At 68.0% G+C, this 111,956-nt stretch carries 108 protein-coding genes, 1 tRNA gene and 1 pseudogene (1 of these 110 only partly in view); 43 read left to right on the top strand and 67 right to left on the bottom strand.

Annotation, left to right across the window (positions count from 1 at the left end):
* The first annotated feature begins 271 nt into the window (after positions 1-271).
* Positions 272-345 (top strand) — tRNA-Gly (locus C5B85_RS07275).
* 87 nt (positions 346-432) lie between these two features.
* On the opposite strand, the gene C5B85_RS07270 is transcribed toward C5B85_RS07275, so the two are convergent.
* Together C5B85_RS07270 and cls are read right to left on the bottom strand one after the other, a co-directional pair.
* Positions 433-1,350 carry a VOC family protein gene (locus C5B85_RS07270; RefSeq protein WP_104285346.1) on the bottom strand — a complete coding sequence of 306 codons (918 nt, stop codon included), beginning with the start codon at positions 1,348-1,350 and terminating at the stop codon, positions 433-435.
* 125 nt (positions 1,351-1,475) lie between these two features.
* Positions 1,476-2,954: a cardiolipin synthase gene (cls, locus tag C5B85_RS07265; RefSeq protein ID WP_104285345.1), complete on the bottom strand. Its 1,479-nt coding sequence runs from the start codon at positions 2,952-2,954 to the stop codon at positions 1,476-1,478.
* A gap of 127 nt (positions 2,955-3,081) precedes the next feature.
* On the opposite strand from cls, the gene C5B85_RS07260 reads away from it, so the two are divergent.
* Complete coding sequence (locus C5B85_RS07260) at positions 3,082-3,705, top strand: TetR/AcrR family transcriptional regulator (RefSeq protein ID WP_219819366.1); 624 nt, start codon at positions 3,082-3,084, stop codon at positions 3,703-3,705.
* A 110-nt stretch (positions 3,706-3,815) separates the two neighbouring features.
* The gene (locus tag C5B85_RS07255) at positions 3,816-5,603 is read left to right on the top strand and encodes an MDR family MFS transporter (protein WP_104285343.1); all 1,788 of its coding nucleotides are present in this window, start codon (positions 3,816-3,818) and stop codon (positions 5,601-5,603) included.
* A gap of 265 nt (positions 5,604-5,868) precedes the next feature.
* Here C5B85_RS07255 and C5B85_RS07250 read toward each other — a convergent pair whose 3' ends face one another.
* Entirely contained in the window at positions 5,869-7,434 is a 1,566-nt protein-coding gene (locus tag C5B85_RS07250) for an HNH endonuclease signature motif containing protein (RefSeq protein WP_219819365.1), read from the bottom strand.
* A 309-nt stretch (positions 7,435-7,743) separates the two neighbouring features.
* On the opposite strand from C5B85_RS07250, the gene C5B85_RS07245 reads away from it, so the two are divergent.
* The 5 genes from C5B85_RS07245 to C5B85_RS07225 all read left to right on the top strand — a co-directional run bounded on the left by C5B85_RS07245 (position 7,744) and on the right by C5B85_RS07225 (position 11,168).
* On the top strand, positions 7,744-8,037 hold the full coding sequence (locus tag C5B85_RS07245) for a hypothetical protein (protein WP_104285341.1): 294 nt from the start codon (positions 7,744-7,746) through the stop codon (positions 8,035-8,037).
* A gap of 49 nt (positions 8,038-8,086) precedes the next feature.
* The gene (locus C5B85_RS07240) at positions 8,087-8,806 is read left to right on the top strand and encodes a DedA family protein (RefSeq protein WP_104285340.1); all 720 of its coding nucleotides are present in this window, start codon (positions 8,087-8,089) and stop codon (positions 8,804-8,806) included.
* A gap of 175 nt (positions 8,807-8,981) precedes the next feature.
* Positions 8,982-10,178, top strand: coding sequence for an MFS transporter (locus C5B85_RS07235; protein WP_104285339.1), 1,197 nt, complete (start codon positions 8,982-8,984; stop codon positions 10,176-10,178).
* 230 nt (positions 10,179-10,408) lie between these two features.
* Positions 10,409-10,615 (top strand): hypothetical protein, encoded by a 207-nt coding sequence (locus tag C5B85_RS07230; protein ID WP_104285338.1) that lies wholly within the window; start codon positions 10,409-10,411, stop codon positions 10,613-10,615.
* A gap of 211 nt (positions 10,616-10,826) precedes the next feature.
* Positions 10,827-11,168 carry a hypothetical protein gene (locus C5B85_RS07225; RefSeq protein WP_146077873.1) on the top strand — a complete coding sequence of 114 codons (342 nt, stop codon included), beginning with the start codon at positions 10,827-10,829 and terminating at the stop codon, positions 11,166-11,168.
* Between the two features lie 157 nt (positions 11,169-11,325).
* On the opposite strand, the gene C5B85_RS07220 is transcribed toward C5B85_RS07225, so the two are convergent.
* The 5 genes from C5B85_RS07220 to C5B85_RS07200 form a co-directional block, all read right to left on the bottom strand.
* Positions 11,326-12,786, bottom strand: coding sequence for a GntP family transporter (locus C5B85_RS07220; RefSeq protein ID WP_104285336.1), 1,461 nt, complete (start codon positions 12,784-12,786; stop codon positions 11,326-11,328).
* 152 nt (positions 12,787-12,938) lie between these two features.
* The gene (locus C5B85_RS07215; RefSeq protein WP_104285335.1) at positions 12,939-13,844 is read right to left on the bottom strand and encodes an NAD(P)-dependent oxidoreductase; all 906 of its coding nucleotides are present in this window, start codon (positions 13,842-13,844) and stop codon (positions 12,939-12,941) included.
* A 63-nt stretch (positions 13,845-13,907) separates the two neighbouring features.
* Positions 13,908-15,413: a four-carbon acid sugar kinase family protein gene (locus tag C5B85_RS07210; RefSeq protein ID WP_104285334.1), complete on the bottom strand. Its 1,506-nt coding sequence runs from the start codon at positions 15,411-15,413 to the stop codon at positions 13,908-13,910.
* A 146-nt stretch (positions 15,414-15,559) separates the two neighbouring features.
* Entirely contained in the window at positions 15,560-16,267 is a 708-nt protein-coding gene (locus tag C5B85_RS07205; RefSeq protein ID WP_104285333.1) for a FadR/GntR family transcriptional regulator, read from the bottom strand.
* 81 nt (positions 16,268-16,348) lie between these two features.
* Positions 16,349-16,705 (bottom strand): hypothetical protein, encoded by a 357-nt coding sequence (locus C5B85_RS07200; protein ID WP_104285332.1) that lies wholly within the window; start codon positions 16,703-16,705, stop codon positions 16,349-16,351.
* A 240-nt stretch (positions 16,706-16,945) separates the two neighbouring features.
* Between C5B85_RS07200 and C5B85_RS07195 the strand changes: the two genes are divergently transcribed.
* Positions 16,946-19,078, top strand: coding sequence for a heavy metal translocating P-type ATPase (locus C5B85_RS07195; RefSeq protein WP_104285331.1), 2,133 nt, complete (start codon positions 16,946-16,948; stop codon positions 19,076-19,078).
* Positions 19,079-19,211: 133 nt separating this feature from the next.
* Here C5B85_RS07195 and C5B85_RS07190 read toward each other — a convergent pair whose 3' ends face one another.
* On the bottom strand, positions 19,212-20,684 hold the full coding sequence (locus tag C5B85_RS07190; RefSeq protein ID WP_104285330.1) for an MATE family efflux transporter: 1,473 nt from the start codon (positions 20,682-20,684) through the stop codon (positions 19,212-19,214).
* A 90-nt stretch (positions 20,685-20,774) separates the two neighbouring features.
* Positions 20,775-21,233 carry a MarR family winged helix-turn-helix transcriptional regulator gene (locus C5B85_RS07185; RefSeq protein WP_104285329.1) on the bottom strand — a complete coding sequence of 153 codons (459 nt, stop codon included), beginning with the start codon at positions 21,231-21,233 and terminating at the stop codon, positions 20,775-20,777.
* Between the two features lie 187 nt (positions 21,234-21,420).
* On the opposite strand from C5B85_RS07185, the gene C5B85_RS07180 reads away from it, so the two are divergent.
* The gene (locus tag C5B85_RS07180) at positions 21,421-23,694 is read left to right on the top strand and encodes an FdhF/YdeP family oxidoreductase (protein ID WP_104285547.1); all 2,274 of its coding nucleotides are present in this window, start codon (positions 21,421-21,423) and stop codon (positions 23,692-23,694) included.
* A gap of 9 nt (positions 23,695-23,703) precedes the next feature.
* Positions 23,704-23,955, top strand: coding sequence for a hypothetical protein (locus C5B85_RS07175; protein WP_104285328.1), 252 nt, complete (start codon positions 23,704-23,706; stop codon positions 23,953-23,955).
* A 140-nt stretch (positions 23,956-24,095) separates the two neighbouring features.
* Here C5B85_RS07175 and C5B85_RS07170 read toward each other — a convergent pair whose 3' ends face one another.
* From C5B85_RS07170 to fdhA, 3 genes are all read right to left on the bottom strand, one after another.
* Entirely contained in the window at positions 24,096-24,374 is a 279-nt protein-coding gene (locus tag C5B85_RS07170) for a DUF3253 domain-containing protein (RefSeq protein ID WP_104285327.1), read from the bottom strand.
* Positions 24,371-25,195 (bottom strand): alpha/beta fold hydrolase, encoded by an 825-nt coding sequence (locus C5B85_RS07165; protein WP_104285326.1) that lies wholly within the window; start codon positions 25,193-25,195, stop codon positions 24,371-24,373. Before C5B85_RS07165 ends, C5B85_RS07170 begins: the two co-directional genes overlap by 4 nt.
* A gap of 243 nt (positions 25,196-25,438) precedes the next feature.
* The gene (fdhA, locus tag C5B85_RS07160) at positions 25,439-26,653 is read right to left on the bottom strand and encodes a formaldehyde dehydrogenase, glutathione-independent (RefSeq protein WP_104285325.1); all 1,215 of its coding nucleotides are present in this window, start codon (positions 26,651-26,653) and stop codon (positions 25,439-25,441) included.
* A gap of 259 nt (positions 26,654-26,912) precedes the next feature.
* Here fdhA and C5B85_RS07155 point away from each other — a divergent pair, with 259 nt between their 5' ends.
* A complete protein-coding gene (locus tag C5B85_RS07155; RefSeq protein ID WP_104285324.1) occupies positions 26,913-27,770 on the top strand; it encodes an SDR family oxidoreductase in 858 nt (285 codons plus the stop codon).
* A gap of 152 nt (positions 27,771-27,922) precedes the next feature.
* On the opposite strand, the gene C5B85_RS07150 is transcribed toward C5B85_RS07155, so the two are convergent.
* Positions 27,923-29,098 (bottom strand): FAD-dependent oxidoreductase, encoded by a 1,176-nt coding sequence (locus tag C5B85_RS07150; RefSeq protein WP_104285323.1) that lies wholly within the window; start codon positions 29,096-29,098, stop codon positions 27,923-27,925.
* A gap of 52 nt (positions 29,099-29,150) precedes the next feature.
* Between C5B85_RS07150 and C5B85_RS07145 the strand changes: the two genes are divergently transcribed.
* The 3 genes from C5B85_RS07145 (at position 29,151) to C5B85_RS07135 (ending at position 32,749) form a co-directional block, all read left to right on the top strand.
* On the top strand, positions 29,151-29,693 hold the full coding sequence (locus C5B85_RS07145; protein ID WP_181064322.1) for a TetR/AcrR family transcriptional regulator: 543 nt from the start codon (positions 29,151-29,153) through the stop codon (positions 29,691-29,693).
* Between the two features lie 164 nt (positions 29,694-29,857).
* Positions 29,858-31,381 (top strand): APC family permease, encoded by a 1,524-nt coding sequence (locus tag C5B85_RS07140; RefSeq protein ID WP_104285321.1) that lies wholly within the window; start codon positions 29,858-29,860, stop codon positions 31,379-31,381.
* 129 nt (positions 31,382-31,510) lie between these two features.
* On the top strand, positions 31,511-32,749 hold the full coding sequence (locus tag C5B85_RS07135) for a saccharopine dehydrogenase family protein (protein WP_104285320.1): 1,239 nt from the start codon (positions 31,511-31,513) through the stop codon (positions 32,747-32,749).
* 211 nt (positions 32,750-32,960) lie between these two features.
* On the opposite strand, the gene rbsK is transcribed toward C5B85_RS07135, so the two are convergent.
* Positions 32,961-33,890: a ribokinase gene (gene rbsK / locus C5B85_RS07130; protein ID WP_104285319.1), complete on the bottom strand. Its 930-nt coding sequence runs from the start codon at positions 33,888-33,890 to the stop codon at positions 32,961-32,963.
* Complete coding sequence (locus C5B85_RS07125) at positions 33,887-34,297, bottom strand: DUF6157 family protein (RefSeq protein WP_104285318.1); 411 nt, start codon at positions 34,295-34,297, stop codon at positions 33,887-33,889. The genes rbsK and C5B85_RS07125 overlap by 4 nt, the downstream gene beginning before the upstream one ends.
* 174 nt (positions 34,298-34,471) lie before the next feature.
* On the opposite strand from C5B85_RS07125, the gene C5B85_RS07120 reads away from it, so the two are divergent.
* Entirely contained in the window at positions 34,472-35,020 is a 549-nt protein-coding gene (locus C5B85_RS07120; RefSeq protein WP_104285317.1) for a hypothetical protein, read from the top strand.
* A 71-nt stretch (positions 35,021-35,091) separates the two neighbouring features.
* On the opposite strand, the gene C5B85_RS07115 is transcribed toward C5B85_RS07120, so the two are convergent.
* From C5B85_RS07115 to rpmB, 11 genes are all read right to left on the bottom strand, one after another.
* The gene (locus C5B85_RS07115) at positions 35,092-36,186 is read right to left on the bottom strand and encodes a VanZ family protein (protein WP_104285316.1); all 1,095 of its coding nucleotides are present in this window, start codon (positions 36,184-36,186) and stop codon (positions 35,092-35,094) included.
* Between the two features lie 399 nt (positions 36,187-36,585).
* Complete coding sequence (locus C5B85_RS07110) at positions 36,586-37,143, bottom strand: YceI family protein (protein WP_104285315.1); 558 nt, start codon at positions 37,141-37,143, stop codon at positions 36,586-36,588.
* Positions 37,144-37,309: 166 nt separating this feature from the next.
* Positions 37,310-38,602: an ATP-dependent RecD-like DNA helicase gene (locus C5B85_RS07105; RefSeq protein ID WP_104285314.1), complete on the bottom strand. Its 1,293-nt coding sequence runs from the start codon at positions 38,600-38,602 to the stop codon at positions 37,310-37,312.
* A complete protein-coding gene (locus C5B85_RS07100; RefSeq protein ID WP_258070640.1) occupies positions 38,599-40,773 on the bottom strand; it encodes a bifunctional copper resistance protein CopD/cytochrome c oxidase assembly protein in 2,175 nt (724 codons plus the stop codon). The genes C5B85_RS07105 and C5B85_RS07100 overlap by 4 nt, the downstream gene beginning before the upstream one ends.
* 180 nt (positions 40,774-40,953) lie before the next feature.
* Positions 40,954-41,241, bottom strand: a complete 288-nt coding sequence (locus tag C5B85_RS07095; RefSeq protein WP_068483913.1) for an HU family DNA-binding protein — start codon at positions 41,239-41,241, stop codon at positions 40,954-40,956.
* Positions 41,242-41,497: 256 nt separating this feature from the next.
* On the bottom strand, positions 41,498-43,216 hold the full coding sequence (locus tag C5B85_RS07090) for an AMP-binding protein (protein ID WP_104285313.1): 1,719 nt from the start codon (positions 43,214-43,216) through the stop codon (positions 41,498-41,500).
* A 73-nt stretch (positions 43,217-43,289) separates the two neighbouring features.
* Positions 43,290-43,526 (bottom strand): helix-turn-helix transcriptional regulator, encoded by a 237-nt coding sequence (locus C5B85_RS07085; protein WP_068483919.1) that lies wholly within the window; start codon positions 43,524-43,526, stop codon positions 43,290-43,292.
* Positions 43,526-44,149, bottom strand: coding sequence for a hypothetical protein (locus C5B85_RS07080; RefSeq protein ID WP_104285312.1), 624 nt, complete (start codon positions 44,147-44,149; stop codon positions 43,526-43,528). Before C5B85_RS07080 ends, C5B85_RS07085 begins: the two co-directional genes overlap by 1 nt.
* 140 nt (positions 44,150-44,289) lie before the next feature.
* The gene (rpsN, locus tag C5B85_RS07075) at positions 44,290-44,595 is read right to left on the bottom strand and encodes a 30S ribosomal protein S14 (protein WP_068483923.1); all 306 of its coding nucleotides are present in this window, start codon (positions 44,593-44,595) and stop codon (positions 44,290-44,292) included.
* Between the two features lie 2 nt (positions 44,596-44,597).
* Positions 44,598-44,768 carry a 50S ribosomal protein L33 gene (rpmG, locus tag C5B85_RS07070; protein ID WP_068483925.1) on the bottom strand — a complete coding sequence of 57 codons (171 nt, stop codon included), beginning with the start codon at positions 44,766-44,768 and terminating at the stop codon, positions 44,598-44,600.
* A complete protein-coding gene (gene rpmB / locus C5B85_RS07065) occupies positions 44,768-45,004 on the bottom strand; it encodes a 50S ribosomal protein L28 (RefSeq protein ID WP_068483927.1) in 237 nt (78 codons plus the stop codon). The genes rpmG and rpmB overlap by 1 nt, the downstream gene beginning before the upstream one ends.
* A gap of 195 nt (positions 45,005-45,199) precedes the next feature.
* Here rpmB and C5B85_RS19695 point away from each other — a divergent pair, with 195 nt between their 5' ends.
* The 3 genes from C5B85_RS19695 to C5B85_RS07050 all read left to right on the top strand — a co-directional run bounded on the left by C5B85_RS19695 (position 45,200) and on the right by C5B85_RS07050 (position 47,763).
* Positions 45,200-45,358: a hypothetical protein gene (locus C5B85_RS19695; protein ID WP_308471328.1), complete on the top strand. Its 159-nt coding sequence runs from the start codon at positions 45,200-45,202 to the stop codon at positions 45,356-45,358.
* A gap of 38 nt (positions 45,359-45,396) precedes the next feature.
* The gene (locus C5B85_RS07060; protein WP_308471327.1) at positions 45,397-46,539 is read left to right on the top strand and encodes a carboxylesterase family protein; all 1,143 of its coding nucleotides are present in this window, start codon (positions 45,397-45,399) and stop codon (positions 46,537-46,539) included.
* A gap of 150 nt (positions 46,540-46,689) precedes the next feature.
* Positions 46,690-47,763: a hypothetical protein gene (locus C5B85_RS07050; RefSeq protein ID WP_146077872.1), complete on the top strand. Its 1,074-nt coding sequence runs from the start codon at positions 46,690-46,692 to the stop codon at positions 47,761-47,763.
* A gap of 242 nt (positions 47,764-48,005) precedes the next feature.
* On the opposite strand, the gene C5B85_RS07045 is transcribed toward C5B85_RS07050, so the two are convergent.
* A complete protein-coding gene (locus C5B85_RS07045; RefSeq protein WP_258070639.1) occupies positions 48,006-48,734 on the bottom strand; it encodes a DUF554 domain-containing protein in 729 nt (242 codons plus the stop codon).
* 109 nt (positions 48,735-48,843) lie between these two features.
* On the opposite strand from C5B85_RS07045, the gene C5B85_RS07040 reads away from it, so the two are divergent.
* The gene (locus tag C5B85_RS07040; protein ID WP_104285308.1) at positions 48,844-49,599 is read left to right on the top strand and encodes a hypothetical protein; all 756 of its coding nucleotides are present in this window, start codon (positions 48,844-48,846) and stop codon (positions 49,597-49,599) included.
* A 4-nt stretch (positions 49,600-49,603) separates the two neighbouring features.
* Here C5B85_RS07040 and C5B85_RS07035 read toward each other — a convergent pair whose 3' ends face one another.
* Positions 49,604-49,789 (bottom strand): MbtH family NRPS accessory protein, encoded by a 186-nt coding sequence (locus C5B85_RS07035; protein ID WP_104285307.1) that lies wholly within the window; start codon positions 49,787-49,789, stop codon positions 49,604-49,606.
* 222 nt (positions 49,790-50,011) lie between these two features.
* On the opposite strand from C5B85_RS07035, the pseudogene C5B85_RS07030 reads away from it, so the two are divergent.
* From C5B85_RS07030 to C5B85_RS07015, 4 genes and pseudogenes are all read left to right on the top strand, one after another.
* Positions 50,012-51,477, top strand: a pseudogene (locus C5B85_RS07030) (YdiU family protein).
* Positions 51,478-51,620: 143 nt separating this feature from the next.
* Positions 51,621-52,937, top strand: a complete 1,317-nt coding sequence (locus C5B85_RS07025; RefSeq protein ID WP_104285306.1) for a sensor histidine kinase — start codon at positions 51,621-51,623, stop codon at positions 52,935-52,937.
* The gene (locus tag C5B85_RS07020; RefSeq protein WP_258070638.1) at positions 52,934-53,701 is read left to right on the top strand and encodes a response regulator transcription factor; all 768 of its coding nucleotides are present in this window, start codon (positions 52,934-52,936) and stop codon (positions 53,699-53,701) included. The genes C5B85_RS07025 and C5B85_RS07020 overlap by 4 nt, the downstream gene beginning before the upstream one ends.
* Positions 53,702-53,782: 81 nt before the next feature.
* The gene (locus C5B85_RS07015; protein WP_104285305.1) at positions 53,783-54,313 is read left to right on the top strand and encodes a MarR family winged helix-turn-helix transcriptional regulator; all 531 of its coding nucleotides are present in this window, start codon (positions 53,783-53,785) and stop codon (positions 54,311-54,313) included.
* Positions 54,314-54,324: 11 nt separating this feature from the next.
* On the opposite strand, the gene C5B85_RS07010 is transcribed toward C5B85_RS07015, so the two are convergent.
* The gene (locus C5B85_RS07010) at positions 54,325-54,738 is read right to left on the bottom strand and encodes a hypothetical protein (RefSeq protein ID WP_181064321.1); all 414 of its coding nucleotides are present in this window, start codon (positions 54,736-54,738) and stop codon (positions 54,325-54,327) included.
* Positions 54,739-54,867: 129 nt separating this feature from the next.
* Here C5B85_RS07010 and trmB point away from each other — a divergent pair, with 129 nt between their 5' ends.
* Positions 54,868-55,608: a tRNA (guanosine(46)-N7)-methyltransferase TrmB gene (gene trmB / locus C5B85_RS07005; RefSeq protein ID WP_104285304.1), complete on the top strand. Its 741-nt coding sequence runs from the start codon at positions 54,868-54,870 to the stop codon at positions 55,606-55,608.
* 14 nt (positions 55,609-55,622) lie between these two features.
* Here trmB and C5B85_RS07000 read toward each other — a convergent pair whose 3' ends face one another.
* Both C5B85_RS07000 and C5B85_RS06995 read right to left on the bottom strand, forming a co-directional pair.
* Positions 55,623-56,297, bottom strand: coding sequence for a TetR/AcrR family transcriptional regulator (locus tag C5B85_RS07000; protein ID WP_104285303.1), 675 nt, complete (start codon positions 56,295-56,297; stop codon positions 55,623-55,625).
* Positions 56,298-56,362: 65 nt separating this feature from the next.
* The gene (locus tag C5B85_RS06995; protein WP_104285302.1) at positions 56,363-57,985 is read right to left on the bottom strand and encodes a DHA2 family efflux MFS transporter permease subunit; all 1,623 of its coding nucleotides are present in this window, start codon (positions 57,983-57,985) and stop codon (positions 56,363-56,365) included.
* Between the two features lie 279 nt (positions 57,986-58,264).
* Here C5B85_RS06995 and C5B85_RS06990 point away from each other — a divergent pair, with 279 nt between their 5' ends.
* Both C5B85_RS06990 and C5B85_RS06985 read left to right on the top strand, forming a co-directional pair.
* Complete coding sequence (locus C5B85_RS06990; protein ID WP_104285301.1) at positions 58,265-59,779, top strand: dicarboxylate/amino acid:cation symporter; 1,515 nt, start codon at positions 58,265-58,267, stop codon at positions 59,777-59,779.
* Positions 59,780-59,900: 121 nt separating this feature from the next.
* Positions 59,901-60,263, top strand: coding sequence for a DUF2834 domain-containing protein (locus tag C5B85_RS06985; protein WP_104285300.1), 363 nt, complete (start codon positions 59,901-59,903; stop codon positions 60,261-60,263).
* Between the two features lie 4 nt (positions 60,264-60,267).
* Here the strand turns inward: C5B85_RS06985 and C5B85_RS06980 are convergent, their stop codons facing one another.
* Positions 60,268-61,296: a S41 family peptidase gene (locus C5B85_RS06980; protein WP_104285299.1), complete on the bottom strand. Its 1,029-nt coding sequence runs from the start codon at positions 61,294-61,296 to the stop codon at positions 60,268-60,270.
* Between the two features lie 96 nt (positions 61,297-61,392).
* Positions 61,393-62,370, bottom strand: coding sequence for an aldo/keto reductase (locus tag C5B85_RS06975; RefSeq protein WP_104285298.1), 978 nt, complete (start codon positions 62,368-62,370; stop codon positions 61,393-61,395).
* Positions 62,371-62,472: 102 nt separating this feature from the next.
* Here C5B85_RS06975 and C5B85_RS06970 point away from each other — a divergent pair, with 102 nt between their 5' ends.
* From C5B85_RS06970 to C5B85_RS06960, 3 genes are all read left to right on the top strand, one after another.
* The gene (locus tag C5B85_RS06970; RefSeq protein ID WP_104285297.1) at positions 62,473-63,363 is read left to right on the top strand and encodes a helix-turn-helix transcriptional regulator; all 891 of its coding nucleotides are present in this window, start codon (positions 62,473-62,475) and stop codon (positions 63,361-63,363) included.
* Positions 63,364-63,446: 83 nt separating this feature from the next.
* The gene (locus C5B85_RS06965) at positions 63,447-63,917 is read left to right on the top strand and encodes a hypothetical protein (protein ID WP_146077871.1); all 471 of its coding nucleotides are present in this window, start codon (positions 63,447-63,449) and stop codon (positions 63,915-63,917) included.
* Between the two features lie 61 nt (positions 63,918-63,978).
* Positions 63,979-64,674, top strand: a complete 696-nt coding sequence (locus tag C5B85_RS06960) for an alpha/beta fold hydrolase (RefSeq protein ID WP_104285295.1) — start codon at positions 63,979-63,981, stop codon at positions 64,672-64,674.
* Here C5B85_RS06960 and C5B85_RS06955 read toward each other — a convergent pair.
* From C5B85_RS06955 to C5B85_RS06945, 3 genes are all read right to left on the bottom strand, one after another.
* Positions 64,671-64,943 (bottom strand): hypothetical protein, encoded by a 273-nt coding sequence (locus C5B85_RS06955; protein WP_104285294.1) that lies wholly within the window; start codon positions 64,941-64,943, stop codon positions 64,671-64,673. The two genes, C5B85_RS06960 and C5B85_RS06955, sit on opposite strands and share 4 nt — an antisense overlap.
* An 82-nt stretch (positions 64,944-65,025) precedes the next feature.
* Positions 65,026-67,020 carry a glucose PTS transporter subunit IIA gene (locus C5B85_RS06950; RefSeq protein ID WP_219819363.1) on the bottom strand — a complete coding sequence of 665 codons (1,995 nt, stop codon included), beginning with the start codon at positions 67,018-67,020 and terminating at the stop codon, positions 65,026-65,028.
* A 154-nt stretch (positions 67,021-67,174) separates the two neighbouring features.
* Entirely contained in the window at positions 67,175-68,056 is an 882-nt protein-coding gene (locus C5B85_RS06945; protein WP_258070636.1) for a MurR/RpiR family transcriptional regulator, read from the bottom strand.
* Between the two features lie 132 nt (positions 68,057-68,188).
* Here C5B85_RS06945 and murQ point away from each other — a divergent pair, with 132 nt between their 5' ends.
* Complete coding sequence (murQ, locus tag C5B85_RS06940) at positions 68,189-69,115, top strand: N-acetylmuramic acid 6-phosphate etherase (protein ID WP_219819362.1); 927 nt, start codon at positions 68,189-68,191, stop codon at positions 69,113-69,115.
* Between the two features lie 38 nt (positions 69,116-69,153).
* On the opposite strand, the gene C5B85_RS06935 is transcribed toward murQ, so the two are convergent.
* The 5 genes from C5B85_RS06935 to C5B85_RS19150 are packed head-to-tail and all read right to left on the bottom strand — an operon-like array spanning position 69,154 to position 73,459.
* Positions 69,154-69,996, bottom strand: coding sequence for an SDR family NAD(P)-dependent oxidoreductase (locus tag C5B85_RS06935; protein WP_104285291.1), 843 nt, complete (start codon positions 69,994-69,996; stop codon positions 69,154-69,156).
* Positions 69,989-70,642, bottom strand: a complete 654-nt coding sequence (locus C5B85_RS06930; protein ID WP_104285290.1) for a TetR/AcrR family transcriptional regulator C-terminal domain-containing protein — start codon at positions 70,640-70,642, stop codon at positions 69,989-69,991. Before C5B85_RS06930 ends, C5B85_RS06935 begins: the two co-directional genes overlap by 8 nt.
* A gap of 50 nt (positions 70,643-70,692) precedes the next feature.
* Entirely contained in the window at positions 70,693-71,784 is a 1,092-nt protein-coding gene (locus C5B85_RS06925) for an alcohol dehydrogenase catalytic domain-containing protein (protein ID WP_104285289.1), read from the bottom strand.
* A 2-nt stretch (positions 71,785-71,786) separates the two neighbouring features.
* Positions 71,787-73,289 carry a cytosine permease gene (locus tag C5B85_RS06920; RefSeq protein ID WP_104285288.1) on the bottom strand — a complete coding sequence of 501 codons (1,503 nt, stop codon included), beginning with the start codon at positions 73,287-73,289 and terminating at the stop codon, positions 71,787-71,789.
* Positions 73,286-73,459, bottom strand: a complete 174-nt coding sequence (locus C5B85_RS19150; protein WP_181064320.1) for a hypothetical protein — start codon at positions 73,457-73,459, stop codon at positions 73,286-73,288. The genes C5B85_RS06920 and C5B85_RS19150 overlap by 4 nt, the downstream gene beginning before the upstream one ends.
* 155 nt (positions 73,460-73,614) lie before the next feature.
* Between C5B85_RS19150 and C5B85_RS06915 the strand changes: the two genes are divergently transcribed.
* Entirely contained in the window at positions 73,615-74,439 is an 825-nt protein-coding gene (locus C5B85_RS06915; protein WP_104285287.1) for a nitrilase-related carbon-nitrogen hydrolase, read from the top strand.
* Between the two features lie 213 nt (positions 74,440-74,652).
* On the opposite strand, the gene C5B85_RS06910 is transcribed toward C5B85_RS06915, so the two are convergent.
* The 6 genes from C5B85_RS06910 to C5B85_RS06885 form a co-directional block, all read right to left on the bottom strand.
* Complete coding sequence (locus C5B85_RS06910) at positions 74,653-75,120, bottom strand: Fur family transcriptional regulator (RefSeq protein WP_104285286.1); 468 nt, start codon at positions 75,118-75,120, stop codon at positions 74,653-74,655.
* 1 nt (position 75,121) lies between these two features.
* Positions 75,122-75,958, bottom strand: coding sequence for a metal ABC transporter permease (locus C5B85_RS06905; protein WP_104285285.1), 837 nt, complete (start codon positions 75,956-75,958; stop codon positions 75,122-75,124).
* A 2-nt stretch (positions 75,959-75,960) separates the two neighbouring features.
* Entirely contained in the window at positions 75,961-76,881 is a 921-nt protein-coding gene (locus C5B85_RS06900) for a metal ABC transporter permease (RefSeq protein ID WP_181064319.1), read from the bottom strand.
* A complete protein-coding gene (locus C5B85_RS06895) occupies positions 76,878-77,687 on the bottom strand; it encodes a metal ABC transporter ATP-binding protein (RefSeq protein WP_104285543.1) in 810 nt (269 codons plus the stop codon). Before C5B85_RS06895 ends, C5B85_RS06900 begins: the two co-directional genes overlap by 4 nt.
* Complete coding sequence (locus C5B85_RS06890; RefSeq protein WP_258070635.1) at positions 77,684-78,796, bottom strand: metal ABC transporter solute-binding protein, Zn/Mn family; 1,113 nt, start codon at positions 78,794-78,796, stop codon at positions 77,684-77,686. The genes C5B85_RS06895 and C5B85_RS06890 overlap by 4 nt, the downstream gene beginning before the upstream one ends.
* Before the next feature lie 457 nt (positions 78,797-79,253).
* Positions 79,254-80,162 carry a LysR family transcriptional regulator gene (locus C5B85_RS06885; RefSeq protein ID WP_104285542.1) on the bottom strand — a complete coding sequence of 303 codons (909 nt, stop codon included), beginning with the start codon at positions 80,160-80,162 and terminating at the stop codon, positions 79,254-79,256.
* 92 nt (positions 80,163-80,254) lie between these two features.
* On the opposite strand from C5B85_RS06885, the gene C5B85_RS06880 reads away from it, so the two are divergent.
* On the top strand, positions 80,255-81,193 hold the full coding sequence (locus C5B85_RS06880; RefSeq protein WP_219819361.1) for a DMT family transporter: 939 nt from the start codon (positions 80,255-80,257) through the stop codon (positions 81,191-81,193).
* 1 nt (position 81,194) lies between these two features.
* On the opposite strand, the gene C5B85_RS06875 is transcribed toward C5B85_RS06880, so the two are convergent.
* From C5B85_RS06875 to C5B85_RS06860, 4 genes are all read right to left on the bottom strand, one after another.
* Positions 81,195-81,941, bottom strand: a complete 747-nt coding sequence (locus tag C5B85_RS06875) for a hypothetical protein (RefSeq protein WP_104285282.1) — start codon at positions 81,939-81,941, stop codon at positions 81,195-81,197.
* A 189-nt stretch (positions 81,942-82,130) separates the two neighbouring features.
* A complete protein-coding gene (locus C5B85_RS06870) occupies positions 82,131-83,570 on the bottom strand; it encodes a dihydrolipoamide acetyltransferase family protein (RefSeq protein ID WP_104285281.1) in 1,440 nt (479 codons plus the stop codon).
* A gap of 32 nt (positions 83,571-83,602) precedes the next feature.
* Positions 83,603-84,568: an alpha-ketoacid dehydrogenase subunit beta gene (locus C5B85_RS06865; protein ID WP_258070665.1), complete on the bottom strand. Its 966-nt coding sequence runs from the start codon at positions 84,566-84,568 to the stop codon at positions 83,603-83,605.
* An 83-nt stretch (positions 84,569-84,651) separates the two neighbouring features.
* Positions 84,652-85,782 carry a thiamine pyrophosphate-dependent dehydrogenase E1 component subunit alpha gene (locus C5B85_RS06860; protein WP_104285279.1) on the bottom strand — a complete coding sequence of 377 codons (1,131 nt, stop codon included), beginning with the start codon at positions 85,780-85,782 and terminating at the stop codon, positions 84,652-84,654.
* A gap of 143 nt (positions 85,783-85,925) precedes the next feature.
* On the opposite strand from C5B85_RS06860, the gene C5B85_RS06855 reads away from it, so the two are divergent.
* Positions 85,926-86,345: a phage holin family protein gene (locus tag C5B85_RS06855; protein ID WP_104285278.1), complete on the top strand. Its 420-nt coding sequence runs from the start codon at positions 85,926-85,928 to the stop codon at positions 86,343-86,345.
* On the opposite strand, the gene C5B85_RS06850 is transcribed toward C5B85_RS06855, so the two are convergent.
* The 3 genes from C5B85_RS06850 to C5B85_RS06840 all read right to left on the bottom strand — a co-directional run bounded on the left by C5B85_RS06850 (position 86,346) and on the right by C5B85_RS06840 (position 89,869).
* Complete coding sequence (locus tag C5B85_RS06850; RefSeq protein ID WP_104285277.1) at positions 86,346-87,944, bottom strand: DASS family sodium-coupled anion symporter; 1,599 nt, start codon at positions 87,942-87,944, stop codon at positions 86,346-86,348. It abuts the gene before it with no gap.
* A gap of 108 nt (positions 87,945-88,052) precedes the next feature.
* A complete protein-coding gene (locus tag C5B85_RS06845) occupies positions 88,053-89,519 on the bottom strand; it encodes a hypothetical protein (protein WP_104285276.1) in 1,467 nt (488 codons plus the stop codon).
* On the bottom strand, positions 89,516-89,869 hold the full coding sequence (locus C5B85_RS06840; RefSeq protein ID WP_104285275.1) for a hypothetical protein: 354 nt from the start codon (positions 89,867-89,869) through the stop codon (positions 89,516-89,518). Before C5B85_RS06840 ends, C5B85_RS06845 begins: the two co-directional genes overlap by 4 nt.
* A 198-nt stretch (positions 89,870-90,067) precedes the next feature.
* On the opposite strand from C5B85_RS06840, the gene C5B85_RS06835 reads away from it, so the two are divergent.
* The gene (locus C5B85_RS06835) at positions 90,068-90,622 is read left to right on the top strand and encodes a low molecular weight protein-tyrosine-phosphatase (RefSeq protein WP_104285540.1); all 555 of its coding nucleotides are present in this window, start codon (positions 90,068-90,070) and stop codon (positions 90,620-90,622) included.
* Positions 90,619-92,001, top strand: coding sequence for an adenylosuccinate lyase (purB, locus tag C5B85_RS06830; protein ID WP_104285274.1), 1,383 nt, complete (start codon positions 90,619-90,621; stop codon positions 91,999-92,001). Before C5B85_RS06835 ends, purB begins: the two co-directional genes overlap by 4 nt.
* 17 nt (positions 92,002-92,018) lie before the next feature.
* On the opposite strand, the gene C5B85_RS06825 is transcribed toward purB, so the two are convergent.
* From C5B85_RS06825 to C5B85_RS06815, 3 genes are all read right to left on the bottom strand, one after another.
* On the bottom strand, positions 92,019-92,528 hold the full coding sequence (locus C5B85_RS06825) for a hypothetical protein (protein ID WP_104285273.1): 510 nt from the start codon (positions 92,526-92,528) through the stop codon (positions 92,019-92,021).
* A gap of 7 nt (positions 92,529-92,535) precedes the next feature.
* Entirely contained in the window at positions 92,536-93,189 is a 654-nt protein-coding gene (locus tag C5B85_RS06820) for a hypothetical protein (RefSeq protein ID WP_146077870.1), read from the bottom strand.
* A 246-nt stretch (positions 93,190-93,435) separates the two neighbouring features.
* Positions 93,436-94,299 (bottom strand): alpha/beta fold hydrolase, encoded by an 864-nt coding sequence (locus C5B85_RS06815; RefSeq protein WP_104285271.1) that lies wholly within the window; start codon positions 94,297-94,299, stop codon positions 93,436-93,438.
* Between the two features lie 73 nt (positions 94,300-94,372).
* On the opposite strand from C5B85_RS06815, the gene C5B85_RS06810 reads away from it, so the two are divergent.
* Positions 94,373-95,125, top strand: a complete 753-nt coding sequence (locus tag C5B85_RS06810) for an SUMF1/EgtB/PvdO family nonheme iron enzyme (RefSeq protein ID WP_104285270.1) — start codon at positions 94,373-94,375, stop codon at positions 95,123-95,125.
* 47 nt (positions 95,126-95,172) lie between these two features.
* On the opposite strand, the gene C5B85_RS06805 is transcribed toward C5B85_RS06810, so the two are convergent.
* A complete protein-coding gene (locus tag C5B85_RS06805) occupies positions 95,173-95,667 on the bottom strand; it encodes a small multidrug efflux protein (protein ID WP_104285269.1) in 495 nt (164 codons plus the stop codon).
* A gap of 192 nt (positions 95,668-95,859) precedes the next feature.
* Between C5B85_RS06805 and C5B85_RS06800 the strand changes: the two genes are divergently transcribed.
* Positions 95,860-97,098 carry a sensor histidine kinase gene (locus C5B85_RS06800; RefSeq protein ID WP_181064317.1) on the top strand — a complete coding sequence of 413 codons (1,239 nt, stop codon included), beginning with the start codon at positions 95,860-95,862 and terminating at the stop codon, positions 97,096-97,098.
* Positions 97,095-97,697: a response regulator transcription factor gene (locus C5B85_RS06795; protein WP_104285267.1), complete on the top strand. Its 603-nt coding sequence runs from the start codon at positions 97,095-97,097 to the stop codon at positions 97,695-97,697. Before C5B85_RS06800 ends, C5B85_RS06795 begins: the two co-directional genes overlap by 4 nt.
* 178 nt (positions 97,698-97,875) lie before the next feature.
* On the opposite strand, the gene C5B85_RS06790 is transcribed toward C5B85_RS06795, so the two are convergent.
* Entirely contained in the window at positions 97,876-99,999 is a 2,124-nt protein-coding gene (locus C5B85_RS06790) for an FtsX-like permease family protein (protein WP_104285266.1), read from the bottom strand.
* On the bottom strand, positions 99,996-100,787 hold the full coding sequence (locus tag C5B85_RS06785) for an ABC transporter ATP-binding protein (RefSeq protein ID WP_104285539.1): 792 nt from the start codon (positions 100,785-100,787) through the stop codon (positions 99,996-99,998). The genes C5B85_RS06790 and C5B85_RS06785 overlap by 4 nt, the downstream gene beginning before the upstream one ends.
* Positions 100,788-100,920: 133 nt before the next feature.
* On the opposite strand from C5B85_RS06785, the gene C5B85_RS06780 reads away from it, so the two are divergent.
* Positions 100,921-102,123 (top strand): sensor histidine kinase, encoded by a 1,203-nt coding sequence (locus tag C5B85_RS06780; RefSeq protein ID WP_181064316.1) that lies wholly within the window; start codon positions 100,921-100,923, stop codon positions 102,121-102,123.
* Complete coding sequence (locus tag C5B85_RS06775) at positions 102,120-102,764, top strand: response regulator transcription factor (RefSeq protein ID WP_104285264.1); 645 nt, start codon at positions 102,120-102,122, stop codon at positions 102,762-102,764. Before C5B85_RS06780 ends, C5B85_RS06775 begins: the two co-directional genes overlap by 4 nt.
* Before the next feature lie 69 nt (positions 102,765-102,833).
* On the opposite strand, the gene C5B85_RS19145 is transcribed toward C5B85_RS06775, so the two are convergent.
* Positions 102,834-104,126 carry a hypothetical protein gene (locus C5B85_RS19145; protein ID WP_181064315.1) on the bottom strand — a complete coding sequence of 431 codons (1,293 nt, stop codon included), beginning with the start codon at positions 104,124-104,126 and terminating at the stop codon, positions 102,834-102,836.
* A gap of 208 nt (positions 104,127-104,334) precedes the next feature.
* On the opposite strand from C5B85_RS19145, the gene C5B85_RS06765 reads away from it, so the two are divergent.
* Entirely contained in the window at positions 104,335-107,016 is a 2,682-nt protein-coding gene (locus tag C5B85_RS06765) for a tetratricopeptide repeat protein (protein WP_104285263.1), read from the top strand.
* Positions 107,017-107,239: 223 nt separating this feature from the next.
* On the opposite strand, the gene C5B85_RS06760 is transcribed toward C5B85_RS06765, so the two are convergent.
* Positions 107,240-108,136: a LysR substrate-binding domain-containing protein gene (locus C5B85_RS06760; protein ID WP_104285262.1), complete on the bottom strand. Its 897-nt coding sequence runs from the start codon at positions 108,134-108,136 to the stop codon at positions 107,240-107,242.
* A gap of 125 nt (positions 108,137-108,261) precedes the next feature.
* Here C5B85_RS06760 and C5B85_RS06755 point away from each other — a divergent pair, with 125 nt between their 5' ends.
* The gene (locus tag C5B85_RS06755) at positions 108,262-109,233 is read left to right on the top strand and encodes a DMT family transporter (RefSeq protein ID WP_104285538.1); all 972 of its coding nucleotides are present in this window, start codon (positions 108,262-108,264) and stop codon (positions 109,231-109,233) included.
* Here the strand turns inward: C5B85_RS06755 and C5B85_RS06750 are convergent.
* The 4 genes in view from C5B85_RS06750 to C5B85_RS06735 are tightly spaced (at most 44 nt apart) and all read right to left on the bottom strand, a layout consistent with a single transcriptional unit that may run on beyond the window.
* A complete protein-coding gene (locus C5B85_RS06750; RefSeq protein ID WP_104285261.1) occupies positions 109,174-109,986 on the bottom strand; it encodes a tyrosine-protein phosphatase in 813 nt (270 codons plus the stop codon). The two genes, C5B85_RS06755 and C5B85_RS06750, sit on opposite strands and share 60 nt — an antisense overlap.
* A gap of 9 nt (positions 109,987-109,995) precedes the next feature.
* Positions 109,996-111,318, bottom strand: a complete 1,323-nt coding sequence (locus tag C5B85_RS06745; RefSeq protein WP_104285260.1) for an MFS transporter — start codon at positions 111,316-111,318, stop codon at positions 109,996-109,998.
* Positions 111,319-111,362: 44 nt separating this feature from the next.
* A complete protein-coding gene (locus C5B85_RS06740; RefSeq protein WP_104285259.1) occupies positions 111,363-111,797 on the bottom strand; it encodes a type II toxin-antitoxin system VapC family toxin in 435 nt (144 codons plus the stop codon).
* Positions 111,794-111,956: the 3' portion of an Arc family DNA-binding protein gene (locus C5B85_RS06735; RefSeq protein WP_104285258.1), read on the bottom strand. 65 nt of this gene lie beyond the right edge of the window; only the last 163 of its 228 coding nucleotides appear in the window; the start codon falls outside the window, past its right edge; it ends in the stop codon at positions 111,794-111,796. The genes C5B85_RS06740 and C5B85_RS06735 overlap by 4 nt, the downstream gene beginning before the upstream one ends.

Below are 111,956 nucleotides of genomic sequence, written 5' to 3'. Positions count from 1 at the left end.
GCTGATGCAACAGCCCGACGGCTTGGCAGTTGATTTTCGGCGCACGAAATATCGCCCATTGGATCCCCCTGGAAGTTCGGAGCGGTGAACCGGCATTTCCCCTGACCTGGCCCACAGCTATGTGGGTCCACACTCCCAGATCGGAGATTGGACCGCAACATTAGGGGGAGTTCGACGGGCACCCGGGGAAGAGGCCGCGAAATGAGTGTTTCTGACCCCGGGGCCGCTTCGTTGTACGATGGTCGAGTTCACGGGCGCCGCCAGTGGATGCGCGGATGTAGTTCAATGGCAGAACTTCAGCTTCCCAAGCTGATAGCGCGGGTTCGATTCCCGTCATCCGCTCCAGTTGAGCACTTTGGCAACGCCACTCCGGCTGGCCAACAAAAAACGCCCCTCAGCGAGGGGCGTTTCCTGTGTGTGATCGTGCTGCGCTCAGAAGTCGGCGATGACGAGCTTCTTCATCTGCATCATGTGCTCATACCCGTCGGGCCTCGCCATGAGCTCTCCCATGTTCTGGGGGACGATCTGCCAGCTCACACCGAACTTGTCGACGAGCCAGCCGCACTGCTCAGCCTCGGGTACGGCGCTCATCGCATCCCAGAAGTGGTCGATCTCCGCCTGGTCGGCGCAGGCCACCTCAAGTGAGACGCCGCAGCCGAAGCCGAACTGCTGGTCGGCACCGTTGTCCATAGCAGCGAACCACTGGCCGGCAAGCTGGAAGTCGGCGTACATGATCGCACCTGCGGGCGCTGGGCCTGACTGGGCCGGATACTCGGCGACGGTGCCGATGCGCGCATCCGGGAACAGGGAGACGTAGAAGTCGATTGCCTCGCGCGCCCGGTTCTGCGCCTCCCGGCCGAACATGAGGCTCGGCACGATGAACGGACGCGCCTCGTCAGCCGTGCTCAGCCCCTCAGGGTCGGCGAGCATGAGCTGCCAGCTCACGCCGTAGCGGTCTTCCACCCAGCCATAGTGCGGGCTGAACGGGTACTCCTGGAGCGGCATGAGCGCTTTGCCGCCGTCACTGAGCCCGGCCCACACCTTGTCGAGCGCTTCCCGCGCGGACACCGCGTCTCCCCCGAGGACGCGCGGGTCGAAGTTGAGCATGAATGAGATGGACGGGTTCGGCCTGAACTGGTCACCGGCGTTGATGAGAGTGAACCGGTAGTCGCCGACCTCGACGCCCACGACGAGCGGGAGCCCAGCGAAATCCTTCTGGAAGTCGAGGAGGTCGGTTTCGGGATAGCGCGCGTCCACCGACGTCGTCGTCTTCGGGAAGATGGAAGCGTAGAACTCGCCGGCTTCTTCGGCGTTCTTGTTGAACCAGAGGTTCGGAATGATTTTCTGCATGACTCGTTACTCCTGCACGCGTCGATAGTTCTGGGCCCGATCGAGCCCACTCGCTAAGTTACTCTCGACTACCGACATCGGCGGCGTGCCTTGCGCCTTGGTCGGAGCGAACACTCAGGCAGTTGCTACTGCAGCCCAGCAGTGAGCCTCGCGAGGTTGTCGAGCACCGTGGAGCGAAGCGGCTGTTTCCGCCACTCGAACATGGTGAGCTCCCGCGAGTTCTCGCGGTAGTCCTGCTGGACCTCGCGGAGGTCCTCGACGAAGTCCGCGCTGCGCACCATCAGGGACACCTCGAAGTTCAGCGAGAAGGAGCGCATGTCCATGTTCGACGAGCCGATGACGGCGACCTCGTCGTCGATCGTGAAGTGCTTGGCGTGGAGGATCGTCGGCGACTTGTACATCCAGATCCGAACCCCCGCGAGCAGCAGCGCCTCGTAGTACGAGCGCTGCGCGTGGTAGACCATCGCCTGGTCGCCGATCTCGGAGACGAACAGTTCGACGACGACGCCGCGCGCCGTCGCGGTGGTGATGGCGTAGAGCATCGACTCGTCCGGCACGAAGTAGGGGCTCGTGATGATGATGGACTTCTGCGCGACGTAGAGCAGGTTGAGGAAGAGGCGGAGGTTGTTCTCGCTCGGGTAGCCGGGTCCGCTCGGCACGATCTGGCAGTCCATGCGCGCTTCCTGCGGCATGGTCTCGATGTCGGTGAGGTCTTCGGGGATGATCGTGCCCGACTCGGAATACCAGTCGGTGATGAAGACGGCGCTGACGGCGTGCACGGCCGGCCCTTCGAGGCGCACCATGAGGTCGTGCCAGTGGAGGCCGCGGCGGATGTTGCCCCGCTTGTTGTAGGTCGAGTCGACGACGTTCTGCGAGCCGAGGTAGGCGGATTTCCCATCGACGATGAGGAGCTTCCGGTGGTTGCGCAGGTCAGGCCGCTGGTACTCGCCGCGCCACGGCCGGACGGGAAGCATGTAGTGCCACTCGGCACCCGTGTTCGCGAGGTGCTTGAGTCGGGACAGCGTGTGCTTGCGGTAGCCGGGCACGCGAATGGATGCGATGTGGTCGAGCAGGATTCGCACGCTCACCCCGCGCGCGACAGCCCGATCGAGGGCGTCGAAGATGGGCCTGGTCGTGTGGTCGCAGGCGAGGATGTAGAACTCGATGTGCACCCACTTCTCGGCGGAGTCGATCTCTGCGGCCATCGCGAGGATCGTCTCCTCGTAACTGCCCTGCAGGACAACCTCGTTGTCACTGATGAGGGGCATAGCCGTGTAGGTGCGGTTGAGGGCGACGACGGAGTCGAACCACGCAGGGTCGCTGTGCTTCGTCGGCTCGACCTCGACGCTCGTGACCGCCATGTTGATGAAGGTCGTGACCTCCTGCTGACGCTCCATGCGCTTCGCGGGCAGACGGAAGCTGCCGAGCAGCAGGAAGGCGATGACGCCCACGTAGGGAATGAGGAAGATGGCCATGAGCCAGGCGATGCCGACGCTCGGCTTCCGATTCCTGGGCACGACGATGATCGCGATGACACGGATGATCAGGTCGATGATCGCGAAGATGAAGCCAGCGCTGATCGTGATGTGCGGAATCTCGGCCATCGGGTCTCCTCAGGGTGCTAGGGGACAGCGTAGGCCAACGGATGCGCGTGGGGCCGCCCCGCATCCACCCTCTGAATCAACGCTCTGAACTGGTTGCACTTTGCTTGAATAGTGCAATACTGCACTAGTGACAGATAGTGCAACGAACCTTCGCGCTCGCAAGATGGCGCAGACGAGCCACGATCTCGCGGCGGCCGCTCGCCGGCGAGCCCTCGACGTCGGCCTCGGCGGATTCACCGTCGAGGAGCTCTGCGAGCAGGTCGGGATCTCCCGACGCACCTTCTTCAACTACTTTGCGTCGAAGGAAGACGCCGTGCTTGGCATCTCCTCGCGGAGAGAGACGGCGCACCTCGACGAGGGGTTCGTTGCGGGAGGCGACCCGAAAAGCGGAGCCCTGAGCCCAGACCTGCTCGAGGCGCTGACGCGGCTCGCGCTCGACCGCTGGCGGGAGGCCGACCCCGAACCGAACCCTGACCAGGTGCGCGAGGTGATGGCCGTGATCGACCAGGAACCAAGGCTCTTCAAGCGGGTCCTCGAACACATGTCGAGCGACGAGAAGCGAGACGTTGCGCTCGTCGAACGCCGCGAGGGGCTTCGACCCGGCGACCTCCGTGCCGCCGCCGCCGTGCAGATCCTCATGTCCGCGATGCGGGCGAGCGCCTTCGAGTTCTTCACCACCGACAACACCGACGACATGGAAACGGTCGTCGCGAGACGTGTGGCCGCCATGCGGGCCGTACTCAGCAGCTGACCGCGCCCTCCACTCGGCCGCCCACCGCATCCGGTCCACCCTCTCGATTCTCACCCTCCGCGCTCCTCGCGGAAAACCCTCTGACCCCTTTTCTTCGAACGGACCTCCGCATGACCACCACTGCACAGTCGCCAGCCGCGCCGCAGTTCCTGCTCACGAAACGCAGGATCTGGACGATCTTCGGCGCCCTCATCGCCGGGATGCTCCTCTCGAGTCTCGACCAGACGATCGTCTCGACCGCCATGCCCACCATCGTGGGCGAGCTCGGTGGCGTCGACCACCAGGTGTGGATCACTACCGCCTACCTGCTCGCGACGACCATCGTCATGCCGATCTACGGCAAGTTCGGTGACGTGCTCGGAAGAAGGAACCTGTTCCTCATCGCGATAGCGATCTTCACGCTCGCCTCGGTTGGCTGCGCCTTCGCGGACAGCTTCTGGGCGTTTGTGGTGTTCCGCGCCATCCAGGGCCTCGGCGGCGGCGGTCTCATGATCCTGTCGCAGGCGATCATCGCCGACATCGTGCCGGCCAGCGAACGCGGCAAGTACCTCGGACCGCTCGGCGCGGTCTTCGGGCTCTCCGCCGTCGGCGGCCCCCTCCTCGGCGGCTACTTCGTCGACCACCTGACGTGGCAGTGGGCGTTCTACATCAATATCCCCGTGGGAATCGCGGCGTTCATCATCGCGGTCGTCGCGCTGAAGCTGCCGAGCAAGAAGGCGACGAAGCGCATCGACTACCTCGGTGTGCTGTTCCTGTCGGCCGCCACGACGAGCCTCATCTTCTTCACCGACTTCGGCGCGGACGCTGAGCACGGCTGGGGTTCGATGGTCACGTGGGCGTGGGGGCTTGGCCTGCTCGTCTCGGCCGCGATCTTCATCTTCGTCGAGTCGCGGGCCGAGGACCCGATCATTCCGCTCGGCCTCTTCAAGAACCCGATCTTCGTGAACGCGACTGCAATCGGCCTCACGCTGGGCATCGGCATGTTCGCGGCGATCGGCTTCGTGCCGACGTTCCTGCAGATGTCGTCTGGCACGTCGGCGGCGGCTTCCGGTCTGCTCATGCTGCCGATGATGGCGGGCCTGATGGGCACGTCCATCGCATCCGGAATCCTGATCTCGAAGACCGGCCGCTACCGCATCTACCCGATCGTGGGCACCGTGCTGACGGGCCTCGCCATGGTGGCCATGACAACGCTGACGGCGGATACGCCGATCTGGCTCATCTGCGTGTTCCTGTTCTTCTTCGGTGCCGGACTCGGCCTGATCATGCAGGTTGTGGTGCTGGTCGTGCAGAACGCGGTGCCAGCGGCCGAGATCGGCACTGCGACGAGCACCAACAACTACTTCCGTGAGGTCGGTGCCGCGCTTGGCACGGCTGTGTTCGGTGCGATCTTCACGACCCGCCTCACCGAGAACCTCACGTCGGTGTTCACGGCGAGTGGCGCGAGTGCGGCCGACGCCGCGGCGGCGACATCCACGATCGACCCGCAGACGCTGTCGCAGCTGCCGGACGAGGTGCGGGACGGCATCGTGACGGCGTACGCGGACGCTCTGGCGCCCGTGTTCTGGTACCTCGTGCCGTTCATCGCGCTGGCCTTCCTGCTTTCGCTCTTCCTCAAGCAGATCCCGCTTTCGGACGTTGCGGGCCTGGTGGCCCGCGGCGAGGCCGTCAGTGGCGAGGAGGCCGAGGAGCTGGATGCGGCGAGTCGCGCTTCGCAGACCGTGCACGCTGGTGGCGCTGCCTCGACTCAGGCCCGCGCGGCCTCAGCTGAAGGCGCGGGCGTCGGTGCAGGTGCAGGCACGAACACAGGTGGGATCACGGACACAGGTGGGATCAGGGATACAGGTGGGATCAGGGACGCGGCGACGCCACCGCAAGCACCGGCACCCCGGGACTAACTGGGCATTCCTTCGGTGACGCATCTGGCTGAGATGTCTCAGTCAGTCTCAGTCAGCTGTGTCGCTCGAGAACGATTACGAGAGCCGCCATGGGGCCCAGAGGGACAGGTGACAGAGCGACAGGCGACGGGTGAACGGCGAACGGCGAACGGCGAACGGCGACACTGCCTGAGCCGTGCCCGAACGACCTGAGCAGTGCCCGAACGACCTGAGCAGTGCCCGAACCGCTGTGCCCAACTGCCTGGGCCGTACCCGAACGACCTCACTACCTGAGCGGTGTCGGCGGTGGCTCTGGCCGCGTCGCTCGAAACTCCACTGCACTCGGCGATCCGCCAGACCGGCCTGACGCGCCAGAAGCCCCGGACCCGTCGGCTACTCGGAGCGGGTCACGACTGGTTCTTGGTCCGGTTGCTGGCTCCACCTTCCACACTCGGTCGACTGAGGGCACGATGACGAGCCTCTCGAGGTGGACTTCGTGGTGGTGGAACGTGCACAGCGCGATGCCGTTGCAGGTGTCGGTGAGACCACCCATCGACCACGGGGTGACGTGATGAATCTCGACCGTGTCGAGGGCGAGGTCGCATCCGGGTGCTCTGCATCCTCGGTCTCTCGCGAAGATCGCCCTCCGTTGTGCCGGGCTGAAGAGCCTGCGTTTTCGGCCCAGCTTCAGGACTTCGCCGTCGGTGCCGACAAGCGCGGCCCGGATGATGCCGTCGCAGAGGATGCGCCTTGCGACCTCGATCGACGCCGGTTCGCCTGAGTGCTCGTAGCGAGGCACATCCGCGAGGCTCTCGATGGAGTCGTGCAGCCCGGCGCGCGTGACCGAAACGACCAAGGTTGGAGCCTCGCCGCCCGTGCGGGGCGTGGCCGGAGACTCGGCATGCTGCGCGAAGACCGACACGAGGGCATCGATGCGCCGCTGGGACGTGCTGCGTTCGTCGCTGATCGGCGGCGCTTCCTGGGGCTCCGCCGAGACGCCGTCGAGTGCGGCGTCTTCTTCATCGCAGGCCTGCTCGCGACGCGGAGAGAGGTAGGCGTCGAGGACGCGCTGCAGAACTTCCCCCTGTTCGGGCGTCGCGAGGAGCCGCCCCTGCACCATGCCGTCGGATCGTCGAGTAAACGAGAGGCCGCGCTTCTCGGCCTGGCGCTCAGCGTTCGGCTCTGCACCGTCTGGGTCGAGGAACGCGACCCACACCGCCGCCTGCTTGGCGAGACTCTCCGGCGAAGCGGGCTCGTCGTCTTCCGGCGTGAGTCCACATGCTGCTTGCACAAGCTCGTACTCGGCGCGCTCGAGGTCGGCAACATCGGCCCGGCGATCGGCCTCTCGCAGCCCGTTGGCGATGGCTGAGGCCTGCGAGAGCGTCACTCGCCCCTCGGCAACTGCGACCGCGACGTGACCCCTCGCCGGCGGCAACGGCTCGCCGGTCATACTTATCGTCTCGCGGGTCGCCTCCGCGAGCGCGCGCATGGCCCCCGCTTCGGCCCGCCTGAGCCCGAGCGTCTGCTGCACCGCCTCGTGCACAGACCGGAACCCGCCGCGACGCACGAGTGAGCCGGAGAATGCGACGGGCGTCGCCTCATCCCGCCCGAGGAGCTCGGCCGTCATCTCGAGAATCGTCGCGTCGAGCATCCGCTTGCGCGCGGCCAGCTCTTCGAACGCGGCGAAGAACTCCAAGTCGAGCAGGGAGGCAACGGGTCGACGCCCATCGATAAGTGCCTCGACCTCAGGAGTAGCGGCAACTGCACTCTCGCGTGTAAACGCGGCAACGTCCGACGGAAGCCCGGGCGGAGCCGTCCAGCCCGATCGAGGGCCATCCGAGTCAGCACTCATCGACTCAGATCTCAGCGACTCAGAGTTCATCGACTCAGCACTCATCGACTCACAGCTCATCGGCTCAGAGTTCATCGAGCTAGAGCTCATCGAGCTAGAGCTCATCGAGCTAGAACTCATCGACTCAGTACTCGCCGGCTCAGGATCGCGGAAGAATGCGGTTCGCGCGGCTTTATTGCCTCGCGGCTTCTGCGCCTCGTTCTGCATCCTGACCTCCCCCAAGATCGCCTTCAACATACCACGGAATAGTATGTATGTACTAGTTTCTTACTGATTCTCAGACTAGACCGAGCCACCGACATTCGGGCGATGACCATCGGAAACGACATCGAACGCCACCGAAATGCCCGCGATGATCACGTCACGGGCGCTCGTTCCGACGCGAACTCAGACCTGGTCGACGCCTGCAAATCAGCTCGTCAGCGATGGGTTCCGCTGATGCGGCTTCCAGCGCCGGGCAACCGCACCAGCGACGCCTCCCGCCGTCGTGGCGAGACACGCACCGTGTTGGCTCTGCGCATCGTCGACTTGGAGCTCGGCGCGTCGCCTTCCGCCGAAGGGTTCACGATCGTGATCGTGATCGGAGTTTCACCCCATCCGTAGGGGATACCCTTCGTTCACCTCAAGAATTCTGCGACTGGATGCATCTTCCGTGGTTCCCACACTCTTCCCCTGGCTCGACCCTGAAACGATCATTCACGGTGCGGGCCCCTGGGCGTTGCTCGTCGTCTGCCTCATCGTGTTCTCGGAGACCGGCCTGCTCGTCGGCTTCCTACTGCCGGGCGACACGCTGCTGCTCATCACGGGGCTCCTCGCCTTCTACCCGGGCATTGGCTTCGACATCTGGTGGGTGTGCCTCGCCATCGGCCTGGCAGCGTTCCTGGGAGGCGAAGTCGGCTACCTGATCGGCCGGAAGGCGGGGCCGAGGATCTTCGAACGCAAGGAGAGCGGGCTCTTCAGCATGAAGAACGTCGAGCGCACCAATTCGTTCTTCGAACGCTTCGGCGGCCTCGCGGTCATCGTTGCCCGCTTCGTGCCGATCGTCCGCACGTTCGCGCCCGTCGCGGCCGGCGTCGGCAAGATGGATTACCGCAAGTACACGATCTACAACCTCATCGGCGCGCTCATCTGGGGTTCGGGACTCACGTTCGCCGGCTACCTGCTCGGCTACGTCCCGGTGCTCGGGGACTTCATCCGCGAGTACATCGACGTGATCCTGATTCTCGCCGTGCTCGCGACCGTCGTGCCGACGAGCATCCACTACCTCCTCAACATGAGGAAGTCGCGCCGCGAGGCGGAGCGCGTGAGCCGCGAGGAGGCCGCGGCCCTGGCCCTCGCGCCGAAAGACTTCGACCAGAAGCTCGGCGACTGAGCCGAGCTCAACCGGGAGGCCGGTTCGCGAGAACTGCCCATAACAAGCGTGTTTGCGCCGGTTGCGGCAGGTTTCTCGATGCCGTCCGGCGGGTTCGCGTGCGACGTAGGCTGGCATTCGCGGTAGCGTCTGCCGCGGCTTGCGACGGCCTTGCGGTGAGGAGTTCTGTTCTCGGATGAGCGGCATCTGGCGGTACCAGTCGACTTCGATTCCCCTCAGACTGGCGAACGCCGGAGCAGTCGTTGCGCTGCCGCTTCTCGCCGTCGAACAGCTCGGCGACGTCGCCGTCGGCGGATTCCTGGTCGCCGTCGCCCTGTTCCCCAGCGTCATCGCCGCGCCACTTGTCGGCGCGCTCCTCGACCGGATGCGCCGCCCGAGGCTGCTCCTCATCATCGGCGGGTCGATCACGGCCGCCGCGTACCTCTTCGCGTCACAGCTCGGCTCGCTGCCTATCGGGGTCATCGCGCTCATCCTCGCGGTTGCCGGCTTCGTGACCCCCGCCTACATGGGCGGCCTCTCGAGTTTCGCGCCGGACAACATCGCGCCCGTTCGGAAGGCGTATGCGCAGGACGCACTGTCGTACACGATCGCATCCGTCGGCGGGCCGGCGCTGGCCGCGCTCGCGATCCCGCTCGCCGGCTCCGCGCGCCTCGCCATGGTGCTCCTCGCCGCACTCGCGTTCATCGGGGCGATGGCCGGAATCGGCATCCGGATGCACCCCAAGGAGGGTGCCGTCGAGGGGCTCGGCCGAACGATCGCTCGCGGCATGACGTACCTCGTGAGGCACAAGCCGATCGCCATCGTCACCACGGCGGGCACCATCAGCCAGGTAGCGGGCGGAGCGCTCGGCATCGCAGCCATCGCCATCTCCCTGGAGCGCACCGGCTCAGAAGCATCCGCCGCCTGGATCGTCACGGCCTACGCCATCGGTGGGCTCGCCGGGGCGCTCTTCATGGCCGTCAGGACCTGGACGACGCGCGGCCCCGTCTGGGTCATGGGTATGGGCTTCGTCGCGACGGGCGCCTTCCTCCTCGTCGCTGTCCCAGCACTCCCGGTCGGTTTCACGTTCGCCGCCGTCTTCATCTCCGGCTTGTTCGCCGCGCCCGCAAACGCCGCCATGATGCTGCTGCGAGACAAGGAGAGCAAGCCGAACGTGCGCTCGCAGGTCTTCACCATCGGAGCGGGCCTCCGCGTCACGGCGGCCGCCGTCGGCGCAGCCGTCGCGGGGCTCATCGCGGGCTTCGACGCGGGCTGGCTCGTCGCCGGCATGGCCATCATCTGGATCCTCTCCGGCGCCATCCTCTGGTTCTTCCCGAACCCGCCTGCCCGCACCGGCATCATCCCCGTGCAGAAGGGCCCGCGGGCGCCGTAGGGGTGCGCGGCGCGGCCGGCGCTCGCGAGCGCGAGCGCGAGCGCGATCACTGCCAGCCAAATGGCCGTCCAGGGCCCCTTCCAGAGGGCCAATCGACTGGCAGTGATTGCGGCCGGGACGGCGCGGATGCGGATGCGGATGCGGATGCGGATGCGGCGAGACTCCCCCGGGCTGGCATGCGAGACTCCCCGGAAGACGCGCGTACAGCGCCCGAGCGAGCGGAGCATCCCGTGGCCCACAACCCCATGCTGGTGGTCGCCGTGATCGTTCTCGGCTTCGCGGCGGTCACGTTCCTCGTTGTGTGGATGCTGCGCGCAGCACCCCGCCCGCCTCTTGACTCCGAACTCTCCCCCGACGAGCGCCGGCGCCGGGCCGAGAACCCGGCCCCGCCGCCGACCCGCACACGCTTCGACCAGGGCAACAATTCGGGACTCTGAGCGGCCTGCCACTGGGGTATGAACGAGAACAGTGAAGGCAGCTGAAACGGTGACGCACAGGATGCACAACCCAACCAAGATCGCACTAGCGGTCATCACGACGGTGACGACGGCAATACTCGTCGCGGGCTGCGCCGCAGGCCCAGACAACTTGACGCAGCGCGCCGGCGGGCACGTCCTCTGGACACCAGCGCACGAACCTCGCTTCCACATGGAGGCGTTGATCGAGGGAGAGCTGGGCGTGACTGAGACCGGGTGCTTCACCATCGTGCCCGTGCCGCTCGAACTGGCACCAGAGGCCCTCGCGAATCTGTCCGACGAGGATCGCAAGCTGTTCCTTGAAGAACCCGAACTACGGCCGGTGCAGTTCCCGCACGGGACAGCGCTCTCGGACGACGGTCAATCCGTCAACATTCCAGGGGTCGGCGAAGTCGCGATTGGCGAATTGATATCTGGCGGTGGAGGCGAGATCCACACGAACGAAGAAGGCGTGAAAGACGTGGCTCCGGAGTGCGTGGCCGGCACGGTGCTGATCTTCTCGTCGGCGCCGTAGCCGTTCGCCCACCAGAATCCGCGGCGTGCACGCACCGCGAGACAAAGATCGCCGCCAGCCGATGCGCCCTTCAACGACGCTCGTGGAGGGCAAATCGGCTGGCAGCGATTGAAGGTGCTGGCGACTTCCGCCGAGGCTACGGCTACGGCTACGGCCGTTACGCGACGCCCGCGATCAGCCAGATGACGTAGCAGAGCAGGAAGCCGACGAGGCCGAGCACCGTCGTGAGGACAGTCCACGTGCGAAGGCCGTCCGCGACGCTCAGGCCGAGGTAGCGGGTCACGACCCAGAAGCCGGAGTCGTTGACGTGCGACAGGCCGAGGGCGCCGAAGGACATCGCGAGTGCGAGGAGCGCCACCTGAATCGTGGAGTAGTCGCCACCGAGGACCGACGCGCTGAGCAGCCCGGCCGTCGTGAGGATCGCCACGGTTGCCGATCCTTGGGCGGCTCGCAGCGCGAGCGAGATCAGGAACGCCAGGAGCATGAGGGGCATTCCCGTAGCCAGGAGCGTCTCGCTGAGCGCCGTTCCGATGCCGCTCTCCGTGAGCACGCGGGCGAACGACCCGCCGGCTCCGGATACGAGAATGACGATCGCAACGGGCGGCAGCGCCGATTCGATGACCTCGCCCAGCTGGGTTGCGCTCCATCCTCGGCGGAATCCGAGGAAGAAGCTCGCGAGCAGCACCGTCACGAGCAGAGCGAACAGTGGTGCGCCGATGAAGCCGAGCACGTTGCGGACGGGGTCGCCCGCCGGGAGCAGCGTCGCGCCGACAGTGCCGAGCGCGATCATGACCAGTGGGGTCAGGATGAGCGCCATGATCATTCCCGAGCTCGGGGGCGCTACGGTTCCAGTCTTCGTCGAGGTCCCGACAGCCGACGTCCCTGCGCCTGATCCGTCGACGAGCGACTCCGTGTCTTTGTTGGTCCCGAACGCTGCGAAGGACGCCGCAGTGCTTGGCAGCATCGTGATGTCGCGACGGGTGAGCCACTTCGAGACGAAGTGCGCCACCACTGCGAGGGGCAGGCACACCGCGAGGCCCAGGATGGTCACCCAGCCGAGGTCAGCCCCGAGGATGCCCGAGCCGCCGACGATTCCCGGATGCGGCGGAACCGACACGTGCACGGCGAGCATGATGCCGCCGATGGGGAGGCCGAACTTCACAGGGTTGACACCTGCTGCCTTGCAGAACCCGTAGATGATCGGCACGAGGATGATGAAGCCGACGTCGAAGAACACTGGAATGGCGAGGACAAGAGCCGCCGCGGTGAGCGCACCGGCGACGCGCTTCGGGCCCAGGATCTTCGTGAATCGTCCGGCCAGACTGGACGCCCCGCCGGAGATCTCGATGATCTTGCCGAGCATCGCGCCGAGTGCGACGAGGATGGCGACCGATCCGAGCACTCCGCCCATGCCGGCGATGATCGACTCGATGATGCCGAGCCTCGCCGGTTCCAGGTCGGTTTCGGGGATCGTGACGAGCGGCAGCCCCGTCGCGAGACCGACAAGGATGCTCACGATGAGCAGGGCCAGGAAGGCATGGACCTTGAGTTTGATGATCAACAGCAGGAGGAATGCGATTCCTCCGACGCCGATCGTGAGTAGCAGCAGGGTGGACAAGTTCGTCTCCTTTGACGAGAGCGATGACGGGACGAGAGCGTGATGGGGCGGGAGCGATGATGGGGCGTGAACGAGGGTCGGGCGGGAGCGGGGGCTCTCGCCTAAGGGGATGGCGCCCGAGGGGCTGGCGCCGGAGGGGCTGGCGCCGGGACCTAGTCGGTGACCTTCGGAGCGAGAGCGAGGATCACGGCCGAGTCGTCGTGGGCACCGAGGCCCTGCGCCTGGCCGAGAAGGTACAGCTGCTCGGCGGCGGCGGCGACCGGCGTGGGGAGTCCGACGGCGCGGCTCGCCTTGCCGACGATGCCCATGTCCTTCACGAAGATATCGAGGCGACTGAGCACTTCGGCGCCGTCCTCGTCGTAGGCCTCGAGGATGCGTGGGCCGCGGTTCGCGAGCATGAACGAACCGGCGGCTCCCGCCCCGAGGGTCTCGAGGGTCTTCTCGGGGTCGAGGCCGAGGCGCTCGGCGAGGGCAAGCGCCTCCGCGGCGGCCGCGATGTGCACACCGCACAGCAGCTGGTTGACAGTTTTGAGCGCCTGGCCGTCGCCCGGGCGGTCGCCGACGACGGTGAGGGTGGATGCGAGCAGTTCGAGCACCGGCTGCGCCTTCTCGCGAGCGGCCGGCGTCGCGCCGACGACGATGAGGAGGTCGCCCTCGCCCGCGCGGACGGGGCCGCCAGACAGGGGTGCATCCACGAGCTCGACCGAGTGCTGCTCGAGGCGCGCGACGACCTCGGCGATGCCCTCGGTGCCGACCGTGCTCGTGAGGATCACAACAGCGCCTTCGTCGAGCTTGTCGGCGATGCCGTTCGCGCCGAAGAGCACGTCGTGCAGCTGCTCTCCGTTGCGGACGGCGAGGAGGACCGCGTCGACGCCCGTGACGGCGCTGGCCGCCGAGGCGTGCGGCACGATGCCGGCGGCGGCCGCGAGGTCGAGGCGCGGCTGCGCGATGTCGAAGCCGTTGACGGTGAGCTGGCTGCTGAGGCGTGTCGCCATGGGCAGGCCCATGGCGCCGAGCCCGAGGACGGCGACGGAGTAAGGGGATGAGGAGGAGGTCATGGTTGCTCGTTTCTCAGTGCGTGTACGAATCACTGCGTGTACGGGTCTCAGCGCTGTTGCTGATCAGTTGGATGCGGGAACGGATGCGGGTGCTGCGGCGTCGCGTGCTACCGCGTCGGGTACTACCGCGTCGACGCCGGTCGCTGCGCTCGCGTGGAACTTCTCGACAACCCGCGCGAGCGAGTCCTCGTCGCCGACGTTGCCGGCGAACACGACGTAGGGGATGCCGTCGGCCGGTCCCCCGACCGCCTGCCAGAGGGAGACGATGCCCGGCAGCATGGGGCCGCGGACAACCGCGTGGCGGATCTCGAGGCCGTTGGTGGCGACGTCGCTCGAGGTGATGCCGCCCTTGGCGATGACGAAGCGCGGCGGCGTCTCGCGAAGTGCGTGGGCGACGACCTCGCAGACGGCGGCCGAGACGTCCCTCGAGATCGCGAGCGACGCATCCGCATCGTCGGTCTTCACGAGCTCGCGGCTCGTGTGGAGGATGACATCGCCGACCGCGAGCGCCTCGACGACGCGCGCCTTGGCTTCGTCGAGGTGGGCGTCGCGGCGGTCGGCGTCGATGATCGCCAAGACGGAGAGCTCGACGGTCGGGAGGTCCGGGTGCTCCCGGTGCAAGGCAGCGAGCTGGCGGGTTGTGAGGTCGACGTGCGAGCCGACGACGATGAGGCCGCCTGCGGCGGATCCGGCTGTATCGTCGCGGGCCAGCTCGGCGGGTTCCAGGGGCGAGGCGATCTCCTGCCCGATGCGGGCCCGCACGAACGGCGGCCCGACGCGGTACAGGAACTGCTTGCCGTCGGCCTCTGCGAGCTCGAGCCCGAGCGCGACGATCCGGATGTCATCCTCGACGACCACGTCGACGACGATCGGCTGGCCGCCGCGCGCCTCCTGCAGCACGGCGGCAACCGCCTCCGGCCCGCGGCGGATGATGTCGAGCGAGAGCACCGTGACGTCGGCGGTCGCCCAGCGGCCCTTTGTCTTCTCCTCGACCCACTCGGGCAGGGCGGAGCTGCGGAAGCCGAAGGTCGCATCCTTCGCGAACTCGGTCTCGGCGACGGGCACGAGCTCACCGTTCTGGCGGTAGTAGTGGATGCCCCCGATCGTGACCCTGCCCGCGTCGGGGAAGGCGGGGACGATGAGGACGCCGTCGGGAACCGGGCCGCCGAGTTCCTCGAGGGTCGCCGCGATGACGTCGGTCTCGAGCGGGTAGTGGCCACGCAGCGTGCTGTCGCCGCGGCTCACGAAGGCGACGCGCCGCTCGAGGCGCTCGGCGGCGGCAAGGGCTGCGGTGACGATCTCGCGGTTGCGCGCGGCCGCCGACTCGGCGTCGAGGCTGCGCGTGTTCGTCAGCACGTAGACGGCGTCGCGGCCCTGCTCGAGCGCCCAGACGAGGTCGTCCTGCTCCCAGCGGGTGAGCACGGGAAGGTCAGCGACCGATTGCGTTCCCGTCGGGTCGTCGTCGAGCACGATGAGGGTCGCCCCGGACTCGCGGACCCGGTCGGCGACTTCCGCAGCGTCGACGCGCACTGGGGCGGGGTACTGCTCGAGCAGTCGGGTTTCATCCATCAGAGAACTCCCTTGTAATCGGATATCAGATATCCTGCGCCCGACGAAGAGTGATGTCAAGGAGATATCTGATATCTCGCCTCAAGTGGCTCAGCCTTGCCCGAGGAGAGGCTGGCGCTGGACCAGGCACTGGACCAGGCGCGGGGTCAGGCCTGAGGCTTGAGCACGTACTGCTGGAGGTCGTCGGCGGTCTGCTGCATGTGCGATTCCATCGCGACGCGGGCGGCGGCGGGTTCGCCGGAGCGGAGCGCCTCGAGGATCCCCGCATGCTCGCGGATCGCGTTGACCTGCACCTGCGGCACCGCCGAGGTCTCGTAGCGGCGCTCGTACAGGAAGCGGCCAAGCGGCTCGAGCAGCACACGCAGGAACGGGTTGCCGCTGGCGCGCAGCACCACGTCGTGGAACGCGATGTCGGCCGTCACGAACGTGTGCACATCGTCGGCGGCGGATGCGGCGCGCATCTCCTCGAGATACGCCTCGAGCTGCCCGAGGTCAGCGTCCGTTCGGAGCGGAGCCGCGAGCTCGCACGCACCGGTTTCGATCATCCGCCGCAGCTGGACAAGCTGCACCGAGGCCTGCGCCTTGCCCCCGGTCGACGTCGCAGCGCGGAGGAGCGGCTCGATGCCCGTCCAGTCCTCCATGGGCAGCACGCGGCCGCGCGTGCCGGGGACCGGCTGCACAACCCCCTGCGCCTGCAGGGTCTTGAGCGCCTCCCGAAGCGTCAGGCGGTTCACGCCGAGCCGCTCGGCGAGGTCGATCTCACGCGGCAACGGCGCGCCCTGGGGCAGCTCGCCCGAGATGATGTCATCGAGGAGCCGGTCGCTGACCGACTGAACAAGCGACGCTCTCGCCATGGTGACCTCCGAACTCGCAATGCTAGTCGGCGGGACGGCGCCCGCACCGCACCGAAGCGCCCGCCTGGCATTCACTGCCCGTCAAGTGACTTCGAGAGCACCAGTCGGCTCGATCGCTGCCAGTCGAATCGCCCTCTGGCAGGTGCGCCAGAGGGCGATTTGGCTGGCAGCGATTGGGGTAGTGCGCAGCGACGGGGAGGCGAGTCCGCGATCCGCGAGCACGGCGAAGAGGGCAACAACGGCCGGATGCACGGAGCCCTCGGTCAGCTCGGTACCGTGCGACGGCCACGAGACCACGAGCTCGGTTCGCGGCGGCAGCTCATCCGCGAGAGTGCGCTCGTCGCGCCGGAACGCGTCGTCGAGGTCCGGAACGCGTCGTCGAGGTCCGGAACGCGTCGTCGAGGTCCGGGATGCGCCGGCCGGCCAGCAGAGCAGCATCTGCTGCTTGGAGGCTCTCGCCGTACCGCCGGGGGCCTCACGGAATCGTGTCCAGACCCTGGGCCCCGGTTCGAGCCCAGAATCGACACTGCGCCGATACAGTTCGGCGACTTCAGCCTGCCGCCTCCCGTAATGGGAAGGTCAGGGGCGGGAATACACGGGAACGCTGCTTGGTTGCATCAGATACCCCCAAGGGGTATACGTGGCACCACACCACGTCGCCAAGCCGAGGAGAAGCCCATGAGCACGCACCACGAAGCGCACACCCACGAGCCAGGCCAGGCGTCCACGCACGGCCAGCCTTCCGAGCGCGAGCACGAGCACGAGCACGGTGGCCACGGAGAGCACGGTGGCCACGGTGGCCACGCGGGACGCGGCGCCGATCACGTCGCCCAGTTCCGGCGCCTCTTCTGGATCAACCTCATCATCGCCGTGCCCGTCATCGGCTTCTCGAGCATGTTCGCGATGCTCCTCGGCTACGAGATCCCCGACTTCCCCGGCGCCGCCTTCATCGCGCCCATCCTCGGCACCGTCATGTACGTCTGGGGTGGTCGCCCGTTCTTGACCGGCGCGGTCAGTGAGCTCAGCGCACGCAAGCCCGGCATGATGCTGCTCATCGCGCTCGCGATCACCGTCGCGTTCGCAGCTTCCTGGGGTGCGAGCCTCGGCCTCCTGCACCACGACCTCGAGTTCTGGTGGGAGCTCGCGCTGCTGATCGTCATCATGCTGCTCGGCCACTGGATCGAGATGCGTTCGCTCGCGCAGACCACGTCGGCGCTCGACTCGCTGGCGGCCCTGCTGCCGGATAGCGCCGAACGCGTCGAGGGAGGTCGCCTCGTGCAGGTCTCCCCCGCCGAGCTGGCGGTCGGCGACGTCGTCGTCGTTCGCCCGGGCGGAAGCGTGCCGGCGGACGGCAGGATCACGGAGGGCCGGGCCGAGATCGACGAGGCGATGGTCACTGGCGAGTCGCGCCCGGTGTCCCGCGGCGTCGGCGACACGGTCACGGCCGGGACTGTCGCGACCGACTCCGGTCTGCGCATCCAGGTGACCGCGACGGGCGACAACACAACCCTCGCCGGCATCCAGCGGCTCGTCACTGATGCACAGAACTCGACGTCGCGAGCGCAGCGGATCGCCGACCGAGCGGCCGCTTGGCTGTTCTGGTTTGCCCTCGGTGCCGCAGCCATCACGGCAATCGTCTGGACGCTCGTCGGCAACCCCGACGCCGCCGTCATGCGAACCGTCACCGTCCTCGTCATCGCCTGCCCGCACGCACTGGGCCTCGCGATCCCGCTCGTCGTGTCGATCGCCACAGAGAAGGCGGCGCGCAGCGGCGTCCTCATCAAGGACCGCCTCGCGCTCGAAAGCACTCGCACCGTCGACGCCGTCCTCTTCGACAAGACCGGCACCCTCACGAAGGGCGAACCCACACTCACCGAGATCGCCGTAGCGGGCGGCCCCGCACGCGCACTCACGGCCGACGAGGTACTCGCGGCCGCGGCTGCCGCGGAAACCGACAGCGAGCATCCGCTTGCCAAGGCCATCGTCCGCGCGGCGACCGAGCGCGGACTCACCGTGCCGGCGGCGTCGAACTTCAGCTCATCACCGGCAGTCGGCGTCACGGCGACCGTCGACGGTCGCGAGGTGCGTGTTGGCGGGCCACGCCTCCTCGAGGCGCTTGGTGCATCCGAAATCAGCGAAGCGGATGCGTGGCGCGCAGACGGGGCGATCATTCTGCACGTCGTGCGGGACGGCGCGGTTGTGGGTGGCCTCAAGCTCGCCGACGAGATCCGTCCAGAGTCGCGCGAGGCAGTGGATGCACTCCACCACCTCGGCATCGAGGTCGTCCTGATCACGGGTGACGCCGAAGCCGTGGCTCGCGCGGTCGGCGAGGACCTCGGCGTCGACCGCATCTACGCCGGTGTTCGGCCCGAGGACAAGTCGGCGAAGGTCGCCGAGCTGCAGGCTGAGGGCAAGAAGGTCGCGATGGTGGGCGACGGCGTCAACGACGCCCCGGCCCTCGCCCGGGCCGACGTCGGAATCGCCATCGGCGCTGGCACGGACGTGGCGATCGCGTCCGCCGGGGTGATCCTCGCGAGCGACGACCCCCGCTCCGTGCTCTCCGTCATCAAGCTGTCGCGAGCGAGCTACCGCAAGATGAAGCAGAACCTCTGGTGGGCGGCCGGCTATAACCTGCTCTCGGTGCCGCTTGCGGCTGGCATCCTCGCACCCGTCGGGTTCATCCTGCCCATGTCGATCGGCGCCGTGCTCATGTCGCTCTCGACGATCGTCGTCGCCCTCAACGCGCAGCTGCTGCGCCGCGTCGACCTCTCACCGGGCGCCAGTGCTCGTGTGAAGACGGTGCGCGTGTGAAGGCAGTGCGCGTGTAAAGACGGTGCACGCGTGAAGGCAGTGCACGTATGAACGCAACACGAACGCCCTGCCGCACATCTCTGCGGCAGGGCGTTCGTGTCGCCGGACCGGCGGCGGCACATGCAGTCTCCGTTCAGGCCGCCGCGATCTCGAGCGCTTCCTCCGCCCGCTCGGCGCTGCCTTCCGCGAGGCCGCGCTTGAGCGCGGGGGCCAGCGCGACGCACAGGACGACTCCGACAGTGAGCACCGCAACCTCGGTGACCGTGAGCGCCCAGATGATCCCGGCCAAGCCGAACCAGATGCTTCCTGCGATCACGACCGGGATGAACAGCACCCCCTGAGCGGCCGACATGATGGTCGCGGGAAGAGCACGGCCCGTCGCCTGGAACAGCGACGTGATGAGGCCCGTGAAGCCGTTCGCGATCATCGCGATGAGTTGCGCCGCGAGCACCACGACGCCGATCGCGAGCACCGACTCGTCGGCGACGAAGAGCGTGAACACCTGGTCGCGGAAGCACAGCACCAGAGTGGCTGCGAGCAGGGCGACGGCACCGACCGTGATCGCGGATGCTCGCAGGGCGGATCCGAAGCGTGCGCCGTCGCCCTTGCCGTACGAGTAGGCCAGCAGCGGCAGCACGCCGAGCGTGACCCCCATGAGGAGGAACTCCGGCACCTGCGCGATGCGGACGGCGACGCCCATCGCAGCGAGTGGCCCTTCACCGCAGGCGGCGGCGAGGTTGTTGAGCACAAGCGCCGTGACGATGAGGAAAGCCGACTGCAGCAGCGTGCCCACGCCGACGCCGAGGACCGGCTTCTGCACGGAGCTCGCGAGCGTGAACCAGCGGGGCGAGAGGCTCACGTGCTCACTGTTGCGCGTCAGCCAGACCACGAAGTACGTGACGACGACGAGGTTCGCGAGGCCGGTGGCCAGTGCGGCCCCCGCCACTCCCCAGTTGAGCACCAGGATGAACAGGGCGTCGAGGGCCAGGTTCGCGACGGCGGAAAGGATGAGCGCGACCATGACCTGCTTCGCCGCCCCCTCCGCCCGGACAAGCTGCTCGAGGCAGACCGCCGCCGCAAGCACAGGCACAAAGCCGAGCAGCACGCCGACGAACGCGCTCGTCGGTGCGGCGACAGACGTATCCGCGCCCAGCAGCGAGACGAGCGGCGACAGGAACACGAGCCCGATGACGCCGACAACAGCCCCCACGACCACCGAGCCCCAGAGCGAGTAGGAAGCGACCCGCTTGATGGTCGCCGCCTGCGACGGGTCGCGCTCCGCCCCGCCGAGGAGGCGCGAGACGAGCGCGCCTCCACCAACTCCGAAGACATTGCCGACGCCCATGACGAGGACGAGGATCGGCGAGCCCAGGGTGACCGCGGCGAGGAGCGCCGTGTTGCCGAGCGAGCCGATGAACCCGGCATTGATGAGGTTGTAGATCGCCCCGACGATCATGGCCGCCGCCATCGGCATGCAGAGGTGCAGGAGCGCACTGACGATCGGCGCCGACGAGAGGTACCAGCGGTTCGTGCGTGCCGCATCCGCTGGAGATCCAGGACCTGAGGACAGCTCGGCCTTGGTTTCGGTTTGGGGTGATGTGCTCATGCGTTGACTTCTTTCTGGGCAGGACGGAGCGCGCGCCGACCAACGCCGGCACGTGAAGTGAGGTGGATGCGCGGCCTCGCCGCGTCGGGACTAGTCGCGGGGTGAGTCGCGCACTGGCTGCGGAAGCTGCGCCGTGATCTTGGCGAGCAGCGCCTGGAGCCCTGCCCGCTCCTCAGCGTCGAGCGGCGCGAGGATCGTCTCGTCTGCGGCGATCATGGCGTCCTCAAAGCCCGCGATGAGCTCGGCTCCGGCTGGCGTGGCGTAGACGCGCTTGGTGCGCTCGTCGCCGCCTTCGGTACGGCGCTCGATGAGACCTCGCCCTTCGAGGCCGCGGAGCAGGCTCGAGACGCTGGCGGGCGTCGTGCGACTCATGCGCGCGAGTTCCGACTGGCTGGCCCCTGGGCTCTGCACGAGGTAGCCGAGCACGAAGCTCTGCGGCCGGGTGAGCTCGCGCTCGCGGGTCCAGTCTTCCCCGGCCTTCATCTGGGCCCAGCTGATCCACCGAACGAACTCGAGGGGCGTGCGAGGGGCTGGTGCTGATTCCGACATAGTTAGAACTATGACAGTTAGAGATCTAACTGTCAACGCGGATCAGCATCCAGCGCACACCTCACGCGTAGACTGAACGGATTCCCCGGGAGGAGCAACGATGCCCGAACCGAAGCATCCAGAGAAGCACGCGAAGCCGGTCGACGGCGTGACGCGCATCGTACAGAACATCGATGAGACCGCCGCGATGTTCTCCGAGCCGAAGATCACAGCCGTCGGCATCCCCGCAGTCCTCAACTCGCTCAAGGTGACCACCGAGCAGATGGGCCCGACCCGCACGGCCCGCACCCTGCTGCGCATCAACCAGAAGGACGGCTTCGACTGCCCCGGATGCGCCTGGCCGGAGGGCAAGCACCGCAGCCCCGCCGAGTTCTGCGAGAACGGAGCGAAAGCCGTCGCCGAGGAGGCCACGAAGCGGCGCATCCCGCCGAGCTTCTTCGCCGAGCATTCCGTCGATGAGCTGCGCACGTGGGACGACTACTCGCTTGGCCAGCAGGGCCGCCTCACACACCCCATGCTCCTCGACGAGGGCGGCACCCACTACCGCGCCGTCAGCTGGGACGAGGCGTTCGAGATCATCGCCGACGAGTTCGCGCAGATGTCGAGCCCCGACGAGGCGATCTTTTACACCTCGGGCCGCACCTCCAACGAGGCCGCGTTCGTCTATCAGCTGTTCGTGCGCGGACTCGGCACCAACAACCTTCCCGACTGCTCGAACATGTGCCACGAGTCGAGCGGCTCGGCCCTCGGCGAGACCCTCGGCATCGGCAAGGGATCGGTGAGCCTCGAGGACATCCACGAGGCCGACCTCATCATCATCGCCGGACAGAACCCCGGCACCAACCACCCCCGCATGCTCACGGCGCTCGAGAAGGCGAAGATCAACGGCGGCAAGATCATCGCCGTGAACCCGCTGCCAGAGGCGGCGCTCATGCGCTACGAGAACCCGCAGACCGTGCGGGGCATGGTGCTCGGCGGCACCGCGCTGAACGACCTGTTCCTGCAGATCAAGCTCGGCGGCGACCAGGCACTCTTCCAGGCGCTCGGGCGCATCCTGCTCGACGCCGAGGACGCGAACCCCGGCACAGTGTTTGACGCCGAATTCATCGCCGCCAAGACAACGGGCGTGGATGCGTACCTCGAGTCGCTCCGGCAGCTCGATTGGCCGGAGATCGAGACGGCGACGGGCCTCACCGAGGCGGAGATCCGCGAGGCCGGCGACATGCTGCTCGCGTCGAAGTCGACGATCGTCTGCTGGGCCATGGGCCTTACGCAGCACAAGCACTCGGTGCCGACCCTCCGCGACTGCGTCAACCTGCTGCTCCTCCAGGGCAACGTTGGCAAGCCGGGCGCGGGCGTCTGCCCTGTGCGCGGACACTCCAACGTGCAGGGCGACCGCACTATGGGCATCTTCGAACGCATGCCGGAGTCGTTCCACGACAAGCTCGACGCCGAGTTTTCCTTCGCTTCTCCCCGCAAGCACGGCTACGACACCGTCGAGGCGATCCGCGCCATGCGCGACGGCAAGGCCCGCGTCTTCATGGCCATGGGCGGCAACTTCTCCCGCGCGACCCCCGACACGGCAGTGACCGAGGCGGCCATGGAGTCGCTTGCCCTCACCGTGCAGGTATCGACGAAGCTCAACCGCTCACACGTGGCGACGGGCCGCCGCGCTCTCATCCTTCCCACCCTCGGACGCACCGAGCGCGACCGGCAGGCAGGCGGCACGCAGCGCGTGACCGTCGAGGACTCGATGAGCGCGGTCCACGCCTCGCGCGGCCGACTTGAGCCCGCGAGCGATGAGCTGATGAGCGAGGTCGCGATCGTCACGAGGCTCGCCGAGCGGGTCCTCACCCGCTCACGACCGAACGTCCCGCAGGTGAACTGGGCAGAGCTGCGCGCCGACTACGCGAACGTGCGCGCATCCATCTCCCGCGTCATCCCCGGGTTCGAGGACTTCGAGGCGAAGATCGACGAGCCGGGCGGGTTCATCCTGCCGAACGGTCCGCGCGACGGCCGCGACTTCTCGAACATCGGCGGCACGGCGAAGTTCACGGCAAACGAGCTTGAGTACCCGAAGGTGCCGGAGGGGCGCCTCCTGTTGCAGACGCTGCGCTCGCACGACCAGTTCAACACGACCATCTACGGCAAAGACGACCGGTACCGAGGTGTGAAGAGCGCCAGGCGGGTCGTGTTCGTCAACGAAGCGGATGCGCGCGACCGAGGCCTCGCGGACGGCGACCACGTCGACATCGTCTCGGAATGGCCCGGCCGCGACGGATCGCTCGAGGAGCGCCGGAGCGAGCGCCACCGCATCGTCTACTACTCGACGCCGCGAGGCTGCGTCGCCGCGTACTACCCCGAGACGAACGTGCTCGTACCGTTGGATTCCACGGCAGACGTGAGCAACACACCAACCTCGAAGTCGATCGTCGTGCGCCTGGAGAAGCTCGACTCGTAGGCGTCTCTGATGACTCCTCCGACACCGACGTTTTCGACCCCGACGGCTCGATCGACGGTGCCACGAGTGCCGCCGAGACGTTCTTCACCGCCGCGGACGCTGAGCGACACCTTCGCCGCGATCGACGACACGTACGCGTGCACTCGCGTTGACGTGGAGCCGCTCGAGGCCCATTCCTGGGCGTTCCCGACGCTCTTCATCTCGGCCGACCCGGCAGGCGAGATGATGATCGTCTACCGCACGGTCACCCACTGGGATTGATGCCAGGGCCGGGGCTGATGCCAGGGCGAACCGCCCTGACCCGAGAGGCCCGGTTCTGAGACGGGGCGGCTACCGGGCGGGGAGCCCTCAACGGCCGCCCTCTCGGCCCAGCCACGCCAACGTCAGCGCCAACGTCAACGTCAACGTCGACGGATGCGGATTGGGCCTTTGGCCTCCGCGCCGTCAACGACCTCACCGCCCTGCGTGATGTCGACCTCGCCAACTTCGACGAGTCGCAGCGCGGCCGCCCTCGCGGCATCCATCTCACCTCGCCACTCGTCGCCGCCGACGGCACGCGCCGCCTCGGACGGGCAGATTGTTGCCCCCTCGGCACGCTTGTCCAAAAGTTCGAGAATCACGCGCTCGAACTTCCCGCCTGCGTGATCGCGGCCACCCTCAGGCTCGCCCGCCGCGCTCACAGAAGCCGCTCCGCCAGCACCTTGGCCGTGGCCTCCGGATGCACGCGGTGGCCGACCGACTCAGCGACCTCGACGAGCTCAGACCCCGGGATGGTCTCGGCAAGGCGTTTCGCTGCGCTTGCGAGAAACGGGAACGTGTCGCCGCCGACGACGATCGTCACGGGCGCCCGGACGCCGATCATCGCCTCCGTCGGCGTCGACACCTGTCGCACAAGCTGCGCGTCGTAGACAGTCGACTGGGCGAGCGGGAGGAGGCCGGGGAAGATCGGGCTCTGCCGGATCTGCTCGACAAGGGCCGGGTCGAGCCCAACGCCCTCAAGTTGGAAGGTCGAGACCGCCGTCGCCTCGTCACCCTCGTCGACGAGCTGCTGCAGCCGCTCGGCGAGGTCTGCGGCTGGCTCGTGCTGGCCGAAGCGGAAAGGAGGCTCCGACAGGAACAGGTGACCTATCGGGACACCAATCGATGCCGCGAAGAGCGCCAGCACCGCACCGGACGAGTGCCCGACGACACTCACCCCACCCCCGACCGCGCCGATGACGGCCGCCAGATCTTCCGCCTCGCGCTCCGGCGCCGACGGCTTCGTGTCACCACTATCTCCGCGAGCGCGTCGGTCGTACGCCACAGCCGCGAAACCGACCCTGACCAAGGCCATCGCGAACTCCGTGACGTCGCGCGCCGTCGAGAACGCTCCGTTGACGATGACCACCACCGGTCCCGCACCGCGGATCCCGTAGGCGATGCGCGTCCCGTCGGCGGAGGTCACCACCTCGCGGTCGACTCGCGCGCCGCCGAAGTCATCCTGCCCAGCTGTTTCAACCATGTCTACTCCCCTAGTGCCAACGAGCGCCGGCGCCGATGCCGCACTCGAATACGAGGACAGTCTGCACCCGACGTCCGACATTGCGCCCATCGAGCGACGCCGGACCCGACGAACGACAAAACGCGTCACATCAATGTCGAGCCTCGCAGTGCAGTCCATCCCTGCACTGCGAGGCTCGACTCCGTCCACGCTCTGTCGCGGTTTATCGCCTCCCGACCGAGCCCCGGAGGGGCGCGCGAAAAGCTACTTCACGTAGCCGTTCGGGTTGAGCACGTACTTCTTCGGCGCTCCCGCGTCGAAGTCGGCGTAGCCCTTCGGCGCCTCGTCGAGGGTGATGGCCGTCGCCTGCACGGCGTCGGCGATCTTCACCTTGTCGAAGAGGATCGCCTGCATGAGCTGGCGGTTGTACTTCATGACGGGGCACTGGCCGGTCGTGAACGAGAGCGACTTCGCCCAGCCGAGGCCGAGGCGGATCGACAGCGAGCCGACCTTGGCGGCGTCGTCGACTCCACCCGGGTCGCCCGTCACGTACAGCCCCGGAATGCCGAGCGCTCCACCGGCTTCCGTCACCGTCATGAGCGAGTTGAGCACGGTGGCCGGCGCCTCGTGCCCCGCGTCCGAGCCGTGCCCGCGGGCCTCGAAGCCCACAGCATCCACACCGCACTCGACCTCTGGCACGCCGAGGATCTGCTCGATCTGCTCTCCCGGGTCACCCTTCGAGACGTCGACCGTCTCGCACCCGAACGACCTGGCCTGCGCGAGGCGCTCCTCGTTGAGATCTCCGACGATGACGCACGCGGCACCGAGAAGTTGTGCGCTCACGGCCGCAGCAAGGCCAACAGGGCCCGCGCCGGCGATGTAGACCGTCGACCCCGGGCCGACGCCCGCCGTGTAAGCCCCGTGGAACCCCGTCGGGAAGATGTCAGAGAGCATCGTCAGGTCGAGGATCTTCTCGAGCGCCTGGTCGCGGTCCGGGAACTTGAGGAGGTTCCAGTCGGCGTAGGGCACAAGCACGTACTCGGCCTGCCCGCCGACCCATCCGCCCATGTCGACGTACCCGTAGGCACTGCCGGGACGGTCCGGGTTGACGTTCAGGCAGATGCCCGTCTTGCCCGCCTTGCAGTTACGGCAGCGGCCGCAGGCGATGTTGAACGGCACCGACACGATGTCACCGACTTTAATGAACTCGACATCTGGCCCGACCTCGATGACCTCACCCGTGATCTCGTGACCGAGCACGAGGTCGACCGGGGCCGTGGTGCGGCCTCGCACCATGTGCTGGTCGGAACCGCAGATGTTCGTCGTCACCGTGCGCAGAATCGCGCCGTGCCGCACCTGCCGCCCCACGTTCGCCGGGTTCACGCCCGGCCCATCCTTCAGCTCGAACTCGGGGTACGGGATGTCGATGACCTCGACCTCGTTCGGCCCCTTGTACGCGACGGCTCTGTTACTCGCCATGATCTCTCCTTTGAGTTGAGCGGGTAGTGCGTGTGGTGCGCTCGCGCGCCCACCCCTGCGAACGTCTCTGTTACGCAGTATTTCGAGGCTATTGGGCGCCCACCTGGCGCACCAGGATTCGGAGCAGATGACCAGTGGATGCACAGACTGGGGCCCGGGTGATACGGCATGTTTCGTCCGGCACGCTTAGCAGGAATAGCCCGAGCAGACCCCGGGTTGTTGTAGCTGCAAGCATCCACTCTCGGAAGGACAGCACAGCATGGCAATCGTCATCACCGGAGCAACCGGACAGCTCGGAACCCTCGTCATCGACAGCCTCATCGAGCGCGGCGCCGCTCCTACCGAGATCGTGGCCGGCGGCCGAAACGCCGAACGCCTCGAGCTGCTCGCAGCGAAGGGCGTGCGCACCGCCACCATCGACTACTCACGGCCGGAGACGGCGGCAGCGGCGATCAACGCAGGCGACACCGTTGTCCTCATCTCCGGCAGCGAAGTCGGAACGCGCGTCGCCCAGCACGAGACCGTCATCAACGCCGCCAAGGATGCCGGTGCAGCCCGCATCGTCTACACGAGTGTGCTCGGCGGCGACCCGGATGCGCTCATCCTGGCCCCCGAACACGTCGCGACCGAGTCCCTCATCCGCGAGTCCGGCCTGCCCGCCACCATCGCGCGCAACGGCTGGTACACGGAGAACTACGTCGCCGACATCGCCCAGGGCGAGACGACGGGCGTCATCGCGAACAGCGCAGGCAAGGGACGCGTCGCGAGCGCCTCCCGCTCCGACTACGCAGCGGGCCTCGCGGCGATCGCCCTCGAAGACGGCCACGAAGGCAAGGTCTACGAGTTCTCCGGCGACAAAGCCTGGGACTTCGACGAGTTCGCCGCAGCCCTCGCCGAGGCCATCGGACGCGACGTCGAGTACCGCGCCCTGACCACGCAAGAGCACGCGGCAGCGCTCACCTCGAACGGCCTCGACGAAGGCACGATCGGCTTCATCACGGGCCTCGACGCGAACATCCGCGACGGAGCCCTCTCACTCACGACCGGTGACCTCTCCCGCGTGTCGGGCCGCCCGACGACCCCGCTCGCGGAGACGCTGCGCACCCTGACCGCGTAGGCGCCCCGCGCGAGCCCTCTCCGCTCTCCGCTCTCTCCCCCCTCTCCGCTCTCCGCTCTCCGCTCTCCGCTCCGCTCTCAACCTGCCACTTTCCAGGGCGGGCGGTGGCGGATGCGCGCAGGCCGGCGGCGGACGCCCGAGTCGCGCAGGCGCTACCGCAGGGGCTCGCCGGCGATCGACCTCGGGCGACTGATTGAGAAGAGCTCTGGCGCGACGCCGGGGCCGTTCTCGGCAAGGTCGGCACCAAGACGGCCGATCGAGGGCACGAACTTGAACCCCTCCCCGGCGAACCCGGCGAGCACGACGATTCGGCCCACCCTGTCGATCACGAACCTGGCGTCATCGGTGGTCGTGTAGGTGCAGCTGATGGGCTCCGCACTTTCGGCGTCGACACCCGGCAGCCAGTCGCGCGCGTACTGGATGATCGCGTCGAGCTGCGCGCGCACGGGCAGGAAGTCGCGCGCATCCGGATCGACGACAGGACCGACCCCGTGCCAGCCGGCCTTGATGCCCTCACCGGGCGTGAGCATCCCGTAGACAGGGGACAGCCAGCCCTCGTAACCGGGGCGGCCGAGCGCGGGCAGGTGGTTGAAGCTGGGCCAGTCGACGTAGCCGTTGAACTCGCGGAAGTGCACCGGAGCTTCTTGGGTGACACGCATGCGCGGCAGCCCGACGGCGCTTCCGAGCAGCGTCCGGGTCCACGCGTTGACCGCCGAGACGACAACCTTCGCCGTGATCGTCTCGCGGGCGTGGCCACGGTGCTCAGGCGCTTCACCCCAGGAGTGCGCCTCGACAACAACACGGTCGTCGTGCTCCGAAACGCTCACGGCACGTCTGCCCCAGCTCAGCTCGGCCCCGCTCGCCGCGGCCAGCTCGGCCATGCTCGTGAGCGCATCCGCCGCCCGCACCCGCCCGGCCCTCGGCAGGTGCAGCACCTCGGTGTCGAAGCGGATGCCGGGCCACCGTTCGCCCGCATCCTTCGTCGAGAGCAGCTCGGCGGACTCGCCGCCTGCGGAGATTGCGGCGTGCACGTCGGGGCTCGCGGCGCCCGTCCCGTGGTTCACGAGTCCGACGAGGTCGAGGATCTGCCTGCCGGAGTCGAGCTCGAGCTCGTTCCAGAGGGAACGCGACTCGTGGAGCATCGCCACAAGATCGGGCTGCGTGTACGAGGTGTTGAAGTTGCGGGTGGCCCCGTGGGATGCCCCCATGTGGTGGCCGGGCTGGAACTGCTCGAGGAGCCGCACTCGCCTGCCGCGCCGTGCGAGCTGCCACGCGGTTGACAGCCCCATCGCTCCGCCGCCGATGATGAGCACGTCAACGTCAGTCATGACCTCACGCTACTCGCACTCACCCGGGTCACTTCATCGGTACCATTGCGGAATGCTCACCGTCTCCGGTCAGCGGGAGAAGATTCTCACCGCGTACATGAACCTGCTCGTCGACTCCGGCGTGCGCGGGACGACCCTCGAAGCCGTGGGCACGACCTGCAAGCTCTCGAAGGCCGGCGTCCTGCACCACTTCGCGTCGAAGCAGGCGCTCGGCGAGGCGCTCCTCACCGAACTCCAGGCGCAGGCGCGTGTCGATGCCGACAACATGCTCGCCGACCTCGACAACGCCGTCTCGTACTACATCGTCTCCTCGCAGGATCGCGACAGTCTCCTCGAGCGCCTCGTCGAAGCCGTCTACCGTCTCGCGCAAACCGGCGACAGGGACGCGCTCGACGTGCTCCGTCAGTGCCGCGAAGGCTGGTACGACGCGCTCGTGCGGGCTATCGGCAATGCCGCCGTCGCCCGCCTCGTGCTGTTCGTCGGTGACGGCATGAACCACAACGCCCTCCTGAGCGTGTCGGCTGGCAGCGAGAAGTTCATCAATGCGGAGTCGACCGCCGAGATCATGAGCGCGATCGAGCAGCTCCGCGCGTAGCTGGCTGTCTTGTCGTCGCGGGGCCCGTCTCCGCGCATCCGCTCGAGTCCGGAAACACAACCGTTACGGCGGGATGCCGGAAAACACTCGGCGAGTCACCGACCAAATGGTAAGTTCATGCTCACTCCGCGAACGCGGCAGGCCCTTTGATGCGGGAGACAACGATGACCAACGCACAACCCGGCCCCATTACCGAGGCCCTCGCCACCCAGACACCGATCGGCAAGGGGCTCGCCCCCGCGCGACTCGGGATCTGGGGATCGACCGTCATCGGCCTCGCCTCGACCGCCCCCCTCTTCTCGCTCGCCGCGACCCTCGGCTTCGTGGTCATCGCCGTCGGCGAGCAGGCACCGATCGCGTTCATCCTCGCGTTCATCCCGATGATGTTCACCGCCTTCGCGTACCGCGAGCTCAACAACGAACTCAACGACTGCGGCACCGTCTTCACGTGGGCGGCCAAGGCCTTCGGCCCTCGCACCGGGTGGATGTCCGGCTGGGCCCTCGCGGTCGCCGGAATCCTGGTCATGGCGAACCTCGCCGAGATCGCCTCCGTCTACATCCTGCTGCTCATCGGCGACGGCTCGCTCGCCGAGAACCGCGTCGTGGTCACCCTCTTCGGCGCCGTCATCATCGCCGTCATGACGTGGATCTCGATGCGCGGCATCGAGCTCGGCGAGAAGATGCAGGTCGTGCTGCTCATCATCCAGTACGCCGCCATGGCCGCGTTCGTCGTCGGCTGCCTCGTCGGCTACGCCAACGGCACGGCCCCTGACCCGACTCCCGTCAGCATCGACTGGTTCAACCCGCTGCTCGCCGACGGGCACGGCATGGTGCAGGCCATCATCCTCGCCCTCTTCATCTACTGGGGCTGGGACACCTGCCTCGCCCTGACCGAGGAGACCAAGGACCCGAAGAAGACCCCGGGCCGCGCGGCCGTGCTCTCCACGGTGCTGCTCCTCGTCACGTACGTCGGCATCACGATCGTCGTCATGATGTACGCCGGCCTCGGCGACTCCGGCACCGGACTCGCCAACGAGGAGAACGCCGACGACGTCTTCTCCGTGCTCACCGACCTGGCGATGGGCCCATGGGGCTGGTTCCTCGTGCTCGCCGTCGCCGTCTCGTCACTCTCGTCCTCGCAGACGACGATCCTTCCCACTGCCCGCGGCACTTTCGCGATGGGCGTCTACAAGGCCCTGCCTGCGCGCTTCGCCGTCGTCAGCGAGAAGTCGAAGACCCCGACATTCTCGACACTCCTCATGGGCATCGTCGCCATCGTCTACTACGTCGGCATGAGCTTCGTGTCCAACAGCGTGCTGCAGGACTCGATCCTCTCCATCGGCCTCGCCATCGCGTTCTTCTACGGCATCGCGAGCTTCGCCTGCATCTGGTACTTCCGGACGAGCCTCTTCTCCTCGGCGCGGAACTTCTTCTACAGGTTCCTGTTCCCGCTGCTCGGCGGCATCTTCATGGTGTGGGCGTTCATCCAGTCGGCGATCGACATGGCGAACCCCGAGTACGGCTACACGACGTTCTTCGGTCTCGGCAGCGCGTTCGTGATCGGCATCGGCTCGTTTGTCATCGGCTTCATCCTCATGTTCATCTGGGCCGCGATGCCCGGCTCGAAGGACTACTTCGAGAAGCGCACCATCAACCGCCACTCGGCACTCCTCGCCCCGGAAGACTGATCCGCCGGATGCTCGCCCCGCCTCCGTGCGGGGCGAACTTCTTTTCACCCCGTGACCTACCAACCGCACGGTTCACCCCCGTGAGCCGAGCACAACATCCACCAGCACGTAATCAACGAAAGGCCATTCGTGCACATCCTCATCATCGGTGCCGGAGGCGTCGGCGCAGCTGCAGCCCGCATCGCGAAGCGACGCAGCTTCTTCGGCTCCTGCCTCATCGCTGACTACGACCCTTCCCGCCCCGCAGACCTCGTCGCCGAGCTTGGCGACCCCCGATTCCGAGCGGCACAGGTGGATGCGTCCGACCCGGCGGCCGTCGAAGCCCTCGTCCGTGACAACAGCATCACGCACGTGCTCAACGCCGTCGACCCTCGCTTCGTGATGCCCATCTTCACGGGCGTCACCGCAGCCGGGGCCACCTACCTCGACATGGCGATGAGCCTCTCGAAGCCGCACCCCGAGCATCCGCACGAGCAAACCGGCGTAAAGCTCGGCGACGAGCAGTTCGAGCACGACGCCGCCCTCAAAGAGCGCGGCGTGCTCGCCCTCTGCGGCATCGGCGTCGAACCCGGCCTCTCCGACGTGTTCGCCCGCTACGCGGAAGACGAGCTCTTCTCCGAGATCGACGAGCTCGGCGTGCGCGACGGCGCGAACCTGACCGTCGAGGGCTACGACTTCGCCCCTTCGTTCTCGATCTGGACGACCATCGAGGAATGCCTCAACCCGCCCGTCATCTACGAGCGCGAGCGCGGCTGGTACACGACACCGCCGTTCAGTGAGGCCGAGGTGTTCGACTTCCCCGAGGGCATCGGCCCCGTCGAATGCGTGAACGTCGAACACGAGGAGGTGCTCCTCATGCCGCGATGGACCAACGCGAAGCGCGTCACCTTCAAGTACGGGCTCGGCCAGGAGTTCATCGACGTGCTCAAGACGCTGCACACGCTTGGCCTCGACAGCACCGAGCCTGTCAGCGTCAAGGGTCAGATGGTGTCGCCACGCGACGTCGTCGCCGCGGTCCTCCCGGATCCGGCGAAGCTCGGCGACCGGATGCGCGGCAAGACGTGCGCCGGCCTCCTCGTCACCGGCAAGGGCAAGGACGGCGAGCCCAAGCAGGTGTACCTGTACCACGTCGCCGACAACGAGGAGACGATGGCGAAGGACAACTCGCAGGCCGTCGTCTGGCAGACCGCCATCAACCCCGTCATCGCGCTCGAACTGCTCGCGACGGGCGTCTGGTCTGGCGCGGGAGTGCTCGCGCCTGAGGCGTTCGACGCGAGGCCGTTCCTCGAGCTGCTCGGCTCGGCCGAACCGGCCGGCTACGGCTCTCCGTGGCATGTGCAGGACCGCAGCGCGGAGCTGGCGAACTAGTCAGCCGGGTTGCCTGTCCAACTTCAGTGCAATATTGGCCCGAAAGGGCCGTTTGGGCGCCACTGGCCTCGATATTGCACTGAAGTTGGGCAGCGCCTTCGCAGCAAGTCACCGCCGCGCGCCCCGACCGGTGGCCAGCTTCCGTGATGAGTGAGCCCCGGGCGCCGCGATCCACGCTGCAACGGCCGATTCATCACGCAAGTTGGTCGCGTCAGCGCGCGAGGAGCTCCTCGATCTCGGCGGCGGTCGGGATGCTCGGCGAGGCGCCGCGCTTCGAGACGGCGAGTGCGCCGGCTGCGGCTCCGTAGCGGATCGCCGACTCGAGCGAACGTCCTCCGGCGAGTGCCGCCCCGAGCGCACCCGCAAAGGCATCCCCGGCCGCGGTCGTGTCGACGGCCTCGACCTCGAGCACGGGGAAGGTCTCCACGCGCTCGGCGGTCACGAGCGTCGTCCCGGCCCCGCCGCGCGTAATGAGGACGGCGCCGACCCCACGCTCGAGGAACCACCGGGCAGCATCGACCGCGCTCTCCTCGGAATCGACGACGGTGCCCGTGAGCATGCGCGCCTCGGTCTCGTTTGGGGTGACCACGTCGACCAGCGACCAGACCTCATCGTTGAGGGCCGCGGCGGGAGCCGGGTCGAGGATCGTCGTGAGCCCGGCATCGCGTGCAGTGCGCAGGATGCTCGCGGTCAGCCGCGCAGGAGTCTCGAGCTGGGTGAGCAGCACGGAACTCGAAGCTGCCGCGTCGCGGATACCCTGCAGCACCACGGCCTCGTCGAGGGCGTCATTGGCGCCCGGAACGATGACGATGGAATTCTCGCCCGTTGAATCCACGCGGATGTGCGCGATCCCGGTCTCTCCCGCCACGGTTCGTACACCCTCGACCTTGACCCCGGCGGCTGTCAGCTCGCCCACGACCATGGCCCCGAACGTGTCATCGCCGACACACGCGATGAATGCGGTGGGGGCGCCAGCCCGGGCAGCTGCGACGGCCTGGTTCGCGCCCTTACCGCCGAGCGCGAGGCTGAAGCTCTCTCCGCGCAGCGTCTCGCCGGGTTCGGGAGCACGCGATGAGAACGCGGTGAGGTCGGCGGAGACGCTGCCGACGACGAGGACCCCGGTGCGAGAGCTGGTCGTCATGCGCGCTTCGAGCGCATCGCCTTGAGCTGCTTGAGCGACTCGTCGCCCGCTTTCTCCTCGTACTCGTCAGTGCCAAGCGGGACAAGCGCGATGCGCGACTCCTCGTCGGAGTGGATTCCCCAGCCCCAGCGTTTGCCGAGCGGCGACGCTCGCAGGCACGCCTGGTCTTTGGCGAAGAACGCTGCCCGGGCTGCTTCCCGCTCCCCGTCAGGGATCGCGTTGCGTGCGGCGTACGTCTCGAAGAGCACATCGTCTGACGTGTACTCGTAGGGATGCTCGCTGATGAGCTTGTGCTGGAGGCTCGCGATCGTCGGCCCCTTCGCCGACTCCGGTGGCGCCTCAGCCTCGTCGACCGGGCAGTCGTCGGCGATCTGGATGAACGTGCTGGTGTAATTCGTCGTCCCCATGCGCAGAGCCTACGGGTGAGGGGGCCAGACACGCAGACAGCGAGCAGCATCGTCGGCGTGACAAAAGCGTGACCTGGCGGGGCCGCACGTGCACTGAACCGTTATCCGGAGGGTCGTCTGAGGGCATGACGCGTCACATAGGGTTCAGACTCGACTTTCGGAAGGAACCCTGCATTGCGCGAACTCTCGAGCCTGAAGCTCACTCTCAGTCTCACGACGACGGCCGTCGCTCTCCTGCTCACGGGTTGCGCTCCGGCGACCCCCGCCGATACAGCTCGTGCGGGACCCGCCGCCGCGCCGACGGCACCGCTCACGGCCACGCCTTCAGCCGCCGCGACGATGATCGCGACGCCCGAGGCGAGTGTCGAAACAGACGCCTACGGGGTGCGGTTCTGGGATTCTGAGTCAGACCGGGGCGCGGTCACGTACCAAGAAGGCGCGCTGGGGATGACCGTCGCCGACCAGGAGCTGTACGTCGAGGAGAAGTTCCTCATCTCGCAATGCATGCGCGAGCAAGGCATCGATTACCGCTTCCGACTGCCCTGGCAGCTGCATCCCGAGGACAAAAGCGAAGCGAACGAGCAGTACGGCGAGGCCGAGCTGCTCGCCCTCTACGGCGAGCCCTCGACGTCAGAGACCGCGGCACCAGCGCCGTATGACTGGACGCAGCACGGATGCACGGGCTTCGCGGAGCACGAGATGGGCCAGGACGGCACGGTGTAGAAGCCGATTCGCCCGCACCCCTGGTGCAGCGACCGAAACGATGAAAGGCGACGTCTGCGAAGCGGCCGCGCTCACCCACGCTGCGGTGGCACGAACACCTGCGCGGCGCGCTCCTCCCGCTCGACGGCGACCGGCCGCGAACCGGCCATCCACTGCCCGAGTCCACGGTGCTCTTCGCTGCGGAAAGCGAACACCAGGGCGGCAACGCCGAGCAGGAATTGCAGGATCGGGCCGAACTGCCACAGCCCGAGGAGCATGAACCCGCCGATCCCGAACAGCAGGCGCGCAGTGCGGCGGGCGAAGCGGGCTCCCGCGGCGACTGCATCCGCTTCGCGGACCCGGATGAGCACGGCCCGCTCGCCGAGCGTCACCCCGCCCGCATAGACCGAGATCGCCTGCAGTAGGAAGGCGACGATCGTCGGTGGGATCCACGCCAAGGGCGCTGTCACATGGACATCGAAGACGCCCCGCAGCACGAGCGTCACAAGACCAGCACCGATCAGCAGGAGCCCGAGGATCGTCAGGTCGGCGACCATCGCGAAGAGGCGGCGGCCGAGTGTCATCCCGACAGGGACTTCGACCATGTCGCCCGGCAATCGGTCCGCCGCGCCACGATGCACCCGGCGCATGACCAGCAGGCCCACGATCGCGCCGAGCAGGGCGCCCGTCGTATTCGTGACGAGGTCCCCGGTATCGAAGAAACGGTACGCGCACGGGAACACACCGAAGGCGCCCGTGAGCTGGGTCACCTCGATGAGCAGCGAGAGCGAGAACCCGACCGCTGTCGCGGCAAGCACGCCGAGGCCGAGGAGCGCCCGCATCAGGAACCCGAGCGGGAGGAACAGCACAACATTGAGGGCGAGCTGCAAGAACGCCCGGTTCGCGAGCAGCGACGAGCCCTCCCCCTGCAAGCGGATGACATCCGCTACCGAGTCCAGCGGGTTCCAGATCGGCGCGTGGCAGCTGTACGCACCGTCGGGCAGTGGGAACAGCGTGTACGCCCAGATCGCGACGAAGAAGAAGCCGGCGGCGGCCCAGCCAAAGAAGCGCGCACGCGAGAAGCCGCCGCTGCGGCGGTAGCTCAGGACGATGAGCGGCACGAGGGCAAGGAAGTTCAGCAGCAGGCCGGAGCCGAGAGCCAGTGCGGTGGAGAAGGCGATGTTCATGACTCAGCAAGTCTCCGCTGGTGGCGCGATTGGCGCGTCACCCGGCAGACCCACCACGCGTCATCCGCTGGATGCACACCCCAGGCAATCCCCGACACGTCACCCGTGATTCCCTCGCGCCTGCCAATTCGAGGGCGAAGTGCCTCTCGGCCACGCTTCTCGCCGCGCCGTTGCAGGGGCGACGGCGGACAAAGCGCGCACTTCGCCCTCGAATTGGCAAGAGCAGCAGGTAACCCAGTGGTGACGGCGGCGAGCGGCGCGACTGAGTCCACACGCGAAGAAGGCCGGACACGTGGCGTCCGGCCTTCTCGTGCGCATTTACTGGAAATACGCGACACGATCGGGGGAAATCGTGCCTTGGTCGCCGAAGCGACCAGGTTCTGCCTGTCCCGAAGGAACTTACTGAGCGAGCGTTGCCTGCACGTCGAGGTTGATCGTGACGGTGTCGCCGAGCGTGAGGCCACCGGCCTCGGTCGGTGCGTTCCAGTTGACGCCGAAGTCCTTGCGGTTGATCTTCGTGACAGCCTCGAAGCCGAGCTTCTTCTGGCCGTAGCCGTCGGTGGTGATGCCACCGAACTCGACGTCGAACGTGACGGGCTTGGTGACGCCGCGCAGCGTGAGCTCGCCGTCGACCTTGACCGAGTCGCCCTCGACGCGCGTTGCGGAGGAGGCGAAGGTGAAGGTGGGGAACTCTTCGGCGAGGAAGAAGTCGGAGGTCGCGAGGTGCTGGTCGCGCGCCGGCTGCTTGGTGTTGACGGATGCGACCTCGACCACGGCGTTGACCGTGGACTCCTCGATCGTCTCACCGGTCGTGATGACGCCCGAGAAGGTCTCGAAGCCGCCACGGACCTTGCTGATCGCGAGGTGGCGGACGACGAAGCCGACCTCCGTGTGCGTGGGGTCGATGTTCCAGGTGCCGGCGGTCCAGCCGTTGATGTCTGCTGCGCTGATGCTCATGTCTTCTCCTGAAGGCTCGTGGGGTGTTGTCTCGGTCAAGTCCTGGACAACGTAACACATTGTTGCGGATACAAGTTATTCAAACGCATGGAAATGTGACGGTATTCCGACGAGAAGGAAAATCTTCGGGAAACTGGTCGACGGGCCCACCGACCGCCGGCAGGAATTAAGCCTGCTGCTGCTGCTTCGCGGCGTCGCTGACCGACTTCATGAAGCGCAGCACGTTGTCGTCGACGAAGATGTCGTTCGGCTGCAGGGGCCGAGACAGGTGCAGCCCCTCGAGGGCGCGGATGCGCGAGAGTGCCACGTAGGTCTGGCCAGGCGAGAAGGCCCTCGCGCCGAGGTCGACAACCGCGCGGTCGTAGGTCTTCCCCTGCGACTTGTGGATCGTGACGGCCCACGCGAGGCGTAGCGGGAACTGCGTGAACTCCCCGACCACGTCTCTCGACAGCTCGCGCGTATCCGGCGAGTACGAGTACTTCAGCTTCTCCCACACGAGCGGCTCGACCTCGTGCTCGTCGCCGTCGATCTCGACGTACACCGTCTTGTCGATGCGCGTGACCTCACCGATGGAGCCGTTGACCCAGCGCCCGTCGGAGTCGTTGCGGAGGAACATGACCTGCGCGCCGACCTTCAGGTCGAGGCGCTCGTCTGCCGGGAAGTTGCGGCCGCCGAACTCGCCGGAGATGTCGGCGTTGGCAGTCATCGACGCGCCAGGCAGTCGCTCGAGGTTCTGCGCGTTGATGCGCGACACCTGCGCGTTGCGCGACGCGAGCGTGATGGTGCCGTCGAGCGGGGCCGGGCGTGCGCCGACCGTGTTGAGGCGGTTCGCCATGTCGGCGGTGACCTGCCCGTACCGCACGGCCGTGAGGATGCTCTTGAACTCGTCCTCGTGCTGCCGGTGGATCTCGCGGAGGGCGTGGATGCGTAGCTCCGCTTCCTGCCACACCTTCGCGTCGAAGAACCACAGCGAGCGGTAGTGGTCGCGGAAGTAGGCGCGCTCGTCCGGGTCGGAAGGCGGCACGGGGGCAAGCTGGAACGGGTCGCCGAACATGACGAGCTGCACGCCGCCGAACGCCTCGTTCTTGCGCTGCCGCGCCTGCCGCAGCGAGCGGTCGATGGCGTCCATGAGGTCGGCGCTCACCATCGACACCTCGTCGATGACCAGCGTGTCGATCTTGTTGAGCAGCTTGCGCACGTCGCCGTTCTGCTCGATGGGCGCATCCCCGATGACGCCGATCGGCAGCTTGAACAGCGAGTGGATGGTCTGCCCGCCCACGTTGAGGGCGGCGACGCCCGTCGGCGCCGCGATGACGAGCTGCTTCGACGTGTGCCACGCGAGATGGTTGAGCAGCGTCGACTTGCCGGTTCCGGCGCGGCCCGTCACGAAGAGGTGGTCGCGCGTGTGCTCGATGGCGTCGAAGACGCCCTGCTGCTCGGGGGTGAGGACGATCGTCACTGCTTCGCCCCCTGCTCCTGATCGCGCTCACGTTGAGCCTGGTGCTCGTGCCGCTCCTGCTTGCGCTTCTCGATGGCCTCTGTGCGCTCGGCCATGGCCTTGAGCTGCGCGTTGTACGCCTCCAACTCCGCGTCGCCGTCGCGGTCGGCCTTGCGGTCGCGTCGCTTCGCCTCCCGGTCGTCGGAGCGGGACCACGAGAACGCGACGAGCATCGCGAGGATGACCGTCGGCACCTCGCCGACGCCCCACGCTATAGCGCCGCCGATCTGCTGGTCGGTGATCGCATCCGCGCCCCACGGCCTGCCCATAGCCCCGTACCAGTCGGCGAGCAGCAGGCCGGTGCCACTCATGATGCTGAGCCCGAAGAACGCGTGGAACGTCATGACAAGCACGAGCGCGATGAGCCGCATCGGGTATGGCGCGCGGGTGCCGATGGGGTCGATGCCGATGAGCGCGTTCGCGAAGAGGTAGCCGACGATGAGGAAGTCGGCGATCATCCACATGTGCCCGACGTGGTCGGTCACCGCCCAACGGAACAGCGGCGTGTAGTAGAAGACGAGCAGCGACCCCGCGAACACCACGGCGGACACGATGGGGTGCGAGAAGAACTTCGCCCACCTCGAATGCACGAACTTCAACGCCCACTCGCGAGTGCCGAGGCTGCCGTCGTGACGCGCGTGCACGGCGCGCAGCAGCAGCGTCATGGGCGCGGACAGCACAAACATGATCGGCACCAGCATGGTGAGGAACATGTGCTGGGTCATGTGGAAGCTGAAGACGAACTTGCCGTAGACGATGAGCGAGCCGTTGACGAGGTACAGCAGGATCAGCACGCCGAGGACAAACGAGATCGTGCGACCGAGCGGCCACTCGTCGCCGCGACGGCGGAGGCGCATGACCCCTGCGATGTAGAAGAACAGGCCGAAGAGGCACAGGGTTGTCCACATGGGGTCGAGACGCCACTCGGTGAGCAGGCGGAACGGCTCGAACTCCGGCGGCAGCGGGTCTCCCGTGAGCAGCTGCGCTGGTGTCGGCGACGCGAGCTGGTCGGCCGTCAGCTCGGTGACCGGCGATGGCGTGCGACCGAGCGCCGCCGCGGCACCAGACGCGATCCCCATGAAGGCCAGCTCGAGTGAGATGAGCCACACCAGGGGCTTGCGAGTGGATGCTCCCTGCTCGACCGCGGTGCGCATCCGGTTGATGAGACCCCGCCGCTGGGCCCAGCCGATGAAGCCGAGCAGGAGGAGCACAACGGCCTTGACGATGACGATGACGCCGTACGGCGTCGCGAGCTCGGCGAACGAGCCGATGTTGGCGACGCTCGCGACGACTCCGGACGCCGCAACGACGATGAAAGCGACGAGCGCGAGCGTCGAGTAGCGCTCAAGCACGGCGAGGCGGCGGACGTCTGGCATGCGCGGAGCGAGGATCGCGACGACAAGCAGGCCGCCGAGCCACAGCGCCGCTCCCATGTAGTGCAGCGTGATGCCACCGACGACCGTCTCGTGGTTCGCGGCGCCCGCTGCGTGCCCTTGCGCGCCGAGCGGCCACAGGCAGAACAGCGAGAATGCCGCGGAGAGCCCGATCATCCACGGGCTGCGACTCGCGAACACGACAACCGACAGCAGCAGGACCATGCCGATTGCCAGCACCCAGGCCTGGCCGAGCTCGAGTGACGTGAAGAAGAAGAGCAGACCCTGCCCGAAGGCGGCATCGAACGAGAACGCCGCGTTGGATATCTGCAGATAGGTGAGGAACGCGGCAGCCGCAGTCGAGATCACCCAAGCGGCGGCACCCGACGACGCGATCGTCATGGCACGCTCGAACTCGGGCTGCTTCCGGCTCGCCGCCCACGCTGCGAGCACCAGCGCGCCGATCGTGACCGACGCAGAGAGGTTCAGCGCCAGGCGCGCGATGGGCACGCCCCACATGACGACGGGCCCAGGGTCGGAGACGATGAGCGGCGTCGCGCCCCCGCCGTACGCGAGACCCCAGATGACCGCCGCGAGGGCAGCCAGGAGGAAGAACGCCGGGCCGAGCACGATCATCCGTTTCGTGTGCAGCGACCAGGAGTCGGCACTCGCGCGGTTGCGCTCAGCCTTGCTGGCGGGCTTGCCCGCCTCGGCTGCCGCCGCCTCGTCTGTGGAACCGGAGACGAGGGGCGTAGGCATGATCATCAAGTGTAGATCGTCGACGACGGGCGGGCTCCTCATCCACAGGCGGACGCGGTCAGCTGTGCGCCCCGCACCCCCGCCACCTGCCGCACCGGTCAGACGGCCGCCTCGAGTGCACACACGAACGCGGGGCCGCTTCCAGATGGAAGCGACCCCGCGTGCATTCAGGCGCGAAGACTACTTAGCTGCGGCCTTGAGCTTCGAGCCAGCCGAGATCTTGACGCCCTTCGAGGCGGCGATCTGGATGGCTTCACCCGTCTGAGGGTTGCGGCCGGTGCGCGCGGCACGAGCGGTCTGCTCAACGGAGAGCCAGCCCGGGATCGTGACCTTGGTGCCCTTGGCAACGTTCGAGGCGAGCTCGCTGAAGAGTGCGTCGAGGACGCTTCCAACAACAGCCTGGCTCTGGCCGGTCTCAGTCGCGATCGCGGCAACGAGTTCGGTCTTGTTCACAGTCTTGTCTGCCATATGTCCTCCTTAGGACGCAGCCCCGCCCTTGCGAGTGCAGCATGTTGGGTTCAGAAGTCCTGCAGTTCCGCGGGATTCCGCGGCAGGACGTTCGTCAACCTACCAAAAGCGGGGCGTTCGGCATGCAGATTCGCCTGACACGCCGCGTCTTGCCACCTAATTCACCGGTTTGGGGGCCTTCTGGACCGGACCGATGCCCGAATCGGCGCTGAATGGATGGATCCTCGGCGCCCGCGCACGGCGTCTTCGACGCCGGTCAGCGTCGCTTAATCTCCGGGAAGTCGTCATCGCGCCACTCACCGTCGAGCCGCGCGCCTTCGGCCTCGATCTCGCGGTTTCGGAGTTCGACGCGGCGGATCTTGCCAGACGCGGTCTTCGGCAGCTCGAAGAACTCCAGGCGCCTCACGCGCATGTACGGGGGCATGACGGCGCGTGCGTGCCTGAGCACTTCGAGGGCCGTTTGCCGGTTCGCCTCCCACCCCGACGCGAGCGTGACGTACGCCTTCGTGATGTTGAGCTTCGTCGCATCCGGTGCCCCGACGACGCCGGCCTCGGCGACGGCGTCGTGTTCGAGCAGGAGGCTCTCCACCTCGAACGGCGTCACCTTGAAGTCTGAGGACTTGAACACGTCGTCGGTGCGGCCGACGAAGGTGATGCATCCGTTCTCGTCGCGCACAGCGACGTCGCCAGTGTGGAAGAAGCCGTCGCGCACGGCGTTGTCGGTGGCCGCGGGTGATCCGAGGTACTCGGTCATGAGGTTCACGGGCCGCTGGGCGCGCATGTCGAGGCAGATCTCGCCCTCGTCGCCCGCTGCTCCCGTGACGGGGTCGAGGAGCACGACGTTCATACCTGGCAGCGGATGCCCCATGGCGCCCGGCTTGATGGTCGCGCCAGGCGCGTTTGCGATGAGCGCCGTCGTCTCGGTCTGGCCGTAGCCGTCGCGGATCTCGAGTCCCCACCAGTCTTTGATGCGTGCGATGACTTCCGGGTTGAGCGGCTCACCGGCCGAGAGCAGTTCGCGCATGGCGCGCGGCCTTTCCGTTCGGCCGTGCTGCACCAGGATGCGCCACACGGTCGGCGGGGCACAGAACGATGTCGCCCCCGCTTTGTCGAGCTGCTCGAGGAGCAGTGCCGCGTCGAACCGCTGGTAGTTCACGACGAAGACGGTTGCCTCGGCGTTCCAGGGCGCGAAGAAGCTGCTCCAGGCATGCTTACCCCAGCCGGCCGCGCTGATGGCGAGGTGCACGCCGCCCGGCTCAACGCCGATCCAGTACATCGTCGAGAGGTGGCCGACGGGATAGGAGCGGTGCGAGTGGACAACGATCTTGGGGTGGCTGGTCGTGCCGGAGGTGAAGTAGATGAGGGCGGCGTCATCGCTTGCCGTCTGCTTCGTGACGGGCGCATCCGAAGCGTCGTAGATGTCGTTGAAGTCGAGCCACGCCTCACGCGCAGCACCGTCGAGTCCAGCGCCCACCTGAGCGATGCGGTAGCTCCCGAGCACGTTGTCGAACTTGGCCGCGTCAGCTTCTTCGGCGATGACCAGCCGCACCCTGGCCCGTTCGACCCGGTCGTCGAGGTCGTGCGGGCCGAGGACAACCGAGGTGGGGAGGATGACGGCGCCGAGCTTGAGCGCGCCGAGCATCGCCTCCCAGAGCTCACGACGATTGCCGAGCATGAGCATGATGACGTCACCGCGGCGGATGCCCTGCGCTTCCAGCCAGTTCGCGACCCGGCTCGAACGCCGTCGCAGGTCATCGAAGCTGTACTTCGCCTCGCTGCCGTCGTCTTCCACGATCCACAGCGCGATCCGGTCGTTGCCTTCGGCGATCTGATCGAACCAGTCGAGCGCCCAGTTGAAGCTGTCACCCACGTCTGGCCACTCGAACTCGCGGCTCGCGCGCTCCGCATCGGTACGGAGGGCGAGCAGCTGGTCACGTGCGCTGCGGAAGGCGTCTGCGCCTCGAACATCTGACATGCGTGCCATTCTCACCCACGCCGCCGACATTGCGCCGCCGATGGGGATGCTCGCGCGCAGGTCAGCGCGACGATCAGCGCGGCGGCAGGTAGTCGAGCAACTCGCCCGGCTTGCACTCGAGCACGGCGCAGAGCCTCGCGAGCGTCTCGAAGCGCACGGCCTTGGCGCGGTTGTTCTTCAGTACAGACAGGTTGACGACGCTGATGCCGACCCGCTCCGACAGGTCGACGAGCGTGATGCCGCGACGTGCCATGATCTCGCCGAGGTGGCACACGATGTAGTGCGGCTCCTCGAGCGGGTCCGGCACCATCAGACGAGCCCTTCCTGGTCGAGCTGCAGGCGCGCACCACGGCGCATGATGAGGTTCACGACGAGCAGGATCACGAGGATGAGCAGGAACGCCCACGTCTGGTCGAGGATCGTCGGTTCGGGCGCATCCGACCCGCTCCACCCGAGCTTTGCGATGGTCCAGTTCGTGCCGAGCAGCTCGAAGAATCCGGGGGCGGCGAGGGCCGCGACCACGAGGCCGGACGACCAGTCGAGCAGGCGAATGCTCTTGCGACCGAAGAAGTCACCCTTCGCGAGGTTCCTGGCGAACAGCAGGAGCATCCAAACGGCGGCGACACTCAGCACGGCGCCGATGATCTGACCGATCAGGAGGAGCACAAGCGCGCCCGTGGGGATGAGGTCGGCGGCGACCAGGATCGTCGAGGCTCCGTCGAGGGGAACATCGGCTCCGACGGGAGTCGGCAGGGAGACGGACGCGCCCTCGAACGACGCATTGACGCGCACGCTCCCGTCGACGAAGTAGCCGACGACGTTCTCGAGGGGCTTCAGGACAACAAGCCCGGCGGCGACGATGCCGAGGGGCCAGAGGTAGCCGAGCTCTTTCGCTTCGCGGTCCGTGCCTGCGGCGTTCTGACGTGCGTTCATGATCTTCCTCCATATCGTTTCTCGATATGCATAACGATAAACGATATGGCTGGATGCGCAACCCCGGACGCACGAAACCCCCGAGCGAAGACGCTCGGGGGTTTCGGGAAAGCACTACGCCACTACTGGCGGGCTGGTGGTTACCAGCTCGACTTCGTGATTCCTGGAAGCTCACCGCGGTGAGCCATGTCGCGGAAGCGGACACGCGAGATGCCGAACTTCGAGACGTGGCCGCGGGGGCGTCCGTCGATGCTGTCGCGGTTGCGGACGCGAACCGGCGAAGCGTTGCGGGGAAGCTTCTGCAGGCCGACGCGAGCTGCCTCGCGCGACTCGTCGGTGCCGTTCGGGTCGACAAGAGCCTTCTTCAGCTCTGCGCGGCGTTCCGCGTAGCGCTCGACGATGACCTTGCGCTGCTCGTTCTTGGCGATCTTGCTCTTCTTGGCCATGTTTAGCGCTCCTCTCGGAATTCGACGTGCTTGCGGATGACCGGGTCGTACTTCTTGAGCACGAGGCGGTCAGGCGTGTTGCGACGGTTCTTCTTCGTCACGTAGGTGTAGCCCGTTCCAGCGGTGGAGCGGAGCTTGATGATCGGACGTACGTCCTGGCTCTTCTTCGCCATTAGAACTTGACTCCCTTCGCACGAAGCTCAGCGACGACGGACTCGATGCCGCGTGCGTCGATGACCTTGATGCCCTTAGCCGAAAGCGTCAGCGTGATCGTGCGCTTCATGGAAGGCACGAAGTACTTCTTCTTCTGGATGTTCGGGTCGAACCGACGGTTGGTCCGTCGGTGCGAGTGCGAGATGTTGTGACCGAATCCGGGAACCGCCCCGGTCACCTGGCACACTGCTGCCATTGTTTCCTCCGTAGATACCGCGGGAACCAGAAGGCCCCGCCCAAGATCTCTTGTCTGCGTCGATGGCGGATGCACACCAACACGGTCGCGCCAGAGGGGAACCCCGGCGCACCAAGGGTCGAGCTTAGGCGACACGCCCGGGAGAGCGCAAGCCTGTGTCGAGAATCGGCGGCGAGCGGGATGCAAGACTCGAGCATGGCTTCCTCCCCCACCTTCTCTCCTCCGTGCGGCCCTGTCACCGGATGGACGGACTGGCCGGGCGGAGGGCGGATCGTGCGCGCCACGGGCATCCGCTATGCGGAGGCCGCCAGGTTCGAGGCACCGCGGCCCGCGGCCGACCGCATCAAGGTGTAGAGGCGACGAGCTGGTCGCCGGCCTGCCCTCAGGCGCCCATGCCGGTACTCGAGGAAGTGCTTGGCAGCGGCATCTCGGAGCTCGGCGTCGACGAGGACTGCCAGCGGCTCTCCATCACGCTGCCCGCCGACCTCGCGCCGGGCGAGCAGCTGCCGGTGATGGTGTGGATTCACGGCGGCTCCTACGTCTCCGCCGCCGGCGACGCCGCGGTCATGGACCCTGCCCCTCTTGTCGACGAGCAGCGCGTGGTCGCCGTGAACGTGACATTCCGGCTCGGCCTGTTCGGGTTCCTCGGGGGCACGGATGCGCGCCCCGCGAACCTGGGGCTGCTCGACATCGTCGAGGCGTTCCGCTGGGTGCAGCGCAACATCGCGGCGTTTGGCGGCGACCCCAGGCAGGTCACGGCGTACGGGCAGTCGGCCGGTGCCCACGCCATCGCTCAACTCATGGCGTTGCCGGAGGCACCGGGCCTGTTCCGGCGCGCGATCATCCAGAGCGCACCGCTGAACGTCGAGGGCGGGCGCGAGGAGATGCAAAGCAAGATGCTTGAGGCGACCGCCGGCCTCAATCCGGAGACGCCCGTCGCAGACGTCGTGCGCGCGCAGGCCGCCGCGCTCCGCGCATCCGCCGAGTACGGCCTGCAGGGTGCGATGTCGTTCAGCCCGCAGCACGGGCTCGCCCCGCTGCCCGACACCGCCGGTGTCCTCGAGGGGCGCGACGCGAACGCCCCCAAGATCGACCTGCTCATCGGGCACACGTCGGAAGAAGCCCTCCTGTTTGTGCCGCGCATCCCGCAGACGAAGCGCCTGAGCGCGCTACCGGTCGTCGGGAAGCCGCTCACTGCGGCGGTCGTCGCCGCGCTCACCTGGCTCGTCTACCGGCGAGACGCAACCAGGTTCGCGAGGCGGCACGTGAGGGCAGGTGGGCGCGCATCCACGTATGTCGTGAGCTGGAAAGCGCCGCACAACGTGTGGGGCGCGTGCCACATGATCGACCTCCCACTGCTGTTCGGGAACCAGGCGACGTGGGGCAAGGCTCCCCTCGCCCGCGGCGCGAGCTGGTCAGAGATCGACCGGGAGGGCAAGCGGATGCGCGCAATCTGGGGCGACTTCGCGCGCGGAAGTCTGCCGAACGGGGCCGACAGCGTCCCCGGCGTCGTGCGGTTCGAGAGGCGCGCCTGACCGCGCCACCTACGAAGACACGCCGGCGCGAGGGGCAGTCACGAACCCCCACTCCCCAACCGACTCACTCAAAATCGGTCAAAACACCACACAGGGGAACTACTTCTACTTATATGCGTCGTAGGTTTGGTGAAACCGCACGGAGGACAAGTGAGCCCCGATCCCAAGGGGGCGCGCGTAGCAGGCGCCGTCACTGCACTTCGCGCGTTCATGGACGACAACTTGGCCGCCAGCAAGATCGAGCTCGAGGCGAAGCTCATTGAGGTACACCACGGGCACCCTCCGTTCGAACCCGCGCACCTCCACGACGCTCGCAACGTCCTGCGTGACCGTGGTGAACTGACAATCGAACTCAAAGAAACCCGAGGAGGAAGCCAACCGCCGATCCTTGTAACGACGGACCGCGCTAGGCGTTCGCGCCGAGTGGACGATGCTGCAGCTCGCAAGCGACTGTTGATGAGCCGCTACTACTCCTACGTCCAAGGAAATCAGCAGAACACAGCCAGCTTGACAGGCGACGCGGGGGAGGTTGCTTTCCACGAGGCCTTTCTTCGAGCCAGCGTGGGATCTTCCCTCGCCGAAGTCACGCGCGGCATACCTGCCGTTCCGCGAATAATGGGCATGCAAGTAGATCTTGACAATGCTTTCGTACTGAACCCACTCGATAGTGAAACCCGCGCGCCAATTCCTCCATTCGGCGTGCAAGCCCTAGTCGAGGTAAAGAACATCCGTGAGTGGATCTACCCCCGAACTCAAGAACTCTACCAAGTTCTCCATAAGGCAGCACAACTTCAATGCGCATTCCCTGACAACTCGTTCCTCCCCGTTCTCGTCTGCAGGCGCACGCAAATTACCACTGTCTTTATGGCGAAGTCGCTTGGCTTTTACGTCATTGATGCCCGCCAGCACTACTTTCCGGAGCACTCTCACATCGACCCAGCAAACTTGCAGGAGTTGGTGTCCGAGCTGGCATTGACCGACATCACACAGGGGAACGGAGCAGAGCAGACGCGACACACCCAGAACAGACTAGTCACCTTACAGCGCCACTTCGATGTGCTAGAAGCCATTGAAAAGTGGAAGCGACATGCTCAGAATCATGCGTTTCGTGAACTCCTCAAGACGCTCAACAACGACAGAATCACCAACGTCCATCGTGACGCTTCCCTGAATCAACTTCGCCGCGTCATGCAGCAAGATTTCGGCGCGAAAGGTGGCTGGTAGGCAGGATCGCAACCCCGCTCGACGCACCGTCTCACTTCGAGTTCAGCCCTCGTCGGACTCGCTTGCAATCGCCATGTGCGCAGTGAGATCCGAAGTCGAGAGATGATCGATCCTCGTAACCGACGGAAGCACTGAAGGACACCACCTGCACCCTGCTCCGAAGCCAGCACGAGCTCATGCGCGCTACAGACACCAGAGCGACTCCCTGCCGCGAGTGAGCCTAGACGTGGACAGGCACACCGCTACGACAGGAACGCGAGCGCGACCGGCGCGATGACCAGCGCGGGCAGCAGGTCCCCCACCGGGATCGCCCTGAGCGGGATCAGGCGCACCCCGAGAGCGATCAGGATGAGTCCGCCAACGGCCGAGAGCCCGTCGATCTGGGCGTCGCTGAAGACGTCGCCTGCGAGGAAACCGACCAGCGTGAAGACGCCTTGGATGACCCCGACCGGGACCGCGGCGAACAGCACACCCTTGCCGAAGGTTGAGGCGAAGGCCATCGCTGCGAAGCCGTCGAGCACCGCCTTAACGTAGAGCTGGTCGGCACCGAGGCCCAGACCGTCGGAGATGGGTCCGAGGATGGCGAGGGGCCCGACGCAGAAGAGGAGCGTAGCGGTCACCATGCCGTCGACGAAGCGGCCGTCACCGTCGGACTCGGATTTAAGCCGCCCGCGCACCCAGACTGCAAGCCCCTCGAGCCGGTCCTCGATGCGCAGCCCCGAACCGAGCAGCGCACCGAACACGAGCGACAAGAGGATGACGATCATCGCGAAGGGGCCTGCGGCCTCCGCGAGCGCGTCGGAACCCATGTCGACGACACTCATGCCGCCGAGGACGATGACAAACAGGCCAAGGACCGCAGTGACGGTGGCCTTGGTCCGCTCCTCGAGCCGGTCGCCGAGGAGGATGCCGAGCAAGCCGCCGACGAGGATGAGCGCGACGTTCACTAGCGTCCCTAACCCGATGATCACCGTCCGATTATCGTGACGCCAGGCGTCGATTCCGAATCGTGATGCTCGGGATGAGCGTCGGTATCGTTCTGTGACCGGATAAGGGCAGTCGCGTTCGTAAGGTCGGGGCATGACGAATAGCCGCCTCGCTCACGCATCGATCCTCGGCGCTGCTCTCCTGTTGCTGGTCGGATGCGCAGACGCCAACCAGGCGAGTCCTCCGGACTCGACTGCAAGCGCCACACCAGTCGAGAGCTCGAGTGTGGTCGCGACCGACGAGACACCGTCGCAGACGTCGATCGAGGGCATACCGGTCGAGGAGATGGTCGACCAGCCCGTCTCAGTGCAGCTGACGCAGTGCCTCACCCAGAATGCGCAGTGGATCGACCTGCCGGAGGGGAAGGGGTCACCGGATCTCCACACGCGCGTTGCGGCGAGCGAGCAGGAGCTGCTGTTCCTGCTCCCGCAAGAGCTCGGCGGCTTCGACAACGCTGAGGTCTCCGACAATGCCGGGCCGAGCGCCCGGGTCACCGTCTTCGTGGTCGGCTCTGCAGATAGCGGGGACGACGCCGCGGCGCAATGGCAATCGATGCGGGATGCATCGCCCGAGGTGGATGCCGCCGCAGCCAGGATTGAAGCGGAGGGCGCATCCTTCACCCCGCAGCTCGTCGAGTTCTCGTACGCCGACCTCTGCTCGACACAACTCAGTGCCTTCGCGATGCCAATGTGGACCAGCTCAGACTCGGGCCTGCAGTCGGTCAGGATGGATGTCGAGGCCAACCGCCTCATCGCCGTCGTCGTCTCCGGCGTGATCACGAGTGCCGACATCGACGAGATCGTAGCGACGGGCCCGGCTGGCATCTACGACTTCGAGGAAGTCCAGTAGTCGGTCAGGAGTCGAGGTCGCGCTCCCGGCGATCTCCGGCGAGGTAGGCGCGGCAGTCTGCGGCGGATGCGGGGCCGAAGACCGACACCCAGCCATCGGGGAAGTCGGCGAAGTCCGGCCAGAGCGAATACTGCCGATGCTTGTCTCTGAGGACGTACAGCTCTGCGCCGGTCTCCTCCCAGGGCGTCATCTCGCCCTGCTTCGGAGACGGTCGTCACTGGCCGTGGATGGAACTGGCAATCTAGACCTCGCTCAGCGTTCGCTCGGCTCCGGGTTGGAGCCAGGCACTGTGCCGCGGCGGGGGTCTGGGCAGATAAGCGCAATCGTACGTTCGACTTCAATGAATGACGTGTGAACTCCGAGGGTGGACGCTCTCACGCGATGCCCCGGCAACCCGCCTACTGTGGCGCGCATGACTGAGATGACGCACGCGGGAGTCACCTTCCAGAACCGCTTCGCGGGAGACCTCCCCGAGCTTGCTTCGCCGTGGGAGGCGGAGACGGCACCAGCCCCGCGGCTCGTCCTCCTCAACGACGCACTCGCAGCGGACCTCGGCTTCGATCCGGACTTCCTTCGCTCAGCGGACGGAATCTCGGTGCTCCTCGGCACGGCAATTCCGGACGGCGCCACCCCGGTCGCGCAGGCCTACGCGGGGCACCAGTTCGGGCAGTACTCACCGCGGCTCGGCGACGGACGTGCCCTCCTCCTCGGGGAAGTGACGGATTCGCTGGGACAACTCCGAGATATCCACCTCAAAGGTTCGGGCCGGACAGCCTTCTCCCGCGGCGGGGACGGACGCGCCGCGCTCGGCCCGATGCTCCGCGAGTTCATCGTGAGCGAGGCGATGCACTCCCTCGGCATCCGCACCACCGCTCGCTGAGCGTCGTCGCGACCGGGCGAATGGTCCAGCGAGACGATGTGCTGCCCGGGGCTGTGCTCACACGGGTCGCGAGCAGTCATTTGCGCGTCGGGTCGTTCCAGTACGCGCGGGCAACCGGCGACCTCGGGCTGCTGCGCCGCCTCGCCGATCACGCCATCGCGCGCCACTACCCGTCTGTCGCCGGCGAAGACAACCCGTATCTCGCGTTCTTCGAACAGGTCGTCGCCGCCCAGGCGGACCTCGTCGCGCAGTGGATGCTCGTGGGGTTCGTGCACGGGGTCATGAACACCGACAACATGACTATCTCTGGCGAGACGATCGACTACGGGCCGTGCGCGTTCCTGGATGCGTTCGACCCGGATGCGGTCTTCAGCTCGATCGACCACCAGGGCCGCTACTCGTACCGAAACCAGCCGCACGCCGCTGGCTGGAACCTCACGAGGTTCGCGGAGGCGCTGCTTCCGCTCATCCACGAGAACGAGGACGAGGCGGTCAGGCTCGTCGAGCGAACGCTGTCGTCGTTCGGCCCGACGTATCAGGGTGCCTGGGGTGATGGGATGCGACGAAAGCTCGGGCTGCCCGATGACGTCGACCCTGGCGAGACCGAGCGCGTACTCGGCGAGCTGTTGGCGCTCATGCAGCGGAGCCGCGCCGACTACACCTCCACCTTCAGGGCGCTGGGCGACTACGCACGCGGCGAGCGACAGCCCGCGCTCGACGCATTCGGGGAGTCGGCCCTGGCGTTTCGCACGTGGGCTCGATCCTGGCTCGAGCTCCAGCCGAACGCTGCGGCGATGGATGCGGTGAACCCCGTCTACATCCCGCGAAATCACCTCGTCGAGGAGGCGCTCGACGCAGCCGGCGCCGACGATCTGCAGCCTCTCTCGGATCTGCTCAGCGCGGTGACTGCTCCCTACGACGAGCGGCCTGGCCTGGACCGATACGCGGCCGGGGCGCCGCCGGAGTTCGGGGCGTACGTGACGTTCTGCGGCACCTGAAGCGTTCCTCGGCGGGACACGAGCCCGACCTCCGGTACAGCCAGCCGGCAGTGGATCTCGCTGTCGAGCATGGAGTTCTGCTTCTGACGCAGTTCAGCCAAACGGCTGATCCGAATGTCGGTGGGTCTTCCTAGACTCGTGCCATGACCGTCCCGCACCCGTTGGCCCCTCCCCTGGTGGATGAGCTGACACTCGACGGCGGGCTTGCCGGAAGCCAGCTGACCGAGGCCGACCTCCGATCAGCAGAGTCGCCGGCCGAGCACCGTCGGTGGCGGCCGTGGATGCGGGCGGCCGCGATCTCGCTCGGCTCCCTGCTTGCGGGGGCAATCGTCTTCACGCTGACGCTGGCCGTCACGCTGGACGACCCGGCGTCGGACTCCGAGTCCGGCGCGTTCTACGGGTTCCTCATCATCAATCTGGTGGTCGGCCTCGCGGCCTGCATCGCCATCGGCCCCGTGCGCGGATCCCGCGCCGGGAACCTGTGGATCGTCGCGATCGGCATGACCAGCACGTTGGCGTTCGCCGCGTGGCTCATCGCCGTGATGCGGCTCGGTGCCCGTCGTTCGCTGCCCATGGATGCGTCTGTTGTGGCACTTGTTGTCGGCGGCGGGATCCTCTGGGATTGGTTCGAGTCCAGCATCACGGGCCGCGCGCCCATGGAAGCGCCGATCTTCTACATCATCGTCGTGGCACTCTCGACGGTCATCGCCCTGCTGTTCGGCCGTTCTCGGGGCACGCGGGCCGCGCTCATCACGTCGCTGAGGGCGCAGGCCGCGTCCGCCGAGCGCGAGCGCGCCGCGCTCGCGCACAGTCGCGCCTCCGACCTCGAGCGTGCACGTGCGGAGGAGCGCGCGGCGATCGCTCGCGACATGCACGATTCGATATCCCACGATCTCGCCGTCGTGGCCACACAGGCGGGTGCGCTCGCGTACCGCAGCGACCTGTCTCCCGAACTTGTCAGGGAGACGGCGGCCACAGTGCGGGAGTCGGCGGCGCGCGCCAACACCCGTCTACGCGAAGTGCTCCAGGGAATGCGCGAGCCAAGCGAATCGGGCCGGGGCGACGCACCGCTCCCCGACCTCGACGCCCTCGAGTCGATCCTCGCCCACGGCACGCCCCCGCAGAACCCTCCACTGGTGACCTGGCAGGCGATAGGCCCCGCCGACCTCTCCAGGCTGTCCGACGAGCGCATCCGCGCCCTCCACCGCACACTCTCCGAGCTGTTCGTCAACGCAGGCAAGCATGCGCCTGGAGCTGACGTGCTCGTCGCTCTCTCGGGTGGCGACACCGGCATGACGGTCACGGTCGCGAACTCCGTGCAGCGCGGCGACTCGCCCGCCCTCGGTACCGGGTACGGGCTCATCGGAGCCCGCGAGCGCATCCACCTCGTCGGTGGGTCACTCGAAGCAGGGGCCAGGGCACGCGGCGACTTCGTTGTGGAGGTGAAACTCCCGTGGTGACCGAAGACAGCATCAGCGTGCTGATCGTCGACGACGAGTCCGGCATCCGCATGGGGCTCCGCCTGCTGATCGACGGTGCCGAACGGATCTGCGTCGTCGGCGAGGGGACCAACGGCCACGAGGCCCTCGCGCTGGCCGACGAGCACGACCCTGACGTCATCCTCATGGACGTTCGCATGCCGGGCCTCGCGGGCATCGACGCCGTCGAGCAGCTCACCGCCAAGGGAGCCAGGGCGAAGGTCGTCATGCTCACCGCCTTCGACACCGAGGAGTTCCTGCTGGACGCCCTGCGCGCAGGTGCCGTCTCGTTCCTGCTGAAGGACGCCCCACCGGAAGACATCGTCGGGGCCGTCCTCGACGCGGCGCAGGGCAAGGCCGTCTTCTCGCCGAGCGCCCTCGACCGTCTCGTGCGTGCCGCTGCCACGGGCGCCTCGGCCGACGCTCGGACTTCCGGTGACGCTCGGACTTCCGGTGGCGCTCGGGCATCCGGTGTCACTCCGGTATCCGGCCGAGTCGGCGAACTCCAGCGGAGGCCACCTGCCGGGCAGGGCGAGTCGTTGCTCGCGAAAGTGACCAGCAGAGAGCGGGAGATTGCCAGGTACGTGGCGCAGGGCATGACGAACGCGGAGATCGCTTCGGCCCTCTACGTCAGCCAGGCCACCGTGAAGACGCACCTGGCGAGTCTCTTCTCGAAACTGCACGTCACCAACCGCGTGCAACTCGCACTGCTCGCGCTCGAGTGGGACGCGGTCGAACGAGGCTGACCGGGGCCTGACCGGCCGAGACCCTACCGAAGCCCTGCGTGTACTCTGGGCGGCACCACGGAGATCGAGGGGAGCGCTGCCATGACGAGCACCCCCTCAGCCGATCGCCCGGATCGCCCGGGCCGGGCGGGTCGGGCGGATCAGCCCGGTCTCACCCCCACGGTCCAGCCGACACCCGCGACGCGACTCAGCGATGCACTCACCGCCTTCGCCGAAGCACGCCAGTCGTCACAGAACGAGGCCAGGCGTTCGCTTGGCATCGGCGAGATGGACGCACGCGCGCTCGCCTACCTCGAGCAGAACCCCGGCGCCAGGCCGAGCGCCCTGCGCGCGCACCTGGGCCTCACCTCCGCCGGAGTCTCAACGCTGTGCGACCGGCTCCTCGAGCGGGGTGCCATCCACCGCGATACTGACCCGACGGACCGGCGCGCGAGCTTGCTCACGGTCACCGTCGACCTCTCGGCGGAGCCGTGGAACCGCCTCAGCGAATTCGACACGTCACTCGAGTCGGCGGTCGCCCACGAGGCGGACGCCGAGACACTTGAGCGTCTCGCGGAGTTGCTCACGCACGCGCTCGGTATGACCACGGGGCACAACGGCCAAGCCGGCTGAGCTCAGCCGAGCTAGGAGTTCGCTTCGGCTGGCACAGCCTGCGACACCGACCGCACCTCGGGCTGGGCCTCGGGATGCGCCTGCGAGTGGAGCTCTGCGAGCAGCACGATCGACTTCGCCTGCAGGAACGTGCAGAGGGCGGAGACGACCGCCAGTTCTTGTGAGAGGGCGTGCACGTGCGCGGCCGAGAGGTGCAGGATGTCCTCGCGCGGCTCGAGCGTGACCGACCATTTCGGGCTGTCGCGTGTGCCCGGCTGCAGGTACAGCTCGGTGGGCGCGTGCGAGAGCTGCACGCGTACGAGCCCCGTGTCTTGCCCTTCGTCGCCGTCCTGGACGATGACGTTGACAACCCCGGGTTCGACGTAGCCGAGGCTCTCGAACTCGCGAGCCCAAGACTCGAGCACTTCTTTGCTGCGATACGGCATTCTGAACCTCCGACCGGGGGTGACGGCTTCTTGCACCCAGCATCCCCTATCCGGGGCGCTTTACTGAACACCCTTTGCATGGCGGGAACGGTTTGCCGTATCTCCGCACCCATCACCTAGGTTTGTCTGGTGTCAGACGCAGAAACCACCCAGCCGGCGCAGGATCCCTCGCATCGTCCGATCTTCTCGTTCTCTCGCAGAAGTGGCCGCCTCACCGATGGCCAGCAGACCTCGTGGGAGACGCTCGGCCCGAAGTACCTGGTCGACGTGGAGCGGGCCGAGCTCGACTTCTCGGTGAACCCGGCGTTTCGGGTCGACCCCGCCGAGCTGTTCGGGCGGGATGCACCGCTTGTTGTCGAGATCGGCTCGGGAACGGGCGAGGCCGTGGTGGCGGCCGCGGCCGAGCATCCGGAGTGGAACTTCCTTGCCGTCGAGGTGTTCGTCGCTGGCCTCGCGCGCACCCTGCGGCGCATTGAGGACGCCGGGCTCTCGAACGTGCGCCTCGCCGAAGCGAACGCCGTCGAGGTGCTCGAGCACATGCTTCCTGCCGGCAGCGTCGAAGAGCTCTGGATCTTCTTCCCCGACCCGTGGCACAAGGCGAAGCACACGAAGCGACGGCTCGTGCGCGACGGCTTCGGTGCCGTCGCGGCGAGCGCCCTCCGCCCGGGCGGTCGCATGCGGCTCGCGACCGACTGGGAGGACTACGCCTTCCAGATGCGAGAAGTACTGGATGCTGCACCTGAGTTCACGAGCGAGCACCCGGGCGCCTGGGCTCCGCGCTTCGACGGCAGAACCCTGACCGTCTTCGAACGGAAGGCGGCGAAGGCCGGGAGGCACATCCACGACCTCAGCTATGTGACGGCGGACTAGCACCTCAGCCGAGGTCAGTCGGCGTCCTCCTGGGCCGCGTTCTGCTCCAGCATGCGCTCCATCGCGGCCACGGCGGCGTCCAGGGCGAACTCGAACGCGAGCATGCCGCGAGTGCCCGGTGCCACGGAACCGAGGGCCTCGGTCAGCGCGACGTGGCGCTCCGGGTCCCCCGCCCACGGGACTTCAGGTGCAGCCTCGTCGAGCGCCGTCCCGATCGCGAGGTTCTCGACGAACGTCATGACGATGATGGCCTGCTGGCTCGTGAAGCCCGTCGCGGCGAAGATCTGCGCGGCGCTCTCGTAGATGTCGAGCGCTGTCTCGTCGTTGACGGCCTCCCTCACCATGAGGGGCACGGCAAGCGGATGCACTGACATCGCAGCGACGTAGGCCCGCGCCCAGTGCCGCAGCATGACCCGCCAGTCCGACTGGTCCAGGCAGTCGGCCGCACCGGCGATCTCGGAGGGCTCCGTCTCGACGAGGAGCGCCCCCGCGTTGCCCGAGCTGAGGTGCTGACGGACGGCTTCGATGATGCCGGCGCGCCCATCGACGTGGTGGTAAAGGGACGATGCACCGACCTCGAGGCGATCCGCGAGGAGGGGAATCGAGAAGTCGCCAGTCGCATCGATCTGCTCGAGCGCGGCCAGCGCGATCTTCTCCACGGAGAGCATCGGGGCGCGGGGACGGACCATGACTGCACCCCTTTCGCTGAACGAAAGCGAAAACGTCAGTGTACGCAGTGCATCGCGAGGGGGATCTATCCGGAGGACTTGGACGAGGCGGGTTCTTCACCTTCGGCCTCGTCTCCTTCTTCGCGCTTCCCGGATCCGAGCCTGAGCGTCGCAGCGAGCCCGAGTGCCAGGAAGGCGGCGGCCGTGAAGGCCGAAGCGCGAGTGCCGTCGGAGAGTGCGGCCTTCGCGTCGTCGGCGAAGTCCGCGGTGGCAGGGTTCTCGCCGAGGCCGGCGATGGCACCTCCGGCGGAGTCGACCACGGCCGAGACGACCTGGTCTCGCTGCTCGGCGGGCACCTGGGCGTCATCGAGGGATGCGCCGAGGGATGCGCCGGTCGTCGTGAACAGGATCGTGCCGAGGATGGCGACGCCGAGCGCCGAACCCACCTGCCTCGACGTGGACTGCGTGCCGGAGCCCTGACCGGAGAGCTCGACGGGCACATCCTGCAGCACAACACCGGTCAGCTGAGCCGTCGCGAGGCCAACCCCGAAGCCGTAGACGAACAGGGCCGGGATGAGCCACCCCCACTGCGCATCCGGGGCGATGATGAGACCGGCCCAGGCGATGCCGACGATCTCCGCGAGGATACCGACGCGCACGATCATGACGGCACTGACCTTGCCGCTGCTGGCGCCCGCGAAGCCGCTCGCCACGAACGAGCCGGCAGCCAGCGCCAGGAGCACGAACCCCGTCTGCAGGGCGTCGAAGCCGAGCACAAACTGCAGCCAGAGCGGGAGCGACAAGATGATGCCGAACTCGCCGAGGGCAACGACCAGCGCCGCGATGTTGCCGTTGCGGAACGAGGAGATGCGGAAGAGGGAGAACTCGAGGAGCGACGACTGGCCCCGGCGGGTCCTGGTCACGCCTCTCACGATGAACGCGACGAGCGCGAGGGCCGCGATCGCGAAGGCGAGCGGAACGGGTGAGATCGGCAGCGGCCACTCGAACGACCCGACCGTGAAGGTCTCGTTGACCGCCCACCAGCCGTAGGTGCGTCCCTCGATGAGGCCGAAGACGAGCGCGCCGAACGTGACCACCGAAAGGGCGGCGCCGACAAGATCGAGGCGCTGCCGCGCGGGCTCGCGCGACTCGTTGACGAAGGCGAGCACTCCGATGACGATGATGATGCCGAGTGGCACGTTGATGCCAAACGCCCAGCGCCACGAGAACTCAGTGGTGAGCCATCCGCCGAGCAGTGGCCCGACGGCCGCCATTCCGCCGATCGTCGAGCCCCACACGGCGAATGCGATGCCCCGCTCGCGCCCTCGGAAGTTCGCGTTGATGAGCGAGAGGGTGGTGGGGAGGATCATGGCGCCGCCGACGCCCTGCACGAGGCGAGCCAGGATCAGCAGCCCGCCGGTCGGGGCGAGCGCCGCCGCCACGGACGCGAGCGCGAAGATCACGACGCCGATGAGCATCAGGCGGCGCCGGCCGACGCGGTCGGCGAGGCTGCCGAAGAGGAGCAGCAGCGACGCGAAGACAAGCGTGTACGCCTCCTGCACCCACTGCACCTCGGTCGAGGTGATGCCGAGCTCTGTCACGATCGACGGCACAGCGACGTTCACGATCGTGGAGTCAACGATGATCAGCGCCACCGCGACGCTGATGAAGACCAGCCCAACCCACCGACGACGCGCCGACTCAGCCATGATGCTCCACCTTCTCGTGTGAGGGGTTCGAAGAGAACGAGGCGACAGTACGCCTCCTTTTCTGCGATTTCCCTAAATTGTTTAATTACTTTCGCGGCGAAGCGGACGAACGCCCTGGTGCCGTTTCATTCCCCGCCTGACCGCTCGTGACATCCCGGAGCGAACAATTTGTTGCGCGTCATGAACCGTCACACCCGTGACACTCCCTCGGCTCAGGCGTAGCCTCGCTCAGTTCGCGGAAAATCCCGCGAAATGAGAAATCGCATCGGGAGATCTTCCATGTCGGCCAACACCCCAGGCACCCCCACCTCCAAGGTGGCCACCGAAGCATCCGAAGCCGAGGTGACGCCGCGCACCAAAAGCCGCGCGCGCAAGCTCCTCACGTCGTTCGGATTCCAGATCCTTGCCGCCCTCGTCCTGGGCGTCGTGCTCGGACTCGTTGCGCGAGGCCTTGGTGACGACGCGGAGGGCAACCCCAACGGGCTCGCCGCGACGCTTGCCACCATCGGCAGCTCGTACGTCACGATCCTGACGGCCGCCGTTGTTCCCCTCATCCTCACCGCCGTCATCTCCAGCATCGCCCAGCTGCGCCTCGTGACGAACGCCGCCCGCCTCGCGGGCCAGACGCTCCTGTGGTTCGGCATCACCGCGCTCATCGCGGTGACGATCGGCATCGTGCTCGGCGTCACCATCCAGCCGGGCAGCCGCGTCGACCAGTCGCAGCTCGAGACCGGCGAGCCCTCTTCGGTTGGCACCTGGTGGAACTTCCTCACGGGTCTCGTCCCGCAGAACTTCCTCGGCATGGGCGTGCGTTCGCGCGTGGACGCTGAGACCGGCGACGTCAACTCGACGATCGCGTTCAACGTGCTGCAGGTCATCGTCATCGCCGTGGTCATCGGTATCGCGGCGCTGCGCCTCGGCAAGCGCGCCGAGCCGTTCCTCGAGTTCACGGCGTCTGCCCTCGCGGTCATCCAGAAGGTGCTGTGGTGGATCATCCGCATTGCCCCGCTTGGCACGCTCGGCCTCATCGCCAGCGCGGTTGTCAACTACGGCTGGGAGAAGCTGACGGGGCTCGCGTGGTTCGCGATCGCCATCTACATCGGTCTCGCGCTTGTGCTGTTCGTCGTCTACCCGATCCTCGTGAAGGCGCACGGCCTGTCGGTCGGCCGCTTCTTCTCCGGTGTATGGCCTGCCGTGCAGCTCGCGTTCGTGAGCCGCTCCTCCATCGGCACGCTCCCCCTCACGCAGCGCGTCACCGAGCGCAACCTCGGCGTGCCCCGCGAGTACGCATCCTTCGCCGTGCCGTTCGGCGCGACCACGAAGATGGATGGATGCGCCGCGATCTACCCGGCCATCTCGGCGATCTTCGTCGCCCAGTTCTTCGGCATCGAGCTGTCGATCATGCAGTACATCCTCATCGTCATCGTCTCGGTTGTCGGCTCGGCCGCGACCGCCGGCACGACCGGCGCGACGGTCATGCTCACGCTGACCCTGTCGACGCTCGGCCTCCCGCTCGAGGGCGTCGGCCTGCTGCTCGCCATCGACCCGATCCTCGACATGGGACGCACCGCGACCAACGTCGCCGGCCAGGCGCTTGTGCCGATGATCGTCGCGAAGCGCGAAGGCATCCTCAACGAGAAGCTCTACAACGCGCCCCGCGGCGACGTCGCCTTCTCCGACGAGACCGACGAGGAAGTGGAGGAGAGCATCCAGCGCTCCACCGGCTCCGAGTCCGACCGTGAGCAGGACGAGTTCGAAGGCACGACGCTGCAGGAAGCGGAACGCCGCAGCTAGCTTCTGCTCAAGCAGTCAACGGGCGCTTGCCCTCGGAACCCACCGCGGGGATTCCGGGAGCGGGCGCCCGTTCTGGTTTCTGCATGTGGATGCGCGGGGCCGGGCGTGCGACCCTTGCCGCATGCGCGCATCCACCTGGACTCCCCTCGCGATCTTCTACCTCGTATTCGCCGTGGTGGGTGGCGCCGCGACGTGGACGTTCAATGTCATCGCCGGCATGGAGGGAAGCGCCTTCATCGGCGACTACTTCGGTAGCGGACCGGCCGTCACGTCGATCGTCATCGACGTGCTGGTCGCGGCCACCGTGGGCGCGGTGTTCATCATCGTCGAGGGGCGCCGCCAGGGCATGCGGCGGCTGTGGGTCTACATCGTCTGCTTCGGCGTCGCCTTCGCGTTCGCCCTACCGCTGTTCCTCGCGATGCGCGAGCGGCACCTCGCGGCGGGACGAGGACGCCCGCGCAGCTCGACTGAGCAAGCCAAGTAACGGATCAAGCAGCCGCGCACTGCTCCGCAAGCCAGTCATGGGCCGCCGCGGGGACATCCGCCGTCAACACGGAGACGTCGGGCTGGATGGGCTCTGGCATGACTGCGCCGGTTCGGTCCGTGTAGCGAGAGGTCGTGAGCAGGATCTCCGACCCGTCGGCGAGCATGAAGCCGTCGACGCCCGTCGCAAGTCCGTTGCTCTTCTCCCCGAACGTCATCACGTTGCTCTGCCCGGTGAACGCGGTGAGCACCATCTCCGCGGCCGAGGCCGTGTAGAAGTCCTGCAGGACAGCGATCGGCCTGCCGGCGAAGACGCTCTTGTCGATGTCCACTTCTGAGTCGAAGTGCAGCTCGTACCCGTCAGCTGAAGTCGCGCTCTCCGTGGTCACGGTGATGGTGCCGTGTGTGCCGTCGCGGTCTACGAATCCCGCGACGTCGCTTGTATCGAAGAGCGGCGAGACGGCCCCGAGCATCGGGAACGCGTTGCCACCCCAGTTGCCCCGCAGGTCAACAACGAAGCCGCACGTCTCCGCGTCCGCGAGCGCGACCAGCCCCTCGACTCCGGCGCGCGCATACTCGGCGGCGAGCTGACCGTCGTGTCCGATCGCCGACACCGTGATCGTGACCGTACCGCCCTGCGTCGCTTCGACCGTGGGCGGGTCGCTCGGCGCTTCCGCGTAGCTTGCCTCACGCTCTTCGGCGGGGAGGAACCTGGAGTGCCTGCCCCCGGCGTCACTGGTTGCCGCCGCAATGAGTTCGTGCGCCTCCTCGAGCGACTCCGCCGCCGCACCTGCCTCAATGAGTGCATCTCGCTGGGCCGACCAGTCACGGCCCGAGTAGAGGCCGTTCGCTTCGAGGATGCGTGCGGCCTCTTCGACAAGCGCGGCGGGGCCGACCGTCACGGTCGGGCTGGGCGTCGGCTCCGGAGAGGCGCTGCACGCGGAGAGCCCCAGGGCGAGCGCCGCAGCCACCGCCAGCGAGACTCTTGCTCGCACACTCCGCCCGCCTTGCGGTTGAAGGGCGACGTTGCTCATGCATCCACCCTACGATCTCGTGGACAAGCTACAGCGGGGCCGCGGCAAGCCAAGTACGTCGGGCTTTTCGCGACCCCGAGCCTCACCGCGAACCACTCACCGGTCGATGGAGGCCATGTTCGCGTCGTCGTGCCGAGCGCCGGCCGCTGGCTCGAGTGCGTCGAGGCGGGCGATCTGCGACTCGGTGAGCACAATCGCGTCAGCGGCAGTGTTCTCTTCGACGCGGCTCACGCGGCGGGTGCCCGGGATGGGGGCGATGTCGTCGCCGCGCGTGAGGATCCAGGCGAGCGCCGTCTGGGCCGGCGTCGCGCCGATCTCCTCGCCGATCGCACGAACCTCGTCGACGATGCGCAGGTTGCGCTCGAAGTTCTCGCCCGTGAACCGCGGGTTCGTCTTGCGCCAGTCGTCGTCCGCGAAGTCGGCGACCGAGCGGATCTCCCCAGTCAGGAGCCCGTGGCCCAGCGGCGAATAAGGCACGAATCCGATGCCCAGTTCACGCAGCAGCGGCAGAATGTCCGCCTCGACGTCGCGCGTCCACAGCGAGTACTCGGTCTGCAACGCGGAGACGGGATGCACGGCGTGCGCCCGGCGGATCGTCTCGGGAGACGCCTCGGACAGCCCGAAGTACAGCACCTTGCCCTCGGCCACGAGCTCGGAGATGGCCCCCGCCGTGTCCTCGATGGGCGTGTTCCGGTCGACGCGGTGCTGGTAGTAGAGGTCGATGTGGTCGGTGCCGAGGCGGCGCAGCGAACCCTCGACGGCGGCGCGGATGTTCGCTGGGCTGCTATTCGCGTTCCGCCCTTGCTCGACGTGCGAGTAGAGGCCGAACTTCGTCGCGATCTTGACCTCGTCGCGGCGCCCCTTGATCGCCTCGCCGACAATCTCCTCGCTGAGGAAGGGGCCGTAGATCTCGGCGGTGTCGACGTGGGTCACGCCAAGGTCGAGCGCTCGGTTGATCGTCGCGATCGACTCGGAGTGATCGAGCGCGCCCTCGCTTGTGTAGGTGCCCGCCATGGTCATGGCGCCGAGTCCGATGCGGGAGACCTCGAGGCCTCCAAGAGTGATGTGCTTCATGGAAGCGAGTCAACGCGCATCCGCTCGACACAGCGCGGCCCTGGTGTGAGGTGCACTGACAGGGCCCCTCTGGGCAGTGAGCTGCGGCGTAGGGTCGCTGGCATGGACATCCATGACGACCTGAGCGCGTTCCTCACCTCTCGGCGAGCGAAGCTCACGCCGTCGCAGGCGGGGCTGCCCGACTTTGGTGGTCGACGCCGCGTCCCTGGGCTGCGCCGCGAGGAAGTCGCGCTGCTCGCGGGGATGAGCGCCGAGTACTACAAGCGACTCGAGCGAGGCAACGCGGGCGGCGTCTCCGAGGCCGTGCTCGACGGAGTGAGCCGCGCCCTGCGCCTCGACGAGGCCGAGCATGCGCACCTGCACGAACTCGTGAGGACAGCCAACGAGGGCACGCACCCGCAGCGACAGCGCCGCACCAAGAAGCAGCAGCTCAGCGCAGCCATGCAGCAGACCATCGACGCCATGTCGACGGTGCCCGTGTTCATCCAGAACGGCAGACTCGACGCGATCGCGACCAACACACTTGGTCGGGCGTTGTTCGCCCCGATGTTCGAGGATGACCGCCCACCCGTCAACGCGGCCCGTTTCCTGTTCCTCGACGGGCGCTCGCAGAACTTCTACCGCGACTGGGAGGCCAACACGCGGCAGATCGTGGCGCTCCTCCGCTCCGAAGCTGGCCGATCCCCGCACGACCGCAACCTCAGCAACCTCGTCGGCGAGCTCTCCACTCGCAGCGAACTCTTCCGCAGGCTCTGGGGCGCTCATGACGTGCGCGAGCACCGGGACGGGCTGAAGCGCGTGCACCACCCCGTCGTGGGCGACCTCGACCTCACCTACCAGAGCATGGATCTCGCCTCCGACCGCGGACTGCTCATGCTCGTGTTCTCCGCAGAACCGGGGAGCGCATCCCACGAGCGCCTGCAGTTGCTGTCGAACTGGGCGTCGACGCGTTCGGATGCCGCGAGCGCGGAGGCCGTCGACCGTACGGGTTGAACGCACCACCCAGCCAGCTACGCCACCCCAGCTTCTGAGGTCACAATCGGTACGGCCGATGCATGCGTGCTTACTCTCAGCTCGTGGACTCCCCCCGAACTCCCGCAGAATCGCCGCGGCGCGCGCTACTCCATGCCGCCTGGGCTGCACCACTCATTGCCGTGACAGTCGCGGCCCCCGCGAGCGCTTCGAGCACCACCACCGGCAGCCTGACCTGGACGTGGGTGCCCATCGCGAGCCCATTCCCGGGTGATCTTGTCGCCGCACGCTTCACGGTGAACAGCACCCTGACGGGCAACGCGCCGGTGACTTTTCGAGCAGCACGCCAGCAGGGTGATGCCTTCCTGTCCTCGCTGACGAATGCTGGCGGTTGGACTCCGGGCTCCGTGCCAGCTGGGATCTTCGAGCGCAGCACTACCGTGCCCGCTGGCGAGAGCAGAGGGATGACGCTCGGATTCGAGATGCCATCTGGCGCTTCGGTGGTGTTCGCCGCGACCCTCACCCAGGCACCGGGCCCTGAGCTCGAGCCGTTCGTCACCGTCTCCCGCCCCTAGGGGACGCATGGCCCCAGGCGCTTCCGACGGAAATGTCGGCGGCCATGGGTAGCTTCGCACCATGCACATCATCCTCATCCCTGGCTTCTGGCTCACCGGCGACTCGTGGGCACCGGTGACACGCGCGCTCGAGGCGGCTGGCCACACTGCGCATCCGCTGACCTTGCCTGGCAAGGGCCCGGGCGAGAACCCGGTCGGCATCGGCCTTCGCACGCACATCGATGCCGTGACGGCGCTTGTCGACTCCCTCGACGGCGACGTCGTACTGGTCGGTCACAGCGGCGGCGGCGCCGTGGCTTACGGAGCAGTCGATGCGCGTCCAGACCGCACTGTGAAGGTCGTGTACGTCGATTCGGGGCCGCTCGCCGATGGCGGCGTGATCAACGATGGCTTCGAATCGTCAGGCGGCGCGCTGCCCCTCCCCGACCGCGGCGTCTTCGAGGAACCCGAGCTCGTCGACATGACAGGCGACGTCTGGCGGCAGCTCGAGAGCATCGCCGTGCCGGAGCCTGTCGGCGTCGCGACCGAACAGCAGCAGCTGAGCGACGAGCGCCGCTACGACGTTCCAGCCGTCGTCATCACGAGCACCATGCCAGAGCCGTTGCTTCGCCAGTTCATGGAGGGCGGCCACCCCTACGTCGCGGAGCTCGCCCGTGCACGAAACGTCCGCATCGTCGAGCTCCCCACCGGCCACTGGCCGCAGCTCACCAAACCAGACGAACTCGCAGCGGCTGTGGTCGACGCCGTCTCCAACTAGAGGAACACCTGCAGCACAGCGAGGAGTGCAACCCCGCCCACGACCGTCGCGAGCACCGTGAGGCCGATGCGCATTTGCGGTCGACGGCGCGAACTGAGACTCCCGGAAGCCTGGGCGAGCTGCGTCGCGGCGATCAGCTCGGGCGACCCGGCAGGCGGAAGCGGCTCGTTCGAGGCCTCAGGGCCCGAAGCGGGCACATCCATCGAGTAGTCTCTCGGGTCAACGCGCTCAGGGAGGCGCTCGAAGCGGCCCTCACTCGAATCGTCCATGGTCGCCTCCTCGCTCCGCCCTCGGTACCAGGCAACGGTACCGAGAGGAGGTCCGAGAGTCCCGGGAGCACCCGCCCGCGCGTCAACTCCGCGTCGAAGTAGCCACCCCGACTGCTTCGACCGTGAGCGGAGGCCCGTCATGCGTTCGACGCTCGACGATCGGGAACGCGGCCCCGTTCAGCACAATCACGGGGGTAGCGAGCGAGCGAGCCTTGCCGCGTATGGCCTCGAGATCCACGGCGACGACCACGTCGCCAGCTTCGACGACTTCGCCCTCGGCCCGCTTGAGGTCAAACCCCTCCCCGTGCAGGTCGACCGTCCCGAGGCCGATATGCACGAGCACCTCAAGCCCCTCAGGCGTCGTGACTCCGAAGGCGTGACCGGTCGGGAACATCGCCGTGATGGTGCCGGATACGGGGCTCCGGAAGTCGCCGGAAGTCGGCTCGACGGCGAAGCCGTCACCCATGGTTCCCGCGGAGAACGCCTCGTCCTGCACATCCGACAGGCCAATGATCGACCCCTCGACCGGAGCGAGGATATCGATGCGCTGTCCCATGACCGCCTGTGCCCCGGAGGCGGCCGCCGACGCTGGCGCCGCTGCGCTCGGAGCATCCGCACCCTCACCCTTCGACACGCCGTACTCGTCCTGTTCCGCGTTGTGCTCGGCGAGGAGAGCCGGCGAGAACCCCCAGAAGTACGTGATGAGGAATCCGGAGATATACCCGGCAAGCAGCCCGACAACGTACGCGAGGATCGCGTACCCCTGGCCATTCTCGCTCTGCAGCAAAGGCAGCAGCGCCCAACCGGAAGGCCCGATCGCCGTCGCTCCGAAAGCACCCGCGAACTGATTGAACGCACCCGCGACCGCACCTCCAACCGCGCCGCCGAGGCAGGCCGTCAGGAAGGGGCGACCGAGCGGCAGCGTGACGGCGTAGATCAGCGGCTCCCCGACGCCCAGGATGCCAACCGGGAGGGCGCCCTTGATGGTGGTTCGAAGGGACTTGTTTCGGTTCAGCTTGAAGTAGATCGCCAGCGCGGCGCCGACCTGGCCCGCTCCCGCCATCGCGAGGATCGTGAGCAGCGGCGTGAAGCCCACCTGTTCGATCAGGGTCGCGTGGATGGGGATGAGCGCCTGGTGGAGGCCGAGCATCACGAGGGGCAGGAAGAGCCCACCGAGCACGAAGCCTGCGAGGAGACCAGAATTGTCGAGTAGCCAGATCGCTCCCGTACCGATCGCGGTCGCGATGTTCCCAGCAACGAACATGAACACGAAGATCGTGGCGAGGCCGGAGATGAGGAGGGCAAGTGTCGGCGTGACGAGGATGTCGATGGCATCCGGGATCTTCCCGCGCAGACTGCGCTCGATCCAGGCGCAGAGGCCGGCGGCGAAGATCGCACCGATGACACCGCCCTGCCCCGGCGCGAGGACGATGTCCCCCAAGACCGGGAGGCTGTACTGCACGTCGCTGATGCCTGCGAAGACGATGATCGCGGCGACGGCACCGCCCAGTGCGGGTGTGCCCCCGAACTCCTTGGCGGCGTTGATGCCAGCGAAGATCGGTAGGAAGGCGAAGAACGCTGAGCCGATGACCGTCAGGGCCGGCACCACCGCTCCTACGAATTCCGGCGCTGTCCCGACGGCGTCCCAGTTCACCAGGAGGCCGCGAACGGCCGCGACAATGCCGGCTCCGATGAGCGCCGGGATGAGCGGCACGAAGATGTTGGCGATCTTACGGATGAAGTTCTTGAACGGCGTGTTGTTGCGCTGCTTCTGGCCGGCCTTGATGGCCGCACCGCGAGCCGCGAGCGCATCCGCGTCGGCACCGGCAGCACCAAGCTGCTGGCGGAAGGCGTCGGTCACCTTGGTGACCTTGCCGGGGCCGAGCACGACCTGGTACGTGTCGTCGTCGACGACGCCGAGCACACCCGGGAGTGACTTGATCGCGGTCTCGTCGATCAGGTCGCGGTCGACAGGGCTGACGCGCATCCGCGTCATGCAGTTCTCAACTCCGGCAACATTGCCGGGGCCACCGAGCAACCGCAGCAGCTCGCCGGCGAGTTCGTCGTTTGCGCTCATGGGCATCCTCTTCTCGCAACATTGCTCGAATTTTGAAGAACAGTACCAGGATGCAGTCCGAAAAGGTAAAAAAGTTCCGCAGTGGATCGAGGTCCGGGCGAGTCCCGCCTGGACTCGAGAGCGCGCCTCCGCCTGCCGGCCGAGACTGAACCCTTCAGCCCCGCAGGACCGCTTGGTGCGTCTTCTCGATAGCGGCGACAGATCCCTCGTAGTCGACCTGCGCGACACCGGTGAAGAGGCAGTCCACGACCATGAGCTGCGCGATCCGGCTGCCGAGCGCTGCTGAACGCAGGGGTGTCTCGCGCGCCGCAGTGCGAAGAACGATATCCGCGAGCTCGGCAAGCGGTGACCGCTCGTGGTTCGTGATCGCGATGGTTGCCGCCCCGGTCGCCTTGGCGATGCGGAGGAACTCGACCACCCCGGCGGTCGCGCCGGAGTGCGAGATGGCGATCGCGACAGCCCGCTCGTCGAGGACTGCGGCGGCAGTCCACGCGGCATGAGCCTCGGGCCATTCGAGGGCGATGCGCCCGATCCGCGACAGCTTGCGCTGCAGGTCGACACCGACGACGGAACTCGCACCGATCCCGTGGATGTCGACGCGAGCAGCGCCGGCAACGGCCTTGACGGCGGCCGCCAGGGCATCGATGTCCAGAACCTCTGCGGTATCTGCGATCGAGAGCGTCTCGTTCATCGCGATCTTGGCCACCACCTCAGACAGCGAGTCACCCGGAGAGATGTCTGCCGCCGGGGCAACCCCCGCGCTTGAGGCGAGGCGCTCCCGGAGGTTCTGCTCGGTGAGGTCATGCCGTAGGTCGCGGAACCTGCTGTACCCGGCGCGCCTCGTGAAGCGCACAACCGTGGTCGTCGAGGTGCCGGCGAGGTCCGCGATCTCCGCCATCGACCTCGTCGCGAACCCCTCTGGGTCGGAGAGAAGCGCCTCCGCGATGCGGCGCTCCGACGGTCGCAGCGAGGGCATCAGCGCCCGAAGCTCGACCAGTACAGTGCGAGAACTCGTCTCTGCGTCACGTGTGCTCACAGTCCACCTGCTTTCCGGACACAGCGTAGCGAGGGGTGACACCCGGTTGTTGACGAAGTTTATTTACTTACAGAGATCTGATCGTGTACTTTTATAACGCAGGTTCGCACGGTAGCGAGCCGAGGATCGGAGATGCGCATGCCCAACGACGAGATCTCGACGCTCGCGGCCCTCTCGACCGAGGCGCGGAACCCTCGGACCGAAGACCTCGACACCCTCGGCACCGAGCAGATCCTGCGCCTCATGAACGACGAGGATGCGACGGTCGCCGGCGCTGTACGCTCGGCGCTCCCCACTATCGCGCGCGCCGCTGACCGCATCGCGGAGGCCAGGCGTGCCGGCGGTCGACTGATCTACCTCGGCGCTGGCACGAGCGGACGCATCGGGCTCCTGGATGCCGTCGAATGCCCCCCGACCTTCGGAACCCCACCCGAAGACGTACTCGGCGTCATGGCGGGTGGAAACCAGGCGTTTGTCCGCGCCGTGGAAGGCGCCGAGGACGACCCGGAGCTCGCGGCTCGCGAACTGGACGCGGTTGGCCTGCGTGCGAACGACGTCGTCGTCGGGCTGGCGGCGAGCGGACGCACCCCGTATGTCATCGGTGGCCTCAGGGCTGCTCGAGAGCGCGGCGCCGCCACCATCTCGATCGCCTGCAACGCGAACGCACCGATCAGCGCGGAAGCAGACATCGCCATCGAGGTCGTGACCGGCCCAGAAGTGCTCACCGGGTCGACGCGCCTCAAGGCGGGCACCGCCCAGAAACTCGTGTGCAACATGCTCACGACGGCGAGCATGGTTCGCGGCGGCAAGGCCTACAGCAACCTCATGGTCGATGTGCGCCCCTCGAATGCGAAGCTGGTTGACCGTGCGCAGCGCATCGTCGCCGAGGCCACCGGGGCCGCACGCCCTGACGCCGACGCGGCACTCGCATCCGCAGGCGATCACGCGAAGACCGCGGTGGTCATGCTGCTCGCGGACTGCGACGCAGAACAGGCCGCCGCCCTCTTGCGTGAGGCCCACGGCAACGTGCGCCTCGCCGTCGAGCTCGCAGCGGGCTGAACCGCGGCGGGGTATTCCCCCGCAGCGCTGGGCTCGCGTCACTTGGTGTCGAGTCCCACCAGCTCGGCGCTGCGCTTCCACAGCCCCTCGATGAGGTCCTCGTCGAAGATCTGCGGGTTCACGTTCGTCGCGTGGTGCCGTTCGTCGTAGTACTCCCCCGCCTGCCAGGTCACGCCCGGCTGGCCCGCGATGAACCACTCGAGCGTCTCCCCTCCCTTGGCGGCGCTGATCGTGAAGAGCTTCGCGAGCGGCGTCCGGTACAGGAGCCGCATGAGGCTCGTGGAGTCGGAGGAGAAGTTCGTGCCGACGACCCCGGGGTGGAACGCGACGCTCGCAACCGGCCGCCCCGCGAAGCCGCGGTGGAGGCCCTTCGTGAAGAGGATGTTCGCGAGCTTCGCGTCGCCGTACGCTTTATTCGCGCTGAAGCGGGCGTCGTTGTTGAGGTCGTCGAGGTCGTCGAGGTCGATGCGCCCCATCAGCCGCGCCGCGATGCTGGCCGTGTTCACAACCGCACCGACACTCACCTGCTCGAGGAGGAGGTTCGTGAGCAGGAACGGCGCGAGGTGGTTGACCTGCAGGGTCAGCTCGTTGCCGTCGACGGTTCGCGCCTTGTCGCCGAAGATGCCGCCCGCGTTGTTCGCGAGCACGTCGATCGGTCCGATCTGCGCGACGAGCGACGCCGCGAGCTCACGCACCTCGTCGAGGCGCGAAAAGTCGGCGACGTACGACTCAGCGTTGATCTCGCGAGCAACGACGGCCGTCTTGTCGGCGTTGCGGCCGACGACGACAACCCGCCAGCCCTTGGCAGCAAGGGAACGCGCTGCCGCAGCCCCGATCCCGTCGGAGCCTCCCGTGACGACAACCGTGCGCGCCTCAGCCACGAGCGTTCGCCTCTAGCACGCCCTCGAGGCTCGCGATGATCGCCTCGAGGCCGAACTCGAAAGCGAGCTCGAGGCGACGAGACGGCTCGAGCGACGTCGTCACCGCGTAGAGGGACGGGTGCCGATCAGGGTCCGCAGCCCACGGGATCGGCGGGGAAGCCGCATCCACCACCCGCCCGAAGGTGAGCCCTTCGAGCACGGCGATCGCGACGAGCGCCTGCTCGTCAGTGAACCCCACAGTCCGGAACGTGATCGCGATCGCCTCGTACACCTCGAGCGTCTGCTCGTCACTGACGGGCTCCTGCACCATGATCGGCAAGGCAAGCGGATGCTTCGCGAGTGCTCGCGTGTAGTCCTTCGACCACCGGCGCACCTGGTCCTGCCAGCTCATGGCGGCGAGCGCCGCGAGGTCCTCGTCGCTCGCGTCCTCGAGCCCGATCGCGAGCGACAGCTCCGTGCTGATGAGCGCGCGGATGCCGTTCACGATGCCAGCCCGCCCGTGCACGTGGTGGTACATCGAGGATGCACTGACCCCGAGTTCCTTCGCGAGCACCGGGATCGAGAAGTCGCCCTTGCGGTCGATCTGGTCCAGCGCAGCCAGGCAGATCTTCTCAGGAGACAGGATCGGGATCCTCGGTCGTGCCATGATCAGACTCCTTTGTTCTCAGTGCACAGCAACCCGCGCCGGCATCAGTCTCAAAAGACTATGACGCTTCTGGCCCGCTCGCCTCGCCTCATGGCCTCGAACGCCTCATTCACCTCGCTGAGCTGGATGCGCTCGCTGATGAGCTTGTCAACGGGCAGGCGACCGGCGAGGTAGAGCGCGGCGAGCTTCGGGAAGTCACGGCCAGGCACGGTCGAGCCGTAGTTGGTGCCGATGAGACGTTTCCCGGTCTCTGCGAGCGCGAGGGCATCGAACGACACTGGAGCGTCAGCCGGCGGGAGTCCGACGATGACGGCGGTGCCGCCCGGAGCGATGAGACCGGGCAGCGATTCGATGGTCTGCACTCGCCCGATGGCCTCGAACGCGTACTCGGCGCCGCCGCCCGTGATCTCGGCGACCTGGGCGGCGAGATCCTGCCCTGGCACGATCGTGTGGGTCGCGCCGAGCTCGCGCGCGGCCGCGAGCTTGTCCTCGTTGAGGTCGATCGCGATGATCGGGTTCGCACCGACGAGCTGCAGCCCCATGATGATGCTGAGTCCGACGCCTCCGGCCCCGACGACAACCGCCGACTCACCGGCACCGACCGCGGCGTCATTGACGACCGTCCCGACGCCCGTCGCGATCGAGCATCCGATGAGGCTCGCCACGTCGAACGGCAGCTCCTTCGGCACCTTGATGGCGGCCGACTCCGGCACCACCGCGTACTCGCTCATCGTGCCGGCGGTGAGGTACGGGTACACGGGCTCGCCGTCGAGGGAGAGCGGGGTTGTGCCGTCCGGCAGGAGGCACTCCTCGCTGCGGCTTCCCGTGCACACGTAGGCGCGTCCGCTGAGGCAGGCCGTGCACCGACGGCAGGGGTAGAACCAGCTGAGGATGACGTGATCGCCCGGCTCGACGTCGATGACGCCTGCCCCGGCTGCCACCACTTCTCCGGCCCCCTCGTGGCCCATAACGGTGGGCGAGGGCAGCTGCCAGTCGCCGTCGAGCACGTGACGGTCGGAGCCGCAGACGCCGGACGCGCCGAGCTTCACGAGCACGGTGCCGGGCCCCGGCTCAGCGACCTCGATCTCGCGGATCTCGAGCTCGCTGCTTCCCTCGAAATGAACTGCCGCCTGTGCGCGCATGCTTAGACCCCTTTCCGGGTGGTTGTGTGGTGAGTGGTCGTGGTCGCCGTGTCCGTGAAGGCCCCGATGCCGCGGCGCCGGTAGAGAAGCTGGGCCAGTAGCAGGTAGACGCCTCCCGAGAGCACCGTGGCGGGTGCGGATGCGGTGAGCAGCAGGAACAGCGGATGCGTCTCGAGGGTCACCGGGTTGTAGATCCACAGGTAGAAGGCCGCGCCGACGATGACCGAGACGATGCCGGCCCAGTTCACGCCGCCCGTGAAGTGGTACACGCTCTCGCCGCGAAGTTTGTACAGGTCGGGGAGGCGAACCCACTGACGCCGGAGCACGAAGTAGTCGGCGAGGATCGCCCCGCACATGGCGGCGAGGAAGGCGCCGGAGATCGTGACGAACACCATGAACTGCTGGTACATGAAGTCGGGGAAGAACGTCAGGATCGCGGGGAGCACGAAGAACGCGCCACACAGCAGGGGCCAGGGCACGCGTCCGAGGAGGTTGCCGCTCGCCTGCCTGATGGCGAGCACCGTCGAGTAGACGATCGACGACATGCTCGTGATGTTCGCGAAGGAGATGAAGAGCAGCATGAACGCGCCGAGGATCGGACCACCGAGGGGCAGCATCCACACTGTGGGGTCGGAGTCGCCGAGCGTGAGCGCCGCCGCCATGCCGACGATCTGCGCCACGAGCGTGCCGACGATGAGGCCCGTGAACGCGGGCCAGAGGGCGGCCTTCGGGGAGCGGGTCATGCGGGCCATCGACCCCATGACGGGGTACCAGGAGAAGCCGACCGCCACGTTGAACTCGACGGCGAGCATGAAGTTCAACTGCGGCTCGTCGAAGGGCGCGAGCGGCTCGGCGGCGAACAGTGCCTCCCAGGACGTGTTGGCGACGAGGAAGAACAGCATGAAGACGGTGACGAGCACGAGCCCCGGCGCCACGAAGCGGTTGAGCTTGCCGATCGTGACGGGTCCGCGCGACAGGATGAGCCACGCGATGAGGATCGCGACGAGGCCTACGACGGTCACGAGGAAGCTGCCAGAGCCGAAGTCGGTGCCCGCGGCCCCGTTGGCGACCTGCGTGACGGCCCGCCCCACCATGATCGCCAGCAGCGACGACCAGCCCATCTCGGTGACGAGGATGACCGTGAACACCAGCACTCCGACGCCGATGAGCCCGAACACGGGCCGCAGGATCGTGTACTGCTCGACGCCGAAGCGTGCGCTCGCGGCGGTCGCGGCAGGCACCATGATGCCGAGGCCGATCGCGTTGCCGATGACCATCGCGGCGATGCCGTCCTGGAACCCGACGAGCAGCGCCGTCGAGCCGCCGACGAGGAACGCCCACGTCGCGATCGCCAGGCTGAGGTTGACCCAGCTGTAGTCCCAGCCTGACCAGATGCGCTCCTTCTTGAGGAGCGGAAGCGAGCCGAAGGTCGCGGCCTGGTCGAGTTCGGCGGATGCGCCTTCGACCTTTCGCGCGGCTCCTCCGCGCTTCTCGGCGCCGCTCACAGGATCACCACGAGCGCGCCGACGGCCACGAGGGCGACGCAGGTGAGCGTGAAGAGTCCGATGTCACGGCCGCTCAAGGGGTCGTGCGCGACGTCGCCTGCTTCGGCGTTCGCGATAGTGTCGAGTCGTCTCGCGAGATCTGCGGTGATCTCCGGGTCGCGCATGTCCATGGGGGTCCTGCCTTCGCTGTCGAAACCAGATCAACCGAATTCATTTCGGTTTCGGCTATCCTGAAGCTGTTCCCCGACCGTGTCAAGAGATACTTCTCGAAGGGCACCCGAACGGGCGCACTTCGAGTGACAACCCCAACGATGTGAGGCTGGCAATGGCGCTGATTTCCGTACTGCAGGCACAGGGCGCCGTTGGCGCGGTCGACGACAACCTCAAGGTCCTGCGCTCGTTCGCGGAGCGGGCGGCCGCCGCCGGTTCCGACATCCTCGTCACGCCCGAACTCTTCGCCACCGGGTACGCCCCCGCGAAGGTCGCCGGCGAGGACGGCTCGGCCATCCGCGAGCGCATCGCGCAGATCGCCGCCGACCTGCGGATCGCGATCGTCGCATCCACCGTCGAGCACACGATCGAGCGCTCAGCTGGGTTCGCCGCCAACGCCACCACGGAGCGCCGCTTCATCTCGGCGTCGCTCTTCGCGAGCGACGGCAACGAGCTCACCCGCTACCGCAAGTCGAACCTCTTCGGCGGGGAAGAGCAGGAGGTCTTCGACCTCGGCGATGCGCCCGCCGAGGTCGTCGAGATCGCCGGCCTGAGGGTCGCGCTCGCCATCTGCTACGACATCGAGTTTCCCGAGATCGCACGCCGCGCGGCCGTCGCGGGCGCCGAGGCGCTGCTCATCCCGACGGCCGTCCCCTCGACGGGCGACGTCGCGGGCGGCGAGCCCGGCCACACCTACAACGCCGAGGTCATCTCCACCCACATGGTGCCGGTACGAGCCCTCGAGAACGGCCTGTACATCGCGTACGCGAACCACTCTGGCCCGGGATTCACGGGGCTGAGCACCATCGCGAGCCCCTACGGCAACACCCTCGCCATCGCCGGCCGCGAGGAGACCGAGCTGCTGAACGCTGAATTCTTGTCCTCTGAAGTGGCCAACGCCCGCGAGGTCAACACCTACCTGAAGGACCTGCGCCCGTAGCGCCAAGCTTGGAGCGCCCAAACCGCCTGCACAACCCCAAGGCCCCTCGGCACGAACCACAGACCTGGGCCTCGTGCATCCCTCGCGCGGGAACTGCCTGCGAAGGCCCCAGGTCTGTCGCGGGATCGCGAGGAGGCAGTGGTTTTCAAGCACCGGTTCCGGCAGGGACGGTGCACGGACTGCGCGGGGCGCGGCGTGCGCGCCGGAGAACTGTTACGCCTGCGCTTCCGCGAGCGCCGAGCACTTCGGGCAGAGGCCGAAGATGTCGACGACGTGCCTCGCTTGCGTGTAGCCGTGCTCAGCGGCGACGCTCGATGCCCACTGCTCGACCGGGTCGGCCGTGATCTCGACGGCGGCCCCGCAGTTTCGGCAGATGAGGTGATGGTGGTGTTCGCCCATCTCGCAGGCCCGATAGACGACTTCGCCCTCGGCGTTCTGCAGCGAATCGGCCTCTTCGCTCTCACTGAGCGCGCCGAGCGTGCGGTACACGGTCGCGAGCCCGATGCGCTCCCCCGCAGCAGAGAGCCGCTGGTGCAGCACCTGGGCGCTCACGAACTCCGGCGACTCCGCCAGGGCTCGGCGCACAGCCTCCCGCTGCCGAGTGTTCCGCTTGACGGGGGCCGCGGGTGCCGCGGGTGCCGCGGCGGTAGCGCCGCCCTCGCCGTTCGTCTCGTCACTCATATCAGCCGACCATACCGGGGGCGGATGCGCGGTGCGAGACGCCCTGCGCGAACCGCTGCGTGATCCCCTTCATGCACAACGCGATCACGAAGATCGCGACCGCGGTGAGGGCCATCGACCCGCCGGCCGCGAACGACAGCGACCGTGAGACCTGCAGGCCGACCACCGCGGCCGTGACGCCGAACACGCAAGAGAGGGTGAGCATCCACCCGATGCGCTTCGTGAGCAGCCTGGCCGCTGCCGCCGGCGCGGCGATCATGGCGATCGCGAGGATCGACCCGATAGCCGGCATCGCGACGACAACCGTGAGCGTGATGAGGGCCAGGGCCACGAGGTCCCATGTGCCCTCGCGGAACCCGGCCGCGCGGAAGCCACGAGCGTCGAAGCTCGAGAACAGCAGCTCCTTGCCGAACAGCGCGTACACGGCGACGACCACCGCCAGAGCTGCGCCCAGCAGCCATACATTGGTGGGATTCATGGCGAGGATCGAACCCGTCAGGTACGAATCGACGCGCACCGACTGGCCCCGGTTGAGGGATGCAAACAGCATGCCGAGCGCGTACCCGAAGCTCAGGATGATGCCAGCAGCGACCTGCTTGCCCTGCCTCGGCAGGCGAGACAGCGCCGCCATGAGCGCCACAAGCAGCAGGCTGAAGATCGATGCGCCCACGACGATGTTGATTCCCGCGACGGCCGCGAAGACGCCGCCGGGGAACGTCGCGTGCGTGAGGGCGACCGTGTAGAACGCTCGCTGGCGCAGCAGCACAAGCACGCCGACGAGGCCACTGAGGAGGCCGACAAGGGCGCCAGTGAGGAGGGCGAGGGAGAAGTAGTCCACGGTTACGAGACCACCTCCGGAATGACCGCGTCACCCGAGGGCGCGGCAACCCGGGTCGCCTCGGAGCGCCGCCGACTCGAGGAGCCGAGGGCCACGAGCCTCGTCACCGCGACGACAACGAGGTAGAGCGCAACGAGCACCAGCACGAGCACGGCGCTCGGGGACGCCTGGATGCCCGCATCCAGCGACAGCCAGAGCCCGGCCCACAGGCCGAGGAGTCCGCAGCCGACCGAGACGAGCAGCGAGACCGCGACGATCGTCCACACGCGGCGCACGAGGAGGCGCGCGACCGCGACGGGCACGATCAGCAGCGCGAGCACCAAGAGGTTGCCAACAGCCCGCGCGGCCGCGACGACCACCAGCGCGATGGCGACGTTAAGGACCAGCTCGTAGGCGAGCACCCGCATGCCGGAGGCCTGCGCCTGCTTGCGGTCGAAGGACACGAGCAGCTGCTCTTTCCAAGTGCCGACGACAAGAAGGACCGCGGCACCGCCAAGCACGCAGATAGCGACGATGTCGGCGCTCGACACGGTGAGGAGCTGCCCGAACAACAGATGCTCGAGGCCGGACGCGTAGTCGTCGACGCTGCGCGAGACGATGACGATACCGAGCGAGAACGCACCGGCGAGCACCACCGCGATGGTGGCATCCGAGCCGATGCCGCGCGCCGACGCGATGGTCAGCGCGACCGTCGCGACAAGCGCCGCGATGCCAGCGCCGACGTAGACGCCGTCGGTGCCGGCCGCAATGAAGCCGATCACCACGCCGGGGAACACGGAGTGCACAAGCCCGTCGCTGAGGAACTCGAGGCCACGCAGCGCGAGCGCCGTGCCGACGACTGCACTCGCCACGGCGAGCACGATGATGGCGATGGCCGCGCTCTGCACAAACGGCAGCTGCAGCAGGACAGAGAGGTCGGTCACACCCGCGCCCGCTCGTGCTCTTCGGCGTCCTCGCCACCCGGCGCGCAAAGCGTGCCGTGGGCGCCGCCATGCGCTTCCGTGTCGGCGGACGTACCGGAGAAGGCGGCCGCGAGCGCAACATCCGTCAGCGCATCCGAGATGGGGCCACCCGCGATCTGCCGTCCGTTGAGCAGCAGCACGTGCGAGCACACCTCGTGGGCGAGCTCCAGGTCGTGCGTCGAGACGACGATGCCGACCCCCGTCTCGCGGAGACGAAGCAGGGTCGCGATGAGCGCATCCCGGTTCGCGCGGTCGAGGCCGTTGAAGGGCTCGTCGAGCAGGATGAGCTTCGGCTCGGTCGCGAGGGCACGCGCCAGCAGTCCACGCTGACGCTGCCCGCCGGAAAGCTCGCCGAAGGTCGTGTTCGCCAGCTCGGTCAGACCAACCGTCTCGATCGAGCCGCGCACGACCTCACGGTCGGCGGCGCTCGGCCAGCGGAAAAGGCCCATGCGGCGGTAGCGCCCCATCATGACGACCTGGCGCAGCGAAACGGGGAAGTCTGGGTCGATGTGCGTCGACTGCGGCAAGTAGCCCACGTCGGAGGCACGCGCCCCGGGCGTCGCGCCAAGCACCTCGGCCATGCCGGTGGTGGGCAGCAGGCCGAGGAGCGACTGCAGCAGCGTCGACTTGCCGGCACCGTTCGGGCCGAGCAGCGCAACCGCGTCGCCCTCCCCCACCTCGAACGACACACCGGTCAGCGCGGGCGCCTCCCTGCCATAGGCAATGGAGGCGTCGCGGTACGAGACGAGGGGGCTTGGATGCGTCACTGCTGCGCAAGCACCTCAGGCACGTCGGTCGCGGTAGCGCCCCAGGATTCGATGATCATCTGAGTATTGTGCACCGTCGCACCGACATACGTGCCGGTCGGGGTACCCGGCTCGCCGAGTGCATCCGTCGCCAAGGCCTGGTCGCCCGAGAAGACCTTCGCGCCAGTCTGCGCGGCGATGGTCTCCGCGTTCTGGGGAGAGAGCTGCGTCTCCGTGAAGATCGCTTTCACGTTGTGCTCCTTGATCTCGGCGATGAGGGCGTCGATCTCGGCCGCGCTCGGCTCGGCGCTGTCGTCGAAGCTCGGCATGATCGAACCGACGAACGTGATGCCGTACTGCTCTAGGTAGTAGTGGAGCGCGTCGTGGTTGGTGACAACAACCCGCTCGGCCTCCGGCACGGCCTCGACGTTCGCGGCGATCCACGTGTCGAGCTCGGTCAGCTCTCCGTCGTACGCGTCGGCGTTCGCCTGCACCGCGGCGGCGTCGATGCCGGGCAGCTCCTCGAGGTGCGCCGCGATCTCGGCTGCCATGAGCTTGGCGTTGGCGGGCGAGGTCCACGTGTGCGGGTTGCCTTCGCCGTGGGCCTCTTCGTCGGCGTGGGCTTCCTCGGCGTGTGCTTCCTCGGCGTGGGTCTCTTCTTCGTGGCTGTGCTCTTCGCCCTCGGCGTGGTCGTGGCCTTCCTCGGCATGCGCTTCCTCGCCGTGGTCGTGCTCGTGGCTGCCCGAGAGGGTGACGTTGGCGGATGCATCCACTACCTCGCCCGCGTATCCGCTCGACGAAACGGCCGCGTCGAGCCACTCCTCGAGGCCAGCGCCGCTCGAGACGACAAGGTCGGCCGAGCCGAGCGCGACGAGATCAGCGGGGGTCGGCTCGAAGCTGTGTGCGCTCATCCCTGGCTGGAGGAGCTGCGTGACCTCGACGTTCAGGCCGTCGGTGAGCTCGCGCGTGAAGTCGGCGACCTGCGTTGTCGTCGCGACGACCGTGAACGCCTCACCATCCGCGGTGGGGGCAGCGGATGCATCGGTGCCGGCCGCGGGGCCAGAGCAGGCAGCGAGGGCAAGCGTCGAGAGTCCGGCGAGGGCGATGAGGGCGGGGGCGCGAAGGTTCACCAGTGGAGTGTAATTCGTACTGAGAATCAATGTCAATTGCGCTCGGTGGACACACCGTTCAGCCGCGTGCGCCTCCGACAAAGTTGTGGGTCTCTGCGGTTCAAGCCCGCCCCAACGACATCCCGCCACAACTCTCTCGCGCAGCCGCCGCCGCCGCCGCAGCCGCAGCCGCCGCCGCCGCCCGCCAGCGGCCGCACGGGCCAAGAGCACCACCCGCCAAAGTTGTGGCGAAGCGCGCTTCAAGGAAACCTGAAGTGCATCCAGCCACAACTCTGGCCAGCAATTTCGCGCGGCCCGCCCCGACGGTGCCGCCCGGGTTGCAACGCCCGGGTTGCAGCGCCTGGGTTGCAGCCTCGCGGGCGCACCTCGGTCAGAGTTGTGGGTGGATGCAGTTGAAGCCCGCCCCGATGACATACAGCCACAACCTTGTCGCACGAGGCAGCCCCGCAGACCGCTCCTACGGCGTCGGCGTCGCCTGGCTTGCCGCCTCGGTGAGCGCCTCCCGGAACGCGCGGATCGCAGGATGCTTGGCCCGCCCGTCGCGCACGGCCGTGAACAGCACCCGGTGCGGGTCGCCAGGCAACGCGACAAGGCGCATCCCAGCCAGATGCTGGGCGGCGATGATCTCCGACATGAACGACACCGCGTGGCCCGTGCGCACGAGGTGCGCGTGCAGCAGCGGGTCGGTCGTCTCGAAGCGGACAATCGCCTCGAACCCAGCCGCGCGGCACGTAGCCCGCTCCCAGCGCCCGGTCGTGCTGCTCTCCGGGTCGACGGCCCAGGATGCGCCCGACAGGGCCGTGATGTCGCTGTCGAGTGCAGAGAACGGACCCGTCGTCGGCATGGCAAGGCGCAGCGCATCCGTCGTGAAGTCTTCACGGTGGACGCCCGCGCGATGCGGCTCGGGCACTCCCGGGTACTCCTCCCCGAGAATCAGGTCGAAATCGTGCGCAAGCAACCCCTCGTAAGCGCTGGTCACCTCACGTTGCGTGATCTCCACCTGCAGCTCGGGGTGCCGCTCGGCCAGGAGCGTGAGTGCGATCGGGCCGATCGAGAGCAGCACGCTCTGGAACGAGGCGACACGCAGTGTGCCGCGTACCTCGGTCTGCGCCGCCGCGAGCTCGGCCTCCGCACGCTCGAGGCGCGCGAGCACAACTTCCGTGTGCTCGACGAGCGCGATCGCATCCGCGGTGAGCAGCACGCGCCGCCCCGAGCGCTCAAGCAACGGCACGCCGACCTCTCGCTCGAGCACCGCGAGCTGCTGCGAGATCGCGGACGGCGTGTACGAAAGCGAGCGAGCGACCTCGGTCAGCGTGCCGAGGCGACGAAGTTCGCGAAGCATGCGCAGGCGGGAGAGGTTGAGCACGCGCTGCACCCCTTCTTTGTTAGCTGCGCTACACGATATGCGTGAGTGACGTTCACTAGACTAAACGAGCGCTGCGGCTCGAGAGTTGGTCCATGACCCCACCAGCGACGCGACCGACCGCGCCGGCCACAGCCGGCCTCGGAACCGGCACCGGAACGCGCCCCGGCATCCGCCCAAGCGGCACCATGCCGGCCGTGGCGATGATCCTCGCCTCGTGCGTCTCCCTGCAATTCGGAGCGGCCCTCGCCATGCAGCTCTTCCCCGAGCTCGGCAGCTGGGGAGTCACCACACTGCGACTCCTGCTGGCGGCCGGGGTGCTGCTGCTCGTGGCCCGCCCCCGCGCCCTCAGCTGGTCGAGACGACAGTGGATGCACGTGCTGCTGTTCGGGGTCGCGATCGCGGGCATGAACGGCTTCTTTTTCGCGTCGATCGCGCTCATCCCGCTTGGGCCGGCCGTGGCGATCGAGTTCATCGGCCCGCTGACACTCGCCGCCGTTCTCTCACGCAAGCCTCGCCACCTGGTCTGGGTGGGACTCGCGCTTGCCGGCATGGCGCTCCTCGGCGTCGAGAGCCTCGACTCGGGCGAGCCCCTCAACCCGCTCGGCGTGCTCTTCACGCTCATCGCGGGGGCGTTCTGGGCCGGCTACATCCTCATGGGCGCGCGGGTCGGCGCCTCGGTACCCGGCACGGGTGGCCTCGCGGTCGCGTTCCTCGCTGCGGGCATGCTGACGCTGCCGCTCGGGTTCGGCGGCGTTGCAACCGCGATTGCGACGCCCTGGCTCCTGCTGCTGGCGTTTGGCACGGCGATGCTGTCGTCGGTCGTGCCGTACTCGCTGGAGTTCGCGGCGCTCCGGCGCGTGCCGAAGCACGTCTTCGGGGTGCTGCTCAGCCTCGAGCCCGTCATGGCGGCGCTCTCCGGCTGGATGCTCCTCGGCCAACAGGTTGGCCCGCTCGTCGTCCTGGCTATCTTCCTCGTTGTGACCGCGAGCGCCGGGTCTACGCTCGGCTCAGCAAGGGATCAGGAAACCTAATTCAGGCGCCAGAGCGACGGCACGCGACCAGGGTCGGCTTGACGTACCAGTCGTCGTTGTTGCCGGAGTTCGTGCCCACAACCATGTTGAAGCGCATGCGCAGCTCAACCGTGCCAGTGGACGGAGCAGTGTAGGTGACCGTCGTGGTGTAGACAGCACCCGCGACTCCGGCGTACCCGGGCGCGTTCGCCCGTGCGCCACCGACTGTGCAGCTCGCTGGCGGGTTCATGAAGATACTCGGGTTCGTATCTGCTGCAGTCTGTGTGTGTCCGCGGAACAGCACCTGGCGGGTGGTACCCGTGCCGATGTCGAAGATCGCGGTCGAGTTGATGGTTGTGCACGTTGCTCCCCCGCCGGCCGCGACGTATCCCTTCCCTGCCTGGACGTTGAACTGGATCGTGTACTGGGTGTTGGCGACGACGCTCATCTGGACCGTACTCGTGACGAGGGTCGCACCCGACGCGACTGCGGCGGAGTCGGTGTAGGCGCGGAAAAACGGCGTGCCAACGTTCGGACTCGGCGTGGCCGAACTGGTCCACGCCGAGGGCGCGGCGTTCGGGTTCGAGCCGAGGGTCGTCACCCAGCCCGTCGTACCGGTTCCGTTTGCCTGTGGGATCTGCGTAGGGGTGCACGGCACCACGCGCGAAGCGGCGGCGGCGGGCGTCATCGCGGCGGCGGCCACGACTGGCGCGGCCCACGCACCCGCGGTGAGAATGCTGCGTCGGGAGGATTGCTGATTTTCAGGCATGACTAAGTTTCTCCGGGGTGGGGGCACAAGGAGGGGAGGAGCTTCGGAGAGCTTACCGAACGATCAGTCCGAAGGACTAGCGAAGATTGGGGAGAAGTTTCAGCACAGACACAGTGCTGTCAGCGCCGGGCACTCCCCCGTAACGCGCGCCGGAGAGCGATCCCCGGCGCGCACGGTTAATCTGAGCGCTCAGTCGAGGAGCAGCGCCGGCTCTTCCACGATCGTCGCCACGTCGGCGAGGAAGCGGCTCGCGACGTCACCGTCGACGAGGCGGTGGTCGAACGAGGCGCCAAGCGTCGTCACCATGCGCGGGCGAACCTCGTCTTCGAACACCCACGGCTTCAACTTGATCGTGCCGAGAGCCAGGATTCCTACTTCGCCCGGGTTGATGACGGGGGTGCCCGTGTCCATCCCGAAGACGCCGATGTTGGTGATCGTGAACGTGCCGTCACGCATCTCAGTCGGCGGCGTCTTGCCGTCGCGGGCACGGTACGTGAGCTGCTCGATCGCCTGCGCCAGCTGGTGCAGGGTCATGGCGTGCGCGTCCTTAATGTTCGGCACGATGAGCCCACGCGGGGTCGCCGCGGCGAGGCCGAGGTTCACGTAGTGCTTGACCGTGTACTCCTCGTCGGTCCACGCGGCGTTGACCATCGGGTTGCGACGGATCGCCCACATCACGGCGCGCGCCACGATGAGCAGCGGCGAGACTTTGACGCCCGCGAAGTCTGGCGACGCCTTGAGGCGTTTCACGAACTCCATCGTGCGGGTCGCGTCGACGTCGGTGAAGAGCGTCACGTGCGGGGCCGTGAACATCGACGACACCATGGCGTTGGCCGTCGCCTTGCGCACACCCTTGACGGGGTGCTTCTCCTCGCGCACCTCACCCCAGATGGGAGTCTCGAGGTTCTTGAAGACGCTCGCCTGCTGCGCATGACGGATCACGTCGTCCCGCGTCGTCTCACCAGCGAGACCCGTCGGCTCGACCTGCGAGAGGTCGACTCCGAGGTCTTTCGCCAGCTTGCGGATCGGTGGCTTCGCGATGACCACCGAAGCGGATGCGGCTGGCACCGACCCAGGGCGGGCCTGCGTCTGCGCTCCCCCGGAAACGGCGGCCGGAACCTGCGCGGGTGGACGGTGCGACGGCTGAGCCGGGGCCGGGATCTGCGCGGGACGCGTCCGCTGGGCTGGCGCCGCCGCGGCAGACTTCTTCCGGCGACGCGTTGTTGGCGCATCGCCCAGGCCGTAGCCGACGAGGACCGAGTTGGCTCCGGACTCTGCTCCCTCGGTGGAGACTGTCGAAGCCGCATCCGCCTGCGCCGCGTCGAACTCGAGGTCGGCCGCGGGGGCTTCTGGAGCTGCGGCGGGCACCTCGGCCGCACCGGCGGCCCCCGCCGTCTCGATGGACAGGATGTGCTTGCCGACGTCAACCGTCTGGCCCTCGCTCGCGAAGAGCTCGACGACGCGGCCCTCGAAGGGGCTCGGCAGTTCGACGATCGACTTTGCGGTCTCGATCTCGCACAGCGTCTGGTTCAGCTCGACGGTGTCGCCAGCTTTGACGTGCCAGGAGACGATCTCGGCCTCGGTGAGTCCTTCCCCGACGTCGGGAAGTTCGAAGTTCTCGGTGCTCATTGTGTGCTTGTCTCTATCTGTGCTGGCTTGGTTCAGTACTCGAGTGAGCGGTCGACGGCTTCGAGGATGCGGTCTGCGTCCGGCAGGTAGCTCGCCTCGAGCTTGGCGGGCGGGAAGGGCACGTTGAAGCCCGACACGCGAAGCACCGGAGCCTCGAGCGAGAAGAACACCCGCTCCTGCACGGTCGCCGCGATCTCCGAGCCGATGCTCGAGTTCGACGGCGCCTCCTGCGCCACGACGAGGTGGCCGGTCTTACGGACGGACTCCACGATGGGCGCGTAGTCGATGGGGCTCAGCGAGCGCAGGTCGATGACCTCGATGCTGATGCCCTCCGCCTCGGCGACCGCTGCGGCCTGCAGCGCGACGGCCGTCATGGCGCCGTGCGCGACAACCGTCACGTCTGTGCCGATGCGGGCGACGCGGCTCGCGTGCATCCCGGCGGCGGGCCCGCCGAGGCTGACCTCGCCCTTCTGCCAGTACTTGCTTTTCGGCTCGAAGAACATGACGGGGTCGTTGCTCTTGATCGCCTGTTGAATCATCCAGTAGGCGTCGTTGGGCGTCGACGGGGAGATGAGGCGAAGGCCGGCCGTGTGGGCGAAGTACGCCTCTGGGCTCTCCTGGTGGTGCTCGACGGCGCCGATGTGCCCGCCGTACGGCACGCGGATGACAACCGGCATCTGCAGGCGACCCTCGTTGCGGTTCGTGAGCTTCGCCAACTGGGTGGTGATCTGGTCGAAGCCGGGGAAGATGAAGCCGTCGAACTGGATCTCGCACACGGGCCGGTAGCCGCGCATCGCGAGACCGATGGCGGTGCCGATGATGCCGGACTCCGCGAGGGGGGTGTCGAGCACGCGGTTCGCGCCGAAGTCGCGCTTCAGGTGCTCGGTGACGCGGAAGACGCCGCCGAGCGTGCCGATGTCCTCGCCAAGCTGGATGACCTTGTCGTCGTCCTCCATGGCGCGGCGCAGGCCGGCGTTGATGGCCTTGGCGAGCGGCATCGTGACCGTCTCTGGCGCATCCGCCTCAGGCCCCTGCGCTCCACTGTTCGTGCTTGAGGATGGGGTGCTCGTGGCGAGGTCGGTCATCGGGTTGCCTCCTGGTTCGCTGCATCGTCGAAGGACGCCTCGTATCGGCGCAGCCACTGCTTCTCTTCCTCGAGCTGCGGATGCGCATCGCTGTACACGTTGTCGAACATCGAGTCGTTGTCTGGCTCTTCGATCTCGAACACGCCGCGGCGCACGTCGGCCGCGTAGTCCTTTGCAGCCTCGTCGACCCCGGCAAAGAAGTCCTCGCCGACGCCCTGGCCGCGCAGGTACGCGCCGAGGCGGGCGATGGGGTCGCGGCGGCGCCACGACTCCTCCTCGTCCTTCGTGCGGTACTTCGTGGGGTCATCGGTCGTGGTGTGGGCGCCCATCCGGTACGTCTCTGCCTCGATGAAGCCTGGCCCACCGCCCGCACGCGCCCGTTCGAGGTGCGAGCGAGTCACGGCGAAGCTCGCCATGACGTCGTTGCCGTCGATGTGCGTCGAGGGCATGCCGAAGCCGCCCGCGCGCTTGTAGAGCGGGTTGTTGGCCTGCACGGAGACGGGCACGGAGATCGCCCACTGGTTGTTCTGCAGGAAGAAGACGAGCGGCACCTGGTAGCTCGTCGCGAAGATGTACGCCTCGTTCGTGTCACCCTGGCTCGTCGCGCCGTCGCCGAAGTAGACGACGGTCGCCTCGTCCTTCTCGAGGTCACCCGTGCCGGTGGCCCCGTCGAACTTCTGGCCGAGCGCGTAGCCCGTCGCGTGGAGCGTCTGGGAGCCGATGACCAGCGTGTATGGACGCACGCCGTGGCCTTCCGGTGACCATCCGCTGTGCGTCACGCCGCGCAGCAGGCGCAGCACGTCGACGAGGTCGACGCCACGCACGAAGGCGACTCCGTGCTCGCGGTAGGAGGGGAACACCGCGTCCTGCGGGCGCATGGCGTAGGCGGAGCCGATCTGCGCCGCCTCCTGACCCTCGGCTGGCACGTAGAGCGACAGCTGGCCTTGGCGCTGCAGCATCGTCGACTCGCGGTCGAAGGCTCGCACGTAGCTCATGTCGCGGTACGCGCGCAGGTAGTCCTCCGTCTTGAGCAGCTCAAGCTGCTCGAGGAAGGGTTCGGCGGCCTTCGTCGGCTTCACCTCTCCCTCTGGAGTGAGGATCTGCACGGTCTCGTCGCCTGGAGTCACGTCGTGTGGCGCCTTCCTGCTGTTCCGATCCCGATGCGGTTGCCCGAGATTTCGCCAGTCTAGTTCTCCGCCCCATCGCCATTCAGGAGAAATCCTCCAACACTTCAGGCAGACACTGCACGGGATAGACGAGGATAGGGGCCATGCGAGCCCTCTTGAGCATCATCATCAACGCCGTCGCCCTCTGGGTTGTGACCCTCATCCTGCAGTCACACGTTCAGGTGATTCCGTTCGAGGACTCGACGTGGGGCCTCATCGGAACCCTTGCACTGTTCGGCCTCATCTGGGGTGTCGTGAATGCCGTGGTCGGTGGGTTCGTGCGCGTCGTCGCGTTCCCGCTCTACATCCTCACGCTCGGCCTCATCTCGTTCATCGTGAACGGCTTCCTCTTCTGGCTGGTGGGCGTCATCAGCGATGGCATCGGCTTCGGCATCGAGGTCTCCGGCTTCTGGTGGGCGGTGCTCGCCGCGCTCATCATGTCCGTCATCACCTCGATCCTCGGTGGCTGGGCACGTGGCGCGGACTCGAAGCTCAAGAGCGACCAGCGCCGCCGCGAGGAATAGCTAGTACACAATCGTGAACACCCATACGGCGAGCGTCATGGTGGTGGCGCTGATGAGCACGATGCTGACGAGGTTGAGGCACAATCCCGCCTTGGCCATCTGACCGATCGTGACATAGCCGGTTCCGAAGACCACAGCATTCGGCGGGGTCGCGACGGGCAGCATGAACGCGCACGTTGCCGCGAGCGCCACCGGAATCGTGAGCAGGAGCGGGTCAACGCCGATTCCGCCGGCGATACCGCCGACGAGCGGGAGGAACGTGGCCGCTGTAGCCGTGTTCGAGGTGATCTCCGTGAGGAAGAGAATCGCCGCGGCCAGGATGACGACCATGAGCACGACCGGCAGGCCACCGATGGCCTGGGAAGCGTCACCGATCCACTCGGTGAGGCCCGAAGAGGAGAACTGGGCGGAGAGCGCGAGACCGCCACCGAAGAGAAGCAGGACGCCCCACGGGAGCTTGACCGCTGACTCCCAGTCGAGCAGGCGCACACCTCGCTCGGCACCTGCGGGGATGAGGAACAGGAGGAGACCGGCCGCGAGCGCAATGCCGGCATCGGTGATGGGTGGATCCTCGAACAGCAGAGGAATCGCGATCCAGCTGACCGCTGCCAGGACGAAGATGCCCAGCACGAGCTTCTCCCCCGTCGACACCGGGCCGAGCTTGTCGATCTCATGCCCGATGACCTCGCGGCCGCCCGGGATCCGCTCGACTTCTGGCTTGAAGAGCACCTTGACCAGGAGCCACCAGGCGATCGCCAGCAGCACTATGGAGAGCGGCAGGCCGACTAGCATCCATTCTCCGAAACCGATCTGCACGTCGTGCTCTTGACTCATGTAGGCGACGAGCAACGCGTTCGGTGGAGTACCGATGATGGTGCCGAGCGATCCGATGGAAGCCGAGTAGGCGATGCTCAGCATGAGCCCGACGCCGAACTTTGTCTTGAGTGCGCCCTTCGCGCCTGCGCCCTTCTCGATGACGCCCTTGCGTTCCATGGTGTCGCTCACGAGTTCGAGGACGGAGAGGCCGATGGGCAGCATCATCACGGCTGTGGCCGTGTTGGACACCCACATGGAGAGGAAGCCCGTAGCGATCATGAACCCAGCGATGATCGCGCCGGTGCGCTCACCCATGAGCTTCAGGACCATCAGCGCGATTCGCCGGTGGAGGTTCCAGCGCTGCATGGACAGCGCGATGAGGAACCCGCCCATGAACAAGAAGATGATGTCGTTCCCGTAGCTCGCGCCCACTGAGGAGACGTCGACCGGCGATTCCTCGCTGCCTTCGGCGAGGAGGGGGAAGGCGACAAGCGGAACGAGTGCAGTGGCGGGAATCGGGAGCGCTTCGCTCATCCACCAGACGGCCATGAGCCCGGCGACGGCCGCCGTCAGTCGCGCATCGTGGCTGGCTTCGGCTGGGATGGCCCAGTACAGGAGGCCCGCGAGGGCGATACCGCCGACGAAACCCAGCCAGCGATTGCGTGTCGTCTTGCCAGAAAAGGCTTCGGCTCGTTCGCCCGGGGATCGCATCTGCGTCTCTGTACTGGCGGTGGGCAGGGGCGAGAAGTGCTCGGCGTGCTCGCCGGCTCGGCGTTGTGGCATTGCATACTCCCTTGTATGTGTCAGCGCGCGTGTCGTGTGCTCAACGCTAGGAAACCGTTCTTGGGACGGCCTCAGGAGTCTCGGTGAGGTCACTGGTATCGAGCGGGGTCACGAACGACGGCTCCGCGCGTCGAGTTCGAGCGGCCCGTTCTCAATCTCCTCGGTGACCGCCCCGAACTGCTGTTCGAGGCGTTCGACGAGTTCTTGCGCTCCCTCATCCGCGCCGGGAAGCGGGTCGAGCCGCTCGACCGTGTAGAGGTTCGTCTCGGCAACCTCCAACCCCTCATAGGCGCCAAGGAGGTCGGCCCGGGCCGAGTCGAGCGTGTGGTCGCCGCTCGCATCGGCCAGGCCCGCGGTCTCGAGGTACCTGGCCTGCGAATGCGCGGCGAGCGGGTCGTCGTCGAGCGGGGTCACGGCGTCGGCGTCTGCGAAGACGATCGTTGAGTCCGAGCCGTCGGGCGCGAGACCCTGCAACCCCACGATCGGGTCTTCCCTGTGCTGGATCTCGATGATCGGAGCTTCTCTCCCGCGGCGCCCCTCCTGCTTCTGCAGGTCACCGCGGAGTTTCTCGGCATCGATGGGGCCGCCGATGGAGACGAGGCCTTTCGTGTCGAACTTCCCCGTGCCGGCGATCGCCGCCGCCACGAGCGCCCCCTGCGAGTAGCCAGCGAACACCACCGCATCTCCCGAGTCGATACCGGCCTCCTCCATGGCGGCGAGGACCGCCGAGACTGACTGCGAGTCGATACCGGCGTAGGCAGCGAGGTTGCCGGCCAGGTCGAACGGGTTCTCCGTCGACCCGTACGCCTGGTTCGAGGTTCCCGTGATAGCGACCTCGTAGAGCTCCTCGCCGTGAGCGCCGACGTAGCTCGTGATGCGCAGCTGCGGCCCGCCGTCGACGGAGGGAGGGATCGCGGCGACCAGCTCCCGCAGGCCGGACGGAGGCGCATCCCGGCCAGGAAGCGGAATCGCGGCGGTCGCGACCCGGAACCGATCGCTCGGGATAAGCCCGGCCAGGCCTGCTCCCGCAAGCGCCCAAGAGACTAGGCTGCTGCCATCCGCGCCAGGCACTGGTGGCAGGCCGAGGAGACCCAGCGCGAAGTCGTCGGCGTTCTCGACGGTGACACGGATGAGCTCCTGGATGCGCGGGTCACTCAGCGTGGGCGCGTCACCGGCCAGAGCCACGAGCGCGGCTATCCCCGCGGCCGGACCCAAGAGGGCCACGGTGAGCGGGATCGAGCGGCCGAGCGAGGTGGCGACGCTTGCCCCCGCGGCGTCCACAACGGCCCTCGAAAGCGCCTCGGCCTGTTCGTAGAGCTCGGCGGCAAGCAGGATGCGCTGGCTCAGCGACGAGAGCTGCAGCTCGAGCGGCGCTCCGCCGAAGAACGCGACCTCGGCCTGCGCCGCCGACGCCGCGAACGAGAGCCCGGACGAGCTGAGCCACGCGGAGGCCGGCATCCACTCCTGTGCAGCGAGGATCGAGCGAAGCGCCGTGAAGTCGACCGCGAACAGCCCGGCCCTGGCTGCGATGGCGCGGACGTCGCTCGCGCCGACAACAACGAGCTCGCCGCTCACCGCGCGCCCAGCCCCGCGAGTTCGAGGTCGAGGCTGCCGTGCACGGAGCGGTAGTCCTCCTCGGCTAGGGCAGCGGCGGCGGCCACCAGCGAGATCGCGTCGGCGAGCAGCTCCGCCTCGATCGCGAGGCACCGCTGCGCTGGTGAGCTCCACGCGTCCGAAGTCGCGAGCAAGCGCAGGCCCGTGCAGGTATCGCGGGCACCCGAATCGAACGCCTGCAGGGCACGCGCGTTGTCGAGGGCGATGAGCTGCAGCTCGCGGAGGATCTGCACCCTCGCGGCGTCCACGATCGGCAGCGTCGGGCCGATGACTGGGGCAGCTATGGGAACGGATGGCATGGTCTCTGGCATTCGCTGCCGTCCTCTCGTACGTCGAATGCATCGATCCTCCGGCGCGAAGCGAGGTCGCGACGGATGGGCTCAAGACGCTGTGGACAGGTCGCCGTCCACAGGCGAAACGTCTGCAGAGTGAGTCGTCGTTCAGAAACGCCGGAAAAGAACGAGTGAACCGGCGCACGAACGCGTCCCGAATGCGAGACAATGAGCGTCATGGCGAAAAACAGCAAGGACGCGGTCTTTCGCATCATCTTCGTCTGCACGGGAAACATCTGCCGCTCCCCGATGGCCGAGGTCATCTTCCGCGACATGGTCGAGCAGATCGGCCTCGGCAGCGCCGTGAACATCGCGTCAGCCGGCACCGGCGAGTGGCACGTGGGCGAGAAGGCGGACCCCCGCACGCAGTCGGCGCTCGAGCGGGCAGGTTTCACCGCCGAGAATCATCGCGCGAAGCAGTTCGAGGTCGACTGGTTCGACACGTTCGACCTCATCATCACCTTCGACCGCGGCCAGCGGCGCATCCTCAAGGCCTGGGCGTCCGACGACGAGCAGCGCTCGCTTGTGCAGCCGCTCCTCACCTTCCACCCCGCGCCTCCGGGCGGGATCTCGGAAGTCCCCGACCCGTACTATGGCAACGACCAGCTCTTCGACCACGTGCGCGACATGATCACGAGCGCATGCGAGGAGCTTCTTCGCCAGATCGAGCCCGTCGTCCGGTCGGCCCTCACGGCGCGCGCCGGATCGTCCACATCCCAAGGAGCACAATGAGCCCCCTCCCTCCCCAGATGCTGAGCCCCCTCGACTCGCGCTACCGCAAGAGCGTCGAAGGGCTTGGCGAGCACCTCTCCGAAGCCGCGCTCAACCGGGCCCGCGTGCACGTCGAGGTCGAGTGGCTGCTGTTCCTCACTGACCGCGAGATGTTCGGGTCGCACAAGATCGACGCTGACAAGGCCGCCGCGCTGCGTGCCGTCGTCACCGACTTCGGCCAGAAGGATATCGACGAGCTCGCCGAGGTCGAGGCGCGCACCCGCCACGACGTGAAGGCCGTCGAGTACTACGTGCGGGCCCGCCTCGAGGAGCTTGGCCTCTCCGAGCTCGCCGAGCTCACGCACTTCGCCTGCACCAGCGAGGACATCAACAACCTCTCGTACGCGGTCACGATCCGTGACGCCGTCAACGACGTCTGGCTGCCAGCAGCTTCCGGTCTCGCCGACCGCATCGCCGAGCTCGCGGTCGAGCTCCGGGATGTGCCCCTGCTGTCGCTCACGCACGGCCAGCCCGCGACGCCGACCACGCTGGGCAAGGAGCTCGCCGTGTTCACGCACCGCCTGCGCCGCCAGCTGAAGCGGGTCGAGGCGACCGAGTACCTGGGCAAGTTCGCGGGCGCGACCGGCAACTTCGCGGCGCACCAGGCCGCGAGCGCCACGACGAACTGGGAGCAGCTCGCCGACGAGTTCGTCACGGGCCTCGGGCTGAGCTGGAACCCGCTGACGACGCAGATCGAGTCGCACGACTGGCAGGCGGAACTGTACGCAGACGTGTCGCGGTTCAACCGCATCCTGCACAACTTCTGCACCGATGTGTGGACCTACATCTCGCGTGGAGTCTTCCGTCAGATCCCGCAGGCAGGGTCGACGGGTTCGTCGACGATGCCGCACAAGATCAACCCGATCCGCTTCGAGAACGCGGAGGCGAACCTCGAGATCTCGAGCGCACTCCTCGACTCGCTCGGTTCGACGCTCGTCACCTCGCGCCTGCAGCGCGACCTCACCGACTCGAGCGCGCAGCGCAACATCGGCGTCGCGTTCGGCCACTCGCTGCTCGCGCTCGACAACGTGACGCGTGGCCTGCGCGAGATCGCGGTCGACGAGGCGCTGCTCGCGACCGAGCTCGACGGCAACTGGGAGGTGCTCGGCGAGGCGATCCAGACGGTCATCCGCGCCGAGATCGTCGCGGGTCGTTCATCCATCGCGGATCCGTACGCCGTGCTCAAGGACCTGACGCGCGGCCGCCGCATCGGCAAGGCCGAGCTCGTCGAGTTCGTGACTGGCCTCGATATCGGGCAGGACGCGAAGGACTCGCTCCTCGCACTCACGCCCGGCAGCTACACGGGCGCTTCATCCCGCCTCGTCGACCACCTGAGCTAGTCGCGAAGGGCTAGCGGCTACTTGCTGGTGGGGGCCTCGTCCGACGTCGTTTCGTCGAGCGGGGCCTCTTCTGCGTCTGCGGGCACGGCGGCGGATACAGGTGCGGTCGGGGCGGCGGATGCAGGTACATCGGATGCGTGTGCATCCGGCGCCGGTGCTGGCTTCTGCTCTGCGACGGGCTCGGCAGTTTCAGCGTGCGCGACCACCGGCTCGTTGTTCGCGGCCGACTCGGCGGTTGCCTGGTTCGCCGAGCGGCTCTGCTCCCCTTCGTCGCTGCGCGCGACACCCGTCTCGGCGTTCTCGAAACGGTCGAGGTAGATCTCGGTGTCGGGGTTCGGCGAGTAGGAGAGGACAAGCATCGCGAGCACGAGGATCGCGACGATGAACGCGACGCCGGCGAAGATGAGGCCGAGCACGAAGTCCTGCGTGGTGAGCAGCAGGATGAGGAGCACGAAGCCCGCCATCACGGCGGAGATGCCGAGCAGTTCGAAGGGCTTCAGAACCGCGCGGCGCTTGGGTTGTGTCACTGGGGAATCAGGCTTTCTTGGTGAGTTCTGGCTTGACGGCCGGCGCATCCGCGAGGATGCCGCGAAGGGTGATGCCTTCGATGACCAGCAGCACGCCGAGCACTGCGAGGTAGGCGCCGACGTAGCCGACGGTCTGCACGGATGCGGTGAGGGTGCCCTCGACCTGCTCGAGTCCGCCGTAGTCGACGCGGAGGTCCGGCGGGATGATCGCGACGAGGAGTCCGAGCAGGACCGTGATGGCCCCCGTGATGAGCACCTCGCGCGAGAAGAACTTGGTGGCGCGACCGACGCGGGCGCTGACGAGCTCCAGGGCACCGGTGACCAGCGCCCAGGTCGCGACCGTCGCGATGAACGCGGCTGCCGTCGCGTGCTCGGTCTCGGCGGTGCCCATGAAGAGAGCGAAGCCGCCGGCGAGCGCGGAGACGATTGCGCGCACGAAGGTGAGGGCACGTGCCGGGTGGTCCTTGAAGCCGACGGCCTCGAACCCGATGAGCACACCGGACGCGAGTGCGAACGCCCCGAAGGTCACGAACCCGAACGAGGCCGAGTGGTCCTGCGAGAAGGTGATGACGGCTGCGATGATCAGCGCGGGCACGGCGCGAGCGATCATCGACATCCACAGGCGTTCCGGTACCGCTGTCGGCCCCACTTGCATCGTCATCGTTCGCTCCTCACGATCTGCCGCCAGTCTACCCAGTGGGCAGATGCGGAGTTCCCGGCGGGGAACGACGTCACCGTGTTGCAACGTTGGTCTCGCCCGTGTCGAGCCATGCGGTGTCCACCGTCTTCAGCGACGGAGGCCCGGACCACCGTCGACGTCTTGCCCGAAGAAGTACTTGACGCCGGCCCGCCACGCGATCTCGAGCTGAGGAGCGGCGTGTAGCGCAGGCCCGCACATGCGATCAGGCTACTGGGCGGGTTTTTGAGCGCACACCAGCTCCAACACCTTCCGTGCGACCAGCCCGGGTTCGGAGGCGGTGATGACGTGGCCCGATTGCTCGGCGCGAACGTGCACGGCCCCCGGATGCGCGGCGACAGTCTCGAGGTGCGCCGCGATGAGCGGGCCGCGGGTGCGATCGCTGGGGATCGCCTTCATGCCTGAGATCACCCGCATCGGCAGATCGCCGAGCCTCGGTGGGCGCGACCGCAACCCGGCGAGCTCACTCCCCACGAGGCGCTGCTCGGCGGACGCCGCCCGCGCCGCACCCTGGTTCGTGGATGCATCCAGAGCCTGCGCCGCCGCGACCGGGTCCATCCCCTCGACGAGGCTGCGCAGCTGCACGCGCAGCAGGCCGAGTCGGGCGGACGGTTCCAACACGGCAGCCGAGAACGCGAAGAGGCGCCGAGTCGACGGCCGGAAGTACAGCGACGCGTGCTCGTCGCTCTGGTCGACGAGCACCAGCCCATCAATCGCCTCCCCTGCCGCGAGCCGGCGAGCCGCCAGCCGCCGCACGATGGGCCCGCCCCAGCTGTGGCCGACGAGCACCAGCCGTGACGGCTCCTGCGCGTTCACGACCACGTCGAGGTCGTCGGCCAGGCGCTCCAGCGTGCGAGGCGACGGATCCGGCGTGCTCTCCCCGTAGCCAGCTCGCTCGTAGGCGACGACCCGCACGCGCTCCGCGAGCATCCGGTGCACGAGCCCCCAGTACAGGCCGCTCGCACCCAGGCCCGCCTCAAGCACGACCACGGCACCCGAGTCGCGCGGCCCGCTCGCGAACGTGCGCAGGCGACGACCGTCTGGGGTGGTCACGAAGGCGGCGGAGTCGATCATCCCGGCATGCTCTCACGCCCCGACGACCACCCGCCAGGCGCCGCCGGCAGCCTCCGGTGCGAGGATGGCTCCAATGGATATCGAATTCTCGGCCATCGACGGCGGCACCGTCGAACTGCACGACGCGCGCCGCAAGCTCCGCCGCCGCGTGGAGCTTGAACCGTTCGAGATCGGCGTGTACGCGGTCACCCAGTCGCAGCTCGGCGAACTCCTCGGGGAGGCGACCGACGACGGGACAAGCCACCCCGACCGGCCTGCAACCGATGTCAGCTGGCTCCGAGCCATCCGCTTCTGCAACGCCGCCTCCGAATGGGAGGGCCTCGACCACGCCTACTCGTACGACGGCGAGCAGGTGACGTGGCACGTCGACTCGGATGGCATCCGCCTCCCCACCGAGTCCGAGTGGGAGTTCGCGTGCCGCGCCGGATCGACGGCCGCGCAGTACGGCCCGCTCGCCGACGTCGCCTGGACGAGCCTCGACGGCGTGACCAGCCCGCAACCGGTTGGCGGCAAGCATCCCAACCTCAACGGGCTCTTCGACACCCTCGGCAACACGTGGGAGTGGTGCTGGGACTTACTCGACCCGGCCCGGTACGACGACTACCGCGTGTTCAGGGGCGGCGGCTACGCCGACGACACCTGGTCCGTGCGCGCATCCGTCCGCCGCGGCGGGGCGCCCCGCATGCACCACGAGGACGTCGGCTTTCGCGTCGCTCGCGGCGGCTTCGACGCCGAGGATGCGGCCCAGGGCTGGTCCGCGGCCGCCGACCGCGAGCGCGCGACGATCGAGGGGCCCACCCCGTTCGGGTGGACCCCTCTGCGCTGACGCATCCGCTCACCTGAAGGGCGGCTGGCCGATTTCGAGAGCCCGGATCACACCGCGAACGCGATGACTCCGGTGATGACGAGGGTCAGCAGCGTCGTCCACAGCACGATCGCGACCGCCTGCCAGACGAGCACGCGCCCCTTCGAGATGCCGCTGCCCGCGAGCGCCGCTGCCGTGAAGTGCGTCGGGAGGAGCAGCGGGCCGAGAAGGCTCACGCCGGCGACCCCGTAGCGGTTGAAGGCACGCTGGAACTTCTCGCGGTTCGCGGTCTTGGGCTTGGCATCCGCCGGCGACTTCGCGAAGCGGGCCCGGATGCCCGCGCCGAGGTACACGACAAGCGCCACGGCGACGAAGTTGCCGATCGCGCCGGCAACTGCCGCGATGATCGGGTTGATGCCGCCGATGATGCCGATGGACGCGGCCCCCTCACCCTCGATGAAGGGAACGGCGCCGGCGAGGGCGACGATGAGCGGCTGCAGCCATTCGGGCAGGCCGGCCATGAGGTTCTGGAAGCCGAGGATGAGCTCTGCGATGGGGTTCATGGTGTGCCTTTCGGGGCGGTCAGGTTGGCGAGTCGGACGGCAGCTCGGGGGTGCTGCTGTGATGACTCCATTCCACCCGGGATGCACGCCAGGCGGCAGTGCCGCCGCGTCACCTGTCCTCGTGAGGATGCACGCGCGGGTTCGTGACAAATGTCAGGGGTGCACGGCTGCGCCCTGGCCTACCGTGGAGGGATGAGCACTCCACGCATCGGCGAGATCGCGCTGGCCCGCGGCGTCACAGCCACCTGGTGGTACACGGCGGTCGGCGTGCTCGTCTTCGCCGGCTTCGCGGTCGTGTTCTGGGTGCTCTGGGCGTGGGTGTCACCCGACCTCGAGACCCCCTGGCACCTCCCGCTCACCTCCGCTGGCGGCATCGCGTGGCTCGCGGCGGGCGTCCTGCTGCTCCTCGACTACCGGCCGAGCGTGTATGCGGCCCGCGACGGCGAGGTGCATCGCCCCTCGCGCCTGCATCTCATCGGCCTCGGACTCGCCGCACTCAGCGCGGCTTTGCTGGGCATCGGCACATCATCGTTCCTCGCGGCGGTCGCCGTGGTCGGGTTCGTGCTGGCCGTGCGCCCGTGGACCCCAGGGGTCAGGTGGCGAGTCGTCGTCGGCGCCACGATCGCGATCGGCATCGTGATGTTCCTCGAAGCCCGCAAGTTCGGCGAGCAGGGCATTCCGGTCGATGCCTTCGCAGCCCCCGGCTTCTTCGTGGTGATGACCCCACTCATGACGGCCTTCTCCCTCTGGTGGTGGGAGATCGTGCTCGAGCTCGACCGCGCACGCGCAGCAGAGAGCCAGCTCGCCGCTACCCGCGAGCGTCTGCGCCTCGCGAACGACGTCCACGACCTGCAGGGTCACCACTTGCAGGTCATCGCGCTCCAGCTCGAGCTCGCCGAACGCCTTCTCGCGAGGGACCCAACGGCAGCGGCCGAGCAGATCCGCGCGGCCCAGGGCGCCGTCAACGAGGCTCGCGCCGGCACCCGAGCCCTCGCGACGAGCTTCCGCGGGGTTCCCCTGCCTGACGAGCTCGAGAACGCGGCAGACCTGCTCCGCGCCGCGGGGCACGACGTGCGGATGCACGTGGGAGTCGGCGCTGCATCCGCCCCCGCAGACCTGCTCGGCCCGATCGTGCGCGAAAGCGTCACCAACGTGCTCAAGCACGGCGACGGCGCCCACGCCCGGATCGAACTCGCCAACGACGGTGGAGCGTGGGTGTACCGCATGGTCAACGACGCCGCCAAACACCGAGAGCGAACCGGGACCGAAGCCAATATCGCCTGGGGCAGCGGCCTCACCGGCATGGGTGAGCGCCTCAAAGCGAGCGGCGGCGAAGTTGAGGCGTGGAACGACGGCACCAGCTTCACCGTGCAGGTTCGCCTGCCCATCACGGCAAGCAATGCCGCAGCACCCTTGGGGGAACACGCATGATCCGAGTACTGCTCGCCGACGACGAAGACATGATCCGCACGGCCCTCGCCTCACTGCTGCGGCTCGAGGACGACCTCGAGGTGATCGCCGAATGCAGCAACGGCACCGCCGCGGTCGAAGAGGCACTGCGGCTGAAACCCGACATCTGCCTCCTCGACCTCGAGATGCCGGGCCTCGACGGGGTCGAAGTCGCCGAGCGCCTGCAGAGCCTGCCCGAAGTGCGGTGCATCGTCGTCACCAGGCACGCGAGGCCCGGGGTGCTGCGGCGCGCACTCTCTGCGGGAGTTGAGGGGTTCATCCCCAAATCTCGCCGAGCTGAGGAGGTGGCCGACATCATCCGACGGGTCGCGGCTGGCCGACGCTACGTCGACCCCGAGATCGCAGCAGATGCGCTCGCCGACGAACGCAGCCCCCTCACCGACCGCGAACTCGACGTGCTCCGCGCCGGTCAGCGCGGCGAGACGATCGCGCAGATCGCGCGCACCCTGCACCTCTCCCCCGGTACCGTGCGCAACCACGTGTCCTCAGTGCTTGGCAAGCTCTCCGTCGCGACGAGGCAGCAAGCGACGGTCGTCGCCCGCGAGCGCGGCTGGATCTAGCGCGCCGCCGCATCCGCTCGCGCCGCCCGGCGATGCTGCCGCCGCCGCCCCCGCCGCTTCGTTTCGGGATGGCTTCCTCACTTCGGGATGGCTTGCAACCCATCCCGAAGCGTGGAACCCATCCCGAGACTGGCCGTCAGCGAGCGGTCAGCGCGTCAGTCAGCGGTCAGCGTCAGCGTCAGCGGGCGGCCACGCCGATGGCCGGCTGCACGCGGCTCGCGGCTCGCATGGGGGCGACCGCGGCGAACACCGAGGTGGCGATCACGCCCACCCCGAGCACCGCGAGCGTGCCGAACGGCGGCACACCGCCTGACATACCGAGGACGTGCAGGGCGAGCAGCCCGTATCCGCAGCCCACGGTGACGCCGATCGTCGAGCCGACCATGGCGGCGAGCGCGGCCTCGGCTGCGACGGACCGGCGAGTCCCCGACCGGCTGACGCCCAGGGCCCGCAGCAGCGCGATCTCCTGCCGTCGTTCGGCGACCGAGAGCGCGAGGGTCACGGTCACGCCGATCATCGCGACGAGCAGCGTCACGCCGATCATCGCCGCCCCGATGAGCTGCCCGACGCGGATGGTCTGCTCGATGCCCGCCTGGACATCGGCGGCCCAGTATACGGGGACGCCCGGGCCCAGGCGGTCGAGCACGGCTGAGCGCAGCGCCTCGGGCGCCACCCCGGGCGCCGGGTCGATGAGGATGTCGGCCGCGCTGAGGCGTGCCTCCACGGACGGGTCCGCCGACAGGCGTTCGACGACCGCATCGGGATCGTCGACGAGATCGACGGGGATGATGGCCGCGGTCGGGAAGTTGCGGGCCACGCTCTCCTGGGCGTCGGCGGTCGCACCGGCGACGCCGACGGTGAGCGCCGCCGTGAGGCCGACGCCCAGCGTCAGCACGGTGGTCATGGCGGCGGTGCGACGCGATGCGCGACGCGCGTTGGACATCGTCAGTCGCAGCGCGACCGACCTGGATGCGAGAGGCCGCAGCAGGAGCGCCGACCAGCGGATGAGGAAGGGCCCGACGGCGACGAGCGCCGCGAAGACGAGCGTGCCGCTCAGCGCGGCGAGCGCGAGACCGAGGAACTCGTCGGTCGCCGCGACAGCCACCCCCGCGAACGCGGCGACGGCCGCGACGGCGATCGCTGCGACAGCGAAGAGCAGGCGAGGCGCACCTCGCAGCGGGCGGGCATCCGAGGAGCGAGCCTCGCCGAGCGCGGCGACCGGTGAGGTCCTACCCGCCGCCCGCGCAGCTGGCAGTGCGGCGACGATGGAGCAGCACACGGCGAGGACGAGGCACGCGATGAGTCCCGCCGGCGCGGCGTCGAAGGGCGCATCGAGCAGCCCGGCGCCTCTGGCCGCCGCGACGAGCGCCGCGGCGGCCGCGAGCCCGACCGCGACGCCCGCGGCTCCGCCGACGAGGCCGATGAACGCCGCCTCGACGAGCACCGAGCGGCGCACCTGGGCGCGGGATGCTCCGACGCAGCGCAGCAGCGCGAGCTCGGCGGCCCGGCGGGCGAGCAGGATGCGGAAGGTCGAGCTCACGATCACGACGGCCGACAGCACGGCGAGGCCGACGAAAACGGTGAGGGCACCGAAGACGCCCACGAGCGTGTCGGTCACCGAGCGGGCCTCCTCCGCGCGGCGCTCCTCCCCGCCCACGACGGTGCTCTCCCCCGCGACCGCGTTCAGCACATCGAGGTCGGGGTCACCCGTGATGAAGATCTGAACCGGGGCCATCGACCCGCCGAGCGCCACCGCATCCTTTTCTCGGATGAGGGCGACGTCCTGCCCGAACTCGTGCACCTGGCCGATCCCCGCGACCGTGAGTTCACGACCGCCCGCAACGAAGACGTCACCGACGGTCGCCCCGGAGCGCTCGGCTGTGCTCGTGCCGATGACCACCTCGCCGACTTCCGGCGCGGTGCCGGCGGACAACTCGCCGATGCCGCTCAGGGGGCCGGAGCCGGGGTCGCTCGTCAGCTTCCAGACGGCGGTGGTGCCGCCGAGCTGCACCTCGACGTCGCCGAGGTACTCGACGGCGACCTCATCCACGCCGGCGAGCGTGCGCGCTCGCTCGGCGATCTCCGTGGCCGCCTCCGACGTCAGATCGCTCGGCGGGATGACCACGGCACCCGCCGCAGCGGGCGTGCTCATGCCGAACGCGACGAGCGCGGTCCTCGCGTTGAGGGCGATGAGCAGCGACGCCGCCGCGAAGGCCGTCGCCGCGACGATCGCGATGCCGATGAGCACCCCCTGGCCGGGCCGCCGGAGGACGCTTCTCGCGGCCGCGCGGATGACGATCATGCGGGCACCCCGGCTCCGGCCGCGAGCGCCGCGACGTGCTCGAGCACCCGACCGCGGGTGGGCGAGCTCAGGCTGCCGGCCGCCCTGCCGTCCTTGAGCAGCACAACCTCGTCGGTGACGGCGGCGGCCACCGGGTCGTGGGTGACCATCACCACGGTCTGCCCGTATTCGTCGACGCACGCGCGCAGGAGTGCGAGCAGCGAGCTGCCCGACTCGCTGTCGAGGGCGCCCGTCGGCTCGTCTGCGACGATGAGGTCGGGGCGCCCGAGCAGGGCCCTCGCGACGGCGACCCGCTGGCGCTGGCCGCCGGAGAGTTGCGCCGGCAGGTGCCGGAGCCGGTCGGAGATGCCGAGGCGTTCGACGAGCTCAGCCCGCCAGCCGCGCTCGGGGCGACGCCTCGCGAGCGACGCGCCCAGGTCGATGTTCTCGCCCGCGGTGAGGTGCGGGAGCAGGTTGCCGTCCTGGAACACGAACCCGACCCGGTCGCGCCGCGCAGCCGTCAGGGCCGCGTCGTCGAGCCGCCCGAGATCGGTATCGCCGAGCAGGATGCGGCCGGAGGTCGGCTGGTCGAGCCCCGCGAGGCAGTGCAGCAGGGTCGACTTGCCAGAACCGGATGCGCCCATGATGGCCGTGAACCGCCTCGCGGGCAGGTCGAGGCTCAGCCCGTCGAGGGCGCGGACGCGGTTGCCGGTGTCGCCGTACTCGCGCACGACGTCGATGGCTCGAGCGGCCAACGGAACCGGCGGGGCGGAGGGCGGGGAACGGAAGTCGCCGAGGTCTGAAGTCATGCATCCACCCTCTGAGCTGAGAACGGCTGCCCGCGTCGACCGAGGGGACGGTCATGCCCGCCGCGCTCGTTCCTTCGAACGATTTGCCCGCGAAACGGAGTCCAGCTTGCGGCGAGTCCGCGAAGATGGAGGCGTGACGACAAGCAGCGATGGCGGACGAGGGCGGCTCGGGTCGCTTGCAGCCCGCCTCAAGGCCGCGCCGAAGATCGCCGAGTTCGCGGCGCTCGCGCTGCTGCTCGTGGTGGACTTCGAGCTCGCCGCCCGGCTTGCGGTCGTCCCGGAGACCGGCCCCGCCGACGGTCTCATCGCCGGTGCCCTGGCGACCGCGTTCGTCACCCTCGTCGTGGCTGCACTCGCGCTCGCCCGCGGCCGGCTGCCCGTCGTCGTGACCGTGGCCTCCGCCTTCGCGGTCTCGCTCCTCGGCTCCGGGGTCGCCGCATCCGCCGGCTTCCCCTGGCTCTCGCTGACCGAGTCGGCAGCCCTCGTCGTGCTCACGGTGTTCGGCGTGCGAGCGGCTTCCCTCCGAGGCGCGATCGCCGTCGGCGCCAGCGCACTGGTCGTCGCACTCGCCATCACGCTGCTGCGCATCGGTGTCGACGAGACCGCGATCCTCCTCGCCGTCCTGGTGTGGGGGTGCGCCGTCATCGGCGGCGTCGCCGGCCGGTTCGTGCGCCTGCGCCGCGAATCCGCGCTCGAGGCCGCCCGGCGAGCGGAGCGGCTGGAGCTGGCGCGGGAGCTCCACGACGTGGTCGCGCACCAGGTCACCGGAATCGTCGTGCAGGCGCAGGCGGCGCTCGCGGTCGCCCGCGCCGACCCCGAGCGCACCACCGAGGCCCTGACCGCCATCGAGGCGGCCGGCACCGAGGCGCTCGCCGGCATGCGTCGCATGGTCGGCGCGATCCGCGATGAGCGCACCGATGGGGAGCCCGCTCCCGTGACCGTGCCTTACGGCCTCGTCGACATCCCGACGCTCGTCGACCGGTTCGACCCCGGCCACGAGCGCACGACCCTGCACCTTGAGGATGCGGATGCTCCCCTGCCGCCCGGCGTCGGCGAGTCGGCATACCGCGTGGTCAGGGAGGCGCTCACGAACGCGCGCAAGCACGCGCCCGAGGGGACCACCGCCGTGTCGGTGCGCGTGGTCGACGCCGAGCTGCTGCTCGAGATCGAGAACGACGGGGTGCGCGCGGGCGCCCGCGAGGAGGGCCCGGCCGGGTTCGGGCTCATTGGCCTGTCCGAGCGGGTCACGGCGCTCGGCGGGGCCATGCGCGCGGGCGCCGACACCCCAGACACGTGGACCGTCTCGGCCACCCTGCCCCTGGAGCCGCAGCGATGATCACCGTCGTCCTCGCCGACGACCAGGAGATGGTGCGCGCCGGCTTCCACATGATCCTCGAAGCGGAAAGCGACATCCGCGTGGTCGGTGTCGCCGGTTCGGGTGACGAGGCGGTCGCCGCAGCCACGCGGCTCCTGCCAGACGTTGTGCTCATGGACATCCGCATGCCCGGGATGAACGGGCTCGACGCCACACGGATCATCACCGCCCGGCCGGACGCGCCGCGAGTGGTCATGGTCACGACCTTCGATACCGACGAGTACCTGCGCTCGGCGCTGCAGGCCGGCGCATCCGGGTTCATGCTCAAGGATGCGGGGCCCCGGCTGCTCGTCGAAGCGGTTCGCGCCGCGGCAGACGGGGACGCGCTCGTCTCGCCCTCGATCACGGTGCGGCTGCTCGGCGAGCTCGCCGGGAGCGCGGCCAGGCAGCTTCCATCCGGTGCTGAGCACGAGCTGTCCGACCGCGAGGTAGAAATCGCGACCGCGGTCGCGCGCGGCGGAACCAACGAGGAGATCGCGGCCGACCTCTTCGTCTCCGTCTCGACCGTGAAGACCCACGCGCGCAACATCAGCGTGAAGCTCGGTGCCCGCAACCGCGTCGAGATCGCGGCATGGGCGTGGCGGATGGGCCTCGTCAGGTGACCGAGCGATGAGGGAGGCGGGAGCCGCTGCGCGCGACCCCCGCCTCCGTTGTCAGACCTGCGAGCGAGCTCAGCTCTGGTGGCGGCGGCGCGTCAGCCCGTAGGCTCCGAGCCCCAGCAGCAGTGCGCCGATGCCGGCGATCCAACCGAAGGTCGCGGCGCCGTCGAAGCCCGTGTTGGCGAGCGCGTCAGGGGTATGGGTTCCGCCCGCTGGCGGGGTCGTGCTCGTCGACCCAGGGCCGGCAGTCGCGGTCGGCGACGCGGAGGCCGTCGGTGTCTCGCCGCTCGTGGAGGTCGGCGAGGTGGTCGGGGCCGTGGTCGGCGTTACGGTCGGGGTCGGAGCGGCCGTCGGTGCTGGCGTGGATGCGCCCGGCACGATCTCGATGGCGTCCCAGCCGATCACGGCGTCGGTGGCGTCGGAGACCGCGAGGGTCCGGGCTCCGGGCTCCAGCTCGGCCGGCAGGGTCACGGTGATGCTCCCGGCGTCGTCGACAAGCACCGAGCCGAGCAGGATCGGCTCCGGGGTCTGCAGCCAGACATTGACCGTCGCGCCCGCGTAGTCGGCGCCCACGCCGAGGGCGATCGTTCCGCCGACCTCAGCGGATGCCGGCACGGAGATGCCGCCGCGGAGTTCATCCGTCAGGTCCTCCGCACCGATGGGTGCCGGGGCGGGAGTCGGGGTGGCTGTGGGGGTCGGGGTGCCCGTCGGCGTTGGGGTCGGGGTTGGCGTCGCGGTTGCCGTGGGCGTCGCAGTGGCAGTCGGCGTGGGGGTCGCGGTCGCGGTCGCCGTCGGCGTGGGCGTCGCAGTTGCCGTGGGCGTCGGCGTGGGCGTCGCAGTTGCCGTGGGCGTCGGCGTCGCGGTCGCGGTCGGCGTCGGCGTCGGCTGCGGCGCCACGCCGCCGATCGCGGCGGTCCACTCGAAGGGCGAGGCGACACAGGGCAGGACGGGCAGGTCCATCTGCGCCAGTCCTTCCCCGGTGAAGGTGCCATCCGCATCCAGTACCCCGGAGAGCTCGTAGGTGGTGGTGCCGCTGCCGCCGCTCAGCTCCCATTCGACGTCGAAGGGCACGCCGACCTCGACGTCGACGGCCGGGTTGTCGCCGGGCCACACGATGAAGATTGTCTGCGGGAACATGCCGAAGATCGTGCAGGTGCTGGTGGTCGAGAAGCCGGTGAGCGCGCCGGTGCCGTCGACGTCGAACTCGACGTCGCGACCGCTGTCGGTGGTGCCCGAGTAGCTGCCGGCGGTCGCGGGTGCAGCCGAGGCTGGGAGTGCCGCTGCCGCAGCGAGGAACCCGCCGAGCGCGAGCGAGGCTCCAGTGAACAGGGCCGCGCGCCGCCGCGTCCGTCGTCGTGTGGTCATAGGGGAGGTCACCTTTCATCGAGCACCGGCACTGGCCGCGCCACCTCGTTGCAGGGCGCAGCCACACCAGCCTCGCGGCGTGCATCCGAGCACGGCAAGGCCGCACCCCGAGCCCGTACGAACCCGTACGGGGTCGACGCGTGATGGCCCGCCGGCCCTCGTGCCGGCCAGCGGAGGCGACAATCCGCTCTCTGCTACCTTCGTCGGCATGAGCGCGCCGGTCTCGACCCTCGACGATCCCGACCTCCCGCCCGAGACGTTCGACAACCTCGTCGGGCGCCTCCGGGAGCTGCGGCAGCGCGCCGGTTCGCCGTCGTTCTCGGAGCTCACGGAGCGAGTGCGCGCCGTTCGAGTCGGCCGCGGGGCTCACGCGAGGGAGTCGACGGTCGGCCGCATGACCGTCTACGACTGCTTCAGGCTCGGTCGCCGTCGCCTCGACGTGCCCCTGGTGCTCGACATCGTTCGGGCCCTCGGCGTCGACGATCTCGGCGTGCAGCTGTGGTCAGACTGGTGCGGACACGTGCTGAGCGGCGGCACGGCGCTGCGGGTCGCGCGGCTCGGCCTCGAAGCGTCCGCCAGCCCCGAGCCTTCCCTGGTCGGGCGGGCGGACGAGTTGCGTCTGCTGACGGTGATCGAAGGACCGGCCGTGATCACGGGGATGCCCGGGGTCGGCAAGACGGAGCTCGCGATCCAGGCGCTGCGAACCCTGCTGGATACCGACATGATGAGCGACGTGGTCGTCGTCGACCTGCGCGAGCAGCTGAGCCAGGGCGGGGCTGCGGATGCGCGCTCGCTCGCGGATGCGCTGGCCCGCGCGCTCGACGTGCCCGCGGAGGCCCGCGACGCCGAGGCGTCGGTGATCGCCGCAGTCGCCGATGCCACCGCCGAGCGCCGGATCGGGGTCTTCGTCGACGACGTCAGCGAGCTCGCTCCCCTCGAGCCGCTCCTCCGTGCGCTGCGCACCCCCACCATCGTCGTGTCGCGGAACGAGGCCGAGCAAGCGCCGTGGCTGCGGCTCGTCGAGCTCGCGCCCTGGCGTGACGAGGAGACCATGGACTACCTGCGGGCCAGCATCGGGGCGGATCGCGCCGACTCGGAGCCGGAGGCGCTGCAGGGGCTCGCGGCCGCAACCGGCGGACTGCCGCTCGCCGCGCGCCTGCTGGCAACGCGCATCCTGCAGCGACCGCAGTGGCGGCTCGCCGACCACCTCGATGAGCTCGATGAGCGCGATACGGCGCCGGATGGGCCGCTGCGGGCGTCGATCGAGCTGAGCTACGCGGCGCTCGACGCGCGGGCCCAGCGCTTGCTGCGGCTTCTCGCGACGGTTCCCAGCGACGGCCTCGACACGGCGGCCGTCGGGGTTGTGGCGGATGCACGCGCCGAGGTGCGCGGATCCACGGACTCTTCGACACTCTCGCAGGCGTCGATCCTGAATGCCCTGCAGGAGGCGCAGCTCGTGCAGCGCTCGACCAGGGCGACGCTGCACCCGGTTGTCCGATCGTTCGCGGTGTCGCGCAGCCTCGAGGAGGACACCCCGGCTGAGCGCCGGGCCGCGCTCGACCGAGTGCTTGACCTTTACCTCCGACGCGGCTGGGCGGCACTCGAGAACAGCTACCCCGACGCGTTCGAGCGCACACGTTCGGGTGCAGGACCGGCGGCCGGTGTGGCGGACTCGGACGGCTCGGCGGCCTCGGACGGCTCGGGGGACTCGGACGGCTCGGGGAGGCCCGAGGACTCCGACGCCTCGAACGACTCGTCGGGGAACCCCGGGCTCAAGCCACCGCTCGGCGACGGCGGGGCGGCGGAGTTCTGGCGGACCCAACTGCCAGTGCTCATCGAGCTCTCCGCGGCAGTCGGGGGCAGACGACCCGAGGTGCCCGTCGAGGTCAGCGAGCTCGTCGCGCACCACCTCGACGTCGACGGCCGGCACCGCACCGCCGAGCGGGTGCACCGCGAGGCCCTCCGCCACGCGGAAGCGCTCGGAAGCGCGAACGCCATCGCGGTGGCGGCGCACCGCGTCGGTCAGTCGCTCGTGCGGATGGGCAGCCCGTATGCGCGTGCCGAGCTGCTGCGTGCGCAGCAGCTCGCGGAGCACGCTGGCAACGACGAGCTTGTGCTCAAGGCGTCGAATACCCTCGCCATCCTCGCGGCGCAGGGCGGCGACCTCGACGAGGCGGCCCTCCGGTTCGAGCAGGCCGTCACCGCTGCCGAGCACGGCGGACTCGACCACTTCGCGGCGTCGCTCAACGACAACCTGGGCATCGTGCTGCGACGCCTGGGCGACGTGGAGGGCGCCCGCACTCGGCACGGCGCAGCCCATCGGATCGCGCGCGACCGGGGCGACGAGGTCGCCGCGGGTGTAGCGCTGGTCAACCTGAGCGACGTCGAGGTGGAGCTCGGCGACTTCTCGAGCGCGGCGGACTCCGCGCGCGAAGCGGTTCGCCTGACCGAGCACCAGGCCGGACTGCCGCACGCCTACGCGCTCACGAATCTCGCCCTCGCGCTTGCCGGCCTCGGTGACCCGGACGCCGCGGCTGAACAGCACGGTGCCGCGCTCAACTTGGCCGAGTCCATGGGCAACTCGTCGCTCGTCGCGTCGGTGAGGAACAACCTGGGGGAACTGCACGGACAGGCGGGCCGGGTCGCGGATGCGGCCGGGCACCACGCCGTCGCTCTCGAGGTCGCCGAGGGCTCCGCGAACGCGCACGAACGCGCCAGGGCGCTGCTCGGACTCGCGGAAGGCGAGATCCAAACTGGACAGCGGCACCTGGCCCGAGAGCACCTCGAGTCCCTCGTGACCGGCAGCAGTTCGGCTGCGCCCGAGACGGCGACGGCGACGCCGCAGCTCGAGCGCGCCCGCGCGCTGCTCGCCGAGCTCGACTCCGTCTGAGACCGCCCGGACCTCGCCAATCACAGCGCACACCCGCTCTCCGGATGGAGAACTCACCTCGTTGCGGGAAATTTCCCCGAACGAAGCGAACTTGCCATCCCGAGACCGCCATCGGCACCCGCGGGCTGTGGCCAGGATGCCACCCGCGGTTTCGGGATGGCTTCCACGCACGCAGATGGCTTGCAACCATCCCGAAGTTCGTCTGCAGTCGGTCGGCGGCGAGTCAGGATGCGGTGAGCCGGTCGAGCACGTGGCGCAGCAGCGGCCACTCCGCGGTGCCGCGGAGGTACGCGGCGGATGCGCGCAGCATGGGCGGGTGCTGCATCCGCACGATCTGCACGTTGTCGCGCGGTTCGCGGGTGAGGGGAAGCATCCCGACCCCGAACTCGGCGGCGATGAGGTCTTCCACGAGGGCGAGGTCGTCGGACTGGTGGGTGACGTTCGGCTCGTAGTCGGCGAGCGACGCGAGCACGCCGATGGCGATCTCGTCGGCGTTGTTTCTGGAGTTGCCGATCCACTCGCGCTTGCGGAGCGCGAGCATGAGGTCTCGGTTCGGCAGCGGCTCGAGGCCGCCGCCGGGGAGGTCCGTCGCGACGCTGTCCGGCACGCCGATGCCCCACTCCCCATCCCACAGACGCTTGCTCTCGTAGCCGGGCGGGATGCGCAGGGGCGCAAGCGTGTAGTCGTAGACCAGCGCAAGGTCGATGCGGCCGGCGTCGACCAGCGCAAACGCCTCGTCGGGTTCCTGCTCCTCGAGCACGAGCCGCACGCCGGGGTGCGACGCGGCGAGCTCGCGCATGATCGGGAACAGTGCCCGAGCGGCGGTCGCGAAGCCCGCGACGCGCAGCGTTCCCTGCGGTTCAGCTTCGGGGTCGAAGTCGCGCCTCGCCTCGTCGAGGCTCGCGAGGATGCCGGATGCGCGCGCGGCGAGCCGCGAGCCGGCGGCAGTCAACCGCACCCCACGTCCCACCCGCTCGAGGAGGTGCGCGCCCAGTTCCTGCTGGAGGAGGGCAAGCTGCTGCGACACGACGGAGGTCGTCGTGAGGTGCTGATCGGCGACGGCGCGCATGGAACCGAGGCGCTCGAGGTCGACGAGGTACTCGAGCCGTCGCGTCTCCATGTGGACTCCCGCCGATCATCCGGACCGCGGGCCTGGCGCCCACGGAACCATTGTGCGCGAATCACGAACGATGCGTTCGCATTTCTCGCGTGGACACGGATGCACGCGCGGGCCATCCTGAGTTCATGACCACGTCCCCGCTCGCGCCAGCTCCACGGGGCAGTGCCCGCTCCGGCACGCTCATGACGATCAGCGCCATGCTGTTCGTGCAGCTCGGCCTGGCGCTCAGCACGGGCCTCTTCGAGCAGCTCGGGCCGCTCGGCACTGGCTGGATCCGCCTCGTGTTCGCGGCGGCACTCGTGCTGGTGATCGTGCGCCCGCGCCGCTCCTGGTTCACACGCAGCAGCTTCCTCGCGTGCGTTGTGCTCGGTGCAGCGACCTCGGGCATGACCTTGCTCTTCACGCTCGCGATCGACCGCATCCCGCTCGGCACGGCCGCGGCCCTTGAGTTCCTCGGCCCCCTCGCCGTCGCCGTGCTGCGCAGCCGAGGCAAGGCACTGCTGTGGCCGCTGCTCGCCGCAGTCGGCGTCGTGCTGCTCACCGAGCCGTGGACCGGCAACATCGACCCCATCGGCGTGCTCTATGCGCTCGCCGCGGCCGCCTGTTGGGCCGTCTACATTCTCTGCACGCAGCGCGTGGGCGACGAGCTCAGCGGGGTGCGCGGCCTGGCCGTCTCGATTCCCGTCGCCGCCGTCATCGCGAGCCTCATCGCGGCGCCGAGCACCATCCCGCTCCTCACGTGGGAGGCGGCCCTGGCCGGCCTCGGCCTCGCCGTGCTGCTACCGACTGTGCCGTTCATGCTCGAGATCCAGGCGCTTCGGCGCATCACCGCCGCCGCCTACGGAACCCTCACGAGTCTCGAGCCCGCCGTCGCCCTTGTCATCGGGCTGCTGCTGCTGCACCAGGTGCCAGGACTGCTGCCGGTCGCGGGCCTCGTGCTGGTCATCGTCGCAGGTATCGGCGTCGAGCGCTCGGCGGGACGCGCAGCTCCGTCTTCCGCCGCGACGCTCGCTGTCGGGTCTCCGGCTGCCGAGAACTCAAGCGCCGGCGAGGCGCCCCTTGAGCGCGACGAGCTCCGCACCGGTGAGCCCGCCTGACTGCAGATACGCGGCCGAACCGCCTTGCGCATCCACCCACTCGAGCGCGTGCTCGAGAGCTGACGCAGGTGTGGCGGCGACGAGGTCCTTGATCTGAGCGGTCAGGGGCAGGCCGTACTGCGCCACCATGCCGTACATCCGCTCGGCCCACTCGCCCGAGAGGTTCGCGCCGGACGAGGCGTAGTCCGCGACGATCGCGGGGCGCTCGACCCCCACCGCATCGAGCAACAGCGCCGAGCCGATGCCCGTCCGGTCCTTGCCGGCGGTGCAGTGCACAAGCACCGCGGTCGGCGGGTTCTCCGTGGCGTCGGCGACGAGGCGCGCGAGCTCGGCAAACGTCGTCGCGCCGTGCTTCATCATGCCGATGTACAACTCCCCGAGCGACGGGATCTGCGCGAGCACCGCATCCATCGCCTTCGCCTTTTCGGCAGGGTCGCCGCCCCGCGCAGCTGACTGCAGCCCCTGCTGTACCAGGCCGGAGACGGCCCCTTCGAGCAGCGGCAGCTCGACGACGTGAAACGGTCGACTCACGGGGAGACGATCCGGCGCCATCTGGCGCTCAGACGGCGTGCGGAAGTCGACGACCGTGCCGATGTCGCTCGCGGCGAGCTGCTCGAGCCCCTTCGGAGTGAGCGAGCTCAGCGCATCCGACCTGTAGAAGATGCCGGAGGCAGTCGTGCCGCCCCCAGCAAGCGGCATGCCGCCCGTGTCGCGGAAGTTGAAGGTGCCCTCGAGTGATGTCGCCGTCGTCATGCGATCAGCCTAGGCGGGGGTACCGACATTCACTCGAGCCGGGGTGGGTGTGCGGCGCACGACGATCGAGAGCACGGCGGCAACAGCACACAGGGCGGCGCCTCCCCACCACGCGTACGTATAGGTGCCGAGGGTGTCGCGGATGAGCCCGGCACCAAGCGCCGCGACGGCGGCTCCGAGCTGGTGGGCCGCGAAGACCCAGCCGAAGACGATTGTGCCCCGCTCGCCGAAGATCTCCCGACAGAGCGCAGAGGTCGGCGGCACGGTTGCAACCCAGTCCAGCCCGTAGACGACGATGAAGATGATCATGCTCGGATGCACGGTGTCGGCGAGCAGCCACGGCAGCACGAGCAGTCCAACGCCTCGGAACCCGTAGTAGGCGACGAGCAGGAAGCGCGGGTCGATCTTGTCGGTCAGCCAGCCGGAGGCGACGGTGCCGAGGATGTCGAACACGCCGACAACGGCGAGGAGACCGGCCGCGACCGTTGTGGCCATGCCGTGGTCGTGCGCCGATGGGATGAAGTGCACGCCGATGAGACCGTTGGTCGTCGCCCCGCAGATCGCGAAGGCGAGCGCGAGCGCCCAGAAGGAGCGATGCTTCGACGCGAACACCAGTCCGTCGATCGCACGCTTCGCGGCGGACAACGCAGACCCCTTCGCTGGCCGCGCCGGGGCCACGTAGGTCTCAGGATCGGCGCCGTACGGCAGCACGCCACGATCGCTCGGGTAGTCGCGCATGACGGCCCACACGATGGGCACGGCGAGCAGGGCCGCGGCCGCGACGAGCAGGGAGGCCCACCGCCAGCCAGCGGTCTCCGCGAGCGCGGCGACGGGTGGGAGGAAGATGAGTTGGCCCGTCGCGGAACCCGCCGTGAGCATCCCCATGATGAGCCCTCGGCGCTGCACGAACCATCGGTTTGCGATGGTCGCGGCGAAGACCAGCGCCATCGATCCGGTGCCGATCCCGATGAGCAGCCCCCAGAAGATCAGCAGCTGCCACGACGCGGTCATGAGCACGCTGCCGCCAGCCCCGAGGGCGACGAGCGTGAGCGCGACGGCGACGACCTGGCGCACGCCGAAGCGATCCATGAGGGCGGCCGCGAATGGGGCGATGAGGCCGTACAGCACGAGATTGATGCTCACGGCGAGCGACATGACGCTCGTCGACCAGCCGAACTCCTCGCCGAGCGGCACCATGAGCGCGCCAGGCGCGGCGCGGAAGCCCGCGGCGGCGAGCAGTGCGACAAACGCGACGGCGGCAACCCACCAGGCCGGGTGCACGCGGAACGCGCGCTGCGGCGACATTCCTGCCACCTCGCTCGACGCACCCATGCGCTGAGCCTAGCGAGCGCGCGCTCGTCTAGGGCGGCGACAGCTCAGTCATCGCGGTGCAGGTCCTGCGCGCTCCAGGGGTCGAACAGGGAGAGGCCCACATCATCGAAATCGCGGATGTTCCTGGTCGCCAGGGCGTAGCCCCGAGAACGGCAGATCGCGGCGATCATGGTGTCTTCAACAGAGATCGAGCGACCTCGAGCTTCGCGCATGGAACGAATCGCGGCATATGCGTGAGCGGCTTCAACGTCGAATGGTACCGCTCGGTCGCCGGCTTCGTCGACGAGTCGGTCCACAGCCAGCAGCAGGGCCGTTCGCCTGGTGCCCTCCGGCAGCCGCATGGCCCCGTATCGCAGTTCGGCGATCGTGATCGTCGTCAGGACGAGCTGCCCGGCGTTCCGCGCGAGCCACTCCAGAACTCGCCGATCGGGTTCACGGCGCAGGGGTTCGGAGAGGACGTTCGTATCGACGACGATCACGAGAGATCCACCTCACGTGGCTTCGACCGCGGCGGCAGATGGAAATCACCCTCGAGATCGACGACGACGTTCACCCAGTTCGTCACGAAGTCCGGCGCAGACACCAGGGACTCTTCGAGAATCGCGCGCACCTCGGCCTCCATGGACCTGTTGTGCTCG

Source organism: Pseudoclavibacter sp. AY1F1 (genome assembly GCF_002931075.1).
Taxonomy (GTDB): Bacteria; Actinomycetota; Actinomycetes; order Actinomycetales; family Microbacteriaceae; genus Pseudoclavibacter.
This window is presented reverse-complemented; position numbering and strand designations above follow the sequence as displayed.

Excerpts from the sequence above, each read along its gene's own strand:
- C5B85_RS07270 (WP_104285346.1), bottom strand. The coding sequence starts at position 1,350 with ATGCAGAAAATCATTCCGAACCTCTGGTTCAACAAGAACGCCGAAGAA.
- cls (WP_104285345.1), bottom strand. The coding sequence starts at position 2,954 with ATGGCCGAGATTCCGCACATCACGATCAGCGCTGGCTTCATCTTCGCG.
- C5B85_RS07255 (WP_104285343.1), top strand. The coding sequence starts at position 3,816 with ATGACCACCACTGCACAGTCGCCAGCCGCGCCGCAGTTCCTGCTCACG.
- C5B85_RS07250 (WP_219819365.1), bottom strand. The coding sequence starts at position 7,434 with ATGAGTGCTGACTCGGATGGCCCTCGATCGGGCTGGACGGCTCCGCCC.
- C5B85_RS07245 (WP_104285341.1), top strand. The coding sequence starts at position 7,744 with ATGACCATCGGAAACGACATCGAACGCCACCGAAATGCCCGCGATGAT.
- C5B85_RS07235 (WP_104285339.1), top strand. The coding sequence starts at position 8,982 with ATGAGCGGCATCTGGCGGTACCAGTCGACTTCGATTCCCCTCAGACTG.
- C5B85_RS07225 (WP_146077873.1), top strand. The coding sequence starts at position 10,827 with ATGGAGGCGTTGATCGAGGGAGAGCTGGGCGTGACTGAGACCGGGTGC.
- C5B85_RS07215 (WP_104285335.1), bottom strand. The coding sequence starts at position 13,844 with ATGACCTCCTCCTCATCCCCTTACTCCGTCGCCGTCCTCGGGCTCGGC.
- C5B85_RS07210 (WP_104285334.1), bottom strand. The coding sequence starts at position 15,413 with ATGGATGAAACCCGACTGCTCGAGCAGTACCCCGCCCCAGTGCGCGTC.
- C5B85_RS07205 (WP_104285333.1), bottom strand. The coding sequence starts at position 16,267 with ATGGCGAGAGCGTCGCTTGTTCAGTCGGTCAGCGACCGGCTCCTCGAT.
- C5B85_RS07200 (WP_104285332.1), bottom strand. The coding sequence starts at position 16,705 with ATGCTGCTCTGCTGGCCGGCCGGCGCATCCCGGACCTCGACGACGCGT.
- C5B85_RS07195 (WP_104285331.1), top strand. The coding sequence starts at position 16,946 with ATGAGCACGCACCACGAAGCGCACACCCACGAGCCAGGCCAGGCGTCC.
- C5B85_RS07190 (WP_104285330.1), bottom strand. The coding sequence starts at position 20,684 with ATGAGCACATCACCCCAAACCGAAACCAAGGCCGAGCTGTCCTCAGGT.
- C5B85_RS07185 (WP_104285329.1), bottom strand. The coding sequence starts at position 21,233 with ATGTCGGAATCAGCACCAGCCCCTCGCACGCCCCTCGAGTTCGTTCGG.
- C5B85_RS07180 (WP_104285547.1), top strand. The coding sequence starts at position 21,421 with ATGTTCTCCGAGCCGAAGATCACAGCCGTCGGCATCCCCGCAGTCCTC.
- C5B85_RS07175 (WP_104285328.1), top strand. The coding sequence starts at position 23,704 with ATGACTCCTCCGACACCGACGTTTTCGACCCCGACGGCTCGATCGACG.
- C5B85_RS07165 (WP_104285326.1), bottom strand. The coding sequence starts at position 25,195 with ATGGTTGAAACAGCTGGGCAGGATGACTTCGGCGGCGCGCGAGTCGAC.
- fdhA (WP_104285325.1), bottom strand. The coding sequence starts at position 26,653 with ATGGCGAGTAACAGAGCCGTCGCGTACAAGGGGCCGAACGAGGTCGAG.
- C5B85_RS07155 (WP_104285324.1), top strand. The coding sequence starts at position 26,913 with ATGGCAATCGTCATCACCGGAGCAACCGGACAGCTCGGAACCCTCGTC.
- C5B85_RS07150 (WP_104285323.1), bottom strand. The coding sequence starts at position 29,098 with ATGACTGACGTTGACGTGCTCATCATCGGCGGCGGAGCGATGGGGCTG.
- C5B85_RS07145 (WP_181064322.1), top strand. The coding sequence starts at position 29,151 with ATGCTCACCGTCTCCGGTCAGCGGGAGAAGATTCTCACCGCGTACATG.
- C5B85_RS07140 (WP_104285321.1), top strand. The coding sequence starts at position 29,858 with ATGACCAACGCACAACCCGGCCCCATTACCGAGGCCCTCGCCACCCAG.
- rbsK (WP_104285319.1), bottom strand. The coding sequence starts at position 33,890 with ATGACGACCAGCTCTCGCACCGGGGTCCTCGTCGTCGGCAGCGTCTCC.
- C5B85_RS07125 (WP_104285318.1), bottom strand. The coding sequence starts at position 34,297 with ATGGGGACGACGAATTACACCAGCACGTTCATCCAGATCGCCGACGAC.
- C5B85_RS07115 (WP_104285316.1), bottom strand. The coding sequence starts at position 36,186 with ATGAACATCGCCTTCTCCACCGCACTGGCTCTCGGCTCCGGCCTGCTG.
- C5B85_RS07110 (WP_104285315.1), bottom strand. The coding sequence starts at position 37,143 with ATGAGCATCAGCGCAGCAGACATCAACGGCTGGACCGCCGGCACCTGG.
- C5B85_RS07100 (WP_258070640.1), bottom strand. The coding sequence starts at position 40,773 with ATGCCTACGCCCCTCGTCTCCGGTTCCACAGACGAGGCGGCGGCAGCC.
- C5B85_RS07095 (WP_068483913.1), bottom strand. The coding sequence starts at position 41,241 with ATGGCAGACAAGACTGTGAACAAGACCGAACTCGTTGCCGCGATCGCG.
- C5B85_RS07090 (WP_104285313.1), bottom strand. The coding sequence starts at position 43,216 with ATGTCAGATGTTCGAGGCGCAGACGCCTTCCGCAGCGCACGTGACCAG.
- C5B85_RS07085 (WP_068483919.1), bottom strand. The coding sequence starts at position 43,526 with ATGGTGCCGGACCCGCTCGAGGAGCCGCACTACATCGTGTGCCACCTC.
- C5B85_RS07080 (WP_104285312.1), bottom strand. The coding sequence starts at position 44,149 with ATGAACGCACGTCAGAACGCCGCAGGCACGGACCGCGAAGCGAAAGAG.
- rpsN (WP_068483923.1), bottom strand. The coding sequence starts at position 44,595 with ATGGCCAAGAAGAGCAAGATCGCCAAGAACGAGCAGCGCAAGGTCATC.
- rpmG (WP_068483925.1), bottom strand. The coding sequence starts at position 44,768 with ATGGCGAAGAAGAGCCAGGACGTACGTCCGATCATCAAGCTCCGCTCC.
- rpmB (WP_068483927.1), bottom strand. The coding sequence starts at position 45,004 with ATGGCAGCAGTGTGCCAGGTGACCGGGGCGGTTCCCGGATTCGGTCAC.
- C5B85_RS19695 (WP_308471328.1), top strand. The coding sequence starts at position 45,200 with ATGGCTTCCTCCCCCACCTTCTCTCCTCCGTGCGGCCCTGTCACCGGA.
- C5B85_RS07060 (WP_308471327.1), top strand. The coding sequence starts at position 45,397 with ATGCCGGTACTCGAGGAAGTGCTTGGCAGCGGCATCTCGGAGCTCGGC.
- C5B85_RS07040 (WP_104285308.1), top strand. The coding sequence starts at position 48,844 with ATGACGAATAGCCGCCTCGCTCACGCATCGATCCTCGGCGCTGCTCTC.
- C5B85_RS07035 (WP_104285307.1), bottom strand. The coding sequence starts at position 49,789 with ATGACGCCCTGGGAGGAGACCGGCGCAGAGCTGTACGTCCTCAGAGAC.
- C5B85_RS07025 (WP_104285306.1), top strand. The coding sequence starts at position 51,621 with ATGACCGTCCCGCACCCGTTGGCCCCTCCCCTGGTGGATGAGCTGACA.
- C5B85_RS07015 (WP_104285305.1), top strand. The coding sequence starts at position 53,783 with ATGACGAGCACCCCCTCAGCCGATCGCCCGGATCGCCCGGGCCGGGCG.
- C5B85_RS07010 (WP_181064321.1), bottom strand. The coding sequence starts at position 54,738 with ATGCCGTATCGCAGCAAAGAAGTGCTCGAGTCTTGGGCTCGCGAGTTC.
- C5B85_RS07000 (WP_104285303.1), bottom strand. The coding sequence starts at position 56,297 with ATGGTCCGTCCCCGCGCCCCGATGCTCTCCGTGGAGAAGATCGCGCTG.
- C5B85_RS06995 (WP_104285302.1), bottom strand. The coding sequence starts at position 57,985 with ATGGCTGAGTCGGCGCGTCGTCGGTGGGTTGGGCTGGTCTTCATCAGC.
- C5B85_RS06990 (WP_104285301.1), top strand. The coding sequence starts at position 58,265 with ATGTCGGCCAACACCCCAGGCACCCCCACCTCCAAGGTGGCCACCGAA.
- C5B85_RS06985 (WP_104285300.1), top strand. The coding sequence starts at position 59,901 with ATGCGCGCATCCACCTGGACTCCCCTCGCGATCTTCTACCTCGTATTC.
- C5B85_RS06980 (WP_104285299.1), bottom strand. The coding sequence starts at position 61,296 with ATGAGCAACGTCGCCCTTCAACCGCAAGGCGGGCGGAGTGTGCGAGCA.
- C5B85_RS06975 (WP_104285298.1), bottom strand. The coding sequence starts at position 62,370 with ATGAAGCACATCACTCTTGGAGGCCTCGAGGTCTCCCGCATCGGACTC.
- C5B85_RS06970 (WP_104285297.1), top strand. The coding sequence starts at position 62,473 with ATGGACATCCATGACGACCTGAGCGCGTTCCTCACCTCTCGGCGAGCG.
- C5B85_RS06960 (WP_104285295.1), top strand. The coding sequence starts at position 63,979 with ATGCACATCATCCTCATCCCTGGCTTCTGGCTCACCGGCGACTCGTGG.
- C5B85_RS06955 (WP_104285294.1), bottom strand. The coding sequence starts at position 64,943 with ATGGACGATTCGAGTGAGGGCCGCTTCGAGCGCCTCCCTGAGCGCGTT.
- C5B85_RS06950 (WP_219819363.1), bottom strand. The coding sequence starts at position 67,020 with ATGAGCGCAAACGACGAACTCGCCGGCGAGCTGCTGCGGTTGCTCGGT.
- murQ (WP_219819362.1), top strand. The coding sequence starts at position 68,189 with ATGCGCATGCCCAACGACGAGATCTCGACGCTCGCGGCCCTCTCGACC.
- C5B85_RS06930 (WP_104285290.1), bottom strand. The coding sequence starts at position 70,642 with ATGGCACGACCGAGGATCCCGATCCTGTCTCCTGAGAAGATCTGCCTG.
- C5B85_RS06925 (WP_104285289.1), bottom strand. The coding sequence starts at position 71,784 with ATGCGCGCACAGGCGGCAGTTCATTTCGAGGGAAGCAGCGAGCTCGAG.
- C5B85_RS19150 (WP_181064320.1), bottom strand. The coding sequence starts at position 73,459 with ATGGACATGCGCGACCCGGAGATCACCGCAGATCTCGCGAGACGACTC.
- C5B85_RS06915 (WP_104285287.1), top strand. The coding sequence starts at position 73,615 with ATGGCGCTGATTTCCGTACTGCAGGCACAGGGCGCCGTTGGCGCGGTC.
- C5B85_RS06910 (WP_104285286.1), bottom strand. The coding sequence starts at position 75,120 with ATGAGTGACGAGACGAACGGCGAGGGCGGCGCTACCGCCGCGGCACCC.
- C5B85_RS06880 (WP_219819361.1), top strand. The coding sequence starts at position 80,255 with ATGACCCCACCAGCGACGCGACCGACCGCGCCGGCCACAGCCGGCCTC.
- C5B85_RS06875 (WP_104285282.1), bottom strand. The coding sequence starts at position 81,941 with ATGCCTGAAAATCAGCAATCCTCCCGACGCAGCATTCTCACCGCGGGT.
- C5B85_RS06870 (WP_104285281.1), bottom strand. The coding sequence starts at position 83,570 with ATGAGCACCGAGAACTTCGAACTTCCCGACGTCGGGGAAGGACTCACC.
- C5B85_RS06865 (WP_258070665.1), bottom strand. The coding sequence starts at position 84,568 with ATGCCGCTCGCCAAGGCCATCAACGCCGGCCTGCGCCGCGCCATGGAG.
- C5B85_RS06855 (WP_104285278.1), top strand. The coding sequence starts at position 85,926 with ATGCGAGCCCTCTTGAGCATCATCATCAACGCCGTCGCCCTCTGGGTT.
- C5B85_RS06850 (WP_104285277.1), bottom strand. The coding sequence starts at position 87,944 with ATGCCACAACGCCGAGCCGGCGAGCACGCCGAGCACTTCTCGCCCCTG.
- C5B85_RS06840 (WP_104285275.1), bottom strand. The coding sequence starts at position 89,869 with ATGCCAGAGACCATGCCATCCGTTCCCATAGCTGCCCCAGTCATCGGC.
- C5B85_RS06835 (WP_104285540.1), top strand. The coding sequence starts at position 90,068 with ATGGCGAAAAACAGCAAGGACGCGGTCTTTCGCATCATCTTCGTCTGC.
- purB (WP_104285274.1), top strand. The coding sequence starts at position 90,619 with ATGAGCCCCCTCCCTCCCCAGATGCTGAGCCCCCTCGACTCGCGCTAC.
- C5B85_RS06820 (WP_146077870.1), bottom strand. The coding sequence starts at position 93,189 with ATGACGATGCAAGTGGGGCCGACAGCGGTACCGGAACGCCTGTGGATG.
- C5B85_RS06815 (WP_104285271.1), bottom strand. The coding sequence starts at position 94,299 with ATGATCGACTCCGCCGCCTTCGTGACCACCCCAGACGGTCGTCGCCTG.
- C5B85_RS06810 (WP_104285270.1), top strand. The coding sequence starts at position 94,373 with ATGGATATCGAATTCTCGGCCATCGACGGCGGCACCGTCGAACTGCAC.
- C5B85_RS06805 (WP_104285269.1), bottom strand. The coding sequence starts at position 95,667 with ATGAACCCCATCGCAGAGCTCATCCTCGGCTTCCAGAACCTCATGGCC.
- C5B85_RS06800 (WP_181064317.1), top strand. The coding sequence starts at position 95,860 with ATGAGCACTCCACGCATCGGCGAGATCGCGCTGGCCCGCGGCGTCACA.
- C5B85_RS06795 (WP_104285267.1), top strand. The coding sequence starts at position 97,095 with ATGATCCGAGTACTGCTCGCCGACGACGAAGACATGATCCGCACGGCC.
- C5B85_RS06790 (WP_104285266.1), bottom strand. The coding sequence starts at position 99,999 with ATGATCGTCATCCGCGCGGCCGCGAGAAGCGTCCTCCGGCGGCCCGGC.
- C5B85_RS06785 (WP_104285539.1), bottom strand. The coding sequence starts at position 100,787 with ATGACTTCAGACCTCGGCGACTTCCGTTCCCCGCCCTCCGCCCCGCCG.
- C5B85_RS06775 (WP_104285264.1), top strand. The coding sequence starts at position 102,120 with ATGATCACCGTCGTCCTCGCCGACGACCAGGAGATGGTGCGCGCCGGC.
- C5B85_RS19145 (WP_181064315.1), bottom strand. The coding sequence starts at position 104,126 with ATGACCACACGACGACGGACGCGGCGGCGCGCGGCCCTGTTCACTGGA.
- C5B85_RS06765 (WP_104285263.1), top strand. The coding sequence starts at position 104,335 with ATGAGCGCGCCGGTCTCGACCCTCGACGATCCCGACCTCCCGCCCGAG.
- C5B85_RS06760 (WP_104285262.1), bottom strand. The coding sequence starts at position 108,136 with ATGGAGACGCGACGGCTCGAGTACCTCGTCGACCTCGAGCGCCTCGGT.
- C5B85_RS06755 (WP_104285538.1), top strand. The coding sequence starts at position 108,262 with ATGACCACGTCCCCGCTCGCGCCAGCTCCACGGGGCAGTGCCCGCTCC.
- C5B85_RS06750 (WP_104285261.1), bottom strand. The coding sequence starts at position 109,986 with ATGACGACGGCGACATCACTCGAGGGCACCTTCAACTTCCGCGACACG.
- C5B85_RS06745 (WP_104285260.1), bottom strand. The coding sequence starts at position 111,318 with ATGGGTGCGTCGAGCGAGGTGGCAGGAATGTCGCCGCAGCGCGCGTTC.